General features: G+C 64.8%; 101 protein-coding genes (2 of these 101 running past the window's edge). 57 read left to right on the plus strand and 44 right to left on the minus strand.

Features of this window, described 5'->3' with window-relative positions; translation table 11 throughout:
• Window positions 1–283 carry the 5' end (the start) of an SDR family oxidoreductase gene (locus tag ATC04_RS01320; protein ID WP_047120457.1) on the minus strand. Its footprint begins 476 nt before the window's first position, so the window shows 283 of its 759 coding nt (coding positions 1–283); it begins with the start codon at window positions 281–283; the stop codon falls past the left edge of the window.
• A 287-nt stretch (window positions 284–570) separates the two neighbouring features.
• Between ATC04_RS01320 and ATC04_RS01325 the strand changes: the two genes are divergently transcribed.
• A complete protein-coding gene (locus ATC04_RS01325; RefSeq protein ID WP_047120456.1) occupies window positions 571–2,037 on the plus strand; it encodes an MFS transporter in 1,467 nt (488 codons plus the stop codon).
• Window positions 2,038–2,255: 218 nt separating this feature from the next.
• A complete protein-coding gene (locus ATC04_RS01330) occupies window positions 2,256–3,734 on the plus strand; it encodes an MFS transporter (RefSeq protein ID WP_052772545.1) in 1,479 nt (492 codons plus the stop codon).
• 100 nt (window positions 3,735–3,834) lie between these two features.
• Here the strand turns inward: ATC04_RS01330 and ATC04_RS01335 are convergent, their stop codons facing one another.
• A complete protein-coding gene (locus ATC04_RS01335; RefSeq protein ID WP_047120455.1) occupies window positions 3,835–5,019 on the minus strand; it encodes a thiolase family protein in 1,185 nt (394 codons plus the stop codon).
• A 210-nt stretch (window positions 5,020–5,229) separates the two neighbouring features.
• On the opposite strand from ATC04_RS01335, the gene ATC04_RS01340 reads away from it, so the two are divergent.
• From ATC04_RS01340 to ATC04_RS19140, 3 genes are all read left to right on the plus strand, one after another.
• Entirely contained in the window at window positions 5,230–5,997 is a 768-nt protein-coding gene (locus ATC04_RS01340) for a hypothetical protein (RefSeq protein ID WP_047120454.1), read from the plus strand.
• Window positions 5,994–6,440 (plus strand): nuclear transport factor 2 family protein, encoded by a 447-nt coding sequence (locus tag ATC04_RS01345; RefSeq protein ID WP_052772544.1) that lies wholly within the window; start codon window positions 5,994–5,996, stop codon window positions 6,438–6,440. The genes ATC04_RS01340 and ATC04_RS01345 overlap by 4 nt, the downstream gene beginning before the upstream one ends.
• A gap of 497 nt (window positions 6,441–6,937) precedes the next feature.
• Window positions 6,938–7,279, plus strand: coding sequence for a hypothetical protein (locus ATC04_RS19140; RefSeq protein WP_157359269.1), 342 nt, complete (start codon window positions 6,938–6,940; stop codon window positions 7,277–7,279).
• 11 nt (window positions 7,280–7,290) lie between these two features.
• Here the strand turns inward: ATC04_RS19140 and ATC04_RS01355 are convergent, their stop codons facing one another.
• From ATC04_RS01355 to ATC04_RS01375, 5 genes are all read right to left on the minus strand, one after another.
• Complete coding sequence (locus ATC04_RS01355) at window positions 7,291–7,851, minus strand: hypothetical protein (RefSeq protein ID WP_052772543.1); 561 nt, start codon at window positions 7,849–7,851, stop codon at window positions 7,291–7,293.
• 639 nt (window positions 7,852–8,490) lie between these two features.
• The gene (locus tag ATC04_RS01360) at window positions 8,491–9,702 is read right to left on the minus strand and encodes an NADH:flavin oxidoreductase/NADH oxidase (RefSeq protein ID WP_047120451.1); all 1,212 of its coding nucleotides are present in this window, start codon (window positions 9,700–9,702) and stop codon (window positions 8,491–8,493) included.
• A gap of 65 nt (window positions 9,703–9,767) precedes the next feature.
• Window positions 9,768–11,204 carry an MFS transporter gene (locus ATC04_RS01365; RefSeq protein ID WP_052772542.1) on the minus strand — a complete coding sequence of 479 codons (1,437 nt, stop codon included), beginning with the start codon at window positions 11,202–11,204 and terminating at the stop codon, window positions 9,768–9,770.
• 49 nt (window positions 11,205–11,253) lie between these two features.
• On the minus strand, window positions 11,254–11,697 hold the full coding sequence (locus tag ATC04_RS01370; protein ID WP_082124026.1) for a thioesterase family protein: 444 nt from the start codon (window positions 11,695–11,697) through the stop codon (window positions 11,254–11,256).
• A gap of 106 nt (window positions 11,698–11,803) precedes the next feature.
• Window positions 11,804–12,742 (minus strand): SDR family oxidoreductase, encoded by a 939-nt coding sequence (locus ATC04_RS01375; RefSeq protein ID WP_200899425.1) that lies wholly within the window; start codon window positions 12,740–12,742, stop codon window positions 11,804–11,806.
• On the opposite strand from ATC04_RS01375, the gene ATC04_RS01380 reads away from it, so the two are divergent.
• From ATC04_RS01380 to ATC04_RS18620, 7 genes are all read left to right on the plus strand, one after another.
• Window positions 12,705–13,916: an ABC transporter substrate-binding protein gene (locus ATC04_RS01380; RefSeq protein WP_047120448.1), complete on the plus strand. Its 1,212-nt coding sequence runs from the start codon at window positions 12,705–12,707 to the stop codon at window positions 13,914–13,916. The genes ATC04_RS01375 and ATC04_RS01380 overlap by 38 nt on opposite strands.
• Window positions 13,917–13,992: 76 nt before the next feature.
• Window positions 13,993–14,850, plus strand: coding sequence for a branched-chain amino acid ABC transporter permease (locus ATC04_RS01385; protein WP_047120447.1), 858 nt, complete (start codon window positions 13,993–13,995; stop codon window positions 14,848–14,850).
• Between the two features lies 1 nt (window position 14,851).
• Complete coding sequence (locus ATC04_RS01390) at window positions 14,852–16,675, plus strand: branched-chain amino acid ABC transporter ATP-binding protein/permease (RefSeq protein ID WP_047120446.1); 1,824 nt, start codon at window positions 14,852–14,854, stop codon at window positions 16,673–16,675.
• A 1-nt stretch (window position 16,676) separates the two neighbouring features.
• Window positions 16,677–17,432 (plus strand): ABC transporter ATP-binding protein, encoded by a 756-nt coding sequence (locus ATC04_RS01395; protein ID WP_047120445.1) that lies wholly within the window; start codon window positions 16,677–16,679, stop codon window positions 17,430–17,432.
• A gap of 133 nt (window positions 17,433–17,565) precedes the next feature.
• Window positions 17,566–18,381 (plus strand): SDR family oxidoreductase, encoded by an 816-nt coding sequence (locus ATC04_RS01400; protein ID WP_047120444.1) that lies wholly within the window; start codon window positions 17,566–17,568, stop codon window positions 18,379–18,381.
• Window positions 18,381–19,601 (plus strand): acetyl-CoA C-acetyltransferase, encoded by a 1,221-nt coding sequence (locus ATC04_RS01405; protein WP_047120443.1) that lies wholly within the window; start codon window positions 18,381–18,383, stop codon window positions 19,599–19,601. The genes ATC04_RS01400 and ATC04_RS01405 overlap by 1 nt, the downstream gene beginning before the upstream one ends.
• Window positions 19,602–19,875: 274 nt before the next feature.
• Window positions 19,876–20,418 (plus strand): DUF1016 N-terminal domain-containing protein, encoded by a 543-nt coding sequence (locus ATC04_RS18620; protein WP_082124025.1) that lies wholly within the window; start codon window positions 19,876–19,878, stop codon window positions 20,416–20,418.
• 55 nt (window positions 20,419–20,473) lie between these two features.
• Here the strand turns inward: ATC04_RS18620 and ATC04_RS01410 are convergent, their stop codons facing one another.
• Entirely contained in the window at window positions 20,474–21,241 is a 768-nt protein-coding gene (locus ATC04_RS01410) for a CoA-transferase (RefSeq protein ID WP_047120442.1), read from the minus strand.
• Entirely contained in the window at window positions 21,234–22,106 is an 873-nt protein-coding gene (locus ATC04_RS01415) for a CoA-transferase (RefSeq protein WP_047120441.1), read from the minus strand. The genes ATC04_RS01410 and ATC04_RS01415 overlap by 8 nt, the downstream gene beginning before the upstream one ends.
• A 615-nt stretch (window positions 22,107–22,721) precedes the next feature.
• Between ATC04_RS01415 and ATC04_RS01420 the strand changes: the two genes are divergently transcribed.
• The gene (locus ATC04_RS01420; protein ID WP_152666913.1) at window positions 22,722–23,453 is read left to right on the plus strand and encodes a hypothetical protein; all 732 of its coding nucleotides are present in this window, start codon (window positions 22,722–22,724) and stop codon (window positions 23,451–23,453) included.
• Window positions 23,454–23,713: 260 nt separating this feature from the next.
• Here the strand turns inward: ATC04_RS01420 and ATC04_RS01425 are convergent, their stop codons facing one another.
• From ATC04_RS01425 to ATC04_RS01445, 5 genes are all read right to left on the minus strand, one after another.
• Window positions 23,714–24,175, minus strand: coding sequence for a DUF3817 domain-containing protein (locus tag ATC04_RS01425; protein WP_047120439.1), 462 nt, complete (start codon window positions 24,173–24,175; stop codon window positions 23,714–23,716).
• A 194-nt stretch (window positions 24,176–24,369) separates the two neighbouring features.
• A complete protein-coding gene (locus ATC04_RS01430) occupies window positions 24,370–25,485 on the minus strand; it encodes an acyl-CoA dehydrogenase family protein (protein WP_047120438.1) in 1,116 nt (371 codons plus the stop codon).
• Window positions 25,486–25,493: 8 nt separating this feature from the next.
• The gene (locus ATC04_RS01435) at window positions 25,494–26,480 is read right to left on the minus strand and encodes an acyl-CoA dehydrogenase family protein (RefSeq protein WP_047120437.1); all 987 of its coding nucleotides are present in this window, start codon (window positions 26,478–26,480) and stop codon (window positions 25,494–25,496) included.
• A complete protein-coding gene (locus ATC04_RS01440) occupies window positions 26,477–27,655 on the minus strand; it encodes an acyl-CoA dehydrogenase family protein (RefSeq protein ID WP_047120436.1) in 1,179 nt (392 codons plus the stop codon). The genes ATC04_RS01435 and ATC04_RS01440 overlap by 4 nt, the downstream gene beginning before the upstream one ends.
• Window positions 27,656–28,507: an enoyl-CoA hydratase gene (locus tag ATC04_RS01445; protein ID WP_047120435.1), complete on the minus strand. Its 852-nt coding sequence runs from the start codon at window positions 28,505–28,507 to the stop codon at window positions 27,656–27,658.
• A 151-nt stretch (window positions 28,508–28,658) separates the two neighbouring features.
• Between ATC04_RS01445 and ATC04_RS01450 the strand changes: the two genes are divergently transcribed.
• The 3 genes from ATC04_RS01450 to ATC04_RS01460 are packed head-to-tail and all read left to right on the plus strand — an operon-like array spanning window position 28,659 to window position 31,792.
• Entirely contained in the window at window positions 28,659–29,828 is a 1,170-nt protein-coding gene (locus ATC04_RS01450; protein WP_082124024.1) for an acyl-CoA dehydrogenase family protein, read from the plus strand.
• A complete protein-coding gene (locus tag ATC04_RS01455; RefSeq protein ID WP_047120433.1) occupies window positions 29,825–30,628 on the plus strand; it encodes an SDR family oxidoreductase in 804 nt (267 codons plus the stop codon). Before ATC04_RS01450 ends, ATC04_RS01455 begins: the two co-directional genes overlap by 4 nt.
• Window positions 30,629–30,640: 12 nt before the next feature.
• Window positions 30,641–31,792 carry an acetyl-CoA C-acetyltransferase gene (locus ATC04_RS01460; protein ID WP_047120432.1) on the plus strand — a complete coding sequence of 384 codons (1,152 nt, stop codon included), beginning with the start codon at window positions 30,641–30,643 and terminating at the stop codon, window positions 31,790–31,792.
• 153 nt (window positions 31,793–31,945) lie between these two features.
• Here the strand turns inward: ATC04_RS01460 and ATC04_RS01465 are convergent, their stop codons facing one another.
• Complete coding sequence (locus ATC04_RS01465; protein ID WP_231735872.1) at window positions 31,946–33,394, minus strand: MFS transporter; 1,449 nt, start codon at window positions 33,392–33,394, stop codon at window positions 31,946–31,948.
• An 82-nt stretch (window positions 33,395–33,476) separates the two neighbouring features.
• Between ATC04_RS01465 and ATC04_RS01470 the strand changes: the two genes are divergently transcribed.
• Window positions 33,477–33,926, plus strand: a complete 450-nt coding sequence (locus ATC04_RS01470) for a MarR family transcriptional regulator (protein ID WP_231735873.1) — start codon at window positions 33,477–33,479, stop codon at window positions 33,924–33,926.
• 159 nt (window positions 33,927–34,085) lie between these two features.
• The gene (locus ATC04_RS19145) at window positions 34,086–34,364 is read left to right on the plus strand and encodes a hypothetical protein (protein WP_146956024.1); all 279 of its coding nucleotides are present in this window, start codon (window positions 34,086–34,088) and stop codon (window positions 34,362–34,364) included.
• 992 nt (window positions 34,365–35,356) lie between these two features.
• On the opposite strand, the gene ATC04_RS01480 is transcribed toward ATC04_RS19145, so the two are convergent.
• Genes ATC04_RS01480 through ATC04_RS01495 form a run of 4 tightly spaced genes read right to left on the minus strand, consistent with a single transcriptional unit; the run spans window position 35,357 to window position 38,799 of the window.
• Window positions 35,357–36,448: a nitronate monooxygenase gene (locus ATC04_RS01480; protein ID WP_047120430.1), complete on the minus strand. Its 1,092-nt coding sequence runs from the start codon at window positions 36,446–36,448 to the stop codon at window positions 35,357–35,359.
• On the minus strand, window positions 36,445–37,212 hold the full coding sequence (locus ATC04_RS01485) for a CoA-transferase (protein WP_047120429.1): 768 nt from the start codon (window positions 37,210–37,212) through the stop codon (window positions 36,445–36,447). The genes ATC04_RS01480 and ATC04_RS01485 overlap by 4 nt, the downstream gene beginning before the upstream one ends.
• Window positions 37,205–38,050 (minus strand): CoA-transferase, encoded by an 846-nt coding sequence (locus ATC04_RS01490; protein WP_047120428.1) that lies wholly within the window; start codon window positions 38,048–38,050, stop codon window positions 37,205–37,207. Before ATC04_RS01490 ends, ATC04_RS01485 begins: the two co-directional genes overlap by 8 nt.
• A gap of 2 nt (window positions 38,051–38,052) precedes the next feature.
• The gene (locus ATC04_RS01495; RefSeq protein WP_047120427.1) at window positions 38,053–38,799 is read right to left on the minus strand and encodes an enoyl-CoA hydratase family protein; all 747 of its coding nucleotides are present in this window, start codon (window positions 38,797–38,799) and stop codon (window positions 38,053–38,055) included.
• A 107-nt stretch (window positions 38,800–38,906) separates the two neighbouring features.
• On the opposite strand from ATC04_RS01495, the gene ATC04_RS01500 reads away from it, so the two are divergent.
• From ATC04_RS01500 to ATC04_RS19815, 5 genes are read left to right on the plus strand one after another with little or no spacing between them, the layout of a single operon-like run.
• A complete protein-coding gene (locus ATC04_RS01500; protein ID WP_047120426.1) occupies window positions 38,907–39,809 on the plus strand; it encodes an SDR family oxidoreductase in 903 nt (300 codons plus the stop codon).
• Window positions 39,806–40,612: a MaoC/PaaZ C-terminal domain-containing protein gene (locus tag ATC04_RS01505; RefSeq protein WP_047120425.1), complete on the plus strand. Its 807-nt coding sequence runs from the start codon at window positions 39,806–39,808 to the stop codon at window positions 40,610–40,612. The genes ATC04_RS01500 and ATC04_RS01505 overlap by 4 nt, the downstream gene beginning before the upstream one ends.
• A gap of 55 nt (window positions 40,613–40,667) precedes the next feature.
• Window positions 40,668–41,453 (plus strand): electron transfer flavoprotein subunit beta/FixA family protein, encoded by a 786-nt coding sequence (locus ATC04_RS01510; protein WP_047120424.1) that lies wholly within the window; start codon window positions 40,668–40,670, stop codon window positions 41,451–41,453.
• A 1-nt stretch (window position 41,454) separates the two neighbouring features.
• Window positions 41,455–42,444 (plus strand): electron transfer flavoprotein subunit alpha/FixB family protein, encoded by a 990-nt coding sequence (locus ATC04_RS01515; protein WP_047120423.1) that lies wholly within the window; start codon window positions 41,455–41,457, stop codon window positions 42,442–42,444.
• Window positions 42,444–43,802, plus strand: a complete 1,359-nt coding sequence (locus tag ATC04_RS19815) for a cytochrome b/b6 domain-containing protein (RefSeq protein WP_082124023.1) — start codon at window positions 42,444–42,446, stop codon at window positions 43,800–43,802. Before ATC04_RS01515 ends, ATC04_RS19815 begins: the two co-directional genes overlap by 1 nt.
• Window positions 43,803–43,951: 149 nt before the next feature.
• On the opposite strand, the gene ATC04_RS19820 is transcribed toward ATC04_RS19815, so the two are convergent.
• A complete protein-coding gene (locus ATC04_RS19820; protein ID WP_200899428.1) occupies window positions 43,952–44,104 on the minus strand; it encodes a hypothetical protein in 153 nt (50 codons plus the stop codon).
• A gap of 45 nt (window positions 44,105–44,149) precedes the next feature.
• On the opposite strand from ATC04_RS19820, the gene ATC04_RS01525 reads away from it, so the two are divergent.
• On the plus strand, window positions 44,150–45,313 hold the full coding sequence (locus ATC04_RS01525) for a TetR/AcrR family transcriptional regulator (protein WP_231735874.1): 1,164 nt from the start codon (window positions 44,150–44,152) through the stop codon (window positions 45,311–45,313).
• Between the two features lie 651 nt (window positions 45,314–45,964).
• The gene (locus tag ATC04_RS01530; RefSeq protein ID WP_047120421.1) at window positions 45,965–46,213 is read left to right on the plus strand and encodes a hypothetical protein; all 249 of its coding nucleotides are present in this window, start codon (window positions 45,965–45,967) and stop codon (window positions 46,211–46,213) included.
• A 28-nt stretch (window positions 46,214–46,241) separates the two neighbouring features.
• Here the strand turns inward: ATC04_RS01530 and ATC04_RS01535 are convergent, their stop codons facing one another.
• The 5 genes from ATC04_RS01535 to mhpD all read right to left on the minus strand — a co-directional run bounded on the left by ATC04_RS01535 (window position 46,242) and on the right by mhpD (window position 51,045).
• Entirely contained in the window at window positions 46,242–46,682 is a 441-nt protein-coding gene (locus ATC04_RS01535) for a hypothetical protein (protein ID WP_047120420.1), read from the minus strand.
• 355 nt (window positions 46,683–47,037) lie between these two features.
• On the minus strand, window positions 47,038–48,219 hold the full coding sequence (locus tag ATC04_RS01540; protein ID WP_052772541.1) for a flavin reductase: 1,182 nt from the start codon (window positions 48,217–48,219) through the stop codon (window positions 47,038–47,040).
• A 32-nt stretch (window positions 48,220–48,251) separates the two neighbouring features.
• The gene (gene dmpG, locus ATC04_RS01545; RefSeq protein WP_047120419.1) at window positions 48,252–49,259 is read right to left on the minus strand and encodes a 4-hydroxy-2-oxovalerate aldolase; all 1,008 of its coding nucleotides are present in this window, start codon (window positions 49,257–49,259) and stop codon (window positions 48,252–48,254) included.
• A complete protein-coding gene (locus ATC04_RS01550) occupies window positions 49,256–50,230 on the minus strand; it encodes an acetaldehyde dehydrogenase (acetylating) (protein WP_197413502.1) in 975 nt (324 codons plus the stop codon). The genes dmpG and ATC04_RS01550 overlap by 4 nt, the downstream gene beginning before the upstream one ends.
• Window positions 50,230–51,045 carry a 2-keto-4-pentenoate hydratase gene (gene mhpD / locus ATC04_RS01555; protein ID WP_047120418.1) on the minus strand — a complete coding sequence of 272 codons (816 nt, stop codon included), beginning with the start codon at window positions 51,043–51,045 and terminating at the stop codon, window positions 50,230–50,232. The genes ATC04_RS01550 and mhpD overlap by 1 nt, the downstream gene beginning before the upstream one ends.
• 254 nt (window positions 51,046–51,299) lie before the next feature.
• On the opposite strand from mhpD, the gene ATC04_RS01560 reads away from it, so the two are divergent.
• Both ATC04_RS01560 and ATC04_RS01565 read left to right on the plus strand, forming a co-directional pair.
• Window positions 51,300–52,100 carry an IclR family transcriptional regulator gene (locus ATC04_RS01560; RefSeq protein ID WP_047120417.1) on the plus strand — a complete coding sequence of 267 codons (801 nt, stop codon included), beginning with the start codon at window positions 51,300–51,302 and terminating at the stop codon, window positions 52,098–52,100.
• A gap of 183 nt (window positions 52,101–52,283) precedes the next feature.
• The gene (locus tag ATC04_RS01565) at window positions 52,284–54,050 is read left to right on the plus strand and encodes a plasmid pRiA4b ORF-3 family protein (protein ID WP_052772540.1); all 1,767 of its coding nucleotides are present in this window, start codon (window positions 52,284–52,286) and stop codon (window positions 54,048–54,050) included.
• A gap of 132 nt (window positions 54,051–54,182) precedes the next feature.
• Here ATC04_RS01565 and ATC04_RS01570 read toward each other — a convergent pair whose 3' ends face one another.
• The 5 genes from ATC04_RS01570 to ATC04_RS01590 all read right to left on the minus strand — a co-directional run bounded on the left by ATC04_RS01570 (window position 54,183) and on the right by ATC04_RS01590 (window position 59,514).
• Window positions 54,183–54,833 (minus strand): class I SAM-dependent methyltransferase, encoded by a 651-nt coding sequence (locus ATC04_RS01570; RefSeq protein ID WP_047120416.1) that lies wholly within the window; start codon window positions 54,831–54,833, stop codon window positions 54,183–54,185.
• 109 nt (window positions 54,834–54,942) lie between these two features.
• A complete protein-coding gene (locus ATC04_RS01575; protein ID WP_082124022.1) occupies window positions 54,943–56,769 on the minus strand; it encodes a cytochrome b/b6 domain-containing protein in 1,827 nt (608 codons plus the stop codon).
• A gap of 2 nt (window positions 56,770–56,771) precedes the next feature.
• Complete coding sequence (locus ATC04_RS01580; protein WP_047120415.1) at window positions 56,772–57,752, minus strand: electron transfer flavoprotein subunit alpha/FixB family protein; 981 nt, start codon at window positions 57,750–57,752, stop codon at window positions 56,772–56,774.
• Between the two features lie 13 nt (window positions 57,753–57,765).
• Window positions 57,766–58,542: an electron transfer flavoprotein subunit beta/FixA family protein gene (locus tag ATC04_RS01585; protein WP_047120414.1), complete on the minus strand. Its 777-nt coding sequence runs from the start codon at window positions 58,540–58,542 to the stop codon at window positions 57,766–57,768.
• Between the two features lie 243 nt (window positions 58,543–58,785).
• Complete coding sequence (locus tag ATC04_RS01590) at window positions 58,786–59,514, minus strand: FadR/GntR family transcriptional regulator (RefSeq protein WP_047120413.1); 729 nt, start codon at window positions 59,512–59,514, stop codon at window positions 58,786–58,788.
• A gap of 141 nt (window positions 59,515–59,655) precedes the next feature.
• Between ATC04_RS01590 and ATC04_RS01595 the strand changes: the two genes are divergently transcribed.
• From ATC04_RS01595 to ATC04_RS01630, 8 genes are all read left to right on the plus strand, one after another.
• Window positions 59,656–61,275 (plus strand): ABC transporter substrate-binding protein, encoded by a 1,620-nt coding sequence (locus ATC04_RS01595; protein WP_047120412.1) that lies wholly within the window; start codon window positions 59,656–59,658, stop codon window positions 61,273–61,275.
• A gap of 115 nt (window positions 61,276–61,390) precedes the next feature.
• A complete protein-coding gene (locus ATC04_RS01600; RefSeq protein ID WP_183043247.1) occupies window positions 61,391–62,347 on the plus strand; it encodes an ABC transporter permease in 957 nt (318 codons plus the stop codon).
• Between the two features lie 12 nt (window positions 62,348–62,359).
• Complete coding sequence (locus tag ATC04_RS01605; RefSeq protein ID WP_047120990.1) at window positions 62,360–64,378, plus strand: dipeptide/oligopeptide/nickel ABC transporter permease/ATP-binding protein; 2,019 nt, start codon at window positions 62,360–62,362, stop codon at window positions 64,376–64,378.
• Entirely contained in the window at window positions 64,375–65,181 is an 807-nt protein-coding gene (locus tag ATC04_RS01610) for an ABC transporter ATP-binding protein (protein ID WP_047120411.1), read from the plus strand. The genes ATC04_RS01605 and ATC04_RS01610 overlap by 4 nt, the downstream gene beginning before the upstream one ends.
• A 74-nt stretch (window positions 65,182–65,255) precedes the next feature.
• Entirely contained in the window at window positions 65,256–66,197 is a 942-nt protein-coding gene (locus ATC04_RS01615; RefSeq protein ID WP_047120410.1) for a dihydrodipicolinate synthase family protein, read from the plus strand.
• Between the two features lie 11 nt (window positions 66,198–66,208).
• A complete protein-coding gene (locus ATC04_RS01620; protein WP_047120409.1) occupies window positions 66,209–67,156 on the plus strand; it encodes an ROK family protein in 948 nt (315 codons plus the stop codon).
• Window positions 67,156–67,845, plus strand: a complete 690-nt coding sequence (locus ATC04_RS01625) for an N-acetylmannosamine-6-phosphate 2-epimerase (protein ID WP_047120408.1) — start codon at window positions 67,156–67,158, stop codon at window positions 67,843–67,845. The genes ATC04_RS01620 and ATC04_RS01625 overlap by 1 nt, the downstream gene beginning before the upstream one ends.
• Before the next feature lie 244 nt (window positions 67,846–68,089).
• Window positions 68,090–70,957, plus strand: coding sequence for an exo-alpha-sialidase (locus tag ATC04_RS01630; RefSeq protein ID WP_052772539.1), 2,868 nt, complete (start codon window positions 68,090–68,092; stop codon window positions 70,955–70,957).
• Between the two features lie 58 nt (window positions 70,958–71,015).
• On the opposite strand, the gene ATC04_RS01635 is transcribed toward ATC04_RS01630, so the two are convergent.
• Window positions 71,016–71,693 carry a GntR family transcriptional regulator gene (locus tag ATC04_RS01635; protein WP_047120407.1) on the minus strand — a complete coding sequence of 226 codons (678 nt, stop codon included), beginning with the start codon at window positions 71,691–71,693 and terminating at the stop codon, window positions 71,016–71,018.
• Window positions 71,694–71,816: 123 nt separating this feature from the next.
• Here ATC04_RS01635 and purU (ATC04_RS01640) point away from each other — a divergent pair, with 123 nt between their 5' ends.
• Genes purU (ATC04_RS01640) through ATC04_RS01655 form a run of 4 tightly spaced genes read left to right on the plus strand, consistent with a single transcriptional unit; the run spans window position 71,817 to window position 76,772 of the window.
• Window positions 71,817–72,725 (plus strand): formyltetrahydrofolate deformylase, encoded by a 909-nt coding sequence (gene purU / locus ATC04_RS01640; RefSeq protein ID WP_082124021.1) that lies wholly within the window; start codon window positions 71,817–71,819, stop codon window positions 72,723–72,725.
• 39 nt (window positions 72,726–72,764) lie between these two features.
• Window positions 72,765–75,284 carry an FAD-dependent oxidoreductase gene (locus ATC04_RS01645; RefSeq protein WP_047120406.1) on the plus strand — a complete coding sequence of 840 codons (2,520 nt, stop codon included), beginning with the start codon at window positions 72,765–72,767 and terminating at the stop codon, window positions 75,282–75,284.
• Between the two features lie 7 nt (window positions 75,285–75,291).
• The gene (locus ATC04_RS01650; RefSeq protein ID WP_047120405.1) at window positions 75,292–75,915 is read left to right on the plus strand and encodes a cyclodeaminase/cyclohydrolase family protein; all 624 of its coding nucleotides are present in this window, start codon (window positions 75,292–75,294) and stop codon (window positions 75,913–75,915) included.
• Entirely contained in the window at window positions 75,912–76,772 is an 861-nt protein-coding gene (locus ATC04_RS01655) for a bifunctional 5,10-methylenetetrahydrofolate dehydrogenase/5,10-methenyltetrahydrofolate cyclohydrolase (RefSeq protein WP_047120404.1), read from the plus strand. The genes ATC04_RS01650 and ATC04_RS01655 overlap by 4 nt, the downstream gene beginning before the upstream one ends.
• A 513-nt stretch (window positions 76,773–77,285) precedes the next feature.
• Here ATC04_RS01655 and ATC04_RS01660 read toward each other — a convergent pair.
• Together ATC04_RS01660 and ATC04_RS01665 are read right to left on the minus strand one after the other, a co-directional pair.
• Window positions 77,286–78,674, minus strand: coding sequence for an iron-sulfur cluster-binding domain-containing protein (locus ATC04_RS01660; protein ID WP_047120403.1), 1,389 nt, complete (start codon window positions 78,672–78,674; stop codon window positions 77,286–77,288).
• Window positions 78,671–79,975 (minus strand): aromatic ring-hydroxylating dioxygenase subunit alpha, encoded by a 1,305-nt coding sequence (locus ATC04_RS01665; protein ID WP_047120402.1) that lies wholly within the window; start codon window positions 79,973–79,975, stop codon window positions 78,671–78,673. Before ATC04_RS01665 ends, ATC04_RS01660 begins: the two co-directional genes overlap by 4 nt.
• Window positions 79,976–80,125: 150 nt before the next feature.
• On the opposite strand from ATC04_RS01665, the gene ATC04_RS01670 reads away from it, so the two are divergent.
• The 3 genes from ATC04_RS01670 (at window position 80,126) to ATC04_RS01680 (ending at window position 84,532) form a co-directional block, all read left to right on the plus strand.
• The gene (locus tag ATC04_RS01670; RefSeq protein WP_047120987.1) at window positions 80,126–81,058 is read left to right on the plus strand and encodes a LysR family transcriptional regulator; all 933 of its coding nucleotides are present in this window, start codon (window positions 80,126–80,128) and stop codon (window positions 81,056–81,058) included.
• 130 nt (window positions 81,059–81,188) lie between these two features.
• Window positions 81,189–82,403, plus strand: coding sequence for a formaldehyde dehydrogenase, glutathione-independent (gene fdhA / locus ATC04_RS01675; protein WP_047120401.1), 1,215 nt, complete (start codon window positions 81,189–81,191; stop codon window positions 82,401–82,403).
• 269 nt (window positions 82,404–82,672) lie between these two features.
• The gene (locus ATC04_RS01680) at window positions 82,673–84,532 is read left to right on the plus strand and encodes a BCCT family transporter (RefSeq protein ID WP_082124020.1); all 1,860 of its coding nucleotides are present in this window, start codon (window positions 82,673–82,675) and stop codon (window positions 84,530–84,532) included.
• Between the two features lie 247 nt (window positions 84,533–84,779).
• On the opposite strand, the gene ATC04_RS01685 is transcribed toward ATC04_RS01680, so the two are convergent.
• The 6 genes from ATC04_RS01685 to ATC04_RS01710 form a co-directional block, all read right to left on the minus strand.
• Window positions 84,780–85,592, minus strand: coding sequence for an IclR family transcriptional regulator (locus ATC04_RS01685; RefSeq protein ID WP_047120400.1), 813 nt, complete (start codon window positions 85,590–85,592; stop codon window positions 84,780–84,782).
• A 76-nt stretch (window positions 85,593–85,668) separates the two neighbouring features.
• Complete coding sequence (locus ATC04_RS01690) at window positions 85,669–87,012, minus strand: MFS transporter (protein ID WP_047120399.1); 1,344 nt, start codon at window positions 87,010–87,012, stop codon at window positions 85,669–85,671.
• A gap of 249 nt (window positions 87,013–87,261) precedes the next feature.
• Window positions 87,262–88,626: an MFS transporter gene (locus ATC04_RS01695; RefSeq protein WP_047120398.1), complete on the minus strand. Its 1,365-nt coding sequence runs from the start codon at window positions 88,624–88,626 to the stop codon at window positions 87,262–87,264.
• Window positions 88,627–88,963: 337 nt separating this feature from the next.
• Window positions 88,964–90,220, minus strand: coding sequence for an aminopeptidase P family protein (locus tag ATC04_RS01700; RefSeq protein ID WP_047120397.1), 1,257 nt, complete (start codon window positions 90,218–90,220; stop codon window positions 88,964–88,966).
• Window positions 90,221–90,450: 230 nt separating this feature from the next.
• Window positions 90,451–92,163 carry a BCCT family transporter gene (locus ATC04_RS01705; RefSeq protein WP_231735875.1) on the minus strand — a complete coding sequence of 571 codons (1,713 nt, stop codon included), beginning with the start codon at window positions 92,161–92,163 and terminating at the stop codon, window positions 90,451–90,453.
• Window position 92,164: 1 nt separating this feature from the next.
• Window positions 92,165–92,959 (minus strand): creatininase, encoded by a 795-nt coding sequence (locus ATC04_RS01710; RefSeq protein WP_047120396.1) that lies wholly within the window; start codon window positions 92,957–92,959, stop codon window positions 92,165–92,167.
• A 407-nt stretch (window positions 92,960–93,366) separates the two neighbouring features.
• On the opposite strand from ATC04_RS01710, the gene ATC04_RS01715 reads away from it, so the two are divergent.
• The gene (locus ATC04_RS01715; protein ID WP_047120395.1) at window positions 93,367–94,872 is read left to right on the plus strand and encodes a PucR family transcriptional regulator; all 1,506 of its coding nucleotides are present in this window, start codon (window positions 93,367–93,369) and stop codon (window positions 94,870–94,872) included.
• 15 nt (window positions 94,873–94,887) lie between these two features.
• On the opposite strand, the gene ATC04_RS01720 is transcribed toward ATC04_RS01715, so the two are convergent.
• Window positions 94,888–95,547: a GntR family transcriptional regulator gene (locus ATC04_RS01720; protein WP_047120394.1), complete on the minus strand. Its 660-nt coding sequence runs from the start codon at window positions 95,545–95,547 to the stop codon at window positions 94,888–94,890.
• A 154-nt stretch (window positions 95,548–95,701) separates the two neighbouring features.
• Between ATC04_RS01720 and glyA the strand changes: the two genes are divergently transcribed.
• The 7 genes from glyA (at window position 95,702) to ATC04_RS01755 (ending at window position 104,433) form a co-directional block, all read left to right on the plus strand.
• Window positions 95,702–97,018 (plus strand): serine hydroxymethyltransferase, encoded by a 1,317-nt coding sequence (gene glyA / locus ATC04_RS01725; RefSeq protein WP_152666911.1) that lies wholly within the window; start codon window positions 95,702–95,704, stop codon window positions 97,016–97,018.
• Window positions 97,019–97,020: 2 nt separating this feature from the next.
• On the plus strand, window positions 97,021–98,238 hold the full coding sequence (locus tag ATC04_RS01730; protein WP_047120392.1) for a sarcosine oxidase subunit beta family protein: 1,218 nt from the start codon (window positions 97,021–97,023) through the stop codon (window positions 98,236–98,238).
• An 11-nt stretch (window positions 98,239–98,249) separates the two neighbouring features.
• Window positions 98,250–98,546, plus strand: coding sequence for a sarcosine oxidase subunit delta (locus tag ATC04_RS01735; protein WP_047120391.1), 297 nt, complete (start codon window positions 98,250–98,252; stop codon window positions 98,544–98,546).
• Window positions 98,543–101,446 (plus strand): sarcosine oxidase subunit alpha, encoded by a 2,904-nt coding sequence (locus ATC04_RS01740; protein WP_047120390.1) that lies wholly within the window; start codon window positions 98,543–98,545, stop codon window positions 101,444–101,446. Before ATC04_RS01735 ends, ATC04_RS01740 begins: the two co-directional genes overlap by 4 nt.
• Window positions 101,439–102,050: a sarcosine oxidase subunit gamma family protein gene (soxG, locus tag ATC04_RS01745; RefSeq protein WP_047120389.1), complete on the plus strand. Its 612-nt coding sequence runs from the start codon at window positions 101,439–101,441 to the stop codon at window positions 102,048–102,050. Before ATC04_RS01740 ends, soxG begins: the two co-directional genes overlap by 8 nt.
• A 339-nt stretch (window positions 102,051–102,389) precedes the next feature.
• Entirely contained in the window at window positions 102,390–103,250 is an 861-nt protein-coding gene (gene purU, locus ATC04_RS01750; protein WP_047120388.1) for a formyltetrahydrofolate deformylase, read from the plus strand.
• A 73-nt stretch (window positions 103,251–103,323) separates the two neighbouring features.
• Complete coding sequence (locus ATC04_RS01755) at window positions 103,324–104,433, plus strand: hypothetical protein (RefSeq protein WP_047120387.1); 1,110 nt, start codon at window positions 103,324–103,326, stop codon at window positions 104,431–104,433.
• Here ATC04_RS01755 and ATC04_RS01760 read toward each other — a convergent pair.
• Together ATC04_RS01760 and ATC04_RS01765 are read right to left on the minus strand one after the other, a co-directional pair.
• Entirely contained in the window at window positions 104,430–104,846 is a 417-nt protein-coding gene (locus ATC04_RS01760) for a DUF1801 domain-containing protein (protein ID WP_047120386.1), read from the minus strand. The genes ATC04_RS01755 and ATC04_RS01760 overlap by 4 nt on opposite strands.
• A 15-nt stretch (window positions 104,847–104,861) precedes the next feature.
• Window positions 104,862–106,187, minus strand: a complete 1,326-nt coding sequence (locus ATC04_RS01765; RefSeq protein ID WP_152666944.1) for an MFS transporter — start codon at window positions 106,185–106,187, stop codon at window positions 104,862–104,864.
• Between the two features lie 357 nt (window positions 106,188–106,544).
• Here ATC04_RS01765 and ATC04_RS01770 point away from each other — a divergent pair, with 357 nt between their 5' ends.
• The 4 genes from ATC04_RS01770 to ATC04_RS01785 all read left to right on the plus strand — a co-directional run bounded on the left by ATC04_RS01770 (window position 106,545) and on the right by ATC04_RS01785 (window position 110,432).
• Window positions 106,545–106,886, plus strand: a complete 342-nt coding sequence (locus ATC04_RS01770) for a DUF1801 domain-containing protein (protein WP_231735877.1) — start codon at window positions 106,545–106,547, stop codon at window positions 106,884–106,886.
• 151 nt (window positions 106,887–107,037) lie between these two features.
• Entirely contained in the window at window positions 107,038–108,654 is a 1,617-nt protein-coding gene (locus ATC04_RS01775) for an AMP-binding protein (RefSeq protein WP_047120384.1), read from the plus strand.
• A 123-nt stretch (window positions 108,655–108,777) separates the two neighbouring features.
• The gene (locus ATC04_RS01780) at window positions 108,778–110,208 is read left to right on the plus strand and encodes a glycosyltransferase family 2 protein (RefSeq protein WP_047120383.1); all 1,431 of its coding nucleotides are present in this window, start codon (window positions 108,778–108,780) and stop codon (window positions 110,206–110,208) included.
• Between the two features lie 2 nt (window positions 110,209–110,210).
• Window positions 110,211–110,432: a hypothetical protein gene (locus tag ATC04_RS01785; RefSeq protein ID WP_231735878.1), complete on the plus strand. Its 222-nt coding sequence runs from the start codon at window positions 110,211–110,213 to the stop codon at window positions 110,430–110,432.
• Here ATC04_RS01785 and ATC04_RS01790 read toward each other — a convergent pair.
• Window positions 110,394–111,089, minus strand: a complete 696-nt coding sequence (locus tag ATC04_RS01790) for an EAL domain-containing protein (RefSeq protein WP_047120382.1) — start codon at window positions 111,087–111,089, stop codon at window positions 110,394–110,396. The two genes, ATC04_RS01785 and ATC04_RS01790, sit on opposite strands and share 39 nt — an antisense overlap.
• A 227-nt stretch (window positions 111,090–111,316) precedes the next feature.
• Here ATC04_RS01790 and ATC04_RS01795 point away from each other — a divergent pair, with 227 nt between their 5' ends.
• Entirely contained in the window at window positions 111,317–112,252 is a 936-nt protein-coding gene (locus ATC04_RS01795; protein ID WP_052772537.1) for a GGDEF domain-containing protein, read from the plus strand.
• Here the strand turns inward: ATC04_RS01795 and ATC04_RS01800 are convergent.
• Window positions 112,249–113,733, minus strand: coding sequence for a SulP family inorganic anion transporter (locus ATC04_RS01800; protein ID WP_047120381.1), 1,485 nt, complete (start codon window positions 113,731–113,733; stop codon window positions 112,249–112,251). The genes ATC04_RS01795 and ATC04_RS01800 overlap by 4 nt on opposite strands.
• Before the next feature lie 94 nt (window positions 113,734–113,827).
• Here ATC04_RS01800 and ATC04_RS01805 point away from each other — a divergent pair, with 94 nt between their 5' ends.
• Both ATC04_RS01805 and ATC04_RS01810 read left to right on the plus strand, forming a co-directional pair.
• Window positions 113,828–114,016 (plus strand): hypothetical protein, encoded by a 189-nt coding sequence (locus ATC04_RS01805; protein WP_047120380.1) that lies wholly within the window; start codon window positions 113,828–113,830, stop codon window positions 114,014–114,016.
• Window positions 114,017–114,656: 640 nt separating this feature from the next.
• Window positions 114,657–115,343: the 5' portion of a sugar diacid recognition domain-containing protein gene (locus tag ATC04_RS01810; RefSeq protein ID WP_160309108.1), read on the plus strand. Its footprint extends 390 nt past the window's final position; the window shows 687 of its 1,077 coding nt (coding positions 1–687); it begins with the start codon at window positions 114,657–114,659; its stop codon lies beyond the right edge, outside the window.

The following is a 115,343-nucleotide window of genomic DNA, read 5'->3' on the forward strand; positions in this document are numbered from 1 at the left end:
CGGTGGTCTGCGCGTTGTTGACCAGGATGGACAGGGAGCCGAAATGCTCCACCACGTCCCCGACCAGCTTTTCGATCTGTTCCGGGTCGATGACGTCGCACGTGAACGCATGGGCGTCTCCGCCTTCCGCGCGGATCTGGGCGGCCGTGTCTTCCACCTTCTGCGCGGTGCGTCCGGCGAGCGCTACCCGCGCTCCTTCGAACGCCAATGCGCGGGCGATGCCGCGGCCTACGCCCTGCCCCGCTCCGGTGATCAAAGCCACCCGGCCGTCGAGTACACCCATGCCTGCTCCTATTCGTTGCCAACGCTTCAGCACTCAGTGTGCCAAGCGGATGTGACGAGGATCTCCTCTTATCCCACTGTCTGGGACTTTGCGCGGAGCGGTTTTCGGATCGGCAACATACTGATTTCACGCTCGCGCAGGGCGGCCGGCATCCGGCCCCCGATCCACGCAGTTAACTGCGTCGCGCAGGACGCTTGGCGATCCGCGCACTCCCGGGAAGGAAGCCCCGGGAACCACCGATGCACCGCGGGCGTACATCACTCACACCGCACAGAAAAGGAAGCGCCATGGCGTCCTCCGGGCAGCATGCCTCACCGAAAACGGCCAAGTTCCCTGGCTACGCGAAAATTGTCAGCGTCCTGCTGGTCGCCGAATTCGTCGGCACCTTTGAATCAGCGATGATCTTCATCGCGCTGCCCAGCATGATGCACGAGTTCAACGTCGACGCGGCTGCCATCGGCTGGGCCGCGACGGCCTTCCTGCTGGTGGCCGCCGCCTCCGCCGCGGTCTGCGGACGACTGGGCGACATGTACGGGCGCAAGAAGCTGCTGGCGATCGTGCTGGCGATCTCCGTGGTCGGCTCGATTATCAGCTTCACCTTCGGTTCGCTGGAAGGCGTGATCCTGGGCCGTGCGCTGCAGGGCGTGGCCGGGGCGACGCTGCCGCTGTGCCTGGGCCTGGCCCGCCAGGAACTGCCCAAGGAAAGGGTGCCGAACGTGATCGCGCTGATCGCCGGGTCCTCGTTCCTGGCCGGCGCCGGCGGCAACCTGATTGCCGGCGTGCTGCTGCAACTGGGCAACTGGAAGGCGCTGTTCATCGTTTCCGGCGCCATGGGCCTGATCGCCGCGCTGATGGTCATCACCATGCTGAAGACCTCCCCGGTGGCCCGCGGCGAAGTCCGCGGCATCGACTACGTCGGCGGCCTGCTCTTCGCGCCGGCCGTGGCCCTGGTGCTCTACGGCCTGACCAACGCCAGCGCCTGGGGCGTATTCAGCGGACGGACCCTGGGCTTCGTGCTCGGCGGCCTGGCAGTGGCGGCCCTCTGGGTCGCGTGGGAGCTGCGCGTTTCCAACCCGATGATCAACCTGCGCCTGCTCAAGGCCAACAAGATGGCCTTGACCCAGCTGTGCACCGCGGTGCTGGGCATCGGCCCGCTGGTGGCGGTGGGCATCCTGACCCCGCTGATCCTGCTGGCCCCGGCCACCGACCCGGCCGGCCTGGGCGTCTCGCCTGCCGTGGGCGGCCTGATCATCTTCAGCGCCGCGACGCTCAGCTTCGTCGGCTCCCCGTTCAGCGGCAAGGTCGCCGCGGCCGTGGGCGCCCGGCGTGCGCTGCTGATCGGCATCGTGATCAGCTTTATTGGCTACTCGATGATGTTCTGGGCCGACAACAACCTGCTGACCTTCATCATCAACACCTACGTGATCTCCATCGGCGTCATGTTCTCCTACACCGCGTTCCCGAACCTGGTCGCCGAATCGGTGCCGCTGGAGAACACCAGCGAGGGCATGGGCATCAACACGGTGACCCGCACGATCTTCATGGCCGTGGGCACCACGGTGCTGACCGTCGCGCTGGCCTCCTCCACCGTGGAGGGAACCATGGTCTCCACCGAGTCAGCGTTCAACACCGCCTACATCATCATCTGCGCTTCCTGCGTGATCGGCTTCCTGCTGGCGCTACGCATCAAGGATGCGCCGCGCACCGACGCCGCGGATCCGCAGGATTCCACCCTGAGCGTCCAGGGACGCTAGGCCCCGCGCGCAGCGGGTCCGGCACCACCCGGACCCGCCATATTCCACCCGCCCCGGCTTGCTCGACGCATCGAGCGGTCCGGGGCGGGGACCCGTCCGCCGGTGGCGCATCCCAAATCTCGCGCGCCGTTCCGGACTTTCTTTCAGTACGCATTACCCAGCGCCCGGTTCCCCGGGCGCTGTCGCAACCATGCACTGACAACAGCAAAGGAAACACGATGGCGTCGTTTCTAGACAAACAACAGGCCGGGGCCACCCGGTCCAGCTATGCAAAGATCATCACCGTGCTGATCGCCACGGAACTGGTCGGCACCTTTGAATCCGCGATGATCTTCATCGCCCTGCCCAGCCTAATGGCCGAGTTCCAGACGGACGCGGCCACCGCCGGCTGGGCGGCCACCTCCTTCCTGCTCGTCGCCGCGGCCTCCGCCGCGATCTGCGGCCGCCTGGGAGACATCTACGGACGCAAGAAGATGCTGGTGATCGTGCTGTGCATCTCGGTGGTCGGCTCGATCATCAGCTTCACGGCAGGCTCCATCATCGGGGTCATCATCGGCCGCGCATTCCAGGGCGCGGCGGGCGCAACGCTGCCGCTGGGCCTGGGCATCGCCCGTGCGGGCATCGAGAAGGACAAGGTCCCCGGTGCCATCGCGCTGGTCGCCGCGGTATCCTTCATCGCCGGCGCCGGCGGCAGCCTGGTCGCCGGCGTGCTGCTGGACCTGGGCAACTGGCACGGCCTGTTCATGGTCTCCGGCATCCTGGGCCTGATCGCAGCGGTCATGGCCATGACCATGCTTGACCGTTCCACCGGACTGAGCAAGGACGACCGGAGGATCGACTACATCGGAGGCTTGCTCTTCGCCCCGGCCGTGGCACTGGTGCTCTACGGCGTTTCGAACGCGGCCGCCTGGGGCATCACCAGCGCCCGCACCTTGCAGTTCGTGCTCGGCGGCCTGGCCCTCGCCGCGATCTGGATCTGGTGGGAACTGCGGGTCCAGAACCCGATGATCAACCTGCGCCTGCTGAAGACCAACAAGATGGCGTTGACCCAGCTGGCCACCGCGATCCTGAGCGTGGGCCCGCTGGTCGCCGCGCAGATCATCGGCCCGATGATCATGCTCTCCCCGGCCGGTTTCGGCGTGGGCCTGGGTCTGTCGCCGACCATGGGCGGACTGGTCATCTTCGGCGCCGCGTCCGTGGCGTTCATCTGCTCGCCGATCAGCGGGAAGATCGCCGCGAAGGTGGGTGCGCGCCGTTCGCTGCTGATCGGCGTGGTCATCTGCGTGATCGGCTACGGGGCGCTGTTCTGGGCGCAGTACAGCGTGCTGAGCTACATCATCGCGATCAACGTGGTGTTCATCGGCACCATGTTCGCCTACACCGCGTTCCCGAACCTGGTCGCCGAGTCGGTGCCGGTGGAGAACACCAGCGAGGGCATGGGCATCAACACCGTCACCCGAACCATCTTCATGGGCGTGGGCACGACCGTGACCACCATGGCGCTGGCCTCCTCCACCGTGGAGGGCGTTGGGGTTCCGTCGGAATCCGCCTACACGCTGACCTACACGATCGTCCTGGCCACCAGCCTGATCGGCTTCGTGGTTTCTTGGCTGATCCGCGACCGGAAGAACGGGAAGCGTGCCGCCGGCACCGCTGCCGCCGGTAACGAGGATCTGGTCGGAGCCGTCGAAAGCTAAGCCCAGCGGGCAGCAGGCAACACAGGCAAGAGGCCGGGGAGGGACCCAGTAATCGGTGTCCCTCCCCGGCCTCTGTGCTGTGCGCGGGGTGCGGCGCGGATCAGGCGCCGGTGCGCTTGATCAGCGCGGCCAGCGCCTGGCCGCCGCCGATGCACATGGTGACCACCGCGTGGTCCAGGTCCCGGCGCACCAGGTCCTTGGCCGCGCGCAGCAGCAGGATGGCGCCGGTGGCGCCGATCGGGTGGCCCAGGGCGATGGCGCCGCCGTAGGGGTTCACGCGTGCAGGATCCAGCTTCGCGTCCCGGATGACCGCCAGCGCCTGCGCGGCGAAGGCCTCATTGACCTCGAAGATGTCGATGTCGTGCGGGGACAGGCCAGTTTCGGCGAAGAGCTTGTGCAGGGCCAGCGTCGGGGCGTAGCCCATGTAGGCAGGGTCCAGCGCGGCGGTGGTGACATGCTCCAAGGTGGCCAGCGAGCCCAGGCCGAGCTCCTGCGCGGTCTGCTGCCTGGCCAGCAGCACCGCGGCGGCGCCGTCGTTGATGCCCGAGGCGTTGCCTGCGGTCACGCTGCCACCGGCCCGGAATGCGGGCTTCAGCAAAGACAGGCTTTCGGCGGTGGTGTCCGGGCGCGGATGCTCATCGACGCTCACCGTGGCCGGCTTGCGCCCGCCGGTGGTCACCGCGGTAATCTCCTCGGCGAAGGCGGCTAAGGCTTCGGCGGTGCCCGAGCGGCGTTGGCTTTCGGCGGCGAATTCGTCCTGCTGCTCGCGGCTGATGCCGTACTTGTCCGCCACGTTTTCAGCGGTGACGCCCATGTGCTGCCCGGAGAACGGGTCGGTGAGCATGGCTACCGTGCCATCCAGCACGGTGCGGTTGCCCAGCCGGGAGTTGCCGCGGGAGTCGTAGTCCAGGAAAGGCATGCGGGACATGGACTCGGCACCGCCGGCGAGGATGAACTGCGAGCCGCCCCAAGCCAGCTGCTGGGCGCCGGACCAGATGGCCTGCAGCCCGCTGCCGCACAGGCGGTTGACGGTGAACGCGGGAGTGGACTCGGGCAGCCCCGCGCCGAGGGCCACGCGCCGGGCAAGATACGCTTCGGGGCCGACCTGGCCCACGCAGCCCATGATGACCTCGTCGACCTGTTCCGAGGCGACCGAGCTGCGGGACAGCGCCTCGCGCGCGGCAATCTGGCCCAGCTCATGGGCCGGCACCGAATTCAGGCTCCCGCCGTAGCGGCCTACGGGGGTGCGTGCGCCGTCGAGAATGGCGATCTTTTCTGTAGACAAGTCGGCTTCCTTAGATCCTGGTAGTTAATGCAGGCCCACGGCCATGCCACATGCCTGCCACGTTACAAAAAAGTCCTAGTGGCGGGCCTGGGATGATCCCGTTCTCCGGGATCCTTCCGGCAGCGCCCGCCGCCGTTGCGCGAGCATGGAGGGCGGGGACCCCCACCGGGTCCGCGCGGCGACCCGGAAGCTTCCGGAGCAAGGATTTTCATGTTCTCCGATTTGGCGTTCTTCTCCTTCGTCCAGCTAGACGATGACTCGCTGCATGGCGCGTACAACCGCTGGCACCAGCTGGATCACCGCCCCGAGAACCTGGCCCTGCCCGGCGTGGCCTGGGGAGACCGCTGGGCCCGGGTCCGTGAAGAGGATCCGGCGCACGCCGCCGACTCGGCGTTCGCGGACACCGATTTCGTGGCGATGTACTGGTTCCGGGATCCAGTGGAGCACAGCGTCGATGCCTGGGACCGCCTGGGCGAAGCGTCATTCCAGTGGGGCCGCGGGCCCATCATTCCCGGGGTCGAACGCAAGCTGCTGGCATTCTTCCGCCCGGTCAAGGGCTACTCCGCGCCGCACGCGCTGGTCAGCCCCTACGTGCTGCCGTTCCGCCCGAACCAGGGCATGCACATCACGCTCACCCGCTACCCGGAACCGCACGGTCTGGACGCACACGACAGCTTCCGTTGGGAAGACACCGAGCTGATGCCGGAACTGCTGAAAGTCCCAGGGGTCGCCGGAGGCTGGACCTTCTCCTTCAGCCACGCGCAGAAGCACAGCACGCTGCCTTTCGCGGACACCGTCAGCCACCAGCCGGGCGAACTGCGGATCCGGCTGCTGTACCTGGACGGGGAACCGGAGAGCACCGGTGCAGCGATCCGCGGCGCCGAACAGCAACTTGCCGCCGAACCCTCGGTGCCAAAGGCCGGAGAAGTCCTCTTTTCCTCGACACTGAGCACAATCGTTCCTTGGAGGGACTGGTGAAAAACATCGAAGAGCGCCTGCAGGCGCTGGAAGACCGGGCTGAAATCCTGGACTTGATCGCAAGCTACGGCCCCTTCGCCGACTCCGGCAACGGGAAGGCCATCGAACGGCTTTGGGCCGAAGGCGGGACCTACTCCTTCGACACCACCACGCTGCAACACGAAGACCTTGCAGGGCTTGTCGAATTCGACACCCACAAGGACTTCATGGCCGCCGGGTGCGCGCACGTCGGCACTGCCCCGTCGTTGCGCATCGATGGGGACACCGCGGTGGCCACCAACCATTCGCTGGTTTTCGCCCGCCGCGGCGAGCCATGGACCGCCGAGCGCGTTAGCGCCAACCGCTGGGAGCTCACCCGCACCACCGAGGGCTGGAAGGTATCCAAACGCGAGAACCGCCTGCTGACCGGCAGCGAATGGGCGCGGCAGCTGTTCAGCAACTAATGGTGCGCCTCGGACTCTATCGTGGAATGAGGGGCACGACAAGGGACGTCACTCGACTTTAGCCGATGGAACACTCGGCGAACTCAAGGTCCTCGACGAGAAGAACAGTGATGCCTTAAATAGCAGCATCGAGTGACTTGGAAACTGGAAATCGGTGTATGCGAGTTGAGTTAGCCGAGACCGAACGAGCCTATAAAGTCTTTGGGAAATTCGGCCAGTAACGGCGCGTGACCGAACTATCAAGGCGAGCCACTGTTTGGGCCTGTCTCTGTGGATGCAATACTTCGCCTTAGCGTCAAAGTCTGAAACTGCGATGGGGCGGGTAATCGAAATAACGTGAACGAAGTGGAGACCCCCTCGGCGGCCCGCCTTGACTCGGTGAGCCTGCTTTAACGCAGAAAATCGGTGATCGAGAGTTTCGCAAGAACCTCCCAACCACCGATTACTCGTGTACGAGCTAGCTTAGGGACTTCGCTACCCCTGCCTTCCCGTGCACTATGGCCAAAGCGACCCATAACAGCACTGGGACGGCGGCGATTGTTGCCACGATTGCAAAGGGCAATTCGGTACTCGCAGTTAGGACGAATGCGGTACCTAACACTGAGAACACACTAGCCATTATTCCGACAATGAATCCTGCTTTCCGGGCTTCTCGGCTCACCTCAGCTACAGCCGTAACACCTGCAATGACAGCAGCGAGGGCCGAGAGTAAGGAAACCACGGTCAAACCATTCGCTCCGGTGAAAATTGATCCGACGGTGAAACATGCCGCCACCGTAATTTTCAGGCTTGTGGACATCCTGAACATTCCTTCATTTTGCATTGAGATCACCTTCTGAAAGAGAACGGATTACTTAGCCCAAGGTGTCGCGCACCAAGCGCCAGCTGCTGCGAGCGAGGCGGCTAGGCCTACAACTCCGCCCTTAACAGCCTGCTTGCCCAAGAACTTCACCATAGTTTGAGCCGCCTTATTCCAATCCTTGCGATTGATGTATCCCAGGATCGTTCCTTCAGAAGCGCCGAAGAGGGCCCCGAACCCGGTGAAGTTCAAGACGCACTGACCGTAGCTTGCCGTCGATGCTACTGGAAGATTTTCGGTATGAGTTTGTGGCACCTGGGCACGGAACTGGGCAATAATCTGTTGGCCTTCGGCCTCGCCAAAGTGCCCGATGATGCTCTGTTCATCTACACGGAACGACCCATCTTCGTTCTGGGTGATTCCATGGGTGAATAGGGCGTCAAGGTCCTTAGCCAATTTTTCCACTTCGGCATCCGACACCGATGCTTCAGCAAGTTTTGTACCTGCTGGATGGACCTGGGTGGGCGTTGACGCTGACGCGGGAAGTGCGGTGAAGGTCAAGCCGCAAGCCAGGAAGGCAGCAATAGAAGCGTTCACAAGCTTATTCTTCATTCTTTGTTCTCCAAATGAGCGTGAACTACCCCAACTGGTCTCTGGGGTATCTGCACTTAAACCGTATCTAACTCATTTGGCTTAAGCTAGGCCAAATCAAAGGTGCTATTGTGAACAGTCATCCTACTTAAGTAGGATGGTGGCATCTTTGAAAATGTGTTATGAAGCGTCCATCCATGTCCACTCTTGCAGCCCTAGCTGCGGCTCTTATCTCTGTATGTCGGACGTTCAGGAACGTCGACAAGTACGCCAGCGAACGGCTTCGTATCGGCGCTGAAACCGACTCCGTTGACCTACATTTGACCTGCCCGCTCCGTGCCTCCTCATGTTCGCTTGGAATTGTCGCTCCAATACCCATCTCCTGCTTGAGCCTGTGTTAGTGGCTTAATCCAGAACGCGCCAACAAATGTCCGATTACGTTTCCTGTCGGTTTCAGGCTCTAGTGGGCGCTACCAACGGAGCGCTGCTTCAATGATGAATTCTCGCTGCAAGTTCCAATGCTGGGCCGAATCGCGCTAGGGACACCGTGAACCATCGTCTCGAGGTCTGATTTGCCAGGGCAGTCAACGACGGGCATTCGTATTAAGCAGGTGATGCTTCTGGTTTTCCAGGAGCATCACAAGTATTAGCCGAGTTTCGCTAGGCGCCGCTGTACTGCTCGAAGCGCGTCAGCGGGGTTTCCCCGGACTCCGCCAGTCGCTGCAGGGTGGACAGGCGCGGGCCCAGGGCGCTGCCGAAGCGCTGGTCCCAGTGCTCGAACTCGTCGGTCGCCAGCGCGCGCCGGGCATGGTGCACCCAGTTCGGGTTGTCCAGCATCTCGCGTCCCAGCAGCACGATGTCCGCGTCCTGGTCTTCGATCATCCGGCTGGCCTGCTCCGGATCCACGATGAAGCCCACGCAGGCCACGACCGCGTCGGTTTCCGCCTTGATGGCCCGGGCGAAGTCCGCATGGAAGCCGAAGCCGCGGCGCACGCGGGTGTCGCTGGAACGGTCGGTGGTGATGCCCCCGGAAGAGGTGTCGATGACGTCCACGCCGGCGGCGTTCGCATGCCGGGAGAACTCGACGATGTCCTCGATGCCCAGGCCGCCGTCCAGCACGCCGTCCACCGAGGACACCCGGTAGGCCAGGATGATCTCGTCGCCGATAGCCTTGCGGATCGCGCGGATGACCTCCAGCGGGTAGCGGATGCGCCCGGCGGTGTCCCCGCCGTAGCCGTCGGTGCGGGTGTTGGAAATGGGGGAGAGGAAGGAATGCAGCAGGTAGCCGTGGGCGCCATGCAGCTCGATGTAGCGGAAGCCCGCCTCGGCGGCGCGGCGCGCTGCGGATGCCCACTGGGCTACCGACTCGGCGATCTCCGCCTCGCTCATCTCGGTCGGCACCGGCCAGTTCGGGCCGGCCGGCAAGGCCGAGGGGCCGACGGTCTGCCACGGCGGGTTGCCCGCCAGGGCGTCCGTCTCATCCAGCGGGGCGCCGGCATGCCACGGCTCGCGCACCGAGGCGCGGCGCCCTGCATGGCCCAGCTGGATTCCGGGGACCGAACCGTGGGCGTCGAGCAGGCTCGCGATGCGGGTCATGCCCTCCACGTGGGCGTCGTCCCACAGGCCCAGGTCGAAATGGGAGATGCGGCCGCGCGGCTCGATGGCCGTCGCCTCGACGATGACCAGCCCCGCGCCGCCCAGGGCGAAACGCCCCAGATGCGCCAGGTGGAAGTCGCTGGCGAAGCCGTCAACCGCGGCGTACATGCACATGGGCGAAACGCCGGCCCGCAACGGCAGCGTGGTGCCGCGGATGGTCAGGGGCGTAAAAAGCGCCCGGTCCTCGGTGCTTGCTGTGCGCGCATCAATAGTCATGCCAGCACTCTATCGAGCAGCCGCAGCGCCCGGGCGGCCAGTCCCACTTTCCGGCACCGGCGCGATCAGCGTTCAGTTCCGCGCGGAGAAGCCGGCAGCAGCAGGGCCAGCACCGAGGCCAGCAGGCAGCTTGCGGCGACGCCGCCGAAGGCGAGCGACAGCCCTGACTGGGTCAGGAACTGCGAGCCGCCCGCGGAGACCGCGAAGCTCGAGAGCAGGAAGGCGAACACCGCGCTGGTGGCCGCCCCGGAGAAGGTGCGGATCAGCGAATTGATGCCGTTGGCCGCCGCGGCGTCCTGCGCCGGGCTGTATCCCATAACCAGCGCCGGCATGGCCGCGAAGCTCAGCGCCGTGCCCACGCCCACCAGCGCCGCACCGACCACGATGACTGCCAGCGAACCGTGGGTGAACAGGCGGAACACGAAGGCCAGCGACATGACCAGCGCGCCGAGGGCCAGCACCTTGCGCGCGTCGATGCGGTTGAGCAGCATGCCCGCCACCGGGGAGAGCCCGGCCATGGTCAGCGAGGCAGGGATCATGACCAGTCCCGCCTCTACCGGGCTGAGCCCCAGCCCGGATCCGATGCCGGCCGGGGCCTGCACCTCGTGGGCTGTCAGCAGGTGGTTGGCGAACATCCCCGCGGTGGCGAAGAAGGTGGCGATATTGGTCAACAGCACCGGGCGGCGGAAGGCGGTGCGCAGGTCGATGACCGCACGGGCGCTGCGTAGCTGCAGTGGAACCCACAAGCAGGCAGTGAGCACCCCGAGCCCGGAAATCACCGCCAGCGGCAGCGGGTTCGTGCCCCACCAGCTGGACCTCGAGATGACGAACAGGGCGCTGGCCAGCACCACCGACAGGCCCAGCGCGCCGAGCATGTCGAACCGGCCGCCCGGATAGGATCCGGCATCGCGGACCAGCAGCAGCACGCCGCCCAGGGCAAGGACCCCGCCGATGGCGGAGAATACGAAGATCCCCGCGGTGCCGAGCCCGCTGCTGCCCAGCACCCCGGAGAGCAGCAGCCCGGTGGCCGAGCCCAGTCCGACGGTCGCGCTCATGACGGCAATTGCGGTGCCTGCGCGCCCGGCCGGCATCATGTCGCGCAGCAGGCTGATGCCGATGGGGACGATGGAGGAGGCGCAGCCCTGCAGGGCCCGGCCCGCCAGCACCCAGCCGAAGCCCGGCCCCAACGCGGCGGTCAGTGAGCCGGCCACCAGCAGTCCCAGGGTCACCAGCAGCAGGCGCCGCCGGCCGTACATGTCCGCCATGCGCGAGAGCACCGGGGTTCCCACCGCCCCGGCAAGCAGCGTGATTGTCACCAGCCACGAAGCATCCTCCGCCGAGGCCCCGAGGTCTTCGGAGAAGCTGGGCAGCGATGGGACGATCAGCGTGAACTGCATCGAGGAGAGCATGCCGCTCACGGCAAGCAGGATGGCGGTGGGCCACCGGGAGCTCTTCGGCTTGAGCCGGAGGTCCTCCGCCTCGGCGTTGCGGGTGAGGCTCATGGGAGCATCCTGCGCTCGCTGGCGGGCGGGCAAAACAAAGCGATGGATGTCATTGGGCCGCGCCGGATTCCAGGAAGGTGAGGAACACTTCCGGCAGCCGGATGGCTTTCTGATCCGGGCTGACGGTCACCAGCCAGTTGGAGGCCGTTGCCACCAGGGTCTGGTCGCTGCGCCGCCACATCTGGAAGTCGAAGCGAACCGAGCAATTCCCGATTTCCCCGACGCGCAGCTCAATGGTGATTTCCTCGAAGAGCCGCGCCGCTTGCAGGTAGTCGCAGTGGGTGGCCCGGGACACCGTCCACCAGCCGAAGCGTTCGAGCAGGGTGTCTTGGCGGAATCCGTTCAGCAGCAGCCATTCGGTCTGCAGCGCTTCCATGCGCGGGAACCAGGTGGCGTAGTAGAGGATTCCGGCGGGGTCCGTGTCCGCGTAGCTCAATCGTTGGGTGTGCTCGTGCACCGGTGTGGAAAGTTCAGTATCAAAATTGAGCGACATTGCTGGAAGTCCCGCCTGAATTCGATTTGTATGGAGCGCAAGCAAACATTACCCAGCATTTGCACGGTGCAGTTTGCCGGATCCGAGTGAACGGGAAGAATCGATCCTAGACGCTATATCCGCCGTCCACGTTCAGCTTCTGGCCGGATATAAAATTTGCCTTTTCTGAAACGAGGAAGGCGACAGCCTCTGCGATATCTGCCGCAGTGCCAAATCTTCTCAAGGGGATGTTATCCATGGTGACCTGGAGGGCGTTGCTATCCAGTTCGCCAGTATCGATCAGCCGCGCAGCCATCCCGTCACTCAGCATGCCCGGAGCAACGGAGTTTGCTCGTACACCGTAGCGGCCTTCTTCGGCAGCCAATGCGCGAATCATGGTCTCGACTCCGCCTTTGGGAATCGCCGAAAGGCCGTCCCTTTTGGGGTAACGAGCAGTGGCTGCCGAAGTTACAGCGGTGATCGATCCAGATGTGGTTCGGAGGGAAGGAAGAACTGCATGAATGATGTTGAAGAATCCAACGAGATCAGCGTTGACTTGATCGGCGAAATTTTCAGGTGAAACTTTCGAAAGGTGCACCATTGGGACGTGCGGTCCTGCGGCGTGGATGAAGTTTTCAATTGCGCCGTGCTGTGCAATGAGGTCGTCGGCTAGCTTCCTGCAAGCCTGGGGATCTTGGAGGTCAATGCGGTGCGCTGTCGCCTTGTTGCCCATTTCTTCCACGAGCGCAGAGGGGGCAGATTGCTGGAAAGTGAATGCAACCTTTTTCCCACCCCTAACCAAGCGGCGGACAATCGCTGTACCGATTCCTCCGGAGCCTCCCGCGACGAGTGATATTCCCGATTCCTTGATGCCGGCGGCAGCTTTTTGTGTCATGCCGTGCAAGCTATCAGCTTTAGACGAAGAAGTCCAAGCAAGCGATCGCTTGGTATTCGCGACGCTAGGCCTTATGCTCAATGTAGCAAGCGTTAGGTTGTTAATTATCTGATTGTTATGTAAGGAGAGCGCTATGCGTTTTGGCAAGGCAAAATCGTTGGTTGCATCCATGGCAGTGCTAGGTTTGGCGCTCACTGGCTGCGCGAATTCGGCATCTTCTGCCGAAGGTGCAGGCGACGGTGACGGTACGCTGAAGGTGCTGGTTCTGGGAGGCCTTGGCGCTGAAGGCATTCTTGCGAACAACGCGGCGACTTCGGTAACAGCCGCGGAAGCATCCGTTGCAGCTGTGAACGAAGCCGGCGGAATCTTGGGCAAGAAGCTTGAGATCGAAGTCATCGATGATCGCGCTGACCCTACCGTGGCTGTGACAAAATTGCGTGAGAAGCTTGCTGAAGGCGAAAAGCCCGTTGCAGTCATGAACTCCGGTCCGTCAACGGTAGCGGAGGCAATCTTGCCGGTTCTAACGCAGAAGCAGATTCTCTCGTTTAACATCGGGCCAACCGAAACGTCGACAGATCCATCGGTCAACCCGCTCAACTTTGATCTCTCACCGAGTGTGCAGGACTATATCGACGGTTTTGTCCCGGAAATCCAGAGGAAAAAGTATGAAAAAGTTGCTGTTCTTCATGGCTCCAGTGCGACAGGCGAGCTGTTCGGCAAACTTACCGAACAAACGTTCACCTCTTCGGGATTGAAGGTCACGGGCAACGAGGGCTATGACAACGCGGCCCTGGACATGACGCCCCAGCTGGAGAAGCTCAAGAGCAGTAATCCGGATGCATTGGTTCTTGACTCCTACGGTGCGCCACTTGCATATGTGCTGCAGGGAATCGAAAAGCTTGGCTGGGATATTCCAGTAATTGGCAACAACTCGGTATCTGCCACCAGCCTGGTAGCCACGGACCCACCCGCAGGAGTCCTAGGTACGTCCCAGGTCAAAAACCTGACAATGCAGGTCTTTGAGAGCACCAAATTCGATCCAAAGAACGAAAAGCTCAACGCGGCGGTAAAGCTGATGGCCGAGACGGGCACCATTGGCTCCTCGCTTATTCTTGCTTACAACTACGATGCGATGTGGCTGCTGAAGTCGGCTGCGGAGTCCTCGAACTCCCTTGAGGCCAAAAACATCGCCGAAGCACTTTTGGATAGCAAAGTCCAAGAAGCCGCGCAAACGCAGATTCTTCCCAAGTACGCATTTACGAGCGAATCCCACGCCCCGCATATGGAACCAGAACATCTGATCTTTATCTCCCCGTCAAAAATGGTCAACGGCCAGTTCCAGTAACGATTCAAATCGTCAGGGGCCACGCTGCAAAAATGGCGTGGCCCCTGCCTGATCCGGTTTTAGAACAGGAGCGCTCATGACAATCATTTGGTCGGGTATGGCGATTGGTGCCGTCTATGCACTGGTTGCCATCGGATACAACATTGTTTTTATTTCGCAGAAAACATTCAACTTTGCTCAAGCTTCTCTCATGATGCTCGGTGCCTTCATCACCTATGTGGGCATCGTAGTCATGCAGCTGCCATGGTGGTTGGTTGGCATCATGGCGGCCATCATTGTTGGACTTATAGCGGCCCTTGAAGAGCGGATTGCGATTCGTCCTGTGAAGGACATGCATAATCTGCTGGTGACCACTTTGGGTGCTTCGATCATTCTGCAGGGAGTCGCGCAGCTGATTTGGGGCGGAGAGCCCTACCGAGTTCCCTTCTTTGCTGGTGATCAGGTCATCAGCTTGTTTGGCGGCAACGTTTACCCCGTAGAACTTGTGCTGGTTGCAGTGGTGATTCTCCTGGTCATCGGCCTGAACCAGTTCTCCAAGCACAGCCTGATCGGCATTGCCCTTATGGGGATGAGCGAAGACCGTGAAGCTGCGCAGTTGCGCGGTGTGGATGTTCGACGTTTCGCATTCCTGGCTTTTGCCTTCACTGGTGTTCTGGCAGGATTTCTGGGACTCTTTGTCGGCCCGAAAACTTATGCGGTAGCAACGCTGGGCGCGTCACTGGCACTCAAAGGATTCGTGGTACTTGCCATCGGTGGTTTTGGATCGTTGACCGGCACTCTCGCTGGCGGACTGATCGTAGGACTCACAGAAGCGCTCGCCAGCCGATACATCGGTGCTGACTTTGCGAACCTGAGCGTATTCCTGATCTTGGTCGTGATTCTAATGGCGAAGCCTTCGGGGCTGTTTAGCCGGCAAAAAGAACGGACGGTATGACGTGTTAGCACTTTGGCTGAAAATCCGGGCACTGCCGACATGGGCGTTGCCGCTCCTTCTCGGAATCGTGCTGTTGCTATTGCCCTCCTTGGGTCTGAACTATGGAATGACCCGACAGGTCATCCTCACTTTGTTGCTGGCTCTCATCGTCTCGGGGCTGAACCTCAACTTGGGCTATGCCGGTGAGTTGGCGATGGGGCATATCGCAATGTACGCGGCGGGTGCCTACACGGCTGGCCTTATTAGTAAGGCTGGAATCACCGAGATCTGGGTCCAGCTTCTTGTCGGAGCTCTGGCTGCGTTAGTCGTTGGCCTGGTTTCGGGAGTTCCGGGCCTGCGACTCGGCGGCTGGTCCTTGGCCATGACATCATTCTTCCTGATCCTCTTGATCCCGGACGTCCTCTCGATTTTCAAGGAGTCGACCGGTGGACGCAATGGGCTGACGGGAATCGCCACTCCCACGCTTTTCGGGGAGCCGGTAACGGAAAATCAGTACTACGTTCTGGTCGTCGTAATAGCCATTCTATGGTTTGCTTTCATGCGCAACGTCGTGGTTTCCCGACACGGAACTGCATTTCAAGTGCTCAAGCAAAGCCCTGTGCTTGCCTCATCGTTAGGCATCTCCGTGTTCCGTATGAAACTTTCTGCTTATGCGCTGGGTGCAATCCCGGCAGGCTTGGCCGGCGTCCTCTTTGCCAACCTGGATATGTTCATTTCGCCAGAAGCCTTTACCTTCACCGTGGCTATGACAGTACTGGCCGCGTCCGTATTCGGAGGCTCGGCCAGTGTTTACGGTGCCTTGGTTGGTGCTGGGGTTCTCCAATTCGGCTTGAACCAAGCAACCAACTTCCAGGAATATGGGCTGATCATCACTGGTGGATTCCTGCTCTTTGGAGGAGTCCTCTTCAGCGGAGGAATCGCCGGTGTAGGGCAGAAGATTGTCCGCAAGCTGGACTACAAGGCAGCGGAGCAGGCAGGACGTTCAAAGGGCAGCTCTGCGGAGAATGCCGTTGCGGATGTGGAAGTGCTGCAAGGTGCAAATCTGTCTGTGCAAACGGTTTCAAAGGCATTTGGCGGTAACAAGGCGTTGTCTCAGGTCAGTCTCGAGGCAAAGCCCGGAGCCGTGACAGCGATCATTGGTCCGAACGGCTCTGGCAAAACCACACTGCTGAATATGATTTCTGGATACTACGAAACGGATGAAGGCGTTATCGCGCTGGACGATTTGCAGATCCAGGGGCTGCCTTCCTATAAGGTCGCTCGATCCGGCGTTTCGAGAACTTTCCAGACGCCCAATATCCCGAAGAATCTGAGTGTCATTGAAGCGGTCGAATCTGGCCGGTACTCGACGCAGAGGGCTTCGATCCTTCAAGCAGTCCTTCGCACTCCAAAATTCCGCCGTATTCGCCGCGAGGATCGTTCCGAAGCGCAACGTGTGCTTAACCTCGTGGGTCTCGGATCGCAGCTCAATGCTGATGCCGATTCGCTCCCGCTCGGCAACCGTCGGTTATTGGAAGTTGCCCGTAGTTTGATTGGCTCACCCAAGGTCATCTTGTTGGACGAGGTTGCCTCGGGGCTGGATGAAGACGAGCTTGACGTACTTGCTGATCTCATTCTGCGGCTTCGCGAGGCAGGCTTGACCGTTGTCATCGTCGAGCACAACTTCCAGCTAGTGCTGCGGCTAGCGGATGTTATTTACGTTCTTGCCCAAGGCTCGGTGATGGCTCACGGCGCACCTGCCGAGATTGAGAAGAACCCGCGGGTCATGGAAGAGTACCTGGGCATTGTTTCGGACTCTGATGGAACTAGCTTGGTAGGAGCATGAAATGACTGAAGAGAATATCCTGCTCGAAGTCGAACACCTGCAGACCGGCTACGGCGATCTGAAAGTCGTGCGTGACGTTTCCTTGACCGTTCGCAGTGGTCAGATCACGGTCCTCTTGGGACGCAACGGTGCCGGAAAAACTACTACCCTGCGAGCAATAACGGGACTGAACCGAACTTATGGCGGTGAGGTCCGGTACCTTGGAAAGAAGTTGGGTGAAACCGTTGCTCATCGACGCGTTGCACAGGGCATGTCATATGTTCAAGAAGGTAAAAGGGTCTTCCACGAACTGACGATTGAACAGAACCTGTTGCTTGGCGGTTTTTCGACGAAGTCGAAGAAGCGTGCGCTGCTGGAAGCAGTTCAGGAGATCTACGAGTTCTTCCCGATCCTCGGCGACAAGAGAAGTCTCCCAGCGTCCAGCATGTCTGGTGGGCAACAGCAGATGCTGGCCATCGGCCAAGCCTTAATGGCCAAGCCAAAACTTCTCATCCTTGACGAACCAAGCCAGGGCCTGGCTCCTGCCATCATGAAAGAAGTCATGGAGCGCGTGCACTCGCTCAAAGCCACAGGACTTGGAATTCTGCTCGTTGAGCAGGCCGTTCAGGAATCGCTGGAGATTTCTGATGAAGTTTCCGTGCTTGATATGGGTCGGACATCCCTAGCTGGCCCGGCCTCGTCAATGACCCTTGAACAACTCCAAGAAGCGTACTTCGGCACCAGTGAATCAGTGCCTGCGAAGCAGATGGCGGAGTAGATAAGAATTGCTACTCGATCCCATTGAGCCGTCGTGCCAATGGGTGATAGAACTAGAATCATGTCAACATAGAAACAAGCATTTGCTTGGTTGTCGCACATTGTCTCGCGGCAAGGAGAAAGGTGGGAAAACGATGTCAGTCGTTATTGACCTTAAGGACCGGGTAGTGCTCGTTACGGGCGGCGCCCGCGGAGTCGGTGCCGGAATCACCCAGGCATTTCTCGACGCCGGCGCCGTCGTGGAGATCTGCGGACGCAGCCTCCCGGAGGCCGGCGGAATCAGCGAGCACCCTTCGGTGCACTTCACCCAGGTGGATGTCCGCAACGCGGAGCAGGTCCAGGACTGGGTTTCCGAGGTGCACAGCCGTCGCGGCCGCATCGACGTCGCCGTCAACAATGCAGGAGGCTCGCCCTTCGGCCGCTTTGAAAAGGTCTCTGCACGCTACCTGCAGGCCATCACGGAACTGAACTTCCTCTCAGCCGCACATGTCGCCAGCGCAGTGCTGCCGGTGATGATGCGTCAGCCTGAGAAGGGCTCGGTCGTGAACATCACCTCCATCAGCGCCCGCCGCCCGAGCCCGGGCACCGCGGTGTACGGCGCGGCCAAGGCCGCGCTGGAAAGCCTGACTGGAAGCCTCGCGGTGGAGTGGGCGCCGCACATCCGCGTGAACGCAGTCAGCTGCGGCCTGGTGGCCACCGAAGGCGCCATAGACCACTACGGCGACGAGGAAAGCTTCGAGCGCGTTGCGGCAACCATCCCGCGCGGACAGCTCGCAGCGCCAAGCGAGATCGGCGCCGCCTGCGTCATGCTCGCCTCGGATATGGCATCCCACATTACCGGCGCGGTGCTGGACGTGGACGGCGGCGGAGAATGGCCGGCCTTCCTTGCGCACACCCCGAACGCCGATGAACTGAAACCACTTGAACTTGAAGTAGAAGGAGCACTCTAATGGCAGAGGCAGTTATTGTTTCAGCGGCGCGTTCGCCGATCGGCCGAGCCTACAAGGGCTCGCTGCGCGAAATGCGCGGCGACGACCTGGCCGCGCAGATGGTGCAGGCAGCGCTCAGCGCGGTGCCGGAACTGGACCCGAACACCATCAACGACCTGATGATGGGCTGCGCGCAGCCAGCCGGCGAGCAGGGCTACAACATCGCCCGCATGGTCGCCATGCAGCTGGGCCTGGACTCGGTTCCAGGCACCACCGTGCACCGCTACTGCTCGTCCTCGCTGCAGACCACCCGCATGGCTTTCCACGCCATCAAGGCCGGCGAAGGCGACGTCTTCATCTCGGCCGGCGTGGAAACCGTATCGCGCTTCGGCCTGGGCAAGTCCGACGGCATGCCGGACACCAAGAACCCTGCCTTCCTCGCGGCCATGGACCGCACGAAGGCGCTGAATGAGGATGCTTCCTCGCGCTGGAGCGACCCTCGCGCCAAGGGCGAGCTGCCGGACATCTACATCGCCATGGGGGACACCGCGGAGAATGTCGCCCAACTGCGCGGCGTCTCCCGCGAAGCCCAGGACGAATGGGCAGTGCGCAGCCAGAACCTCGCCGAAGCAGCAGGGCTTCGCGGATTCTGGGAAAAGGACATCACCCCGGTCACCCTGGGTGACGGCACCGTAGTGTCCACCGATGACGGACCGCGCGCCGGCGTGAAGCTGGAGAAGCTCGCCACCATGGCCCCGGTATTCCGCGAACACGGGACCGTGACCGCTGCGAACTGCTGCCCGCTGAACGACGGTGCCGCAGCACTGGTGATCATGAGTGATACCAAAGCCAAGGAACTGGGCCTGAAGCCCCTGGCACGCATTGTGTCCACCGGCGTGGCCGCGATGACTCCCGAGCTGATGGGCCTGGGGCCGGTCGATGCAGTCAAGCGCGCCCTGGCCAACGCCAAGATGTCGATCAAGGACATGGACATCATGGAGCTCAACGAGGCCTTCGCCGCCCAGGTGCTGCCGTCCATCGACGACATCGGCATCGACCCGAACAAGGTCAACGTCAACGGCGGCGCGATCGCCTTGGGTCACCCGTTTGGCATGACCGGCGCCCGCATGACCACCACCGCGATCCACGCGCTGCAGGAACGCGACGAGCAGTTCGCGGTGGAAACCATGTGCGTGGCCGGTGGCCAGGGCATGGCACTGGTGCTGGAGCGTTTGAACTAGTACTAGCAGCGATAGTGGGCAGTTTGGCGCACGCTTCCGGAAATAGCTCCGGGAGCGTGCGCTTTGCAATTGCCGGCAGATAATCTACGTCTCACCAAGGGTTCCGGGGCAACGGCGAGGCGTCACCGTCACGTTGCAGAGTCATCACCATATTAAAATCGAGTACTTATGGGAACCTGCCTGGAATCATGCCGCAAAATTATTGGCAGCGGTATTGTCCACTTGCGGTTGGGAATGATCGGCACACTGCATTTTCGGCCTTTATGGTTGGCGCATGTCCCTGATTCAACGTGATTTTCCCGATGGATACACTGATGCTCTGGCAACCTTGAAATCCTTGATCCATGATGCGCAACATCGTGCTCAGCGCACGGTTAATATAGCTCTGGTTGAACTCTATTGGAGCATAGGGAAGATCATCCTGGAACGTCAGGCTGATCCTCCGTGGGGAAGCAATGTGCTCGACAAGGTCACCCGAGATCTGCGCAAAGAATTTCTGAATATGAAGGGGTTTTCACGAACGAACCTATACAGCATGCGGGCTTTCGCAGCAGCGTGGATTGGTGAAAAATCAATTGTCCAGACACCGTCTGGACAATCGAGTTGGAGCCAGAATGTCGCTCTTTTGAGCGAACTTGATAAGCAGGACCTGTGGCAATGGAACGCACAACGTGCCGTTCAGCATGGTTGCTCGGCGGCAGCCCTCGAACATCAAATTCACACCAAGCAGAGATATCCATCCCCGCCCAAGAGGAGTTGTGCCTTGCTGGGAAGGGCCGGCTCTTTTCGTGACAAGGAATGTTGGGACCCTAAATAAGCCGGGCCGGGAAACTGTGAAACAGCTTCCCGGCCCGGCTTCGCGATTCTATAGGTTAGCCAACTGGCTGCGGTACCGGAACCTCGCGGTTGCGGAGCGCGCGAGGGTCGATGACCTCGCGGATCAGACGCAGCTCCTCGTCGGTTGGCAGGCGCGTTTCCGGCGCGTTGGAGGCATCCAACGCGAACCCGGTGTTGTCCGTGACTTCCTGCGGATCCACGCCCGGATGGACCGACAGCACCTTGACCCGGCCGTTCTCGTCGTAGCCGAGCACTGCGAGGTTGGTGATGATCACGCCCAGATGGTGGTGCTTCAGCCCTGCGGCCTTCGCACGGTCGTTGCCCACGCCGGAGACCATGTCTACGGACTCGACGAACAGGCGTGCGCCGTGGCGCGCGATCCAGTAGTCCACGCGGTGGTTGGCGGTGTTGCCAGGAGCGCCGCGCACGCCGATGAGCTGGCGCTTTGGCTTGTCCCAGTCGCCGATCAGCGAGATGTTCTGGTTGCCGTACTGGTCGATCTGGCTGGCGCCCATGATGCTCTGGCGGCGGCCGGTGGCCACGATGTCGAAGATGCGGCGGAACGGGGCCCAGCCCTCGATGACGCCGCCAGCAGCGGCCGGCTTGCCCAGCGGGGAGGCCTCGCTCATCATGAATGCTTCGCCGTCGCTGAGGATGATGTCCGGCGAATGGGTCAGCTTGGCCAGGCGTGCGCCAATGGATGGGACAATGCCCACCGCATGGGCGAGCAGCTCACCGGACTCGCGGTAGATGTCCGAGCAGGCTGCAACGCAGATCTCGGCAATGGTGGCGTCGTTAGACATTGGCTTTCTCCTTTTCTGCGTGGAAGCGCTCGACGGCTGCATGGAATGCCGCCTCGTCGCCTGCCAGGAATTCTGCGGTGAAGGCATCCCACGCCGCCGGGTCCTTGGCGGATGCAGCGTAGTGCTTCTGGAAGACTTCGTCGCGGCCGTAGTCGGGCTCGCAGGTGGTGAAGTGCGCACCGCGCGGGGTCTCGACGACGCCGGTGACGTACATGCGGCTGAGCATCAACGTGTGGTACGAACCTTCATCGAGCAGATTTTCGGTCGGAACGATCTTCTCGGTGCTCACGAAGGTGCGGTCGGCGGCCATTGCGTAGAGGTCGTCGAAGTACGGGTCCGGGCCCAGGAACTGGACATTGCCGGCTGCGTCGGCACGGTTGACGTGGATCAGCGCGACATCCATGCGGATGGCCGGAACCGCAACGTACTCGTCGTCCGAATACGGAGACTTGACCGTCTTCAGATGCTTGTTGGCTGGCAGGACATCGGAGCCAAGACCTGCAAGGGTTGGCAGGAAGGACAGACGTGCGGCGCCGGCGCGCAGGCCGGTCACGAACATGCCCTCATCGTATTCCTGCAGCTCCAGCTCGCCGCGTTCACGGGCTGCCGTGAACAGAGGATCCAGCGGGATGCTGTCCAGGGTGACGAAGCCGTAGATCAGCTTCTTGACCTTGCCGGCTGCGACCAGCAATCCGACGTCCGGGCCGCCCAAGGAGACCACGGTCAGGTCCTTGACGTCGGTCCGCAACAGTTCGCGGACGAAGGCCATGGGCTTGCGCCGCGAGCCCCAGCCGCCGATGCCGATGGTCATTCCAGACTTGATGGACGCTACCGCGTCACTGAGTTCCAATCGCTTGTCAGGCATTGGGTTTCCCTCATTTCTTCACCGAATAATAAACCTAGCGCTCGCTTGGTTGTAAGGCTAGCATGAATGAAATGAATTAGTCAGGGCAGTCCCATCGGTCAGCAACCGTGATGCATGTTGACTTGATTCATGGTTCATGAGGTTCGCATCAGTGTGAAGCCTGCGGTCGCAACGTAGTTGCCCCAGTTTGGCCAGCTGCGGCAAGCGCTAGCAAGGTACCAAGCGGTGCTTGAATCCCGAGTAGACATTCCAACGTTGGTTGGGTCGGCCAAGCGATCTGCAGGCCGAACGGCTGGATCGAAGGATTTGGCACGTCATCGCCCGTGAAAACGTATTGGCATGTCCCGGACGATTTCTGTCGAGCCCGAGCTGGGCATTCTGTGCGGGACGGATCCGGAATTGCGAACATAATCCGCTTTTGCCCAAGAGTGGGTTCATTTCCTGCACTGCGGTTCATTCTCTTGGGTGCTCCGTTGTATTCATCTCCGTAGATTGCATCGCTGCGTGGCTGACCACGAGAAGTAGGCCAATTGCCGAAATTATCCGGCCGACGGTTGCGTGTTTTGCCTGTGGAGAGTGCTGCCGGCGTGACGGAGAACAAACTACGATTTGCGCATGGGCAGAGTAAAAATTGCTTGGCTGGTGGCAGGAACACTGACGGTGTGTGGGCTGTTTTGGTTTTTTACGAGGCCTGCCGACTATGTAAACGGGGTGTTCCAATGGATGCACCCCGGTGCTCAGGCATTGGCGGCGGTCGCACCCATTGGCACCTTGGTAGCTGTAGGCACGGCATCATTCCTCGCTTATCGAACACTTCGCTACAGGCCCCGTGTTGACGACGCGGATCAGTGGTGGAAACGAGCGCAATACGGAATCGATCTGGTTCACGGGACTGCCGCGCAGAAGGCTGCGGGGAGTGACCTCATCAAGACGCTTCTCGGTCCTTGGCTCAAAAACGCCGAGGACGGTGCCCCGGTGAAAAAGGCAAGGAAAGCGCGCAAGCGAGCTGGAGCCTACGGATGGCGGGTGTCGGAGGATGAGAAAGAGATGCTGAATCGAATTCTTCAAAGAGCTTTGGAAGGGAGCGCACCGGACTCCCTGACCGACAAGGAGCTCGAAGAATTAGAAGCTAAGGAGAAAGAGGGTAAGAGATCGTGTGCCGCCCAGTTGGAGAACGCCGATCCAAGTGATGCGACGATAGAAACGTCAACTGCCAAAAACAAAACTTCTCAGCCGAATCATGGGTCCGGCCATAGAATGAGCATGGGAGAGGAGGTAGCAGATGAGCCTAAAAAAGAAGGCGACGGATACGGATATTCAGCTGACGACCAAGGCTCGCGTGGTTAAACTTGGGGACAATTACATTGTGCTCGGCCAGAACAATGAGCCACTGACTGCAAGGTATCCCGCTGACAGCTTTCGATACATAACGGACGGGGCGAAGTCAGCCTACCAACTGGCTACCTTGGACGGTAAGAGGCCAAGCGACGCGATTATTGCCCTGGCAAATTACGTTCCTCCCGGACCAAGAACTGCATAACGAAAAGCCCCGCCAAATGACGGGGCTTTGTCGTAGTTAGAGGCGCTGTTGCCGGGGAAAGCCGGGGCTAGGCGCGGCCTCCTGGAGGGCCCAGGATCAGCATGACGGTGAAGATCAGTGCGACGCTCACGACTGCGATCACCGCGGTCAGGATTGGGCGGCCGACCATCCAGCGGAACAGGGTGTCAATCCACTTGTCATCGTCCGGGTGATCGCTCTTGGTGGTGCGCCATTCGCCTTCCAGGCGTCCCTGCTTCTCCAAGCGGCGTTCATAGGGAATCGTCAGGTAAGGGACGATCGAGGTGGCTGCGGCAAGCACGATGGAGCGCTTGGTCCAGCGCTGGTTGATGCCGACGAGCACGCCGGTGGCAACGTAGGACAGGAACACGAAACCGTGCATGAATCCGGCAATGGAAACCGGCCAGTCGCCCACCTTCACGACGTACTTCAACAGCATGGCGATGATCAGAAGCGTCCAGGTGACAGCCTCGGCCCGGGCAACGATGCGGAATAGGGTGCGTGGTGACATAACTTGATTTCTGTCCCTCGGGATTGCGAATAAGTCGGTTCTCCGTTTAGAACCCACCAAAGTCTAACGGGTGCTCCTGTGTGCACAATTTGAACGATGGGCCGGCTATGGCTCCGGCATGAGGCAAAAAAAGACGCCATCCCGTCCGCCGAGAATCTGCGGCGGACGGGATGGCTGCTGCGAGGCCGATGCGGTTAGGCCGCGGTCAGGCCCAGCAGTTCGCCGAGACGCTGGCGGTGCGTCCGGGCTTGCCCGAAGAGCTGGCTGGTGGCATGGGCGCGCTTGAAGACCAGCTGGGCATCGTGCTCCCAGGTGATGGCGATGCCGCCATGCAGCTGCACGCACTCCGCGGCGATGTGGTCCAGCGCGTCCGAGCACCAGGCCGCGGCGGATGCCGCACGCTGCGGCAGGTCGTCGGCTCCGGTGCCGGCGGACCATGCGGCGGCCCAGGCCGCGGTGCGCGCGGTCTCCACCTGCACCAGCATGTCGGCCATGCGGTGCTTGAGCGCCTGGAAGGATCCGATGGCGCGTCCGAACTGCTCGCGCTGCTTGGAGTATTCAACCGTCATGTCCAGTCCGCGCCGGGCGGTGCCCGCCTGCCAGCAGGCCAGCGACACCAGGGCGATGTCGCGGACCTTGGCCAGGGCGGCTTCGGCGTCCAGGGCCAGTGCGCGGGCCGGCACCTGGTCCAGGGTGTAGGTGGCGAAACGCAGGGTGGTGTCCACCGCAGGGGTGGAGATCCGCCCGATCGCTTCCGGATCCAGGATCTCGAAGATGCCCGGTCCGTTCTCGGTCTGGGCCACGGCCAGCACCAGGTTGGCGCCCAATCCGTCGATCACCAGGGTTGCCTCGCCGTTCAGCACCCAGTCCTCGCCCTGCGGGGCGGCGGCAAGGTCGTTGGATGCGGGATCCCAGCGGCCCTTGGAGTCCGCCCAGGCGAGCGTGGCCAGGGTTTCGCCTTCGGCGATGCCCGGCAGCAGTCGCTCGCAGGCCTCGGTGTTCCCGGATTCGAGGATGGCCGCGGTGGCCAGCACGGCCGAGGAGAGCAGCGGGGACGGAGCCAGGTGGTAGCCGAGGGTCTCCAGGACCAGTCCGGTCTCCAGCCAGCCGCAGCCTGCCCCGCCGAATTCCTCCGGGATCGCCAGGGAGGCGACGCCGATTTCCTGGGCGAGCACCTGCCACAGCTGCGGGTCGTAGCCGAGCTCGGATTCGGCCGCGCTGCGCACTGCCAGCGGGTCGGCATGGCGGGCCAGTACCGCGTGCAGGGTCTTGGCCAGTTCGTTTTGTTCGTCGGTTAATGAGAAGTCCATGATGTCCTCTAGCTGGCAGGCGACAGGATCGCGGCGGGAGCCAGGATCGACGCGGCGATGCGTGAACGGTGGTAGCGGCCGGTGCCCCAGGCCGAAGCCAGCGCGTGCACCCGGGTGAGCCACAGGCTCAGGTCGTGCTCCTGGGTGTAGCCGATGGCGCCGTGCACCTGCAGTGCGGTGCGGGCGGCCAGGATTGCGGCGTCCGAGGCGGCGACCTTGGCGGCGGACACGCTGCGTTCGCCGGCCGGGGTGCCCAGATCCAAGGCCGCGCCCTTGAGCAGCGGGCGGGCGAAGGTCAGCGCCACGCGGACGTTGGCCAGCTGGTGCTTCAGCCCCTGATATTCGCCAATGACGCGGCCGAACTGCTCGCGCAGCTTGGCGTAGGCCACTGCCTCTTCCAGCAGGCGTTCGCCGGCGCCGAGCAGCATGGCGGCGCTGCCCAGAGTGGCGCGGTCGATGGCCAGCGCCACGGCCTGCGGATCCAGCGCGGAGGCCGGTCCGGCAGGGGCCAGCTCATGCAGGGTGCGGGCCGCGTCGATGGACTCCTGGCCTTCCCCTGCCTCGGCAGGGGTGATGGAATCCTCGGTGACGATGAACTGCTGCGAGCACAGCTGCGCATCCAGCGCGTAAGGCACGAAGCCAGGGATCGCGGCGGTGGCGATCACCGAACCGTCGGCCAGGGATTCGCGCAGGGCTGGGTCCACCAGATCCGGCAGCAATGCCGCGGATTCCAGGTAGGGGCCCGGGGCTGCGTGGTAGCCCAGGCGCTCGAAGGCGACGATCAGGTCCACCGGGGTGCCGCCCATGCCGCCGTCGGCCTCGTCGATGCACAGGCCCAGCAGGCCGAGCTCGGCAAGCTGCTCCCACAGTGCGCGGGCCGGCGCCGCATCGCCTTCCGAGGCCGCGCGGGCCACGGCGGTGCCGCCCACGGATTCGATGACCTGGTCGATGGCCTCGGCCAGCGCCCGCTGTTCCTCACTGATTACGAATTTCATGACGCCTTCCGTCCGTCGCCGCCGCGTGGCAGGCCAAGTATGCGTTCTGCAATGATGTTGCGCTGGATTTCGTTGGTGCCCGCGTAGATCGGGCCGCCCAGGGCGAAGATGTAGTCATCCACCCAGCGTCCGCCGGCCTCCGCGGAGGCGGAGCGCAGTTCCGCGGCCGGGCCGAGCAGGTCCAGGCCGGTCTGGTGGATCGCGATGTCCAGTTCGGACCAGAAGACCTTGTTCACGCTGCCCTCGGCGCCGATGTCGCCGCCTTCCTGCAGCGTGCTGACGGTGCCCCAGGTGTACAGGCGGTAGGCCTCGGACTTGATCCAGGCGTCCACCACCGCGTCCTGGGCGAATGGATCCTGCTCCTGGTTGCGCTGCCACAAGTCGATCAGGCGGTCGGTGGCGGCGCAGAAGCGGCCGGGGGAGCGCAGCGACAGGCCGCGCTCGTTGCCGGCGGTGCTCATGGCCACGCGCCAGCCGTCGCCCGGGGCGCCGAGCACATCCTCGTCCGCGACGAACACGTCGTCGAAGAACAGCTCCGCGAACCCGGTGGTGCCATCCAGCTGGGTGATCGGGCGGACCGTCAGGCCCGGCGCATCCAGCGGGAACAGGAAGTAGGTCAGGCCGCGGTGGCGCTGCGCCTCGGGATCCGAGCGGAACAGGCCGAAGCCGCGGTCGGCCCACGGGGCGCGCGAGCTCCAGGTCTTCTGGCCGTTCAGGATCCAGCCGCCGCGCTCGTCGTCGCGCTTGGCGGTGCTGCGGATGGAGGCCAGGTCGCTGCCGGCGCCCGGTTCGGACCAGGCCTGGGCCCAGATCAGGGTGCCGTCGGTCATGTCGCGCAGGAAACGCTCATGCTGCGCCACGGTGCCGTGCCCGAACAGGATCGGGGCCAGCAGCGAGATGCCGTTCTGCGCCACGCGGGTCGGGGCTCCGGCGCGGTAGTACTCCTCCTCGAAGAGCACCCACTCGATCAGCCCGGCGCCGCGGCCCCCGTATTCCTCCGGCCAGGACACGACGGACCAGCGTCCTTCGGCCAGCTTGGCTTCCCACTGACGGTGGGCGGCGAAGCCCTCCTCGGTGTCCATGGAGGGCAGCGGGGTGGCCGGCACGTTTTCGGCCAGCCAGGCGCGTGCTTCGGCAGCGAACGCGAGCTGCTCTTCTGTCAGGTCAAGATCCATTTATTTTGCCGCCTCCGCCATGTTCTTGGCTCCCATGCCGGCCAGGGAATCCTTGCCGACCTCTGCGTTGTGTGCGTGGGCTGCGTGGTGCAGCCCGAAGACCGAGTCCATGCCGGCGCGCAGGCCCTGCAGGTCCTCGGATTGGTTGACCGCCTTCTTGGCCAGGGCCAGGCCGAGGCGGGGCATGGCGCCGATGCGCTCGGCCAAATTCAGCGTGTGCTCCTCGAGCAGTTCGCGGTCAACGACGTGGTTGACCATGCCCAGCTCGTAGGCGCGGCGGGCCGTGAAGCGGTCGCCGGTGAACAGCATTTCCTTGGCCGCGCGGGGGTTGGTGACCCACGGGTGGGCGAAGTATTCCACGCCGGGAATACCCATGCGGACCACCGGGTCCGAGAAGAATGCGTCTTCGCTGGCCACGATGAAGTCGCAGGACCAGGCCAGCATCAGGCCGCCAGCGATGCAGGCGCCGTGGACCATGGCGATGACGGGCTTGGGCAGTTCGCGCCAGCGGCGGCACATGCCCAGGTAGACCTCGGATTCGCGGGCGAAGCGGGAGTCGACGCCCTCGGCGCCGACGTGGTCCCACCAGACCACTGCCTTGCGCTCGAAGCTCTGGTCGGCGTCGCGCTCCGGGGTGCCGATGTCGTGGCCTGCGCTGAAGTGCTTGCCGTTGCCCGCCAGCACGATGGCCTTGACCGCGTCGTCCTCGACGGCGCGGGTGAACGCGGCGTCCAGGGCATAGGTCATTTTCGAGTTCTGTGCGTTGCGGTACTCGGGGCGGTTCAGTCGAATGATCGCCGTGGTGCCGCGCACTTCGTAGGTTACGACGCCGTCACTGTCGTTCAGAGTCATCGCGGGCCTCCTTATCCTGTGTCGCATTTCGGCTGGGAACCCAGCCGTGAAAACTTGCTTGGGACTACAGTAACCAAACAAGTGCTTGGTTTGCTAGCATAAGCGAAGATCAACCGAGAGACCAATGGATATCGAGAGTGAGGGAGATGTCGTGGATCTGAATTATTCGGCGGAAGATGACGCGTTTCGTCAGGAATTCCGGGCTTGGCTTGAAGCAAACCTCGTCGGCAAGTTCGCCGCACTGCGCGGACTGGGCGGCTCGGGGCGCGAGCACGAAGCCTTCGAGGAACGCCTGGAGTGGAACCAGCACATGGCCGCCCACGGCTGGAGCTGCGTCAGCTGGCCCAAGGAGCACGGCGGCCGCGGGCTGAGCCTGCAGCAGCAGGTCATCTTCCACGAGGAGTACGCCCGGGCCAATGCACCGGCTCGCGTGAACCACCTGGGCGAGGAACTGCTGGGCCCGACCCTGATCGCCTTCGGCACTCCCGAGCAGCAGGCCCGGTTCCTGCCCAAGATCATCGCGGTCGAGGAACTATGGTGCCAAGGCTACTCGGAGCCGGGAGCAGGCTCCGACCTGGCCGGGGTGAAGACCAAGGCCCGGCTGGAAGACGGAAAGTGGGTTGTCGACGGCCAGAAGGTGTGGACCTCGCTGGCGCACACCGCTGACTGGTGCTTCGTCATCGCCCGCACCGAGCCGGGATCCGTGAAGCATCGCGGCCTGTCCTACCTGCTGGTTCCGATGGACCAGCCCGGCGTGGAGATCCGCCCGATCCTGCAGCTGACCGGAACCTCGGAGTTCAACGAGGTCTTCTTCGACGGCGCCACCACTGATGAGGACCTGGTGGTGGGCGAGCCCGGCGCGGGCTGGTCGGTGGCCATGGGCACCCTGGGCTTCGAACGCGGCGTCTCCACGCTCGCCCAGCAGATCGCCTTCCAGCGCGAGCTGCAGCTGATCATCGACCTGGCGCGCACCAACGGAGCGATCGAGGATCCCATTATCCAAGACCAGATCGTCAAGTCCCAGATGGGGCTGGATATGCTTCGCATGCACGGGCTGCGCACGCTCAGCGGCGAGCAGGGTATCGAGGCCTCGATCACCAAGCTGCTGTGGGCTCCATGGCACCGCTCGCTGGGCGAGCTGGCCATGGCCGTAGCCGGCGCTGGCGGGCTGACCGTCGCGCAGGCGCCGTATGAGCTCGACGAGCTGCAGGCCCTGTATCTCTTCAGCCGCGCCGATACCCTCTACGGGGGATCGGACGAAATCCAACGCAACGTAATCGCCGAGCGCGTGCTCGGCCTGCCCAAGGAGGCACGAGTATGACCATCCAGCGCATCGCACAGCCGGCGCCAGAATACGTTCCCGCCCATGGTCTGCTCGCCGGACGACGCGTTGTCGTGACCGCCGCAGCCGGAGCCGGCATTGGGGCCGCGGCGGCACGCCGCTGCCTGGAGGAAGGTGCGGACCTGGTGGTGCTGGGCGATACCCACGCCGGCCGGCTCGAGGCCTCCGCCAATGAACTCGGCGCTGAGTTCGGCGCCGAGCGTGTGCGCTTCGCCGTCTGCGACGTGACCAACGAGGAGCAGGTCCAGGCGCTGCTGGACGTCGCCGAGGAAGCCGGCGGCGTGGACGTCATGATCAACAACGCCGGGCTGGGCGGCACCGCCTCCATCCTGGACATGGAAGACGAGCAGTGGGAGAAGGTCGTGAACGTGACCCTCACCGGCACCTTCCGCTCCGTGCGCGCCGCCAGCCAGCGCATGGTGAAGAACGGCACCAAGGGCGTCATCATCAACAACGCCTCGGTGATCGGCTGGCGCGCCCAGGAAGGGCAGGCCCACTATGCCGCCGCGAAGGCAGGCGTCATGGCACTGACTCGCTCGGCAGCCATGGACGTGGCTCCGCACGGCATCCGCATCAACGCGGTCGCCCCGTCGCTGGCCATGCACCCGTTCCTGGCCAAGGTCACCTCGGACGAGCTGCTGGAGGAGCTGACCTCCCGCGAGGCCTTCGGCCGCGCCGCCGAGCCCTGGGAAATCGCCAACGTCATGGTCTTCCTGGCCAGCGACTATTCCTCGTACATGACCGGTGAAGTGGTCCCCGTCAGCAGCCAGCAGGCCTAAAGGAGAGAACAGATGACTGATGCTTACATTATTGACGCCGTGCGCACCCCGGTGGGCCGCCGCGGCGGTTCGCTGGCCGAAATCCACTCGGCCGACCTAGGCGCCCACGTGATCTCGGCGCTGGTCGAGCGCACCGGCATCGACCCCGGCGCGGTGGACGACGTGATCTTCGGATGCACCGACACCCTGGGCTCCCAGGCCGGCGACATCGCCCGCACCGCATGGCTGGTGGCCGGGCTGCCGGACCATGTGCCGGGCGTGACCATCGACCGCCAGTGCGGTTCCAGCCAGCAGGCGGTGCACTTCGCGGCGCAGGGCGTCATGTCCGGCACCGCAGATTTGATCATCGCCGGCGGTGTGCAGAACATGTCCAAGATCCCGATCTCTGCGGCCATGATCGCCGGCGCCGAGTTCGGATTCACCACGCCCTTCGCCGAGTCCCCTGGCTGGGTCGCCCGCTACGGCGACCAGGAGGTCTCGCAGTTCCGCGGGGCGGAGATGATCGCCGAGAAGTGGGACATCACCCGCGAGCGCATGGAGCAGTTCGCGCTGGAAAGCCATGAGCGCGCAGCCGCCGCCGTGGACGAGGGCCGCTTCGACTCGCAGGTTGTTCCGCTGAACGGCCTGGAGCAGGACGAGACCATCCGCCGCGGCACCACGCTGGAAAAGATGGCGACGCTGAACACGCTCACCGAGGACGGCCGGCTGACCGCCGCGGTGGCCTCGCAGATCTGCGACGGTGCCAGCGCCGTGCTGATCGCCTCTAAGAAGGCGGTGGAAGAGCACGGGCTGACCCCGCGTGCCCGCATCCACCACATGTCGGTGCGCGCCGACGACCCGGTGTGGATGCTCACCGGCCCGATCCGCGCAACGAAGTATGCGCTGGAGCGCGCAGGCATGGGCGTGGACGAGATCGACCTGTTCGAATGCAACGAGGCCTTCGCCCCGGTCGTGCTGGCTTGGATGGACGAGCTGGGTATCGACCGCGAGAAGGTCAACGTCAACGGCGGCGGCATCGCCCTGGGCCACCCGATCGGCGCCACCGGCACCCGGCTGATGACCACGCTGCTCAATGAGCTGGAACGCACCGGCGGCCGCTACGGCCTGCAGACGATGTGCGAGGGCGGCGGCCAGGCTAACGTCACGATCATCGAGCGGCTCTAGCCTTCGGCCCGCAAGCCCATTAACCAAAGATCCCCGCCGGGTAGACCCGGCGGGGATCTTTTCGATCATCACTCGCACCTTTATGAGGTACTTATAACTGTAGGACCCGGAACTGTGCCTGCCCTATGCAGGGCATCGGCACTGCCCGGGGAACTACTTGGCGTTGACCGACAACGGAACGTCGACAGGTTCCAGCTCGCCATGCGGCGGGTTCTTCGGAATGAAGCCGGCCAAGATCACGGCGGCCACGGAGAACCCGGCGCCGAGCAGCAGTGCCGTGCGGAAACCCTGCTCGGTCGGGATCATGGCGCCATGGAAGTCGGTGGACATCTGGGCCAGCACCAGGCCGATGACCGCGGCGCTGGCGGTGGTCCCCAGCGAACGCATTAGCGTGTTGAAGCCGTTGGCCGCGGCGGTTTCGCTGCGCGGCACCGAGCTCATGATGATCGATGGCATGGCTCCGTAGGCGAAGGCCACGCCGCTGTTGACCAGGGTCGCGGTGAGCAGCAGGCCCCAGGTGCTTCCCATGCCCCACAGGCCCACCACGTAGCCGACGGCCAGGATGGAGATGCCCAGCATCAGCGTGAACTTGGCGCCCAGCTTGTCGGAGAGCTTGCCGCCCACCGGCGAGAGGATCAGCATCATGAAGCCGGCCGGGGCGACCCACAGACCGGCGGCCAAAACGGACTGGCCCAAGCCGTATCCGGTGCTGGATGGCAGTTGCAGGATCTGCGGCATGAGCAGCATGCTGACGTACATGCCGAAGCCGACGAAGATCGAGGCGATGTTGGTCAGCAATACGCGGGGGATGGCCGCGGTGCGCAAGTCAACCAGGGGGTCGGTGGTCCGCAGCTCCCAGAAGCCCCAGAAGACCAGCGCCAGCAGCGACAGGCCGAAGAGGCACAGGGTCAGCGGCGAGGCCCAGCCCCAGAAAGAGCCCTTGGAGATGGCCAGCATCAGCGCCAGGATGCCCGTGGACAGGCCGATGGCGCCGAGCCAGTCGAAGCGCTGGCCGGCGGCTCCGGCCTTCATGCCCGGGATGAACTTCCAGATCAGCAATGCGACGATCAAGGTGACCACGGAGCCGCCGACGAACAATGCGCGCCAATCGGAGAATTCGATGACCGCGGCGGAAATTGGCAGCCCGATGGCGCCGCCAGCTCCCAAGGTGGCGCTGACAGTGGCGATGGCGGAGGAGAGCTGTTCCTTGGGCACGAGGTCGCGCAGCATGGCGATGCCCAGCGGGATCATGCCCGAACCGAAGCCCTGCAGGGCGCGGCCGATGATCATGATCGTGACGTTGGGGGCGAAGGCGCAGACCAATCCGCCGAGAATCAAAGGCAGAGCGAGGATCAGGATCATCCGGCGCTTGCCGAAGAGGTCACCCAGGCGTCCGGAAATCGGGACGGCCACCGCTCCGGCGAGCAGCGTGGCCGTCACGATCCAAGCGGTGTTGTCGGCGGAGGTATTGAAGATCTCGGGCAGTTGCGGGATCAGGGGCGCAACCATCGTCTGCGTCAGTGCAGAAGCGATGCCGGCAGTTGCCAGGATGCCGACGGCGGTTCCCGGACGAGTGGCGGATTTTTGGGCGCGATGCGTCAAGGGGTCCTTTCAGGGTGATGTGTAAGATACATACAGTATTCATAATACACATTCCGGGGTACGATGGAAGGCCTGAAAGGGCGTGAATACCATCAAGCGACACACTGCAGATATCGAGTACGAGCAGATGCTTCTCAGCCGCTATTTCGTGGCGCAGCATCGGCGGGGAAACGGATTGGACCGCAGCGCGTACCTGATCCTGAGCCATATCGATGCGCGCGGGCCGATGACGATCGGCGAGCTGAGCTCCGCGCTGCGTCTGGACGCCTCGACCTTGCAGCGGCAAGTGGCCGCGATTGTGCGCGACGGGTTGCTGGAGCGCGGCTTGGACCCGAACGGAAGCGCCGCCCGAAAGCTGACGATGACCTCGCATGGCCGCGACATGCTGGAAACCGACCGTGACGGATATATCCAGGACCTCGACGCCATCACTGCAGACTGGTCGGCGGAGGACGTCAACACTTTTGCCGAACTGCTGCGGCGCTACAACGGAGCCATCGAGGAGTTCCGGGACGTCAAGAATTCACGTTGACCCCCGCGGTAGCCGCGTGCGGGGCTTTTCCAGCTGCCATCTCGACCATGGCCAGACGGGCACGAAGTCTGAATGAAACCTTGGATGCATCGAAGATCGGTGTATTGAAGCGTAGTCTCGGGACGACCGTTGAACGTTTGGACCAGCGAGGAGTGAACAATGGATGGATGCGAAAGCAAAAACTACAACTTGTCACTGTCCCTGACAACGGATCAATATGACGACCTGACAACCGCGCTGGAAGCGCATCGTGACGGCTTGCGCCGCATCGCCGGCCAAGCCGCCAACGGCTTCGGTCTGGGTTCCGGATACTGGAATGGGCGGGCCGAGGAAGTCCAGGAGCTTTTGAGCTGTGTGCGCCGGCTTGCGCAAGGCGAAAATTCCTCCGGAGTCAATGATGCTTCAGGTAATTCGTCGAGGCGCTTCCCTCCGAAATGACGGGCAGTCCATATTGATAGTCGAAAGGGCGATTCGAGTTGCCAGCTGTATTCGCGGCGTCCGAGCTTTCCGGAGCAGGATTGCTTGGCACAAGAGTTGAGGCCGTTCCATCTTGATGGAACGGCCTCAATCATGCGCGGGCGGCGTACCGACGCTCCGCAATGGCCGTGTCGGACTAGATGGCGAGCCGCCGCACGTATTGCGGCATCCTGGTGCCGGCGTACCCGGAAACTCGGGACCAGATGCGCGACTGCGCTGTGCTTCCAATACTTCACCCGGCAGGTGAGCATGACTTCGAGCTCGGCTCGCGCGAACAGCGATCCGATCTGCATGGCATCCGCTTCAACGTCAACGGTTTCAATGCCTGATTGGGCCTGGCAACTCAGTAGCTTGAGCTCATCGGAAGCTGGGTCGATGATGGCCACGAGGACCGTTTTCCCGCGCATTCACACCAGGCCCATGGCATCGGTGACGGATTCCTTGGCTCCAATCATGGCAACCGGCATGTGTACTGGCTCCACCTTGTTTGTATCTTTCCGAGCGGCCACATCAGTCACGGCGCACACCTCGCCAACGCAGGTTTCGGCGTGGATTCGCGATGCTGCGCAGTGTCCATGAAATACCATGGGAAAAAGTAGTCCACTTTTCGAGGAACTTGCGCGAAGCCCCACGTGAATGTTCCGGTGGACGGTGAAGTTCGCGCCGGGGATTTCCCATGCAGAGCGCCCGGAGCTTCGCGACAAAGTCGGACTGGTTCCCTCAGCGGGCTGGTAATTGTTTTTCGAATCCAGGGTGCGCTGCACTGGCGCAAACATGTCGAATCGCCTGGCAAGAACTATCGGACTCTGCCAGAATTCGAGTGATTCCAGAGCGCGCATCCCGCGGTCCGGTCGCTGGAACTGCCGCGCGGACGCGGCGGCACGCAAAAACCGCCGTGCCGGCAGCGAAAACTCGCTGCCCGCACGGCGGGCTGCATGGCCTGAGGGACTGTCCTACGCGAGGGCGTCCTTGCTGTTCTGCACGAAGCCCGGAAGCACCGAGAGGCGTTCAACAGCGTCATCGATGATGCGGTCCACGAGCTGCTCGCAGGTCGGCAGGTCGTCGATGACGCCGACTACCTGTCCGGAAGCCAGCATGCCGGCCTGCGTATCGCCATTGACCAGACCGGCCTTGAGCAGCATCGGGGTGTTGGCGGCGAGCATCATCTGGCCCCAGCTGCGCCCGGTGCTGCGCTTCATGCGCAGTCCGTCGCGGGCCAGTCCCAGCCAGGTCTGCCCGGAAAGCTCCTTGAACTGCAGGGTGCGCCGCGCGGTGCCCAGCATTCGGCCCAGCGGCGAGCCGGATTCCAAGCTGTCGATGAACTCGGTGCGCAGCAGGCGGTGCGGCATGCCGTCGGCCTTGGTGGTCACCACGGTGCCGTCCAGCCCGAATTCGAGGTAGCGCTTCTTGATGTGCTCGGGCACGGCGCTGTCGCTGGTGAGCAGGAAGCGGGTGCCCATGCCGATGCCGGCCGCGCCGTAGGACAGCGCGGCGGCCAGGCCGCGCCCGTCGAAGAACCCGCCGGCCGCGATCACCGGGATGTCCACCGCATCCAGCACGGTGGGCAGCAGCAGGGTGGTCGGGGTGGCGCCGGTGTGGCCGCCGCCTTCGCCACCCTGGATCATCACCGCGTCGGCCCCCCAGGAGGCGACCTTTTCCGCATGGCGCGGCAGGCCGACCGAGGGGATGACCACCGCGTCGTTTTCCTTGAGCTTGTCGATCAGCTCGCGCTTGGGCGCCAGTGCGAAGGAGGCCACCTTCACGCCGTGCTTGATCAGCAGATTCACCCGGTCCATGGCGTCGGCCGCATCGGCGCGCAGATTGACGCCGAAGGGTTTGTCGGTGCGGGACTTGGTCTCCACGATGGCCTTTTCAAGCTCGTCGTAGGTCATGGTCGCCGAGGCGAGGATGCCCAGGCCGCCGGCCTCGGCGGTGGCGGTGACCAGGCTTGGCCCGGCGACCCAGCCCATGCCGGTCTGCACCACTGGGTGCTGGATTCCGGTGAGCTCGGTCAGGGAGGTGCGGATGCGGTTCGTGGTGCTCAAGGGCTGACCTCTTGTTCTCTGCGGTGGGCGGGGTCCAGGACCTCGCGAATCAGTCGAAGCTCCTGCTCGTCGGGCAGGCGGGTGGCAGGGATCGTTTCCGGCGCGTGCAGCTCGAAGCCGGTTGCGTCCAGCACCTCGTCCAGGGGAACCCCGGGGTGCAGGCTGAGCAGCGCCATGGTGCCGCCCGGCCCGCTGAAGTCGTAGACTCCGAGGTTGGTGACCACCCGGTGCACGTGGTGGAAGCGCGCCGCCCCGGGGCCGGCGGCCTTGGCGCGGTTCGCGCCGACCCCGGTCACGAAGTCGACGTCGCGCACGAAGCTGCGCGTGGACTGCCGGGCGATCCAGTAGCTGGTGGCGTGGTTGATGGTGTTGGTGGCCGCGGCCCGGGAGCCGAGCAGCTGGCGGTGCGGCTGGAAGTGGTCCCCGATGGCCGAGAAGTTGTGGTTTCCCTCCCGGTCGATCTGCGCTCCGCCCATCACCACATGGCGCTTGCCGGCGGCGATCAGCTCGAAGAGCTCGCGGTAGGGCAGGTAGCCGGCGCTGAACTCGCTTACCCCGCCCAGGGCCGGGACGTCCCCGTAGATGGTGGACTCGCCGTCGCTGAGCATGAGCGAGGGCGCGTGGGTCAGCGCGGCCAGCCGGGCGCCAAGCGTGGGAATGATGCCGGCCGGGCTGGCGAGGATGTCGTGCTGCCCGCGGAACAGGTCGCTGCAGGCTGCCACGGCGATCTCCGCGCGGGTGGCGGTGCTCAGGGTCTCAGGCATGTACGGCCTCCTTCCGCCAGATGGTCTCATTTTCCAGATACCCGGCGCGGTAGCGCTCCCACAGTGCGGGATCGGACGCCGCGCGGGCGTACTCGCGCTGCAGCTCCTCGTTGCGCGGGTACGCCGGCAGGCAGGTGGTGAAGTGGGCGCCGCCGGGGGCCTCGTAGACGTGGTCCACCATGGTGCGGTTCAGCAGCAGCGTGGAAGGGTGCGCGCCCTCGGTCAGTTCCCGGGTGCTAACCACCGATTCGGCGCTGAGGACGGTGCGCGCGGCGGCCCGGGCGAACAGGTCGTCCACGTAGGGGTCGGGGCCCAGGCACTGCCCGTTGCCCAGCGCGTCGGCGCGGTTCAGGTGGATCAGCGCCAGATCCAGCGGCACCGCAGGCATCGCCACCAGCGTTTCGCCGTCCTCGTAGGGTGAGGTGATGGTGCGGATCTGCGGGTTGACTGTCAGCACGTCCGAGCCCAGTCCGGTGCGGGTGACCTCGAAGGGCAGGCGCCGGCCGGCCGCGCGCAGCCCGGAGACCAGCATCGATTCGTCAAGTTCCGTGGTGGCGATGGCCCCGGATTGGCGGGCGGCCGCGAAGTGCGGGTCAACTGCGATGGAATCCAGGGTGACGAACCCGTGGACGACCTCGCGCACCTGCCCGGTGGCGCACAGCGTGCCGACGTCCGGGCCGCCGAAGCTGACGATGCGCAGGTCCTTGGCTCCGGAGCGCACCAGCGCGGCGACCAGGGCCATGGGCTTGCGCCGGGACCCCCAGCCACCGATGCCGATGGTCATCCCGTCCTGGAACAAGCCCTGCAGCGACTGCGCCGCGATGACCTTGCCGGTCATGCCTAGGCTCCGGTGGCGACGAAGTCGTCGCGCAGCTCGTCGGCGACGCCGCCGAGGTTCAGCTCGAAGGTGAAGCCCTGCTCGAAGCGGTAGCTGCGGTTCACGTCGATCGGGTCGATGCAGTTCAGCGCCTCCTTGGCCGCGCGGATGACGCGCGGGTCCTTGGCGGCGATCTCGTTGGCGTAGGAGAACGCGGTCTCGTCGAGCTTGTCGGCGCCGACCACCTCGGCCACGGAGCCCAGCTCCGCCAGGCGCTGGGCGCTGATGTTCTTGCTGGTGAAGTACAAGGTGCGCAGCATGTGGGCCGGGACCAGCCGGGCCAGATGGGTGGCTGCGCCCAGCGCGCCGCGGTCCACCTCCGGCACGCCGAAGTAGGCGGTGTCGCTGGCCACGATGGTGTCCGCGTTGCCCACCAGGCCCACGCCGCCGCCCAGGCAGAAGCCGTTGACCGCGGCGATGACCGGCACCGCGCACTCGTAGATGGACTTGAATGCGGCGAAGCAGCCGCGGTTGGCGCCGAGGATGGCGTTGAAGTCCTCGGTGGACTGCATTTCCTTGATGTCCACGCCGGCGTTGAAGCCGCGGCCCTCGGCGCGCAGGATGACCGCGCGGGTCTTGGCGTCCTTGGTGGCTTCGTTCATGGCGTCCGCGACGCCGAACCATCCGGCGACCGGCAGCGCGTTGACCGGCGGGTAGTTCATGGTGATGACGCGGACTCCGTTGGAGTGCATTGCTGAAGTGATCGACATTGGGACCTCCCTGTACCAAACGTTTGCTTGTTTGTTACCCTAGCACTTGCTTGGTTTCAGGTACACTGGCAATCCATAAGCACCACATCGACGAAAGGAAAAAGCCCATGACTGGCATTTTGAGCGGCCGCGTCGCCATCGTGACCGGCGCAGGCCGCGGACTCGGACGCGAACATGCACTAGAACTGGCCCGCCAGGGAGCGATGGTCGTGGTCAACGACTTCGGCACCACCCTGGGCGGCGCCATCGACCCGGCGAACCCGGCCCACGAAGTGGTCGCGGCCATCCGCGCCGAGGGCGGGCAGGCCGTGGCCAACGGAGCCGATGTGGCGAACTTCGAGCAGGCCGGCGCCATGGTGCAGCAGGCCATCGACACCTACGGCCGGCTGGACATCCTGGTCAACAACGCCGGATTCGTGCGCGACCGCATGCTGGTGAACACCACCGAAGAGGAATGGGACGCGGTCATCCGCGTGCACCTCAAGGGCCACTTCGCCCCGCTGCGCCACGCCTCCAAGTACTGGCGCGACGAGGCCAAGGCCGGGCGCACCCCGCAGGCCCGCGTCATCAACACCACCTCCGGCGCAGGCCTGAAGGGCAGCGTCGGACAGGCCAGCTACTCGGCCGCCAAGGCGGGCATCACCGGCCTGACCCTGGTCGCCGCCCACGAACTGGCCCGCTACGGCGTCAACGTGAACGCCATCGCCCCGGCCGCCCGCACCCGCATGACCGAAGACGCCTTCGGCGAGACCATGGCCGCCCCGGAAGAGGGCTTCGACGCCATGAACCCGGCCAACGTCTCCCCGGTCGTGGCCTGGCTGGCCAGCGCCGGCAGCGAAGTCACCGGCCGCGTCATCGAGGTCGAAGGCGGCCGCGTATGCATCGAGGAAGGCTGGAACCACGGCCCGCAGGTCGACTCCGGAGCCCGCTGGGAGGCCGCGGCCGTCGGCGCCCAGATCGAGCAGCTGCTGGCCCAGGCCGCCGTCCCGGAACCGGTGTACGGATCATGAGCACCGCAGCAGTGGACCCGATGACCGCCGGCGCCTGGGCCGGCCGGCATCTGGGCGAGAAGACCGTCGGCTACACCAAGGACCAGGCGATCCTGTACGCGCTCGCCGTCGGCGCCCGGCCCACCGACCTCGACCTGATCTTCGAGGACCGGCTGCGCGTGCTGCCGTCCTTCGGCCTGACCCTGGCCCAGTGGGCCCCGGACCTGCTGGCCGACCGCGGCGCCTTCGACAACCGCGCCGTGCACGGGGCCCAGGAGCTGCTGGTCTCCAAGCCGCTGCCACGCAGCGGGGAGCTGGCGCTGAACGCCCGCGTGGGCGAGGTCTGGGACAAGGGCGGCGCCGCCGTCTTCAACATCATCGTCGAATGCGACCACTTCCAGGCCACCTGGCAGATCTTCGCCCCCGGCTTCGGCGGTTTCGACGGCGATCGCGGCCCGGCCCGCGCCGCCGCCCCCGAAACCCCTGCCACGGGCACCGCCAGCATGCAGACCGCGCCGAACCAGGCCGCGCTCTACCGGCTGCTGGGGGACAAGCACCACATCCACATCGATCCGCAGGCAGCCAAGCGCATCGGGCAGGACCGCCCGATCCTGCACGGGCTGTCCTCGCTGGCCGCAACCACGCTGCCGCTGGCCGAACTGGCCGGGGCGCACCCGGCGGACCTGGTTCAATTCGGCGGACGCTTCTCCGGGGTCGTTTTCCCCGGGGACCGCATCGAGGTCAAGACCTGGGACAACGGACGATTCGAGGCCGCAGTGGCCGACCGTACGGTAATCGCCGACGGATTGGCGGTCTTCGGCTAAGCACAGCCGCAGACCGGGGCGCGGCAGCGCCACGACAGCTAGATAGAGGGAACACATGAGAGTCATCGTCTTGATGAAGGAAGTCCCGGATACCTACGGCGAACGCGCCATAGATCTGGAAACCGGGCTGCTGAAGCGCGCGGACGCCGAGCCGGTGCTCGACGAGATCACCGAGCGCGCGCTGGAGGTAGCGCTGCGCCACCGCGAAGCGCAGCCGGGCACCGAAGTGGTGCTGCTGAGCGTGGGTCCGGAAGGCAGCCTGCCGACCACCCTGCGCAAGGGCCTGGCCATGGGCGCGGACCGCGCGGTGCACGTGCAGGATCCGGCGCTGCTCGGCGCGGACCTGACGCTGACCGCCCAGGTGATCGCCGCCGCGGCCAAGCAGATCGGGTTCGACCTGGTGATCGCCGGCAACGTGTCCACGGACGGCGGAGGCGGCGCACTGCCGTCCATGCTGGCCGAACTGCTCGGCGTGGCCGGGCTGGCGGCGCTGTCCAGCGTGCAAATCGACGAGCTGACCGTCGCAGGCCAGGTCAACACCGACGTGGAGCGCTACGAAGCCAGCGCCGACCTGCCGGCCGTCATCTCCATCACCGAGGCGCTGCCCGATGCCCGCTTCCCGAACTTCAAGGGCATCATGGCGGCCAAGAAGAAGCCGTTCGAGACCTTGGACCTGCAGGCCCTGGGCGTGGCCCCGGGCGAAGAGGAAGCGCGGTCCATCGTGATCTCCGCCGCCGCCCGTCCGGCGCGCAGCGCCGGTACGCGGATCGTCGACGAAGGCGACGCCGGCGAGCAGATCGCCGAATTCCTGGCCAAGAACCAACTGATCAAGGGGCATTAAAATGAGCAGCAATTCCGGGAACCCGATCCTGGTCCTGGTGGACACCTCGCCGGAGGGGCAGCTGCGCGCAGGCGCGGGCGAACTGCTCGGCGCGGCCGCCTCGGTGGGCAGCGCCGTGGCGCTGGCCCTGGCCCCCGCCGCACAGGCCGAGCGCCTGTCGCAGGAGCTGGCTGAACTGGGCGCGACGCGCGTACTGGTCGCCGACTCCGCGGCCGCCGGCAACGCGGTCATCGCGCCCCTGGTAGATGCGCTGGCCGCCGCCTACGCACAGGTGCAGCCCGAGGCGGTGCTGGCCCCGAACTCCATCCGCGGCCGCGACACCGCCGCGCGTTTCGCCGCCCGCGCCTGCCTGGCGCTGGCAGTGGACACCGTGGGCATCGACCGCGACGAGGAAGGCATCATCGCGCACCACTCGGTGTACGGCGGCGCCTACCTGGTTGATTCGGCAGCCACCACCGGCGCCCTGGTCATCACCCTGCGTCAGGGCTCCAGCGATGCCCGCGCCACCGCGCAGCCGGCCCAGCTCGAGCTGCTGGCCGTGCAGTCCTCGGGCGCGCCGGACGCCGTGATCACCTCCCGCGAAGAAGCGGTTATCGAGTCCTCGCGCCCCGACCTGCGCGGAGCTGACATCGTGGTCTCAGGCGGACGCGGGCTGGGCTCGGGGGAGAACTTCTCCCTGGTCGAGTCGCTGGCCGACGCCCTGGGCGGTGCCATTGGCGCCTCCCGCGCCGCGGTGGACGCCGGCTACGTGCCGCAGACCATGCAGGTGGGCCAGACCGGCGTCACCGTCGCCCCGCAGCTGTACATCGCACTGGGAATCTCCGGTGCCATCCAGCACCGGGCCGGCATGCAGACCTCCAAGACCATCATCGCCATCAACAAGGACCCGGAGGCGCCGATCTTCGACGTCGCCGACTTCGGCGTGGTCGGAGACCTGTTCACGGTGGTTCCCCAGCTGGTCGAGGCTATTGAGGGGAAGCGGGCTAACTGATGGCACGGCAGGGACTACCGCGAACCCCCGGAGCCGCCCCGGCCCAGCCTCCGGCTCCGGTGCAGGAAAACGAACAGCCTCAGCAGGCCGCCGAGCCCGTTGCCGCCGCGGCCTCGGGCGGCGTGCGCCGCGGGCTGCCGCGTCCAGGCTCCGCGCAGGCGGCGGCCGACCAAGTGCCGGTGCAGCCGGCCGCTTCGGCGACAGCTAAACAGGCTGAGCGGGTCGCCGAACCGGTGGCCACGCCGCCGGCCGCGACGTCCGGACGTCGCGGGCTTCCGCGCCCGGGTGCCGCAAGCACCCCGGCCGCCGCGGAATCGGCACCCGCCGCGCCTGTTGCACCGGCTCAGGAGCAAGCGCAGGTCCCTGCCGCGCCGCAACCCGCAGCGGCGAAGACTCAGGCCCAGCCTGCCGTCAAGCCGTCTGCGGCTCCGGCCAAGCCGGCTCCGAGCGAGCCCGGCGCCCTGGCCAAGCTCTGGGCCACCGCCGGCGGCAAGACGCTGCTGCTGGCCGTGGGACTGCTGGTGCTGCTGGGCGCCGCGGTGCTTGCTGCCCGCTGGCTGGTCTCGCTGGACTCGGTGCAATCCTTCCTGGCCCGCTACCCGGGAGAGACCCACTTGCCCGAAGGAGCTCCGGTCGGGCTGCCGGCGTGGATGGGATGGCAGCACTTCTTCAACATCTTCCTGATGGTGCTGATCATCCGTTCGGGATGGCAGGTGCGCACGCAGCGCCGCCCGCCAGCCAGCTGGACCGCGAAATTCGGCAAGAACCCCAAGAAGATCAGCATCAACCTGTGGTTCCACCAATTCCTCGACATCCTCTGGCTGGTCAACGGCGCGGTGTTTGTCATCCTGCTGCTGACCACCGGCCAGTGGATGCGCGTGGTGCCGACCAGCTGGGAAGTCTTCCCGAACGCGCTCTCGGCCGCGCTGCAGTACCTGTCCCTGGACTGGCCGACCGAGAACGGCTGGGTGAATTACAACAGCCTGCAGGTGCTGGCCTACTTCGCGACCATTTTCCTGGCCGCGCCGCTGGCCGCGATCACGGGATTCCGGATGTCCGGGGCCTGGCCTACGAGGGCCGAGAAGCTGTCGCGCGCCTACCCGATCGAGGTAGCCCGGGCGATCCACCTGCCGGTGATGTTCTACTTCGTGGCATTCATCGTGGTGCACGTGGCCCTGGTCTTCTCCACCGGGGCGCTGCGCAACCTGAACCACATGTACGCGGCGCAGGACGCGGTGAACTGGACCGGATTCTGGATCTTCTTCGCTTCGCTGCTGGTCATCGTCGGCGGCTGGTTCGCCGCCCGGCCGATCCTGCTGGCCCCGCTGGCCTCGCTGTTCGGCAAGGTCGGGCGCTAGCTGCTGCACTCTGGAAGGACCGCTCCGCGCATCTTTGCGACGGGGCGGTCCTTCGTGGTTTCCCACTGGATGATAAGGAATTATTTGATCTTTGAGAGTGCGAAAGCGGGACTGGCCTTGCACGGTTCCGTTGTGCAGGGTTCACTTGATTATTGAGAGTCCATCATTTCTGGTTGGGGACCGGGCAGGATTGAGAAACGAGCAGACGTTTGGCGCAGCGCAAGACAGAACGAAAGAACCTGCAGGGCGAAGAAACCCGAACCAGAATTCTTGAAAAAACCATGCGGCTGGTCGCGGTCCACGGATACTCCGGAACCAGCCTCAGCATGGTGCGCAGAGCCTGCAACTTGTCCGCAAGCTCCATCTACTGGCACTATTCGGGCAAGGAGGAGCTGGTCGCGGCCGCACTCGAGCACGCCTACCGCTCCCAGGCCCAGCGGTTGCCGAACTGGCTGGACACCCCGCCGTCCTCCTCGCGCGCCAACGACTTGTACTCGCATCTCATGCACTCGCCCAACGGCGAAGGCGAAATGGGGTACTGGCGTGTAGGCCTGCAGCTGGCTCTGACCAAACCCGAAGAACCGGTCCCGGCTCGCGACCGCTTCCTGCAAATTCGAGGGGAAGCCATCGAATGGACGGCGGACTGGTGGGAGCGCACGCTGCCGGAAAACATGCCGCAGCGCCGTGCAGCGGCCCGGCTCATGGGGAACTTCACGGTCGCCGAGCGTGAAAGCAGCTTCCTGAAGCTGCGTGGCCCGCGGACCACCGATACCGCCCGGTTGACCCGGATCATAGCAGCCGCCCTGGACGCGGTGGCAGAACAGCTGGTGGTACTGGCCGAGGTCCACGACCTCGCTCCATCTACGCCGACCCCGCCGCAGATGGCGGTACTGGCATCCGCCGACGATGCGGAATCGGGTCGTGAGGCCTTGTTGCGGGGGGCCCAGGAGGCCATCGAACAATGGGGATATGATGGAGTAAGCATCTCCAAGGTGTGCGAACGCGCAGGACTTCCCGCCAGCTCCCTGTACTGGTCTTTCAAGGACAAGGACGAGCTGCTCTCCGCCGTGATTTCCAATACGTGTGCAGGGTGGAAGCAACTGCGTGAAAAGGACTTCGGTCTGCCCCCGGGCGAGCACTGGGCCGAACAAATGCGCACGTTCATCCTGCCGTCACTTAGGGACGCGGAGCACGGCCAGGGCGCGGTGCCGATGAGCCTGCTGCTGCTCCTGCAACGAGCCGAGCATATTCAAACGGGTCGCAGCGAGCTCGAGGAAGTCCTGCAGGAGACCTTCGAAGCGACCGTCGATTGGTTCTCCGCGCTGTTGGGCTCCGTAGCCGGGCCTCAACGACGCCATGCCCAGGACGTTGCCGTTTGTCTGTTCCGCATGCTTGACGGGATGCTCATCGGACGCCGTGTCGACGAGCAGTTCTATGATCCGCAGCTGCTGGCAACGTTGATCAGCAACGCCATCGTCCAGATTGCGCAACGGGACGCCCAAGCCGCCTGAGCCTGGGCGCCGGGAATAATTCGCCGAAGAAACCAGCCGGTATTCGGTTCGCGAGCCGAATTGTCGCGCGGGCATTTGTCCACCGGCCCCTTGCGGATGCGGTGTGCTGGCGTGCTTCTGCCGGTTGCCAGGACTGTCAGGTGCGCAGCACCGCTGCCCGAAGATGGCACTGGAAAATTGCGGCGTTCGGAACAACGGATGCGAGCCCGTGCCATGGCGAAAACGATGAAGCCCACCGTTTCCTCCGCATCGGCCAAAAACACGGGAGGCCGTTAACGAACCGCGCGCTGATCTGGCGGCGATCAGAAAGGCATCCGAGCGTGCAGCCGCCGGCGAATTTTGCTCTCGCCCATTGAACCGCTTCCTTGGGACCGCAGTGAAACGCAGTTTTCGTCCAGTTCCACTCCCCGTCAAACGCACCATGTTAGGGGACGGAGAACCAACGATATGCAGTGGGCTATTCAAGGCGTTTATACTCAATGAAACAGCGTTCATATTCCCCGCTAAGCTTACGACATGAAACGAAACGCAGACTGCTCTAGCGATCCTCCACGCGGAGCGGCTCGAGGAAACCACCACCGGTCGCGATTCTTGAGCACGACAGTGCGCAAGGACGAAGGAACATGAATCTATTGGATTACCGAGGAGATCATGATGGACCGGCGCAAAGACATCCACTTGTCGCTCACACACGACCAGTTGGACGATCTCACCAGCGGGCTGGAAGCGCACCGCGATAGCTTCACGAAGCTGGCTGCAGATGCGAAACTCGGCTTCGGGCTGGACGCCTCCTATTGGAACGGCCGGGCGGTCGACGTCCAGAGCTTGCTCGACACCGTGCATCGCCTAGCCGAGGAAGGAAACGTCGAGTCGCGCGCGGCGGACCATGAAGAATCCTAGCTGAATGGCGCCAGGAGGGGCTGTTGGCCTAGCGCGGCTGCACGGGAGCGGGTGATCTGGTGAAGTTCATGTCCGTGCGGACGAAACACGGCACCTCGTGGATTGCGGCGCTGTGAGCCCAGAAGGAAACTCGAAACGGCGAGAGCCGACTAAGCCGGTTCCTGACGCACACGTCGCCCAGGGTGGTTTCAGGCGGAAGCGGAGCAACCCTGGTGAAAATGGGGCTGGGAATGGTGACGTGCCACAGTTCCAAGTTGTCGCTTTCCGCTTCGCAGAGCGCCAGGAGAACGGCGCGTCCGTGAATAGAGACGAACCCCATCACGTCTTCCAGCAGCTCGTTGCGATCCGCCAGCACGACCGGCATGCCCTCGACCCAGCCATAGCTGGCCAGATGGCGCCTGGCTTCCGGCGAGCTGAGAAGCTCGCTGACGCGTTGGGTGGTGCGTGATCGCAGCTCAGGATAGTCCATATGTTCCTCCGCTGATGGCAGCTCTCCGAAAGGTGATTGCCCACGAAATCCCGCTGCAGTTGGTTGCCAGCTGGAATCCCCGGGTGTCGCCAATGGCGATCGGTGATCATCGTGGAGTGTTCCTCCGAGAATACGCCCATAATCCCGAATAACATATTCGACAGTCGAGTTAAATGACGGCCAATATACTCGCGAGGTCGAGAATTTTCTAACTTCAGGAACGTCGTTTCAAGCCCGGCAGAGGAATGTCCCGCAGGCTCGGAGCGTGAGCCTCCAGCAAAGAGCCGTGACGCGCACACCCCCGGCGGAAGTGCATATCCGCCGGGGGTCCGCGCAGGCTAAAGGCCGAATCAGCCTAGTCTTCGGTGCCGCTCATTTCCTCAGCGGTGCGCGCCAGCTCCTGCGCCCAATCCAGCACCTTTGCGCCGGAAACGCCCTGAGGCAGGTCCGAGGCGCGCAGCACCAGGCGGACCTTGCCCGCGGCGTCCCGGACCGGAACCATCAGCGAATCCACGTCGTAGCTGCGCTCGTCAACGAAATCCACCGGGGCGTAGCCGGAGGAGGTCTGCGCGATGATTTCGCGCAGCCTACGCTCCTGGGCCGGGGTGTACAGGCCCGAGGAGTATTCGCGTAGCACCGAGTAGACCTCGTCATCCGCGTAGTCCCCGCGCATGGTAGCCGACCAGCCGCGATCACGGGCCACCTGCAGGCGGGCACGGTAGTCCTCCGCGGTGCATTCGTCCGCCGGCAGGGCGCGAGCCAGCCAGCGTTCGATGGTTTCTTCGTCCTCCCAGGCCAGGCACATTTCGCCCATCGGCGGCATCAGCGGGATGCGTTCACCCAGGCGCTGTCCGTCATGGAATTCGCCGGTGCCGGAGACGATCACCGCCATTTCATCGCCGATAACCGCCATGATGGAAATATCCGCGTCCAGCGAGGTCGCCAGCTGCTCCATCTTCGCGCTGTGGCGCTCCGCGCGACGCACCCCGCGGATCAGGTCGGTCTCGAACGGCGCATGCAGCGACAGCGGGGCGAAGCGGCCGTAGCCGCCCTGGAAGAACAGCAACGGGGGCACCGGGGAGCAGACCTGCAATTCCTGCACCGCGCCAACCACAATGTAGTGGTCCCCTGCGTCGGTGATGGATTCGAAGGTGCAGTCGATGTAGGCGACCGCGCCGTCCAGCACCGGGGCGCCGGACGGAGCGGGGGTCCACTCGATGTCCTCGAACTTGTTCGGCGCGCGGCCGGCGAAGCGGCGGCACAGCTCTTCCTGGTCGGCGGCCAGCACGTTCACGCAGAAGGAGCTGGCGGTGCGCAGCTTCTTGAAGGTGGAGGAGGTCACCGTGGGCAGGAAGCCCACCAGCGGCGGATCCAGCGACACCGAGGTGAAGGAGCCGACGATCATGCCGACCGGTTCGCCGTCCTCGGTGATGCCGGTGATCAGCACGACGCCGGTCGGGAAGTGTCCCAGGACGTTGCGGAACGCCATCGGATCTGAGACGGGCGGGGTCTGTGCCCCCAGTGCTACTGCATTCACGGTCTTTTCCTTTCAGTACTTCGCTGGCGCAGCTACTTCTGGCCGATGAGGTCCAGCGCGACGTCCACGATCATGTCTTCCTGGCCGCCGACCATGCGGCGCTTGCCCAGTTCCATGAGGATGTCGGTGGTAGGGATGCCGTAGCGCTCGCTGGCGGCTTCGGCATGGCGCAGGAAGCTGGAGTACACCCCGGCGTAGCCCAGCGAGAGGGTTTCGCGGTCCACGCGCACCGGGCGGTCCTGCAACGGGCGGACCAGGTCGTCCGCCGCGTCCATGAGGGTTGGCAAATCGCAGCCGTGCTCGAAGCCGTACTTGTCCGCGGCGGCGATGAACGCCTCCAGCGGGGCGTTGCCCGCTCCTGCGCCCATGCCTGCCAGCGACGCGTCCACCCGGTTCGCGCCGTGCTCCACGGCGGTCAGCGAGTTCGCGATGCTCAGCGAGAGGTTCTCATGGGCGTGGATGCCGATCTCGGTGGCCGGATCCAGCACCTGGCGGAAGGCGTCGACGCGTTCGCCCACGCCCTTCGGGGTCAACGCTCCGCCGGAGTCCACCACGTACACGCAGGTCGCGCCGTAGCTTTCCATGAGCTTGGCCTGGCGGGCCAGCTCGGCCGGCTCGGTCATGTGGGACATCATCAGGAAACCGACGGTGTCCATGCCCAGCTCGCGCGCGGCGGCGATGTGCTGCGCGGAGACGTCCGCCTCGGTGCTGTGGGTCGCAATGCGCACCACGGTGGCGCCGGCCGAGTTGGCGGCCTTGAGATCCGTGATGGTGGCGATGCCCGGCAGCGCCAGGGTGGCGACCTTGGCGTTCTTCACTGCGGCGGCCACCGCGGAGATCCACTCCAGGTCGGTGTGGGCGCCGAAGCCGTAGACGCAGGAGGAGCCGTTGATGCCGTCGCCGTGGGCTACCTCAATGGAGGCGACCCCTGCCTTGTCCAGGGCGGTGGCGATGGCGACTGCCGACTCGACGCTGTACTGGTGGCGGATGGCGTGCATGCCATCGCGCAGGGTGACATCTGAGATGTAGAGCTTGCTCATGCCCGGGCCTCCTGGAGTTCTGGGTTTTCTGCGGTGGTTGAGTGGTGCTGCGCCCAGCGTTCGGCCACGGCCATGGCGGCCGAGGTCATGATGTCCAGGTTGCCCGCGTAGGCCGGCAAGTAGTGCGCCGCGCCGGTGACCTCGAGCATCACGGTGACGCGCACGCCGGTGAAGTTGCCCGATTCCGGCAGGTACAGCGGGTTCTCCTCGGTGAAGGTCTCGAACTGCACTGCCTGCTTGAGCTGGTAGCCCGGGACGTAGCCCTGCACCTTGGCGGCCATCTCCAGGATCGAGGATTCGATCCGGCCCAGGTCCGGATCGCCCTCCACCAGCGCGTAGACGGTGTTGCGCATGAGCATCGGAGGCTCGGCCGGGTTCAGGATCATGATGGCCTTGCCGCCGCCCGCGCCGCCGATGTCCACCAGCGCCTGCGAGGTGGTCTCGGTGAATTCGTCGATGTTGGCGCGGGTGCCCGGGCCTGCGGAGCGCGAGGAGACCGAGGAAACGATTTCCGCGTAGCGCACCGGGGCGACGGCGCTGATGGCCGCGACCATCGGCACGGTGGCCTGGCCGCCGCAGGTGACCATGTTCAGGTTCGAGTCATCCAGGTGGTCTTCCAGATTGACCACTGGGATGCAGGACGGGCCGACGGCGGCAGGGGTCAGGTCAAGGACGCGGACCCCGGTGTCCTTCAGCTTCTCCCAGTTGGCGCGGTGCGCGCCGGCGCTGGTCGCGTCGAAAACGATCTTGATGTCCTTGAAGTTCGGCAGCGCCAGCAGCCCGTCGATGCCCTCGGCGGTGGTGGCCACCCCGAACTTGGCCGCGCGGCGCAGGCCGTCGGATTCCGGGTCGATGCCGACCATGGCGCCCATTTCCAGGCGGGTCGAGCCGCGCATGACCTTGATCATCAAATCGGTGCCGATGTTGCCGGAGCCGATGATGGCCACCGGCCAGCGATTGTGCTGTTCCATTAGTTCTCCTCGTGCGTGATGCGGACCTGTCCCAGGCCCTGGATGGTTGCCACCGCGTTGGCTCCGGCGGGGAAGTCGACCATGGGGCCCAGCGCCCCAGTCATCAGGATTTCTCCGGCGCGCAGCGGCCGGCCGAGCGAAGCCATGCGGCGCACCAGCCAGAGCGCGGCGCGGTACGGGTGGCCCAGGCAGGCGGCGCCGGATCCGACCGAGCGGACCTTGCCGTTGACTTCCATGGCCATGCCGACGGCCGACAGGTCCAGCGCCGTGGGCAGCACCGGCACCGTGCCGGTGACGATCTGCCCGCAGGAGGCGTTGTCCGCAATCGTGTCCAGAATCGAGATATCCCAGTTCTCGATGCGGGAGCCGACGATTTCAATGGCCGGAAGCAGGTGGTCCACCGCGGAGATCAGCTCGTTGATGGTGGTGTCCGGGTGCGGCAGGTCCTTGTTCAGGACCAGCGCGATTTCCGCCTCGACCCGCGGCTGCAGCACCGCGTTGGCGGCCAGCGGCTCGCCGTCGGCCAGGCACATGTCTGCGAACAGCACCCCGAAATCAGGCTGGTTCACACCCATTTGGGCCTGGACGGCCGGCGAAGTCAGTCCGATCTTGCGGCCGACGACACGGCGCCCGGCGCTGATCGCGTGGTCCTCGTTCAGGCGCTGGACCTCGTAGGCGGCTTCGATGCCGCCGGCTGCCAGCTCGTCGCGGATGGGGCTGATGGCAACGCCGTTGAGTTCAGCCTCGCGCAGACGCAGGGCGAGATCCGCCAGTGCCGTGGACTGTGCGCGAACCGTTTGAGTGTGTGTAGTCATCCGTCCTCCAAAGTGAAACTCCAGTATCTACAGCTCGCTTCGGGGCGTGATTCTGTTGTCTCAGAGAGCGGGATAAATAAATTGAAACTAGTTCTAGTTTTTCTCTGTAGTGACGTGTACAGTGAATGAAAACGAAGACGTGGTTCACATCACATGGAAGTTTTGCAGCAGCTTCCGCGAGGTGGACACAAGCATGGCCTGCGCAGCGAAGCGCAGTAGAAGACTTGAATCCCTTTTCCCAGGAAGGTTTCCAAATGAGCGTTCTGACCTCTGCCCCAACCCTTGTCCCGACCGTTCAGGCCACCACCCAGGCACCGTCCATGGTCTCCCGGATGACGATGATCATGGAGGCCTTCGAGCCGCAGGATGCTCGCCTGCTTCTGGACGAGATCACCGTCCGTGCCGGCCTTCCGCGGTCCACAACCCACCGCATCCTCGACCAGCTGGTGCAACTCGGATGGCTGGAGCACGCACCCGACGGCTATGGCATGGGGTGGCGCTCGCTGAAGTACCGCAACAACGACTCGATCAGCAGCCGCATCCGCGCTGAAGCTGCGCCGCTGCTGCACGATCTGCAGATCCGCACCGGCAAGGTGGTGCACCTCGCGGTGCTGGAGGGCGTGAACATCCGCTATCTGGATAAGCTGGGCGGCCCGACCGCGGTGAACATCCCGTCCCGCGTGGGCGGCGTCAACCCTGCCCACGGCACCGCACTGGGCAAGTCGATGCTGGCGTGGATGGATCCGGAGGACCTGGACGAGATTTTCGCCAACGGCCTGCCCGGGGTCACCGGCAAGACGCTGACCGACTCGACCTTGCTGTACTCGGAACTCGCCCGCATTCGACGCCGTGGGGGACTGGCCTACGAATCCGGCGAGAGCTATGAGGGTATCACCTGCGTGGCAGCGGCCATCCGCGTTCGCCGCAAGCCGGTTGCCGCCTTGTCGCTCGTGGGGCGAGGCCGCGACTCCATGGAGCTGGTGGCTCCGCTGGTCCAGCAGGCTGCGCATCGAATCTCCGAAGCGCTGAGCGCTCCGGCCTCCATGACCGCCTGAATCGCACCCGGCGGCGCTCCGCTCGTTGACCGGCATCGCATGTATGCTGCCAGCCCCTGCTCCACGGAAGTCTGGCAGCATTTCCAGTCGTTCGGTATTTTGCGCGGGCAATAAGGCGATAACGGGACGCGAACCACCGTAACCTTGAAGAAAGCAAGGTGACGCTGGAAAGAGGTGGTCCCCATGGCCAAGAAAAAGAAGAAGCCGCAACGCAAGCAGGGGCATCCGGCGAAGGTCAACGCCAACGTGATGTCGCTGGCCCATGCAAAGGTCAAGCGGGGTCTCGACGCGCTGACGCCGGACTACGTGCGGTGGTACGAGCAGACCTACCAGGGCACCGGTGCGGTGGAAATGGATCTGATGGCGGTGCGCGATTCGCTGAGCTTCTACGCGGATCTCGTTGGTTTGGATTCGGTGACGGATTTCGATCCCCAGGCAATCGTGGCCATTGTCCACGGCTTGGTTGAGCGCGAGGAGCACCGCGAGGACCAGAAGCACCTCGGCATGATCCTGTCCGAGGCCTGGATTTCCTACAGCCTGTTCCTCGAGGAGTCCGGACTCTGGAAGCATCACGCCAGAGAGCTGGAGATGCTGCGCGACGGCCTGCACAGCACGCAGTTTTCGTTCAACGGGGGTCCTGGAATCGGCGGGATCTTCGAGGAAGAAGCCGAGCTGAGCACGGAAGAGCGCGAGGCTGCTGCGAAAGCGCAGTTCGATGCCATGCCGGTAGTCGCGCTCGGGCACGCGATGGCCGCGTGGGTTGCCCAATCGCCGGAACGCCGGTGGGACTCCAATGATCCGCAGCCTTTCATCCAGTCCGCCATGCAGGAGCTGGAAGCATCAATTCCCTCCGGAATTACCGGCGAACGCCGTGAGATCATCATGGGTTATGTCTTCATGAGCCTGGTTATGGCAGGGGTGCTGAGCCTCGATTTCGGCCAGCCGCAGCTCATGGAGAATGCCGAGGGATTCGCGACGGCCGAAGGTGACGTGGGCCTGGGTGCCACCTATCTGCTGGTGCGTTCGATGGTCCAGCTGCTGATCGCGACGCCGGAAGAAGGCAACGAGGAAGCCGACGAAGTTTGGGATCTGACGCTGGGCTGGCTTACCGCAGCCCAGGACGGCGAGCCCCATTTGGTGGCGGAAGATCGGTACCCGGACCGCAGCGAGGAAGTCTGGGCGAAGGCCCACGCACGAATGCGGGAAATGATTGATCTGGGAATCGTCGAATCCGGCGACTACTACACGGTGCCGCCCATGGTGCAGACCATTCTGGCAGACCTGGAAGACGAGGATCTGGGCCCCGAAGACGACGAGGAATCACTCTACGGCGACGCCGCGGACTGGGAGGAAGAAGAGCTGTTCCGCCCCGCACGCACCGAGCCGTATACCGGGAAGGTCCTGCAGCTGAAGCTCGGACTGCGGGATACCAAGCCGCCGATCTGGCGCCGGGTGCTGGTGCCCATGGACCTGCACCTCGGCGACCTGCATGACATCATCCAGGCCGCCTTCGACTGGGGCAACACCCACCTGCACATCTTCCGCACCGGACTCTACGACGGAACCAGCTACGGGGCGGACATCCCCGAGCTGGAAGTCGACGTCGATGAAACCGCGGCCCTGGTTTCGGAGGTGCTCAAGGCCGAGAAGGACAGGCTGGAGTACAGCTACGACTTCGGCGACGACTGGCGGGTGCGCATCGACGTGGAGAAGGTCCTCGACGGGGACGGGGAATTCCTGCCGCGGTGCACCGGAGGCCGGCGCTTCTCGCCGCTGGAGAACTCGGGCGGAACCGAGGGGTGGGACGCCAAAATGGACATCATCCGGGACGCTGGGCATCCGGAACACGAGGAAGTCCAGGAGTGGCTGGCCGACACGTATTTTGAGATCCCGGATCCTGCGGAGTTCACCATTGAATCGGTCAACGAACGGCTGATGGCGGAGTTCTAAGACTCCAAGCCGTCGTTGGCCCCGCAGCGCCCAACTTCCCTTGGGCCGCGTTGCGACCCGGTATTCAGGCCGGCAAAAGATCCCCTTGGACCTGCTGTCATGAAGGTCCAAGGGGATCTTTGGTTTTGGCGTCTACTGCTTGCGCTGGATGAACACCACGGTGTCTTCAAGGGTGGCCGGATTCCCATTCGGGTCGGTGATCTCGCGTTCGATGACTTCCGCCTGCAGGACGCTCCACTGATCGGAATCCAGCTGCAACGCTTCGAGCTCGGTATCCGGCTGCGGGAAGGCGGGAACCTCGCCATCGAAGGCCGGGGCAAAGGAAGGCCGTGCGGCATGGGACAGCGCCAGCAGATGCCCGCCGGGGGCCACCAGCTGCGCGGCCTTGCGCAGGATCTCAGCGCGCGCGAACTCGAACGGCGCCTGGAAGAAGCTCAGCGTCACCAGATCGAAGGTCTGGGAGGTGCTCCACTCGGACAGGTCCGCGGCGATGAAAGTGGCCCGCGGCTCGGTGAAGCCGTGCTTCGTAGCGTCCTGCCGGGCGCGTTCCACAGCGGTCGGGGAGATGTCGACGCCGGTGGCCTGCCATCCCCGCGATGCCATCCACATCACGTCGCCGCCCTCGCCGCTGCCCAGGTCCAGGGAGGTGCCCGGGGCCAACGGTGCGACCAGACGCTCAATGACCTGGTTGACCTTCCCTGACCAGACGCGCTCTGAACCGCCGTAGTGCTTCTCCCAGAACTCGACTCCGCGAAGCTCCTCGGTATCGTGATGGTGGTCCATGCCTGCATTCCCCTTAGTCCGTAGCCGATGGGTCGTCATCAACGATCCTAGGCGCAGGCGGCGGGCCGGGCGAGGCAGTTTGCGCCACCGGCAAAAACCCATACGTTGCCTACCGTGCGCTGACCTTTCCGAAGAGCCGGGCAATGGACGCCAGGATCATCGGCCGGCAGGCAGCCCAGGCGGCCGCGGTGGCCATGATGGCCACGGCGAACAGCCACAGACCGGTCCAATTGTCGGCGAACGCGGTCGGATCCGTGGAACCCTGGGCTGCGAACATGTGGTTCAGGTTGCGCAGGGCCCCAGTGGACAACACCAGCGCCACATGCACCACGATGAACAGCGCGAAGTAGAGCATGGTGGGGAAGTGCAGCGCGCGGGCCACTTCGATCGGATAGCGCTTGGTCAGCGCCGTCGCGTTCTTGGGCCAGAACGCGCTGAGGCGGAATCCGGTGGCGGCCGCCAGCGGCGCGGCGATGAATACCGTCGCGAAGTAGGCCAGCTGCTGCAACGCGTTGTAGTTCACCCAGCCGTTCTCCGTGGGCCAATCCAGCGTCATGTACTGCAGTGCGGCGGAGATGGCGTGCGGGAAAACTTCCCAGGAGGTCGGGATGATTCTCATCCAGTGCCCGGAAGCGAACAACAGGACCACGAACACCAGGCCGTTAACCAGCCAGAGCAGGTCCAGGCTCTGGTGCAGCCACAGGTTGATGCTCACCTTGGGGCTGCGTTTCGAGGACCAATAGGCAGGCGGTTTGCGCTGGTGCCGGACCTGCAACCCTGTACGGATGATCAAGACCATCAGGAACAGGTTGAAGAAGTGGTTCCAGGCCAGCCATCCCGGGATTCCCACGGGTGCCGACTCGGGCAGGTGGTATTCGCCCGGGTGGCGGGCGATGAAGCTGGAGATCGCGTCGAACCCGACGAACCAGCGGGCCAGCAGGACGACCGCGGTGGCCATGCCCAGTGCGCAGAAGGCGCCCAGCACCCCGGCCAGCACCCACTGCCTGGTGGTCAGCGGGCCGTGGCGCTTCGGCTCGGACTTCCTGGGTGCCGCCGTGGCAGCCGCGGCAGGCCTTGCTGGGGCAGTTGCCGGGGCGAGCGGCTTGCGCGGCTGTGGTGCCGCAGTCGGCTTGGCCGATGCGGCCGCCGCTGGGGCAGGCGCTGGCGCGGGCTCGGCAACCGAGGCTGCCGCCGCAACGGGCTGGGTCAACTTAGCCTGGGGTTCAGGTGCTTCGGGCTTCGCCACACGTGCCGCGGCAGGTTTGGTCGGCGTTGCCGGTGCGACGGGTTCCTGCGCAGCGGGGGCTGCGGGCTGTGCGGGTACAGTGCTCTTGGGGGCAGGAGTCGCCGGAACCGAGTGGGCCGGAGCGGCCGAGACCGGAGGCCATAGCTGGCCGCCGGGTGTCCGGGGCAGCCCGCGGCGTAGCTTCCCCGCCGGAGCGGATTCAGCGGCCGGATCGGCCGATGCCTGGACCTCAGGGGCAGATGGTTCGGAAGCTACCGTGCCAGCTGACGCGGCGACGGCCGGTTCTGCGGCGGGCGCGACTTCCGCCGGCAGGGAGGCAGCTTCGGTTGCATCGGCCAAACCGGCCGGCGCCACGGACCTTTCCGCCGGAGGCCAAGACTCCCCGCCCGGCACACGCGGCAGACCGCGACGCAGGGTGCCTGCTACTGCAGCCGCCGGGGAAGCGGACTGCACCGGTGGCGCAGGAGCCTCAACCACCGGATTCCCGGCCGCAGGACTGTCCACAGTGGAACTTTCGGCGGCGGGACCTTCGACAGCGGGAGCCGTGGCGGATGGCTGCGCGGCATCGAGCTGGCCGGGATCGGCAGGGAGCGCTTCGGAGGCCGCGGCCAGGAACTTGGCAGGAGGCCACGGTTCGCCGCCGGGAATGCGCGGCAGCCCCTGGCGCGGCAGACGAGTCGGGGTGCTCATGGCTACCGGCCCTTCGCGGCTTCCAGCGCCGCGATCAGCTGCGGAACCACCTTGAACACGTCGCCGACCACGCCGAAGTCGGCGATGTCGAAGATCGGTGCGTCGGCGTCCTTGTTGATGGCCACGATGGTCTTGGCGGTCTGCATCCCCGCCTTGTGCTGGATGGCCCCGGAAATTCCCAGCGCCACATACAGCTGCGGGGAGACCGAGACGCCGGTCTGGCCAACCTGCGCTGCATGGGGAACGAAGCCCGCATCCACTGCGGCGCGGGATGCGCCCACGGCGGCCCCCAATGCATCGGCCAGCTGCTCCACCAGCGCGAACTGCTCCGCGCTGCCCAGACCGCGGCCGCCGGAGACCACCCGGTCCGCAGAACGCAGTTCCGGGCGAGAGGAAGTCGACTCGATGGTCTCCAGGTTGGTGACCTCGATGTCCGGCTTGCCGCTGGCGGCGACCTCCAATGCGGTGGACTGCTCCGGCTGCGCGTCGGCGCGGGCCTCGATGCTGCCCACCCGCACGGTGATCACCGGAGCGCCGAAGGTTGGGGCGCTGGTGGTGGAGAAGCTTCCGCCGTAGATCGCATGCGATGCGACAACACCCTGGTCATCCCGGGAAACTCCGACGGCGTCGACGCTCAGCGAGGCCCGCGCGCGCACGGCGAAACGGGCCGCGACCTCGCGGCTGGAGTCGGTGTGGCCGGCCAGGACCGCCTGCGGCTGGACCAGAGCGGCGGCTGCCTGCAGGGCATCCACCAGCGGGACGGTCGGCCGGCCCTCCAACGGCACCGTCAGCACCTGGACGGCCCCGGAGGAGCTGGCCTGCGCCGCCAGCGCGGGCAGGGCCTGCGCCGGCCCGGACACCAGTGCCACGGGGGTTCCCACGGCCGCCGCGGCGCCCAGCAGCTCGGCATGGTTCTTGGCCAAGGCGGGACCCGGCGCGGTTTCCAGGAGAACGAGAATTGAATCGGTGGCAAAAGTTGTCATGAGTGTTCTCCGTTCACGCCAGGTTGTTCTTGACCAGGAAATCGGCCAGGGCGTTGCCCGCCTCGCCGTCATCGGTGATGACGGTGCCGGCCTCGCGTGGCGGCTTCTTGGCCACCGAGAGCATGATGGTCCTCGCTGTGTCCGCCGGCAGCGGGTCGATGCCCAGGTCCGCCAGGCCGAGGGCCTCGATCGGCTTCTTCTTGGCGGCCATGATGCCCTTGAAGTTCGGGAACCGCGCATCGGGCAGGGACTCGGTGATGGAGGCGATGGCCGGCAGGGGCACCTTGATCTGGGCGCGGACACCGTCGAATTCGCGGGATCCTTCCACAGCCTCCGGGCTGATCCGGACTTCGGAGAGTCCCGTGGCGGCCGGCAGGTCCAGCAGCTCGGCCAGCATGGCGGGAAGCACCCCGGCGGCGCCGTCGGTGGACATGTTGCCGGTCAGGACCAGATCGTAGTTCCCGCGGCGCAGCGCGGCGGCCAAGGTGTCTGCGGTGAGCAGGAGGTCGGCGCCGAGCAGCTGCTCGTCACTGATGTGCACTGCGGACGCTGCCCCCATGGCCAGGGCCTTGCGCAGGGTTGCCTGAGCGGAATCCGGGCCCATGGTCAGCACGGTGATCTCCGTTCCCGGGGTGCCGTCGGCGTACTTGAGCGCGACTTCCAGGGTGCGCTCGCCGATTTCATCGAGGACTGCCTCGGATGCCGCTCTGTCCGCCAAACCGGTTTCCAGATTCAGCAGCCGGTCCGCCCCCGTGTCGGGGACTTCCTTGATCAGAACAGCGATCTTCATCAATCTCTCCTCAGCTAATCGCCACGCGCTGCACGCAGCCCGGTGGTTGTCGGGCCGCTGTCGGGCGGTCGAGGATGCCGACCGCCAAATGAAGCATGTGTTGTAAAACACAATACTGATTAATGCCGCCTGGTGTCGGATTGCGGGTCGTGGTTCACCGTCATGTCATGGAAAAGGCGAGGTGAAGCGCGAATCGCCGGCAGGGGGAGGAGGGGCGCGCGGGGCTCGGAGCCGCTAGCTTCTTCAGGTCGCCGCGGAACGCTGTTCCAGCAGGGTGCGGATGCCGTCGAAGTGGTGTGCCATCAGCGCTTGGGCGGTCTGGACGTCCTTGGCGATGACCGCATCCAGGATGCGCCGGTGGCCGCGGGCGGTCTCGACCAGTATTTCCTGGTCGTGCGGGAAGTTGCTGATTGAATCGTGGATCGAGTGGTAGACGTCCCAGAAGACGCCCATCAGGTTGGAGAGCAGCCGGTTGTCCAGCGGTTCGAAGAGGATCTGGTGGAACTGGCGGTCCGCTTCGGTGAATCCCTCGCCGGCGGCGGCGTGCTGCTCCATCTGCTGCACGCAGTCGCCCAAGCGCTGCAGGTGGTTTTCGGTGGCGGAGGCGATGGCGATGCCGATCAGTCCGGTTTCCAGGGCTTGGCGCACGTCGACCAGTTCGCTGGCGCTCTGGCCGTTCTGGCGCAGCGACATCTGGCCGCGGAAGGACAGCGTGTCGTAGAGGGCGCTGAGATTTTCCTCGGCGACGAACATGCCGAAGCCGTGGCGGGTGTCGATGATGCCCTGAGCCTGGAGTACCTTGATCGCCTCGCGCAGGGAGTTGCGTCCGACGCCCAGCTCGGCCATGAGTTCCTGCTCGGTGGGCATGGGATCGCCCGGAGCCAGGTTGCGATCGAGAATGATCCCCGTGATGTCGTTCGTCAGAGCGCGAAGGCGAGATCTGGCGTCGGATCGCCGAGCGGCTGTACTCATATTTCGGGTTTCCTTTCCGGGGGCTTCGGTGCGGAATGTGATGCTGTTGACGAAATTGCGTGATTCCTATTACAGTCTAATCCATAGATCGGACATCCCACGTCCGACGAACAGACATTTTTCTCTCGGAGGTGGAAAACAATGCCGATCAAGGACGTGGCAAACAAATCCATGGAACGTCGAAATTTCCTCAAGATCAGCGGCATGATCGGTGCCGCGGCGGTCTTCTCGTCAACCCTCGCCGCCTGCTCCTCGGGCGACACCGGCACCAGCACCGGCGCTGATGCCAGCGGCGCGGCAGGATCCCTGGCGCTCACCGCCGGCATCTCCTACGCGCTGTCGACCGGCTTCGACCCGATGACCTCGTCGGGCGCGACCCCGTTCGCCGCCAACATGCACATCTTCGAAGGCCTGGTCGACCTCCACCCGGCAACCCGCGAGCCGTACCTGGCCCTCGCCGCGGCCGATCCGAAGCAGGTCAACGACACCACCTGGGAAGTCGAACTGCGCAAGGACGCGAAGTTCCACAACGGCGAGCCGGTGACCGTGGACGACGTGGTCTACTCCTTCGAGCGCGTGCTGGATGAGAAGAACGCTTCGCTGTTCGCCCAGTTCATCCCGTTCATCAAGTCGGTCAAGGCCAAGGGAGATTCCGCCGTGACCTTCACGCTGAACTACGCCTTCCCGCTGTTCCCGACCCGCATCTCCGTGGTCAAGGTCGTCCCGAAGGCCGTTGCCTCCAAAGATCAGGCAGGCTTCGACGCCAAGCCAATCGGCTCCGGCCCGTACAAGTTCGTCTCGGCGACCAAGGACGACAAGATCGAGTTCGCCAAGTTCGCTGACTACAACGGCAAGTACGCCGCCAAGGCCGACACCATGACCTGGTTCCTGCTCTCGGACGCCGCGGCCCGCGTGACCGCCATGGAGTCCGGCCGCGTCGCAGCCATCGAGGACGTGCCGTACCTGGACGTAGACCGCCTGAAGTCCAAGGTCAACGTCGAGTCCGTGCAGTCCTTCGGGCTGCTGTTCCTGATGTTCAACTGCGAGCAGAAGCCGTTCACCGACGTCCGCGTCCGCCAGGCCCTGCACTACGCGCTGGACACCGAATCGATCATCAAGACCGCGCTGCTGGGCAACGCCAAAGCCGCGACCTCCTACGTGCAGGACACCCATCCGCAGTACGTGAAAGCCGACACCGTCTACACCTACGACCAGGCCAAGGCCGAGTCGCTGCTCAAGGAAGCCGGCGTCACCTCGCTGAACTTCGAGCTGCTGACCACCGACACCTCCTGGGTCAAGGACATCGCCCCGCTGATGCTCGAATCCTGGAACAAGCTGCCGGGCGTCACCGTGACCATGCAGAACCTGCAGTCCGGCGCGCTGTACGCGGATAACGTGGACGCCGGCAAGTTCACCGTGGTGGCCGCCCCGGGCGACCCGTCGGTCTTCGGCAACGACCTGGACCTGCTGCTGTCCTGGTTCTACCGCGGCGACGTCTGGCCGAAGAACCGCTTCCGCTGGACCGGCACCGCCGAGTACAAGGAACTGCAGAAGAACCTGGACGCCGCGGTGAAGGCCAAGGACGAGGCCGGCGCCAAGGCCGCCTGGGCCAAGGCCATCAACCTGGTCGCCGCGCAGGTGCCGCTGTACCCGATCCTGCACCGCCAGTTGCCAACGGCCTGGGACTCGGCCAAGCTCGATGCCTTCCAGCCGCTGCCGACCACCGGAATCTCCTTCGTCGGAGTTGCACCGAAGGGCTAGCGCCTTCCTGCTTCGATGAAGGCCGCGTGCAGGGCGCCGCGTCCGGCCGCACCCGGGTGCGGCGCCCTGCACACCCGCCGAAATATTCTTCCCCAAAACCCAACGGAGTCATTGCGTGGGAAATTTCCTGAACTTGCTGCTGCGCCGCCTGGCGGCGCTGCCGGTGATGATCTTGGGCATCTCGCTGCTGGTGTTCATCATCCTCAAACTCGCCCCCGGCGATGAGGCGACCAGCGCGCTGGGCGAAGGCGCCAGCGCCGAGGCCAAAGAGGCCTACCGCGAGGAGCGCGGCCTGAACGACCCGCTATTCATCCAGTACTTCTCCTTCCTGGGCCGCCTGATCCGCTTGGACTTCGGCGTGACCACTCCGCCGGCCCAGCCGGTCTCCGAGATGATCGCCAAGGCGTTCCCGCTGACCCTGCAGCTGACCTTCCTGGGCGTCATCATCGCCGTGGTCATCTCCCTCATCTTCGGCGTCATCGGCGCGCTGTACCGCGACAAGTGGCCGGACCAGCTGGTGCGCATCTTCTCCATCGCGGCCATTGCCACCCCGTCCTTCTGGCTTGGCATCCTGCTGATCCAGTGGCTGGCCCTGGGTGAGAACCCGCTGTTCCCCTCCGGCGGCGCGGCCCCGGCCGGATCCGGTGCGGGAACCTGGCTGCAGCACATGGCGCTGCCGGCCCTCGCGCTGGCCATCCCGGTCTCCGCCTCGCTGATCCGCGTGGTGCGCACCTCGATGGTGGAGGAGCTGGACCGCGACTATGTCCGCACCGCCATCGGCAACGGAGTGCCGCGCAACGAGGTCATCAGCCGCAACGTGCTGCGCAATGCGCTGGTCACCCCGGTGACCGTGCTGGGCCTGCGCATCGGCTACCTGCTCGGCGGCGCGGTGGTCATCGAAATGATCTTCTCGCTGCCCGGCATGGGCCAGCTGATCATGAACGGCATCACCAACCAAGACACCAACCTGGTCCAGGGCGTGGTGCTGGCCATCGCGATCACCTTCGTGCTGGTGAACATCGTCGTCGACCTGCTCTACCTGCTGATCAACCCGCGTATTAGGACGGTGTAGCAAATGACCATCATGGCACCGCGCAACAAGCTCGTGGCGCGCCTGAGCGACTCGGGCGCACGCTTCAAGTCACTGACGCTGGGTTCGAAAATCGCCCTGGCCTTCCTGCTGGTCATCGGCATCATCGCGGTCATCGCGCCGCTGATCGCCCCGCACGACCCGCTGGCCACCGGAATCCCCGCCCAGCCGCCCAGCGCCGAGAACCCCGTCGGCACCGACCGTCTGGGCCGAGACATCTTCTCGCGCCTGCTCTACGGCGCCCAGTCCTCGCTGCTCGTGGGCCTCGGCTCGGTAGCGCTGGCCCTGCTGGCCGGCGGCCTGCTCGGCTCGCTGGCGGCCACCGGCTCCAAGTGGGCCAACGAGACCATCATGCGCATCATGGACATGCTCATGGCGTTCCCGGGCATCGCCCTGGCCGCCGCGCTGCTGGCTTCGCTGGGCAACACCCTGCCGGTCATCATCATCTCCATCGCCGTGATCTACACCCCGCAGATCGCCCGCGTGGTGCGCGCCAACGTGCTGGCCCAGTGGGGCGAGGACTACGTGCGCGCCGAACGCGTGATCGGCGCCGGACGCTTCTTCATCCTCATCACCCACGTGGTGCGCAACTGCGCCGCCCCCGTGCTGGTGTTCGCCACCGTGATGGTCGCCGACGCGATCATCCTCGAAGCCTCGCTCTCCTTCCTCGGAGCGGGCATCCAGGACCCGGCTCCGAGCTGGGGCAACGTGATCTCCTACGGCCGCACCCTGGTGCTCAACGGCGCCTGGTGGGCCACCACCTTCGCCGGTTTGACCATCCTGCTGACCGTGCTGGCGTTGAACATCCTGGCCGAAGGCATGACCGACGCGCTGGTCAACGTCAAGGGCTCGGCCAAGAAGAAGGCCGCCGGCGAGGAAAAGGCACAGGTCGCCAAGCAGGCAGCTGACACCGCCGAAGCCGAACGCCTGGAAGCCGAACTCGCCGCGCTGGCGGCCACCGAGGCCGCGCGCACCGACCGCCTGGTGCTCGACGCGTCCTCCGGGACCCCGCGCACCATCCTCGAGGTCAAGAACCTGTCCATCCGCTTCCCGCAACGCTACGAGGACACCCCGATCGTGCAGAACGTGTCATTCTCGGTGCGCGAGGGCGAGACCATGGCGCTGGTCGGGGAATCCGGCTGCGGCAAGTCCATCACCTCGCTGGCCATCATGGGCCTGCTGGGCCCCAGCGCCAAGTTGTCGGGCTCCATCACCTTCGAGGGCCGCGAGCTGCTGCCGGCCACCGCCGACGGCGGAACCCTGGCCGGGGACGACAAGGTCTACAAGGGCCTGCGCGGCGAGCAGATCGCCATGGTCTACCAGGATGCGCTGTCTAGCCTGAACCCCTCGATGCTCGTGGGCGACCAGCTGCGCCAGCTGACCCGCCGCGGCGGGCGCAAGAGCCCCGAGGAGCTGCTGACCCTGGTGAAGCTGGATGCGGCGCGGACCATGAAGTCCTACCCGCACGAGCTCTCCGGCGGACAGCGCCAGCGTGTGCTGATCGCCATGGCCCTCTCGCGCAGCCCCAAGCTGGTGGTCTGCGACGAGCCGACCACCGCGCTGGACGTCACCGTGCAGAAGCAGGTCGTGGACCTGCTCAACGAGCTGCGCGAGCAGCTGGGCTTCGCGATGGTCTTCGTCTCCCACGACCTGGCCCTGGTGGCCTCGCTGGCGCACCGTGTCACCGTAATGTACGCCGGACAGGTGGTCGAATCCGGGCCGATCAGCGACGTGCTGATCGCCCCGCACCATGAATACACCCGCGGCCTGCTTGGCGCGGTGCTCTCCATCGAATCGCAGGCCGACCGCCTGCACCAGATCCCCGGCACCGTCCCCAGCCCGTACGACTTCGCCGACGGCGACCGCTTTGCCGAGCGCTCCCAGCGCCCGGATGCCGACCCGGATGCGCACCTGGCCTTCGTGCCGGTGTCCGCCGGCAGCGAGCACCGCTGGGCAAGCCACCGCGGCGCGGGCGACACCCCGGTTGCAGAACAGTCAGGAGCAGCGCGATGAGTAACACCGTGCAGAGTCCGGTCATCGAACTCAAGGACATCCACGTGCACCACAAGATCCGCGGCGGCAAGCTCTTCTCGCCGCGGCTGGTCAAGGCAGTGAACGGCGTGGACTTCACGGTTAGCCGCGGCGAGACCGTGGGCATCGTGGGCGAGTCCGGCTGCGGCAAGTCCACCCTGGCCTCCGTGCTGGTCGGCCTGCAGGAGCCAACCAGCGGCACCGTCCTGTTCCAGGGCGAGCCGGTGGGCCGGCGCAACGCCGCCGCGCGCAAGAGCTTCGGACGCTCGGTCGGCGTGGTCTTCCAGGACCCGGCCACCGCGCTGAACCCGCGCATGAGCATCATGGACACGCTCACCGATCCGCTGCGCGTGCACGGCATCGGCACCGCGGCCAGCCGCCGGGCCAAGGCCCTGGAGCTGCTCTCCGTGGTGGGCCTGCCGCCCTCGGCCGCCTCCGCGCTGCCCAGCCAGGTCTCCGGCGGCCAGCGCCAGCGTGTGGCCATCGCCCGCTCGCTGGCCCTTGAGCCCGAAGTCATCGTCGCGGACGAGCCGACCAGCGCGCTGGACGTCTCAGTGCGCGCACAGGTGCTGAATCTGCTCACCGACCTGAAAGCGCAGCTGAACCTGGGCATGGTGTTCATCTCCCACGACATCCAGACCGTGCGCTACGTTTCGGACCGCATCTGCGTGATGAACGCCGGGCAGATCGTGGAAGAGGGCGACGCGGCGCAGGTCTTCGACACCCCGTCCAACGACTACACCCGCACCCTGCTCGGCGCCGCCCCCGCGCTGCTGGAGCACTAGCCGCCGGCATCCTTGCGGGCACAGAAGAATTCGACCCGGCGTCCGCCGGATCATCAGTAGAAAGAACAAGTTTCGTGGCATTTGCGAACAACCCCAAGTACACCGGCGTCATCCCGCCGGTAGTCACCCCGCGCACCGCCGAGGGCGCCATCGACGTGCCGGGCCTGCGCTCGGTCGTGGAGCACCTGGTTACCGGGGGAGTGACCGGCCTGTTCGTGCTCGGCTCCTCCGGCGAGGTCCCCTACATGACCAACGCCGAACGCGAGCTGGCGGTCTCCACCATCGCCGAGGCCAACAACGGCCGCGTGCCGCTGATCGTCGGCGCCAACGAGCAGACCACGCAGCGCGTCATCGAGGAAGGCCGCCGCATGATCGAGCTCGGCGCCCAGGCGCTGGTGGTCACCACCCCGTACTACGCGCTGTCCAACGCCGCGGAGATCGAGGCGCACTTCCGCATCATCCACGCAGCCCTGGACATCGACATCTTCGCCTACGACGTGCCGGTGCGCACCCACGTGAAGCTGCCGCTGGACGTGGCGATCCGCCTGGCCACCGACGGGGTCATTGCCGGCGTCAAGGATTCCTCGGGCGATGACGTCTCCTTCCGCCAGCTGCTGCTGGCCACCAGCCACATCGAGGGATTCTCCGTCTTCACCGGCCACGAGGTCGTCGTCGACGGCGCGCTGCTCGGCGGCGCGCACGGTGTGGTTCCGGGCCTGGGCAACGTGGATCCGGCCGGCTACCGCCGCTTGTTCGACGCCGCCGTGGCCGGCGACTGGGCGCAGGCCGCCAAGGAGCAGGACCGCCTGGCCCGCGTCTTCGACATCGTCTACACCCCTGATTCCTCCCGCGTCTCCGGCGGCGCCGCAGGCCTGGGCGCCTTCAAGACCGCCCTGGTGGAGATGGGCGTCATCGCCGGCAACACCATGAGCGCGCCGATGGCCGACCTGAACGACTCCGAGGCCGCCGCCATCCGCGAAATCCTGGCCGAGACCGGCTTGCTGGGCGCCAAGTAGGTCCGCCCGGAATGCAGCACAACCCCCGCGGCGCCGGTGCGGTGATCGCCCTGGACCTGGGCGGCACCAAGATCGCCGGCGCCGTCATGGACCCGCAAGCCGGCATCCTAGTCTCGAGCGGACTGCCCACCCCTGCCACGCAGGGCGCCGACGCGGTGCTCGACGCCATGGCCAAACTGGTCGCCGACCTGCGATCCCGGGCCCGGTGCGGCATCGACGGCCTGGGCCTGGGCGCGGCCGGGGTCATCGACCCGGCCACCGCCCGCGTGCTCTCGGCCACCGACACCATCTCCGGCTGGGCGGGCACCGACCTTGCCGGCCAGATGTTCCAGCGCACGGGTCTTGAGACCCGTGCGGTCAACGACGTGCACGCGCACGGGCTGGGCGAAGCCCGGTTCGGCGCGGGCCGCGGCGCCCGCGAGGTGCTGCTGCTGGCCGTGGGTACCGGCATCGGCGGCTCCCACCTCATTGACGGGCAGGCGCACACCGGCGCCCACCGCGTGGCCGGGCACATGGGCCACATCGACTCCCCGCTAGCCGCAGGGATCCCGTGCTCCTGCGGACGCACCGGGCACCTGGAAGCCATCGCCGCCGGGCCTGCCATCCACCGCCACTACCTGCGGCTGGGCGGAAACCCGGAGGCTGTCGATACCCGCGCGGTGGCAAAGCTGGCCGAATCCGGCGACAAACTTGCGGTGACGGCGCTGCGCACCGGGGCCCTGGCCGCGGGCAGGGCCGCTGGATCGCTGGCGAACATCCTGGACCCCGAGCTGGTCATCATCTCCGGCGGCATGGCGCACGCCGGGCCCGCCTGGTGGCAGTGGCTGCGCGAAGGCTACGCGGCTTGCGCGATCGACTCGCTGCAGGGCACGCAGCTGGTGCCCGCGCAGCTGGGCACTACCGCGGCGTTCTACGGCGCCGCCAGCCTGTTCTGGACCCCTGAAAGGACAACTCCCTGATGCTGCTGACCCCAGCCCAACTTGAAAGCCTGCGGGGCAAACTCATCGTTTCCGCGCAGGCCTACCCCGGCGAGCCCATGCGGCTGCCGCAGACCATGGCTCAGGTGGCCGCCTCGGCGGTCATCGGCGGCGCGGCCGCGGTGCGCGTGCAGGGGCTCGCGGACATCCAGTTTACCCGTTCCGCGGTGGAAGTCCCGGTCATCGGCCTGTTCAAGGACGGCCACGAGGGCGTGTTCATCACGCCCACCGTGCACCATGCGCTGGCCGTGGCGCAGGCCGGGGCGCACATCGTGGCGCTGGACGGCACCCGCCGCGAACGCCCCGATAGCAAGAGTCTGGAGCAGACCATCCGCGCCGTGCACCAGGACAGCGGCGCGCTGGTCATGGCCGACTGCGGCTCGCTGGGCGACGCGCTGGCCGCGGCAGAGGCCGGAGCCGACCTGATCGGCACCACGTTGGCCGGCTACACCGGCGAACGCGCGAAGACCGACGGGCCGGACCTGGAACTGATCGGGCAGATCGCCGCGGCCGGGCTGGAGCGCCCGCTGGTGGCCGAAGGCCGCATCCACACCCCCGCGCAGGCCCGCGCGGCCGTTGACGCCGGCGCCTTCGCGGTGGTCGTGGGCACCGCCATCACGCATCCGGCGACCATCACCTCCTGGTTCGGGGACGCACTGGCGGCCGACTGACCGGGCCAACAACGCGTTTCCAGCAAACCTATCCGCGCGCTGCGCCGAGACCTTCGGCGCAGCGCGCGGATAGTCGTGCTAAGTGAATATATCGATTTTGACTAGTCTTTAAATATTCAAAATGTTGATAATTTAACTACCAAACGTAACGCGCACCACATAAGCTGGGTATGACATCCCACGTCGTACATCCGATGAAATACGGAACCCCCATTTCACCCCGAGTGAGAGGAACCAGCTCCCGATGAAATTTCCTGATCGTCATCGCCGCCGATCCATTGCCCTGGCCGTGGCAGTCTCGTTGGCGGTACCGCTGTCGCTGATGCCCGCCGCCAATGCCGCGGGATCGCTCAGCGACGCAGACCCTACCGCGGCGCCCGGCCAGTTCGCCGAGGCCAACCTCGCGCAGGATCGCACCGACGCGAACTTCTTCTACCGCATCCCCGCCCTGGTCCACCTGGGTGACGGCGTCGTGCTGGCCTCCTGGGACGCGCGCCCGGGCAGCGCGGCCGATGCGCCCAACCCCAACTCCATCGTCCAGCGCCGCAGCGTCGACAATGGCAAGTCCTGGGGTCCCATGACCACCGTGGCCGCTGGCTTCCCCGGCAGCGCCACCGAAGGCAAATACGGCTACTCGGATCCGAGCTACGTGTTCGACGAGGAATCCGGCAAGGTCTTCAACTTCTTCGTCTACTCCAAGGACCAGGGCTTCCACGGCAGCACCTGGGGCCATGATGACGGCAATCGTCAGGTGATCAGCGCAGCCGTGGTCGAATCCACGGACGGCGGCGAGACCTGGAGCGCTCCGCGGTTGATCACCGACGTGGCCAAACCAGGGGATGGGCCGGTGCCCGGCGCGGTGCGCAGCACCTTCGCCACCTCGGGCGCCGGCATCCAGGTCACCCGCGGAGACTACAAGGGCCGGCTGATCCAGCAGTACGCCGGCGACGTGGTGCAGGCCAACGGCTCGCAGACCTACCAGGCGTACTCCGTGTACTCGGACGACCACGGGGCCACCTGGCAGCGCGGCGAGTTCACCGGAACCTCCATGGACGAAAACAAGGTTGTCGAGCTCTCCGACGGCAGGATCATGCTCAACTCGCGGGACTCGGCGGGCGGCGGCTTCCGCAAGGTCGCCATCTCCGAGGACGGCGGGCACAGCTACTCCGCCGTGGTCCAGGACCGCCAGCTGCCGGATCCGACCAACAACGCGCACCTGACCAAGATGTTCCCGGAGGCCCAGGCCGGCAGCGACGACGCCAGGAAACTGCTGTACACCGGCGCCAACTCGCAGACCGGCCGCGAAAACGTCTCGGCCCGGGTGTCCTGCGACGACGGCAAGACCTGGCCGGGACTGCGCACCATCCGGCGCGGATTCTCCGCCTATTCGGTGGCAACCGCCATGGATGACGGCCGGTACGGCGTCTTCTACGAGGGCAGCTACACCAACTCCATGGACTTCGCCTCCATCGACGAGGACTGGCTGAACTACGTGTGCGCTCCGATGTCCGCCCCGAAGTTCACCGCCGACGCCGGACAGACTGCCGCCATGGACGTCACGATCACCAACCAGGAAAACCACCCGGTGGGCGGCACCCTGCAGGTGCAGGGCAACAGCCAGGTCTCCTCCGGGCAGCTGTCCATCGACCCGATCCCGGCCAAGGAGCAGCGCACGGTCCAGCTTCCGGTCACCGCCACCGCGGTGGCCAACGGACGCCAGCAGCTGCAGCTGCAGTTCACCGACTCCAGCGGCAAGATGTCCCAGGCCCTCGTGGACGCGGAGATCACCGGCAAGGAAGTGACCGGCCTGGACATCAAGGGCCAACGCGCCGATGCAGGCCGCGACCTCGCCGCGTCCCCGTACCAGACGGGGGAGAAGCTGCCGTACACGTTCACCGTGAAGAATGCCGGCAACGTCAACCAGTGGGTGGTCCCGACCGAGGGCAACTTCGCGCCGTTCGCGGCCCGGCCCGTCGGGCAGCCGAGCGATGCGGGCAACTGCCGCTACTCGAATCTCGCGGCCGGCGCGTCCTACAGTTGCGCCACCCCGCGCCACACGGTGACCGAGGCCGACCTCTCCGACGGCTTCTTCGTCCCGAAGACCACGTGGACCGCCGGCAAGCTCAACGACTACACCACGGTGCTCAACGACTACGTGATCACCGCAGACGAGGTCGACGTGCTGGAACGGCGCCCGGCGCTGGCCGCCGAGGCCGCCGACCCGGTGGTCAACGACCTGGACGCCGACGGCTACGCGTCTGCCGGCGACACCGTCACCTACACGGCGAGCGTGCACAACAACGGCAACGTCCGGCTGACCAGCCTGCATGGCGCCAGCTGGGAGGCTCAGGAGCTTGCCGCAGGCGAGCGCGCCACGGTGGAGATTACCCGTACGCTGAGCACCTCGGATATCGAAGCGGGCTTGCTGGAAGCCGGAACCGAAACCCTGGAAGGAGCCAACGGCTTGCGCCTGGCCACGGCGGAGCTGAAGCTGCCCGCGCTGCAGCTGAACGTGGCACCGAAGGACGACGCGACCGTCAAGCCTGGCAAGGCCGTGCTGTCCGATGACAACGGGCACGACACCGGCCTGAAGGACGGCGATTTCACCGTCACCATGAACCTGTGGTCCGGGTCCAACGCCTCGCAGTTCATCCTGTTGGAAGGCGGCCGGGAGATCGCCCGCAAGAACCTGGTTCCCGCCTCTCCTGCGGCGCAGCAGGCCCGGGTGGGGATCGAAGGTAGGAAGAACGGCACCTACGAATACCAGGGTGTGCTGGTGAATGCGGCAGGAAGCACCAAGACCGCGGTGCTCAAGGTCAAGGTCACGGACGCGAACCCCGGCACCCCGGTGCTCAGCGCCAAGGCGGGATCCTCGCGAGGGGAGCTGACGCTGACCACCGACATGTGGTGGGGCACCAATGCCACGAGCTACCAGCTGTTCGAGAACGGAAAGCTGGTCGACTCGCAGGAACTGGTCGCCGCAACCCCCGCGGCCCAGCGTGTGGTGACCGTTCTCAGCGACCGCAAGCCCGGGACCTACGAGTATCAGGTGAAGCTGGGTAATGACGCCGGCGAATCGAGCAGCAAGATTCGCAGCGTGCGCGTGAAGTAGCAAAACGTCGGGGCCCATCCATGGTGAACATGGATGGGCCCCGACTTCGTGTTCCGGCCTATTTGGCCAGCAGGGCTTCGCGGACTGCGACCTCGAAGGCGCGGACATGCTCGGCCGCCAGTTCGGAGGCTTCGCGCTCATCGCCATCGATGATGGCCGCGAGCAATTGCAGGTGTTCCTTGATATGGACGTTCAAATGCGGCAACTGGTCCGCCACAGTGCACCAGATCCGCGTGCCCAGGTTGTTATAGCGGATCAGTGAATCCTCAAGATGCGGGTTGCCGCAGGCGCGGTAGATGCTGCGGTGCACCCGGGAATCGAAGGTGAGCAGCTCCTTGATGGATCCCGAGTCCCCATCCAGAGTCTCGATATCCCGAGCGACCTCGCGCAGCGTCTCCCGGGTGGCATCGGTGGCGACTCGTGCTGCGCGGGCCGCTGCCATAGGCTCAAGGACCTGTCGGATCTCCGAAATGTAGGCGAGATCGCTGATCTCCACACGCGTGGCAAAGGTGCCGCGCTTGGGATAGCTGACCACGAGCTTGTCCAGTTCGAGGCGTTTGAGCGCCTCGCGCAGCGGGGTGCGGCCGATCTCCAGCTCCGCCATCAAGGCTTCCTCGCGAATCGGATCCCCGGGAACAATGTCCAGGGTCAATAATTTCTGGCAAAGCTGCCCATAGGCGAATTCCGCTAGTGACGTGCCCGGTTGGCGGGTTGCGGCGGTGGTGGTTTCGCCCATCCTGAAATCTCCCTCAGTCCATCTGAAAAAAGTCTTGACCAACAAATTTTATGTGATTTAGACTACTTCACAATCCTAATATATTAGTTGGATACTTTTCGCGTACTTCGAATGAGAGTTGCCATGAGCCCCCTGAACCTGACAGTACAAGATTCCGCATCCGTCGCCGAGCTGCCAGCCGGGCTCGATACGGAATTCGTGCTCACCGCTTCCTGCCTGGACCAGGTGGGAATCGTCGCCGGAGTGGCCGAATTCCTCTCCTCCCGGGGGTTCAACATCAAGGAACACCAACAGTTCGACAACCGCGGCGCCGGGCGAGTCCATATCCGCACGGCCTTCACCACGCCGCAGCCCATCAACCGCGATGCGCTCCAGCAGGAGTTCTCTGCCGTAGCCCAGCGGTTCTCCATGACGTACCAGCTCAACGGCTCCAAGCCGACCCGGCTGCTGCTGATGGTTTCCAAGAGCGGGCATTGCCTCAACGACCTCATCTTCCGCTGGCGCCAGGGAAACCTGAATGCAGAGATCGCGTTGGTGGTCTCCAACCATGACGATCTTCGACAGATGGCAGAGGGTGCGGGAATTCCCTATATCCACGTACCGCTGTCCAAGGACAGCAAGCCCCAGTCCGAAGCCCGGCTGCTGGAGCTGATCGAGCAGTACGACATCGACCTGGTGGTCTTGGCCCGCTACATGCAGATCTTCTCGGACGAGCTCACCGCCAAGCTCGAAGGCCGGGCCATCAACATCCACCATTCCTTCCTTCCCGGCTTCAAGGGCGCCCGCCCTTACCAGCAGGCCCACGACCGGGGCGTGAAGATGATCGGCGCGACCGCCCACTACGTCACCGCGGATCTAGACGAGGGCCCGATCATCGAGCAGGAAGTGATCCGCGTGGACCACACCCATGACGCCCGTGCCCTCGCGCAGGTGGGGCAGACCGCCGAATCCCAGGCGCTGTCCCGTGCAGTGAAATGGCACTGCGAAAACCGCGTCATGCTCGACGGTTCCAGCACCGTCGTTTTCCGTTAGCCAGCACCCTCAGAACCTCGTAGACCAACAGGAGAAATCGTGTCCACTCAGCAGCACATCGTCATCATCGGCGCAGGCATTGTCGGCACCAACTTGGCCGACGAACTCGTCCAGCGCGGCCACACCAACATCACCGTGCTGGAGCAGGGTCCGCTGGACCTGCCCGGAGGCTCCACGTCCCATGCACCGGGCCTGGTCTTCCAGACCAACCCTTCGCGCTCCATGACCAAATTCGCCACCTACACCGCGCGGAAGCTCGCAGCCCTGGACTGCTTCAACCCAGTGGGCGGCTTGGAGGTCGCCACCACCGAAACGCGTCTGCGCGACTTGCGCCGCCGCCACGGCTACGCCAAGTCCGCCGGACTGGAAGCGCAGCTGCTCAGCGCCGAGCAATGCCTGGAAATGTATCCGCTGCTTAATGGCCAACTGGTGCTCGGCGGGCTGTACCTGCCCGGCGACGGGCTGGCCCTGGCCGCGAAGGCAGTGCAGAAGCTCGTCGCCAGCACTTCCGAAGCCGGGGTGGCCTACCGCGACCGCACCGAGGTCATCGGCATCGAGCAGGAGAACGGCAGGGTTACCGGCGTCTGGCTGGGAGAGGAATTCCTGGCCGCCGACATCGTGGTCTCCTGCGCGGGCTTCTGGGGAGTGGAAGTGGGCAAATTCCTGGACATCTCCGTTCCGCTGCTACCGCTGGCACACCAGTACGTAAAGACCACCAAGGTCAAGGGTCTTGAAGGACGCAACGAGCAGCCCAACGGCGCCAGCCTGCCGATCCTGCGCCACCAAGACCAGGACCTCTACTTCCGCGAGCACGGGGACAGCTACGGCATCGGTTCCTACGCCCACAAGCCCATGCCCTCCCCGGTGGACGCGCTGCCCAAGATCAAGGCCGAGGACTACACATCGCAGCGCATGCCCTCCAGCCTGGACTTCACCATGGAGGACTTCCTGCCTGCATGGGAAGCGTCCAAGGGAATCCTGCCGGACCTGGCCGAAACCGACATCGCCCACGGATTCAACGGCATCTTCTCCTTCACCCCGGACGGCGGCTCGCTGGTCGGGCAGTCGCCCAAGGTCCAGGGCTTCTACTTGGCCGAGGCCGTCTGGGTGACCCACTCCGCGGGCATCGCCCGTGCGGTGGCCGAGCTGATCGTGGACGGGCGCAGCTCCATCGAACTGGGCGAAGCGGATGTCAACCGCTTCGAGGACATCCAGCTGGCCCCGAGTTTCGTCAGCGAAACCTCGCAGCAGAACTTCGTGGAGATCTACGATGTGCGCCATCCGCTGGAACCCCGACTGGCCCTGCGCGACCTGCGCGTTTCTCCGTTCCATGCCCGCCAGCGCGAACAGCGTGCATTCTTCCTGGAGGGCGGCGGCTGGGAACGCCCGTACTGGTACGAATCAAACGCCGTCTACCTCAAGGACCTGCCCGAGCAATGGCAGGACCCGCAGCGAGACACCTGGGCGGCCAAGTTCCATTCGCCCATCGCGGCCGTGGAAGCCTGGAAGACCCGCACCGCGGTGGCAATGTACGATATGACGCCGCTCAAGCGCTTTGAAATCTCCGGTCCGGGCGCCGCGGCGTTGCTGCACCGCCTGAGCACCGGTAATGCCAAGAAGTCAGTCGGCTCGGTCACCTACACCCTGCTGTTGGACGAAGCCGGCGGCATCCGCAGCGACATCACCATCGCCCGACTGGAGGAAGACCTCTTCCAGGTAGGCGCGAACGGCAACATCGACCTCGCCTACTTCACCGTGGAAGCCAAGGCCCAGAACGAAGGGCGAATCCCGGGCGGCTGGGTCCAGATCCGCGACATCACCGGCGGCACCTGCTGCATAGGCTTGTGGGGCCCGCACGCCCGTAAGGTCATCGAGAAGCTCTCCGACGACGACTTCAGCAACGAGGGCCTGAAGTATTTCCGCTTGGCCAAGGCCCACATCGCTGGCGTACCGGTCAGCGCCTGGCGCCTGTCCTACGTGGGCGAGCTCGGCTGGGAAATCTACACCACGGCGGACAACGGCCAACGCCTGTGGGATGTGCTCTTTGAAGCGGGCCGGGAGTTCGGCATCATTCCCGCCGGCCGTGCGGCCTTCGCCTCGCTGCGGCTGGAGAAGGGCTACCGTTCCTGGGGCGCCGACATGACCACCGAGCACAACCCGTATGAAGCGGGACTGGACTTCGCCATCGCCAAGAAGAAGGAAGAGGACTTCGTGGGCAAGGCAGCGCTGCAGCGGATCGCCCAGCAGCCGGTGACCCGGAAGCTGCGCTGCCTGGTCGTCAACACCCCGCACGAGGTCGTCTTGGGCAAGGAGCCGGTGTACGCCGGGGAAGAAGTCGTAGGTTACGTCACCAGCGCCGCCTACGGCTACACGATCGGCCGTCCGATTGCCTACTCCTACCTGCCGGCGTCCTTCGACTTCGGCGACACGGTGCACATCGACTACTTCGGCCAGCGCATCGCCGCCACCGTGACCGAAGACCCGCTGTACGATCCGCAGATGAAGCGCTTGCGCGGCATTCAGGAAGCCCCGGCAACCGACGCCAAGGTCTCGGTGTAGCGGACAGATGATTGCCCGTCTCACCATAGAGGACTACTTGCACCGGCTCGCCTCCCGGGAACCAACTCCCGGGGGCGGGGCCGCCGCAGGGCTGCACCTGGCCCAGGCGGCGGCCCTGCTGGGCATGGTTGCGCGCTTCACCACCGGGCAACGCTACCGGGAGGTCGAATCCCGCGCCGAGGGTATCGCCGAGGCCTCCGACCGCCTGCGCGAACGCTCCATCCAGCTCGCCGAACGCGACGAACTGGTGTTCGCCGCGGTGATCAGCGCCTACCGGCTGCCCCGGGAAGATCCGGAACAGCAGCAGGAGCGCACCCGTTCCATCGAGCAGGCCACCATCCTGGCCGCCGATCCGCAGCTTGACGTCCTGGATATCGGCACGCAGATCATTTCCCTGGCCGAACAGCTGCTGGAATTCGGCAACCAAATGGTGCTCAGCGACGTGGCGGCTTCGGCCGACGCGGCCCGTGCCGGGCTCGGAACCGCCGTCGTGACCATGGAAATCAATGCCCGATCGCTGCACACCACTGAGGTCGTGGAACGGCTCGGCGCAGCCGTACAGCAAGCCGAACAGGCTATGTGCCGCGCCGACCGGATCTCGGCAGCCGTCCGCAAGGCGCTGGCCGCATGAGCGCCAAGATGCTCCACGGACTGCCGGTAGCCCGTGCGCTGCGCGAACGAACCGGACGCAACGTCGCCCGGCTCCGCGCGGAGGGCGTCGAGCCGCGAGTCGCCGTCGTGGTGGCCACCGACAACGAATCCACCGGGTGGTACGTGAGGTCCATCGCCCAGCAAGCGGCCAAGGCCTCGATCCGGTGCGACGTGCTCGACCTGGGACCGCATGCGGAACCGGGGGAACTGGCCCAGACGCTGCGCGGACTCGCCGCTGACGAAGAAGTGCACGGGATCATCCTGCAGACCCCGCTGCCTGCCGGCGTGGACGTGGGCGAGCTGGTGGCCCTGATCCCGCCGGTCAAGGATCTCGACGGTGCGAACCCGCTCAGCTTCGGGCGCCTGTCCGCCGGGCTGCCGGCTTTTGCGGCCGCCACGGCGCAGGCGGTGATCGAGGTGCTGGACCACTACGAAGTGCCGTTGTCAGGAGAGCATGCGGTGGTTGTCGGGCGTTCCATGGTGGTGGGCAAGCCGCTGGCGCAGCTGCTGCTGCACCGCGATGCAACCGTGAGCGTGTGCCATTCGCAGACGCCGCAACTGGCCGAGCACACTCTCAGGGCCTCCGTGGTCGTGGCCGCCGCCGGCCGGGCCGGGCTGCTGGACGGCGGGAACGTGCGGTCAGGCAGCGTCGTGGTGGATGTCGGCACCAACGTGGATCGGCAGGGCAACCTGATAGGCGATGTAGAGTCCAGCAGCGTGCAGGGTATCGCCAGGGCCCTGACCCCGGTTCCCGGAGGGGTGGGCACCGTGACCACTGCGCTGCTGTTGCTGCGCACCACGCGAGCGGCGCTTGAAAGCGTCGTGGAGCGCCAATGATTTCCCGCCAGCGCGAAGTGGCACCTGGCCGCCGCTGAAACGGACGTTCTTTCCGCAGCACACCGGTTGCGGGAAGCGCGTCCGTGTCAGCGTGCGGTGCGCCGGGCAGGAAGCGCGAAAGACCGTTGAGATCTCCTTGGAAGGCGCAGATCGAGGCGGTCTTTTTCGCGCGCCTGCGAGGCAAGGTGGAGTGCGAGGGTGCGGCGCTTCGCCCGTGCCGGCGCACCGATGAGGGACGGGGCGTCACTGGATCCAACGGCGGTGGAAAACAGGAAGCTCCACCGCCTCCTCGGAGAAAGACCCGCCATGTCCCGGCAAATCGGCCGCGGCAAACTCTCCGCCGCCACCAGTCCTCAGCGAGCGGCTTCGCCCTGCGCGGGAAGTCAATATAGCCCGGCCGACGAATGCTTCCCCCGGTGGAGTGTGCCAGATCGGGAGGCGGCTCCGGCCCCCGGGCAGCAAGAAGCCCCGGCCTGGCTTGATGCCGGGCCGGGGCTTCGCCTGATGAATACCTTAGTGGTCAATCACCAGATCGGTGTCTGCCGTCGAACAGCACGGCAGGAACTTCCCCGCAGAAATCTCACGGGCGCGGATGCCGCCTTGGTGGTTCATCGTCACTTCGCCGGTGACCTTCACGATCTTGCAGGATCCGCACATGCCTTCCTGGCAGTTGGCGCCAATGCGCACTCCAGCCCGGCGGGCGACGTCCAGGATCTGCTCACCCGGGGATATGCGCACGTTGAGACCGGTCTTCAGGAATGCCATGTTCAAGGTTCCCTCTCCCACCGATTCGAAGGACGACGCATCGGGCGGCACTGCAATCGGCCTGCGTTCCGCTCCAATGCCTGCGGAGTCGGGGGCGCTCGCCGCGTCCTCGATCAGCTGTCCGTTCTCATCCAGGGCAGGCTCATAGATTCCCAATTCAACTGGCTGCTGCTCGAAAAACTCCTCGGAGTTCTCCTGCAGCTCCTCCGAGTACTCCACGGCAAGCTCGCCGGCAAAAGCCACTTCCTGCTCGTACTCCAGCAGCGTCTTGCGATCGCCAGAGAAGAACTCCATGTGAATCGACGTGTCATCCACGCCTACCTGCCGCAGCAGGTCGGCTGCATGGTTCAAGTACCCCTCGGGGCCACAGGCGTAGACCTGGCGGCCGTTGGCGTCAGGCGCGACCTGCTCAAGCATCTGCGCGGTCAGGCGCCCATGCATCCAGCCCCAGTCGCCCGGCACCGAACGTTCACCCAGCGAGTAGTAGACCTTGAGCCGTTCATCGACGGCCGCAAGGTATTCCAGCTCCGTGGAGAAGCCGAAGCCACCCGGCTCGGCGCCGTGGTAGAGCACCACCACGTCGGCTTTTCCCGGCAACGCATGGATGGTGCGCACCATGGACATGATCGGGGTGATTCCGGCTCCGGCGGCCAAGAACAGGAAACGCGCTCGCCGTTCGATATCCGGCAAATGGAATGCCCCGACCGGGCCCAAGACATCGAGCACGGTGCTCGGCTGCACGTTCTCGTGTACCCACGGAGACACCTGCCCCTTGGGATCCCTTTTAACTGTGATGCTGAAGGTCCACGGGGCGGTGGGCGCGCTGGAGATGGAATAGCTGCGGTCCACCGGATCTTCGCCGTCCCCGTTGACCGGAAAGGCGAAGTTCAGGTACTGGCCGGCGCGAAATGCCAGCGGCGCCCCATCGGTGCGGCGGAAGACGAAGGTCTTCATGCCGCCCGCCTCCGGAATGGTTTGAACGCATTCAGCCGTGAACTCTTGCGGATGCCACGGGTTCAGCGCCCTGGCGGCTCCGCTTCCTTGCTCCGAGGAACGCAGGACCGCGTTCCACGGCATCTCCAAACCGCCGATGCGCTGGATTGCCGCCGCCTGGATGCTTGTGGTGGTTACGGTCATGCCAGGTGCTCCTGCATGCGCTGCACGTACCAGTTGATGAATGCTTCCACCTGGTATTCGCTCTTCATGTAGGGGCCGGGTTCGTAGGCGGGGCTGCCCGCGCCGGTTTGGCAGAGTTCAACGAAGGCCTTGTCCTGCAGATTGGTCTGCTTCCAGGTGTAGGTCAGCTGCTCCAGATCGTAGTCGTCGCCTTCCACCGCATCGTCAGCGACCAGCCACGTGGTGCGGACCAGGGTCTGGTGCTCGTTGATCGGGAAAACGCCGAAGGTAATCACGTGGTCGCCGAGGAAGTGGAACCAGCTGTTCGGCTGCAGGTGCATGGAACAACGGCCCAGACGGAAGTCGCGCAGATCGCCGAGCAGCTTCTTGGACAGGCGGCGGCCGTCGGGGGAGAAGGATTCGCCGTGGCCGTCCAGTGGTTCGCGTGAAATGCGGAGGCCGGCGATGCGGGTGTCCAGTTCTTCGACGACCTCGTAAGGCAGTCCGTAGCGACGGCAGCGTTCCTCCAGCGACGACTCGGCTTCCTTGTTGCGGTCCCAGACCTCTTCCAAATGCGGAGGCACGAGCTCATCGGTCAGCCCCCAGGTCGGGAACAGTGAGCAGGCAAGCTCCGGGTGGCCGTCGCAGTGGTAGCACTCGCGGTTGTTCTCCATCACCAGCTTCCAGTTGCCCTCTTCGACGATATTTTGCTGGTAGGCGATCTTGGCCCGGGACAGGTCGTGCGGTGCGAGATAGGGGGTGAAGATCTTGGCCGTTTCGTCGAAGTCCGTGGGCGGTTCCTCGGCAACGCAGACGAAGACCAGTCCGGCGTAGATCCGGCTGTGGGCACGTTTGAGCGCGAAGCAACTCTTGTCGAAGGAAGTCTCGCCCGGAGCCGAGGCATGGATGAGCTCGCCGTCCGGGGCGTAGGTCCATGAATGGTAACCGCAGACCATGTTGCCGGTAGATCCGGATTTCTCCGTGAGCACCCGGGCACCGCGATGGCGGCAGACATTGTGCAGGACATTGACCCCGCCGCCGTCGGTGCGTGAAACGATCAGGGATGTCGGACCGTAGTCGATGGTGACGTAGTCGCCGGGTTCAGGGATTTCGGCAACGCTTGCCGCATACAGCCAGTGCTGCCCGAAGATGCCTTCCATGTCCAGCTTGAAGATGGTCGGATCGGTATAGAACGGAGCGTCCAGTGAAAAACCGATGCGCCGGTTGTCGAAAAGTTCCTTGATTTCCTCCAGTTGCTGTGTCGGAAGGGATGAAGCGAGCTTTCCCTTGGAAAATCGTGACGCAGGGGTCGAAACAGACATGTCGTTGCTCCTCGGCAAATATGAGATGAGAGCCGCTGCTCAGGACGGACAATCTGGGGATTGTTACTGCAGGTTGCGTAGATCACATTAGATGGTGCGAGATTTCAATAAAAGCGCAAATACTTGAGGTTGATCGTGCAGAATTACCGCATGATTGATCATCGGCTCATCACCTTGAGAACTTTTGCCAGCTGCGGGACGATTGCAGCGACGGCGGAGTTGACGGGATACTCTCCTTCGGCGATTTCGGCGCAGTTCCGCGAACTGCAAAAGGAACTTGGATTCGACCTGCTGGCACGAGACGGCAGGAGCTTGAGGCTTACAGCCGCGGGGCGGCTGCTGATCCAGGGAACCGACCGGATGCTGGCCGACTGGGAGCAGTTGCGCGCAGCCGCGCTGAATGCGGATGACCAGGTGCAGTCGTGCCTGGGGCTTGGAGGTTTTTCGACCTCCGCGGCCCACTTGCTCGCGCCACTGGCGGCTAACCTGCGCACCGGCCAGCCGGACGTCGAGGTGGAGGTCATCGAAGCCAGCCCGGCTCGTTGCCTCGACCTGCTGATTGCCGAGCGGATCGATCTGGCGGTGATCGTGGCAATGCAGGCGGGGCACGGCATGGATGAAGATGGGCGCTTTGAGTTGGTTTCGCTCCTTGACGATCCGCTGGACGTGGTGGTTCCCGCTTCGCATCCGATGGCTGGGCAGCGATCTGTGAGGCTCGAGGAGCTTGCCAGGGAGCCGTGGATTACCGATGCGCCGGGTTCCGTGTACCGCGCATTGTTCGTGTCCGCCTTTACCGCCATCGGCTACACGCCGAAGATCGCCCACGAGTCCCTTGAATGGGACACCATGCTCGCATTCGTCGGCGCGGGACTGGGCGTTGGGCTGTTGCCGCGACTGGCAAGCCTGAATGGCGGCTTCGGGGTGTCCAGATTACGCCTGGTGGGAGCGAGCTGCCCGACCCGCAGGATCGTGGCGGCGGTGCGCAGCGGTTCGCGGAAATCCCCGCTCATCCGCTCCTCGCTGGCCTTCCTGCAGGCCGAAGCGAAACGCATTTCGGCGGAGCGTTTGGCCGAGGATTTTTAGCGCACGAGGCTTCCCTGCTTGGCTGGGCTTTTTCTCGCTCACCCCTTGACAGGTCGTTGTGAGCGGCGACACACTATGGGTAGTCGACGGCAAATATCCAACTAATATTTTAGAGCTAGGTGGTTTCCACATGAGCAATAAAGCGGTCAGTTATGCAGGTGCCGGGAAAGTTGAAGTCATTGACACGGCCTATCCGGAGTTCGTGCTCCGGGACGGCCCGGGAGTCCACCCGGACAACATCGGGCGCCAGGTCAACCACGGCGTCATCCTCAAAACCATCGCCACGAACATCTGCGGGTCGGACCAGCATATGGTCCGCGGACGAACCACCGCTCCAGAAGGCCTGGTGCTTGGCCACGAAATCACCGGCGAAGTCGTTGAAGTGGGCCGCGACGTCGAGTTCCTTAAAGTCGGGGACATCGTCTCGGTGCCCTTCAACATCTCCTGCGGACGCTGCCGCAATTGCAAGACGGGGCAGACCGGAATCTGCCTGAACGTCAATCCCGACCGACCAGGCTCCGCCTATGGGTACGTCGACATGGGAGGTTGGGTCGGCGGCCAGGCCGAATACGTGCTGGTTCCCTATGCGGACTGGAATGCGCTGAAATTCCCGGACCGTGACCAAGCCATGGAAAAGATCCTCGACTTGGCCATGCTTTCGGACATCTTCCCCACAGGATTCCACGGCGCCGTCGGCGCTGGGGTGACCCTAGGGTCCACGGTCTATGTAGCTGGCGCGGGGCCGGTCGGCCTGGCTGCTGCCACCTCGGCCCAGCTGCTGGGTGCAGCGGTGGTGATCGTGGGCGACCTGAACGCCGACCGTCTGGCTCAGGCCCGCAGCTTCGGCTGCGAGACGGTCGACGTGTCGCTGGGGGAGCCAGCCGCGCAGATCGAGCAGATCCTGGGCGTGCCTGAAGTCGACTGCGGCATCGACGCAGTGGGCTTCGAAGCCCGCGGCCACGGCCACGATGCCGGCATCGAGCAGCCGGCAACGGTGCTCAACTCGCTGATGGAGATCACCCGTGCCGGCGGAAGCCTGGGCATCCCCGGCCTGTATGTCACCGGAGATCCAGGGGCTGCGGAGGAAGCTGCCCGCGTCGGGTCGCTGTCCATGCGCTTCGGCTTGGGTTTCGCCAAATCCCATACCTTCGTGACCGGCCAATGCCCCGTGATGAAATACAACCGTGGCCTCATGCAGGCGATCCTGCACGACAAGGTCTCAATCGCAAAGAACGTGAATACCGGGACCATCGCGTTGAGCGATGCACCCGCAGGCTATGCGGCATTCGATGCCGGAGCAGCCCAGAAGTTCGTGCTTGATCCGCACGGCATGATCAGCGCCTAGCGCGGCTTATCCGGGCCGGGCGCCGGGCAGCCGAAACTTTTCGCTGCCTGGCGCCTGTCCAAAACCATTTCCTCAATCAGTGGTACCGATCGCGGCTGCCCCCGCAGTGTCCTGCAGGCACCAGTCCGCTTGTCCCTCCCCCGGACGTTCTGCCGCTGAAGCACTAATCGCAATGTTCAACCACACCCGTTGGCTGGCGGTCGAATTCGCAGGGCTGCCGCCGCGACCCGTGCGCTCATGTGCCGGGGTGGCAGGGAAAGTAGAGCACAATGAAAAAGAGCGACCATACGATCAGAGACCTCGTCGGGGAACTGCATGAAGTTCGCCGGTCCCGTCCGAGCAAACCGCATGCCTCCGGAACCGACTTCTGGGTATTTGGCATCGCAGCCTGCGTTGCCCTGGGATTCATCATCTGGGGCATCGCCACGCCAAGTGGATTGGGCAGCGCTGCCAGTGCGGCCCTGGACTGGGTCATCACCGACGCGGGATGGCTATTCGTCATCGCGGCGGCCACCTTTGCGACCTTTGTCCTCATCGTTGCAGCCAAGAGTTTCGGACGCATCCCGTTGGGCAGGGACGGCGAGAAACCGCAATTCAGCACGGTGTCGTGGATATCCATGATGTTCGCCGCCGGCATGGGGATCGGGCTGGTGTTCTACGGTGTGGGAGAACCGTTGTTCTTCTACATGTCGCCCCCGCCGGGCACGGTCGACGGGGAAACCACCGCCGCAGTGAGCACCGCCATGGGCACCACGCTATTCCACTGGACGTTGTTCCCCTGGGCGATGTACGCAATTGTCGGGCTGGGCATGGCCTACGGCAGCTACCGGCTGGGACGCCCGCAGCTGTTCTCCTCGATGTTCTGCTCTATTTTCGGCGAGCGGGCTACCAACGGCTGGGGTGGCCGTGTCATCAACATCCTCGCAATCCTGGCCACGCTGTTCGGGTCGGCCTGTTCGCTGGGACTCGGCGCCCTGCAAATCGGCGGAGGCATCCAGTCCACGGGTGTCCTGGGAACTGTCGGCACCGGTGTGCTGGTGGTCATCATCGCGATCCTGACGACCTTGTTCGTTGCTTCTGCCATTTCCGGGATTGAACGCGGCATCCAATGGCTGTCCAACATCAACATGGTGCTGGCAGTGATTATCGCGTTGATCGTCTTCATCGGCGGCCCGACCCTGTTCATCCTGAACCTGATTCCGAACGCCATCGGCTCATTCCTAGGCGACCTGCCGCAGATGGCTTCGCGCACCGCCGCCGGAGACGACACGATGGCCAGCTGGCTGTCTTCGTGGACCGTGTTCTACTGGGCCTGGTGGATTTCCTGGTCGCCGTTCGTCGGCATGTTTATGGCCCGGATTTCCCGCGGCCGCACCATCCGCCAGTTCGTGACAGGGGTGCTGCTGGTTCCCTCGAGCGTCACGCTGCTGTGGTTCTCCATCTTCGGCGGTGGCGCCATCGGGATCCAGGAACGTGCCACGCAGGCCGGGGATGTCGGAGCCAAGTTGGTGACCATGGTTGACGGCGTTCCGGACATGGACTTCGACGGTGTGCTGTTCGATCTGCTTGGAAGCCTGCCGCTACCGGGCTGGATAGCCGTGGTCCTGTCGGTGGTCATGGTGCTGCTCATCGCCATCTTCTTCGTCACCGGCGCGGACTCCGCCTCGATCGTGATGGGCGCGCTGAGCGAACGTGGCGCCGAGGAACCCAGCAAGAAGTCCGTGATCTTTTGGGGTGTGGCCACTGGCGTGGTGGCAGCGGTGATGCTGCTGGCTGGCGGCAGCGATCCATCGGCCGCGCTGAATGGATTGAAAAACATCACCATCGTGTCAGCGCTGCCGTTTGTACTGGTCATGCTCCTGTTATGCGTGGCCATCTGGAAGGACTTGAGCCGCGATCCGCTGATCCTGCAGGACCGCGTGGCCCGCGAGGTGCTTGAGCAGTCGATTGTCCAGGGGCTGGAGCGGCATGATGGCGGCGAGTTCAGCCTGATGACCCGCGAGGTTCCGGTGGTGGAGCGCAAGAGCGGACCTGTCGAAACCCTCGACGAATCCGACAGCGAGCTCGAAGAGCTGCTCACCTCGCAGGCTCCGCCTTCCGGCGAGGCAGTTCCGGACGGCCAACGCTAGCTGTACTGCCGGAGCTTCGGCAGGCAAAGCCGCCCCGTAGATTCCCCGGTCGCGTTGCGATTGGGGCGCCTGCGGGGCGGTTTCCCATGCTGCGGCGCTGCCCGCTGGCCGACAAAGTCGCTGGCCGGTGAATGGCCGCACCCCGGTATGGGGAATTGTTGGAGACTACAATTGCCGAACAAGCGGCGGCAGCCGCCAGCGGCGGATGATTGTTGCGTTGCCTGCAGCGCGGTGGGGAATGGGCACTTTAACCCTGTGTCTGGTATCCCAGGCGGGCGCTGATCTGCTTCGCGGTGCGCACCGTCTGGGTGCACAGCTCGTCCAGGTCCGTCGCCGAGACGCGGTAGTACGGGGCGGCGATCATGGCCGCCGCCACGACGTCCCCGCGGTGGTCGAAGACCGGCGCGGCGACGCTGACCTCGTCGCGGGAGGTTTCGCCGTAGTTGATGGAGTAGCCCCGGCGCCGCACGGCCTCCAGCCGCGGGAGGTAGTCCTCCACAGCCATGACCTGGGGCAACTCGATCCTGCCGCCGTCGAGCAGGGAGCGCACCGTCTCCGCGGGCTGGTGGGCCAGGAACATCTGCACCGAGGCGCTCAGCCCGGTGCGGTAGCGGCTTCCCAGCACGGAGGTGTGCTTCACGAGCCGGGTGGAGGGCAGCTGTTCCACCGAGACGGATTCGCTGCCATCCCAGATGCTCAGGATGGCGCTCTCCCCGCTGGCGTCGCGCAGCTCCTCCAGCAGCGGATAGGAGACCTGGCGGACATCCAGATTGGCCAGCAGCGGGCCGGCGATCGCGATCAGCGCCAGTCCCAGCTTGTACTTGCGGGTCTGCTCGTTGCGCTCGACGATGCGTTCCTGCTCCAGGGTGGCCAGGATGCGCGAGACGCTGGACTTGTGCAGCCCCACCTCGGCGGCGATGTCCGTGACGCCCAGGACCGGGCGTTCCACGCTGAAGCAGCGCAGCACGTCGATGACATTGACGATCACCGAGGCGCCGCGCGACTCGCCGGACTGGTCGGCGCGGGCGTTCTGTCGCTCGTCATGTTCTACCGCTGTCATCTGAACTCCTTGGATCATTTCGTCCTTTAAAAGATACTAGCCGGGCGGCAGGTGCGCCCGGCTAGCTTGGGTTGTTTCAGCTCAGCGGCTTGCGGCTGGTTTCCACGGAGCAGGCCACCGCGACCAGGGAGATCACCGCGGCGCCCATCAGGTACCAGCCCGGGGCCAGCAGGTTGCCGGAGGTGGCAATGAGCAGGGTGGCCACGAACGGTGCGGTGCCACCGAACAGGGCGTTGGACAGGTTGAAGGAGACGGCGAATCCGGAGTAGCGGACCTTGGTCGGGAACATCTCGGCTAGGAAGCTGGGCAGGGTTCCGTCGTTCAGCGTCAGCATCGCGCCGAGCAGGATCTGCACCAGCACGATGACCAGGAAATTGCCGGTCTCCAGCAGCATGAAGGCCGGGACGATGAACACGATGAACAGGATCGACGCGGAGATCAGCACGCGCTTGCGGCCGAACTTGTCGGAGAGCATGCCGGTCAGGAAGATGAATCCGATATAGGTGGCCAGTGCCACGGTGGTGGCCAGGTACGAGCGGGTCGCATCCAGTCCCAGCTCCTCGGAGAGGTAGGTCGGCATGTAGGAGAGGATCACGTAGAAGCCCACGGCGTTCAGCAGCACTGCACCGGCCGCTTGGAGCAGCTGGCGCCAGTGGTTGCGGAACAGGTCGCGCACCGGGGAGCTGTCCTGCGACGGTTCCTCGGAGGCTTCGAGGAACGCCGGTGAATCCTCGAGCTTGGTCCGGATGTAGCGGCCGATCAGGCCCATCGGGGCGGCCAGCAGGAACGGGATGCGCCAGCCCCAGCTTTCCATCTGGTCGGCGCTCAGCGCCCCGGTGAGCACCGCAGCCATCAGCGAACCGAGCAGGAGCCCGGTGGCGGTGCTGGCGGGGACTACCGCGGCGTACAGGCCGCGCTTGTTGGCTGGAGCGTATTCCACCAGGAACGCCGAGGCCCCGGCGTATTCTCCGGCGGCAGAGAAGCCCTGCACCAGGCGCAGCGCCAGCAGCATCAGCGGCGCGGCCACGCCGATGGCGGCATAGCCCGGAAGCAGCGCGATGCAGAAGGTGGCGCCGGTCATCAGCAGGATCGACCAGGACAGGGCGGTGCGGCGGCCGATCTTGTCGCCCAGGTGGCCCCAGATGAAACCGCCCAGCGGGCGTACCAGGAACGAGATGGCGAAGACGCCGAAGGTCATCATCAGGGCAAGCTGGCGGTCTTCGCTCGGGAAGAAGACTGCGGAAATGGTGACGGCCAGGTATCCGTAGGCCGCGTAGTCGAACCATTCGACGAAGTTTCCGATGAAGCTGGCCGCGACAACCTTGCGGCGAACACCTGGGTCGATCTGCGCCGTGCCTGCGCCGGGTGCTGCCGGAAGCAGCCGGGTCTGCGAGCCTTGGGACTGGTCATGCTCGGTCATGGTCCACCGCCGTCGGTTGGAGGGAATTCGGGCAGTTGCAATCAACGCAACCGTGTTGCTTAATGCTAGATGTGCTCCAGTTCACAGTCAAGGGGCTCGGGGAAAGTTTTCAGCCGGCCCTCGGTGGAACCGCCGCACGGGGCTCCGGGGGGGTGGCGCTGACTTGGGGTTCAAGCACAACGGCAGGTGCACATCGCGATTGCCTCATGCGACGTGCACCTGCCGAAGTTGCGGTTCTATTGAGGGCGCTCAGTCCAGGGGTTTGCGGCTGGTTTCAACCGAGCAAGCCACTGCGATCAGCGAGATCACTGCCGCGCCCATCAGGTACCAACCCGGAGCCAGCAGGTTCCCGGAGGTGGCGACGAGCAGGGTCGCGACAAAGGGCGCGGTCCCGCCGAATAGCGCATTGGACAGGTTGAAGGATACGGCGAATCCGGAGTAGCGGACCTTGGTGGGGAACATTTCAGCCAGATAGCTCGGCAAGGTTCCGTCGTTCAGGGTCAGCATCGCGCCAAGCAGAATTTGCACCAGGACGATGACCAGGAAATTCCCGGTGTTCAGGAGCATGAATGCGGGAACCGTTGCGATGACGAACGCGATGGACGCGCTGATCAGCACGCGCTTGCGCCCGAACCTGTCCGAAAGCATGCCAGTGAGGAAAATGAAGCCGATATAGGTCACCAGCGCCACGGTGGTGGCCACATAGGAGGCGGTTGCATCCAGGCCGAGTTCCTGGGACAGGTATGTGGGCATGTAGGAAAGGATCACGTAGAAACCGACAGCGTTCAGCAATACCGCGCCCGCAGCCAGCAGTAGGCGACGCCAGTGGTCGCGGAAGAGGGACTTGACCGGTGCCTTGATGACTTCGTCTTCCTGGGAGAGCTCGCGGAAGACCGGCGAATCCTCCAGTTTGGTGCGGATGTAGCGGCCGATCAGACCCATTGGAGCGGCCAGCAGGAACGGGATGCGCCAGCCCCAGGACTGCATGTCCTCGGCGGTTAGCAGGCCGGTGAGCAGCGCCGCCATGAGCGAACCCAGCAGCAGGCCGGTGGCGGTGCTGGCCGGCACGACGGCCGCGTACAGGCCTCGCTTGTTGGCCGGGGCGTATTCCACCAGGAAGGCCGAAGCGCCGGCGTATTCGCCAGAAGCGGAGAAGCCCTGGACCAGACGCAGAAGCAGCAGCAATAGAGGAGCCGCGAGGCCGATGGTGGCGTAGCCGGGAAGCAGGGCGATGCAGAAGGTCGCGCCCGACATGAGCAGGATGGACCAGGAAAGCGCTTCGCGTCGGCCGATCTTGTCTCCGATATGCCCCCAGACGAAGCCGCCCAGCGGGCGGACCAGGAAGGAAATTGCGAAGAGGGCGAAGGTCAGCAGCAGCGCGGTTTCCGGTGCGGATTCGGGGAAGAACACCACCGAGATGGTGACAGCCAGGTATCCGTAGGCCGCGTAGTCGAACCATTCGACGAAGTTGCCGATGAAGCTGGCTGCTACGACCTTGCGGCGGGTTGCCGAGCCGACCCCTTCGGGGTTTGGCCGGTTCTGGCCGCTGAGTGTTGGCCCCAAATCGATTTTGGGAGCAATCCCTTTTCCTGATGATGAGTTTTCGTTCGTCATTGGGTGTACCACCATGTTTGTTTTGCGCCGCAGCGGCTGCGGCGTGGAGGTGTTTAATAAACGGATGGCGCAAGTTCATCGCCATTGAGTGTTAGCAGGCTGAGTTGCCGCGGTGAAATCCCTGGCGGGCGGCGTGGCCGGCCCTGCAGCGGTGCGGCCTGGCTGGCCGCTGGCATTCTCGGCAGGCTGGGGCCTGCAATGCCCTGTGGATGCTGAAAAGCTATTTTCTTCGGAGCGGAGTCTGCTCCGCTGCGGTTCAAGATAAAAGCGGCGAAAGCCGCGTTCGGGGCCCGGGCGAGCGCAGGAATCGCTCATCCGGGCCCCGGGGCGGATCGGCCTAGGCGTCGATGATGTTGTTTTCCGGACCGAAGCCGAACTTGGTGATGTTCTCAACGGTGTTGTCTTCGTTGATCACCAGGATGTCGTGCTCGCGGTAGCCGCCGGCGCCCGGCTCGCCGTCCATGATGGTGATCATCGGCTCCATGGAGACGACCATGCCCGGCTCCAGCACGGTATCGATGTCCTCGCGCAGCTCAAGACCTGCTTCGCGGCCGTAGTAGTGCGACAGGACGCCGAAGGAGTGGCCGTAGCCGAAGGTGCGGTTCGGCAGCAGGCCGTGGGCGATGTAGATTTCGTTTAGCTCCGCGGCGATGTCCTTGCAGACCGCGCCCGGCTTGATCAGTTCCAGGCCGCGCTTGTGGACCTCGACGTTGACGTTCCACAGTTCCAGGCTGCGGGCATCCGGCTCGCCGAGGAACAAGGTGCGCTCCAGGGCAGTGTAGTAGCCCGAGGTCATCGGGAAGCAGTTCAGCGACAGGATGTCTCCGCGCTGCAGCTTGCGGGTGGTGGCCCAGTTGTGGGCGCCGTCGGTGTTGATTCCGGACTGGAACCAGACCCAAGTGTCGCGCACTTCGCGGTGCGGGAAGGTCTTGGCGATCTCGTGCACCATAGCCTCGGTGCCGATCAGCGCGACCTCGTACTCGGAGATGCCTTCGCGGATCGCCGCCTTGATAGCCTCGCCGCCCAGGTCTCCGATGCGGGCGCCGTGCTTGATGACCTCGATTTCCTCGGCGGACTTGATCATGCGCTGGCGCATGGCGTCCTGCGAAACGTCGAGCAGGGTGGCGCCTGCGAAGGTGTCCTGGATCTTCTGACGGGTCAGGCCTGGCAGGAAGTCGTCCTCGACGCCGATGCGCGAGGCCTTCACTCCGTCGCGCTTCAGGGCTTCCTGCAGGCCGTAGTAGAAGTTGTCGCGCTTCCAATCGGTGTACACGATGTTCTCACCGTAACTGGTGCGCCATGGCATACCGGCGTCGATGTTCGCGGTGACGGTGGTTGAGTTCTTTGCGGTGACCACCAGCGCGTAGTTGCGGCCGAAGGTCGTGTAGAGGAAGTCCGAGTAGTACTTGATGCCGTGGTAGCTGGTCAGGATGACTGCGTCCAGGGACTTCGCTGCCATGATCTGGCGCAGTCCGGCCAAGCGGCGCTCGAACTCCGCGTCCGAGAAGGTCAGCTGTTCCTTGGTGCCGTTATGCAGGGTCTTCAGGCGGGCCAATTCGGAGACGTTGGTGGCGATGTTCGAGGAAGTGGTCATTGCTTGACTCCTTTTGGAAGTTGTTTGAGGTGTTTAGAAAGCTGGGAACAATTAAGTTGCATTCATTGCAACACCGTTGCACTCAGCGTATTTGTGCTTCAGGTCACTGTCAAGTGGGTGCCTGAAGAATCTTTTGGATGCAGGCCAAGGACCGTTCCGTGGCGGATGCCGAATGTTGAGCATCCGCCACGCGGCGCCTTGTAAGCGCTGCGAAATCAGTGCCGGCGAATCTAGGATTCGCCGATGTCATCGGTGATTTTCTTGCTGATTGCGCCCGTCCCGTTGGGGTCGGGCACGAATAGCAGCGACGGATCCGGGTTGTTGATGTCCTTTTCCAGCTGCTTAATTGCCCTGTCGCGTTTAAGCAGCCGCCGGATCAGGTTCACGATCATCAGCAGGATCACGAAGGAGAACGGGAACGCGCCGATAATGGTGCCGGTCTGGACCGTGTCCACCACTGCGGTGCCGCCCAGCGTCAGCAGCACGGTGGCAACCGTGGCGATGCTGACCACCAGGACCACACGGAATACCGGCCCGGACTTGTTCGGCGCGGAAACGAACTCGCTCAGAGCGTAGATTCCCGAATCGAGGGAGGTCACGTAGTACGTGGCCACCAGGATCGTGGAGACCACCAGCAGGATGGCGCCGACGAACGGGATGTGCTCCAGCATGGCGAACAGGCCGGCTGACGTATCCGTGGCTACCGCCTCGCTGATGCCTCGATTGCTCTGGTCGTCGTAGTAGATCGCGGCAGAGCCGATGACGCCGATCCAGGTCATCACAATCAGCGTCGGGATGACCGTCACGCCGATGACGAACTCGCGGATGGTGCGGCCGCGGGAAATGCGGGCAATGAATCCGGCAACGAAGGGCGAGAAGGCGATGACCCAGCACCAGATGAAGACAGTCCACCAGCCGTTCCAGCTGTCCTGCCAGGATTCCAGCGACTGCGCGGTGATTCCCGCGTCGGTCCACAGGCTCATGTTGACGAAGTTCGCCATGAAGCCGCCAAAGGTCTGGGACAAGGTGGAAACGATGTACAGGGTCGGACCGAAAATGAAGACAGCGCCGACCAGCACGATGCTGAGGATCGAGTTCAGGCTGGAGATCCGCGCCATGCCCTTGTTGATGCCCACGATGGCCGAGATGGCGGTAATGCCGGTGAACACCGCGATGACCATCATCCACATCATCGGAGATGCCTCGATGCCCAGGAACGAGGTGAGGCCGGAGCTGAACTGCATTGTGGCGAAACCGAAGGACGTCGCCAGCCCGAGGACGGTGGCGATGATCGCCAGCAGCTCCACCACCACTCCGGCCCCGCGCTGGGACCATTTCGGCAGGATGTCGACTGTGGCTTCGCGGAAGGTCAAGGTCTTGCCGAGATTGTGGTGTGAGTACGCCAGGCAGACCGCGACCACGCAGTACATGGCCCAAGCAGTCAGGCCCCAGTGGAAGTAGGTCCAGATGATCCCGCCCTCGGACGCCCCCTCGGGTCCTGCGGGGATCACCGGGTTCTCGTTGCGCAGCATGATTGGCTCGGCGACCGACCAGAAGATCAGGCCGATGCCCTGTCCGCAGGCGAAGAGCATGGAGTACCACGCGAATTTGCTGTGCCGGGGTTTGGCCTTGGGGCCGCCCAGGCGCACCTTGCCCACCTTGCTGGAAGCCAGCCAGATACACACCACGAGCGCGAACGCCGAATACAGGATGAACAACCAGGTGAACTGCCCGGTGACAAAGGTGCGCAGGTCCGAAATGACCGCAGAGGCGCCGTCGGGGTTGAGCAGGACCCAGATGATCACCGCCACGATGAGGATGGGCGGGATGATGCGGATCAGCAGCCGGTCCAGCGGCGGGATATGCCGGCCCATGAAGCGCGGCAGCTCCACCGGCGGGTTCTTTGCCTTGTCGGTGCGCATCGGCACGTGATCGGTAGACATGCTAGTCCACCTCGATCATCTGGTTTGAAAGGTTGAGCTCCTGGCCCAGTGAAGCGCCCAGGGCCGAGGTCACCGCATCCAGCAGCAGCTGGCCGCGGGCGGCGGTGGCGTTTTTCGCGCTGGAAAGGCACCCGCTGGCCGGAGTGCGTGCAGGATCCTCCGGGAACACGTCGTAGGAGGTGAGCGTCGCAGGGGGATGATCCACCACGCGGTCCATTTGCACCAGCTCGGGATGCAGCAGCAGCATCAGCGAGGTTTCCAGCACGCCTCCGTGCTCGATGTCCCAGCCCAGGAACCCCTCGGGGAACACCTGCTCCAGGGTCTGCTCGTCCACGAAATCCCAGTAGGACATCAGCACCGCCCGCGAGGTTGAACCGGCCTGCAATGCGCCAGCCACGGCCTTGTCGAGGCCCTCGTAGAGGAACTGGTAGTTCTCGAAGTGCCCGTTGAGCACCACGACGTTCTTGAAGCCCTGGGCCATGAAGGACGCGGCGATCTCCTCGATTTTGCCGATCAAGGTGCCGGCGCCCAGGCTGGTGGTACCCACCCGGTGGTTTCCTCCGCCGGAGCGCGGCTGCGACTTATAGCCGTAGCTGAAGACCGGGGCTACCAGCGCGCCGATACGCTGGGCAACCTGTCCGGCGATGGCCTTGGACAGCATGGCGTCGACTCCCAGGGGCATGTGCGGGCCGTGCTGTTCGGTGGCTCCGGTGGGGATGATGACAGTGGAATCCATGCGCGATACGTAGGATGCGTAACTCTGGGCATCGATTTCTTCTAGGAAAACAGAAGGCAACGTTCTCTCCTTGACTAGCAGGTGGTGGGGTGCGGGGAAGTCCTCGGTTACTCGCCGCCGCCATGGCCCTGGATCAAGCTGTCTGGATCCGGGCCCGACGGCCGCGGCCGGTGCGCCGCGAGCGGCAAAGCGGTTTCCGGCTTACCCGCCACCGAGTCTGAGTTGCAGGTTGGCGTCATCCTCGCGGATGGAATGCCGGGATGCTGTCGTTCGCAGACTTTTCATGTCTCCTCGATTCGTGCGAAAAAGAAGTGAGGGAAGTGCGTTGACTCAAAGCATAGGGAGCGTAGTGTGATGGCTGATACATGCAAAATGTCGTCATATACGAGGTTCTGAGTGACAAAGAGTCACTTGTGCTCCAATATTTGAGAGTTACTGTGCAGTACTCGCGCCGTCGGGAGGAAGCCATGCTCGTTACCCTGTCTGAAATCATGGCCGACCCGTTGATGCGGTCGGCCCGGCCGCGGCTTTTGGCAGCGGGCACGGTGGAGAGCGAGGTGTACGTTCGCTGGGTGCATACCAGTGAAGTGGTGCAGCTTGCCGGGCTTATCCACGGCGCGGAGCTCTTGCTGACTACCGGCGAGTCGGTGCTGAAGCTTCCCTTCGAGCAGCAGCGGCAATATCTGGCGATGCTGGCTGAATGCCGTGTCGCAGCGCTCGTGATTGAACGCGTCGGGCCGGAAAAGCAGTTGGCGCAGGAGTTCGTGGAGGCGGCGGCAGAGCTGGAACTGCCGCTGTACCAGCTGCAGGAGACGGTGCCCTTTGTGGCTCTGGCTGAAAAGATCAATACCAGGATTGTTTCCGAGCAGGCTTCGGCGCTGCAGCAGGCCGATGCCATTTCCCAGCAGCTGGCCCAGCATCTGGCGGTGGCCGGTCCGGCCCTGGTGCCGCTGCTGGAGATGATCGACAACCAGCTGCGTCTGGGTGCGGAGATCGTCAATCAGGAAGGAGCGGTGATCGCCGCCTCGCAGCGGGCGGTGCTGCATAGGCTGCAGGAAGAGAAGTCTGGACAGTTCGATGTCTCGGTGAACCTGTATATCGGCGGCGATGCCGCGGCGCGGCTGGTGCTGCATGCGCAGGCGCAACATCATCAGCAGCGCTTGGAGCTGGTGGCGGACAGGCTTGGGAGCATTGTGACGCTGGCATTCTCCCAGCACTACAAACCCAGCGCCCAGCAGGCTGCCACGTTGGCGCTGCTGCAGTCGATCGTGAACGCGGGAGGCGAGAACTACGTGGTGCACCGGGCCGCGGAGGCGCAGATCGCCGCGGGGGCGCCGTTGTGCATGCTGGTGCTGCAAGGCGTGGACGTGTCGCGGGATCGTGCGGAACTTGCACGCCACCTGCGCGCCGGCGGCCAGCGGGTGTTCACCTATGTGCAGGGCCACCGCTTGTATGCACTGTGCATCCTGGATCCAGTCGCGCCCCGTCGTTCCCGGGCCGAACTGGTCCAGCGCCTGCGCGCGGCGTTGCGCGGCGAACAGCTGGAATGCTGTGTCGGCCCCATTGCGTTGGATGTTTCCCGCGCGCGCTGGTCGCTGACGCAGGCGGAGTCCATCGAGTCCTGGGGCGCGGCCAGCGGGGACGAAGGCACGGTGCGGGATGCGCTGGACTACGCCCTGCAGCGCCTGGTGGCGCAGCTGGATGAACCCGAGAAGTTGCGGGAATTCATCGCAGAGCAGATCGGGGAGCTCCTTGACGCGGACCGCGACAAGGACGGGCAGTTGCTCAAGACGCTTGAAGCCTGGTTGGCCAGCGGCTGCCACGCCACGGAGACTGCGGCGCGGTTATACGTGGAGCGCCAGACGCTGCACAAGCGCCTGGCGAAGATCTTCGCGCTGATCGGGGGAGACCCGCGCGTCAATGGCAGGGTACTGCCCGTGCATCTGGCGGCGTGGCTGGCGCTGCGGGATTAAAAGCAGTGCAGCGCGCTAAAGCACGCTGCGGATGGTTTTTTCGAAACCGATGACGTGCTTGGCTGCCAGCTGTTCCGCCTCGTCGGCGTCCCCGTCCAGAATGAGCTTGATCAGCGTTGCATGCTCGGCAATGTGCCCGTGGAGATCTGGCAGCCGGTCAAGCACCATGCACCAGATGCGGGTCGCCAGGTTGTCCAGGCGCACCAGCGTCTCCTGCAGATGCTGGTTCTGCGCCGCGCGGTAGATCAGCCGGTGCACTTCGAGGTCGTATTCCATCAATTCGCGCCGGTCGCCGCTCAGGTCCAAGGACAGGATCGCGCTCATGGTGCGTTCGAGTTCCCCGCGATAGGCGCCCCCGCGATGTTCGGCCGCACGGCGCGAGGCCAAGGGCTCGAGCACCAGGCGCATCTCGGAGATCGCGGCCAGCTCGGTGATGTCGACGCCCGTGGCAAAAGTCCCGCGCCGGGGGTAGGAAACCACCAGATGGTCGACCTCCAGACGCTTGAGCGCTTCGCGGATCGGCGTGCGGCCCATGTCCAGATCGACCGCCAGCTGCGCCTCGTTGATCGGGTCGCCGGGAGCGATATCCATCATGATCAGCCGGTCGCGCAAAATGCGATACGAGCGTTCCGCCATGGATTCGGTGCCAGTGATTACTCCGGTCAAGCTTGTCATTTCACGCTCCCTTGTTGATGTCTATTCTGCCGCGGGCAGGGCCGGTAAAGAAATCTTCGTCCCACCCATTGACGGGGTGTGGCTTACATCATACGCTAAGACGCAGACATTGATATATCAGTTGTCGGCAATTCATACTTTTAGGGAGAATGTGGTGCTTCAAACTCAAACGCTTGCTGCTGAATCGCTGACCCAGTCCCTGGTCGAGCTGGATCCGGAGGTCGCGCAGCGGATCGATGCCGAGCTGGCCCGCCAGCAGCGCGGCCTGGAAATGATCGCCTCGGAAAACCACACGGCCCAGGCCGTGATGCAGGCGCAGGGTTCGGTGCTGACCAACAAGTACGCCGAGGGCTACCCGGGCCGCCGCTACTACGGCGGCTGCGAAGAGGTCGACGTCATCGAGACCCTGGCCATCGAGCGCGTCAAGGAACTGTTCGGCGCGAAGTTCGCCAACGTCCAGCCGCACTCCGGGGCCCAGGCCAACGCCTCGGTCTACCACGCGCTGGTGCGTCCGGGCGATACCGTGCTGGGCTTGAACCTGGCCCACGGCGGGCATTTGACCCACGGCATGAAGATCAACTTCTCCGGCCGCCTGTTCAACATCGTCCCGTACGGCGTGGACGAGGAGACGAACCTGGTGGACATGGACGAGGTCGAGCGCCTGGCCATCGAGCACCAGCCGAAGATGATCGTGGCCGGCTGGTCGGCCTACCCTCGCCAGCTGGACTTCGTCCGCTTCCGCGAAATCGCGGACAAGGTCGGGGCGTACCTGTTCGTGGACATGGCGCACTTCGCCGGCCTGGTCGCCACCGGGCTGCACCCGTCGCCGGTGCCGCATGCGCATGTGGTCACCTCGACCACGCACAAGACCCTGGCAGGCCCTCGCGGCGGCATCATCCTGTCGAATGATGCGGAGATCGCCAAGAAGCTGAACTCGGCGGTGTTCCCTGGCCAGCAGGGCGGCCCGCTGGAGCATGTGATCGCGGGCAAGGCGGTGGCGTTCAAGATCGCCGCCTCGCCGGAGTTCAAGGAGCGCCAGCAGCGCACCCTGGCCGGTTCGCGGATTTTGGCGCAGCGGTTGACCCAGGCCGATGTGGCCGCCAAGGGCATCAGCGTGTTGACCGGCGGCACGGATGTGCACCTGGTGCTGGTGGACCTGCGCCACAGCGAGCTGGATGGGCAGCAGGCCGAGGATCTGCTGGCGAAGGTGGAGATCACGGTGAACCGCAATTCGGTGCCGTTTGACCCGCGTCCGCCGATGACTACCAGCGGGTTGCGGATCGGCACCCCGGCATTGGCGACCCGCGGGTTCTCCGAGGAGGCGTTTGCCGAGGTTGCGGAGATCATCGCGCAGACCCTGATTGCCGGGGCCGAGGGCAACACCGGGGTGTTGCCGGAGTTGAAGGCCCGGGTTCTGGAGCTGGCCGCAGCCCACCCACTGTACCCAAACCTGAAAAAGATCGGAGAATAGCCATGGCTGATTTGCTGCCTGAGCACCCGGAATTCCTCTGGGCCAACCCGGAGCCGAAGAAGTCCTATGATGTCGTCATCGTCGGCGGCGGCGGCCATGGCCTGGCCACCGCCTACTACCTGGCCAAGAACCACGGCATCACCAACGTCGCCGTCCTGGAAAAGGGCTGGCTGGCCGGCGGGAACATGGCCCGCAACACCACCATCATCCGCTCGAACTACCTGTGGGACGAATCCGCGGGCATTTACGAGAAGTCCCTGAAGCTGTGGGAGCAGCTGCCCGAGGAACTGGACTACGACTTCCTGTTCTCCCAGCGCGGCGTGCTGAACCTCGCCCACACCCTGGGAGATGTGCGCGAATCAGTGCGCCGCGTGGAGGCCAACAAGTTCAACGGAGTCGACGCCGAGTGGCTCACCCCGGAACAGGTCAAGGAAGTCTGCCCGATCATCAACATCGGCGACGACATCCGCTACCCGGTCATGGGCGCCACCTACCAGCCGCGCGCCGGCATCGCCAAGCACGACCACGTGGCCTGGGCCTTCGCCCGCAAGGCCAACGAAATGGGCGTGGACATCATCCAGAACTGCGAAGTCACCGGCTTCCTGAAGGACGGCGAGAAGGTCACCGGCGTGAAGACCACGCGCGGCACCATCCACGCCGGCAAGGTCGCCCTGGCCGGTGCCGGGCACTCCTCGGTGCTGGCGGAACTGGCGGGCTTCGAACTGCCCATCCAGTCCCACCCGCTGCAGGCCCTGGTCTCCGAGCTGTTCGAACCGGTCCACCCGACGGTGGTCATGTCCAACCACATCCACGTCTACGTCTCCCAGGCCCACAAGGGCGAACTGGTCATGGGCGCGGGCATCGACAGCTACAACGGCTATGGCCAGCGCGGCGCGTTCCACGTGATCGAGGAACAGATGGCCGCCGCGGTGGAGCTGTTCCCGATCTTCGCCCGGGCGCACGTGCTGCGCACCTGGGGCGGCATCGTGGACACCACCATGGACGCCTCGCCAATCATTTCCAAGACGCCGATCCAGAACCTCTACGTCAACTGCGGCTGGGGTACCGGCGGCTTCAAGGGAACCCCGGGCGCCGGTTTCACCCTGGCGCACACCATTGCCAACGACGAGGCCCACGCGTTGAACGCACCGTTCAGCCTGGAACGTTTTGAAACCGGCCACCTGATCGACGAACACGGCGCAGCAGCCGTGGCCCACTAGGAGCAGCCACCATGATGCTGATTGAATGCCCGAACTGCGGGCCGCGCAACGAAACCGAATTCTCCTACGGCGGCCAGGCCCATGTGGCCTACCCCGAGGACCCGAACGCCCTGAGCGACAAGGAATGGTCCCGCTACCTGTTCTACCGCGAGAACTCCAAGGGGATCTTCGCCGAACGCTGGGTCCACTCCGGCGGATGCCGCAAGTGGTTCAACGCCCTGCGCGATACCGCAACCTATGAATTCAAGGCAGTCTACCGGGCCGGGGAACCGCGTCCGGAACTGAACACCCAGGGAGGATCCCGATGAGCCAGAACACGTCCTACCGGCTGCCGGCCGAGCAGTCCCCGGCCGCCCGGATCGACCGCGGAGAAGCCCTGGTCCTGACGGTCGACGGAAAGCAGCTGGAAGCCTTCCGTGGCGACACCGTAGCCAGCGCCATGCTCGCCAACGGCCAGCGCGCCTGCGGCAACTCGATGTACCTGGACCGCCCGCGCGGTATCTTCTCCGCCGGCGTCGAGGAGCCCAACGCCCTGGTGACCGTGGAGGCCCGCCACGAGCAGGACATCAACGAGTCGATGCTCGCCGCCACCACCGTTCCGGTGACCGCCAACCTGAGCGCCACGCTGCTGCGCGGCCTGGGCGTGCTGGACCCGAGCACCGATCCGGCCTACTACGACCACGTGCACGTGCACACCGATGTGCTGGTGGTAGGCGCCGGCCCTGCCGGCCTGGCCGCCGCCCGCGAGGCGTCCCGCTCCGGGGCCCGTGTGCTGCTGCTGGATGAGCGCGCCGAAGCCGGAGGCTCGCTGCGCGATGCCGCCGGCGAGCAGATCGACGGCCAGGATGCCGCAGCGTGGATCGATGCGACCGTCGCCGAGCTGGCAGCGGCCGAGGAAACCACCCACCTGCAGCGCACCACAGTGCTCGGCTCCTACGACGCGAACTACGTGGTCGCCGTGCAGCGTCGCACCGTGCACCTGGATAGGCCTTCCGGCGCCGGCGTCTCGCGTGAACGCATCTGGCACATCCGCGCTAACCAGGTGGTGCTGGCCACCGGCGCCCACGAGCGCCCGATCGTGTTCGAGAACAACGACCGCCCGGGCATCATGCTCGCCGGCGCCGTGCGCAGCTACCTGAACCGCTACGGCGTGCGCGCCGGGGCGCAGATCGTCGTGGCTACCACCAACGACTCCGCCTACCCGCTGGTTGCGGACCTCGCCGCCAGCGGTGGAGTAGTCGCCGTCATCGATGCCCGTACCACGGTGTCCGCCGCGGCGGCGGAAGCAGTGGGCGCCGGGGTTCGTGTCATCACTGGCTCCGTCGTCGTGGACACCGAAGCCAACGAGTCAGGCGAACTGTCGGCAGTGATCGTCGCCGAGCTGGGCGAGGACCGCGACCTGGGCGAGCCGCAGCGCTTCGAGGCCGACGTGCTGGCAGTGGCCGGCGGCTTCAACCCGGTGGTGCACCTGCACTCACAGCGCCAGGGCAAGCTGGTGTGGGACACCTCGATCCACGCCTTCGTCCCTGACGCGGCAGTGGCCAACCAGCACCTGGCCGGCGCGCTGACCGGCCTGTTCGACACCGCCAGCGCGCTGTCCACCGGCGCCGCGGTGGGGGCCGCGGCGGCCACCGCCGCGGGCTTCGAGCGCATCGCCCAGGTGCCGCAGGCGCTGCCGGTGCCGGCCGGGGAAACCCGCCCGGTTTGGCTGGTGCCCTCGCTGAACGGCGACCAGGCAACGAACTACACCACCCACTTCGTCGACCTGCAGCGCGACCAGACCGTCTCCGACGTGCTGCGTGCCACCGGCGCAGGCCTGGAATCGGTGGAGCATATCAAGCGGTACACCTCGATCTCCACCGCCAATGACCAAGGCAAGACCTCTGGCGTCGCGGCCATCGGCGTGATCGCCGCGGTGCTGGGCATCGAGAACCCGGCCGAGATCGGCACCACCACCTTCCGCGCCCCGTACACCCCGGTCGCCTTCGCCGCCCTGGCCGGCCGGACCCGCGGTGAGCTGCTGGACCCGGCGCGCATCACCCCGATGCACTCCTGGCACCTGGCGCAGGGCGCGAAGTTCGAGGACGTGGGCCAGTGGAAGCGCGCCTGGTACTTCCCGCAGGACGGGGAAGACATGGACGCGGCGGTCTACCGCGAATGCGCAGCGGTGCGCGAGTCGGTGGGCATGCTCGACGCCACCACCCTGGGCAAGATCGAGATCCGCGGCGCGGATGCAGCCGAGTTCCTGAACCGCATCTACACCAACGGCTACACCAAGCTGAAGGTCGGCATGGCCCGCTACGGCGTGATGTGCAAGGCCGACGGCATGGTCTTCGACGACGGCGTGACCCTGCGCCTGGCCGAGGACCGCTTCCTGATGCACACCACCACCGGCGGCGCCGCCGGCGTGCTGGACTGGCTGGAGGAATGGCTGCAGACCGAATGGCCGGAGCTGGATGTCACCTGCACCTCGGTGACCGAGCAGCTGGCCACCGTGGCGGTGGTCGGTCCGCGGTCGCGCGATGTGGTGGCCAAGCTGGTGACCGGGCTGGACGTCTCCAACGACGCGTTCAAGTTCATGTCCTTCCAGGACGTGACCCTGGATTCGGGCATCGAGGCGCGCATCAGCCGCATCTCCTTCTCCGGCGAACTGGCCTACGAGATCGCGATCCCGTCCTGGCACGGCCTGCGCGTCTGGGAAGACGTGTACGCCGCCGGGCAGGAATTCAACATCACGCCGTACGGCACCGAAACCATGCACGTGCTGCGCGCCGAAAAGGGATTCATCATCGTCGGCCAGGACACCGACGGCACGGTAACCCCGCAGGACGCCGGCATGGAATGGGTGGTCTCCAAGCTCAAGGACTTCGTGGGCAAGCGCTCCTTCTCGCGGGAAGACAATCTGCGCGAGGATCGCAAGCACCTGGTCTCCGTGCTGCCGGTGGACACCGCGCTGCGGCTGGCCGAGGGCGCCGCCCTGGTCGCCGACGGCGCGGTGGAAACCGAGGGCTGCACCCCGATGGAAGGCTGGGTCACCAGCTCCTACAACTCGCCGGCGCTGGGCCGCACCTTCGGCCTGGCACTGATTAAGAACGGGCGCAGCCGCATCGGCGAAGTGCTCAAGACCCCGGTCAACGGCCAGCTGGTCGATGTCCTCGTCTCCGATCTCGTACTTTTCGACCCGGAAGGGAGCCGCCGCGATGGCTAGCAACACCCTGATTGAATCAACCTCCGTGCGCCGTTCCCCGGCCGAGCACCTGGCCGAAGCCATGGCCCAGGGCTCCACCGCCGGCACGGTCCAGCTGCGGGAAATCGCCTTCGCCACCCAGGTCGGCGTGCGCGCGGTGCCTGGCAGCGGCGGATTCGCCGCGCTGGCAGAAGCCGTCGGCACCGGGCTGCCGCAGCAGGTCGGGGAGGTCGCAGGCTCCGTGGAGGGCACCGCGGTGCTCTGGCTCGGACCGGACGAGTTCCTGGCCATCGCGCCGGAAGGCGCGGAACTTGCCGCAGAGCTGGTTGCGGCGCTGGGGGACGAGCCCGGCCAGGTGGTCGACCTGTCGGCCAACCGCAGTGTGCTTGAACTGTCCGGACCGGCCGCGCCGCTGGTGCTGCGCAAGAGCTGCCCGGCGGACCTGCACCCGCGCGCCTTCGGCGTCAACCGCGCCATCACCACCACGCTGGCGAACATCCCGGTGCTGCTGTGGCGCACCGGCGAGCAGTCCTGGTACATCCTGCCGCGCGCCTCGTTCACCGAGCACACCGTGCACTGGCTGATCGACGCGATGAGCGAATTCGCCTCGGAGCCGGTCGCCTAGCGCGGCGTAGTCCTCCATTCCGGGCGCTGGCTGGTTTGCGGCCTGACCGGTTCCCGCCACGTCCAGTGCCGGGAACCGGTCGGTGGCGACCGGCGCCGGCGTTGCTCAGCCGGGATGGGCTGCGCCTCGCCGCCGCATTGGGAGGTCCGGCGGCGGAGCGTTGAGCGGTCCCTGCCCGGCGGGTTGATGGTTCCCGCCGGGCACCGGGGCTTCACCGGTTCAGCCCGCCGAGGGGGAGTAGCCTGGGAGCACCCCGGGCGAAGAAACCAGACACAAACTTTTTCGCGGAGCACGCCCCGAGTGCGTGTTCCGCCCCAGACACCTGAATGGAAGTGGATCATGAGCGAACAGGTTCGGCACGTCTTGACCCTTCAGTGCCCTGAAGGCATCGGCATCGTGCACGCGGTGACCGGTTTCCTGGTCCGGCACCAGCGCACCATCGTGGAGCTCAAGCAGTACGACGACATGAGCGCCGGACGCCTGTTCCTGCGCGTGGATTTCGCCGGCGACTCCGCCCCGGATCTGTTGGACGCCCTGCGCAGCGAGTTCTCCGAGGTCGCCGCGAAATTCGACATGGACTGGCAGCTGCGCGAGCGCGGCCAGAAGACCAAGGTGCTGATCATGGTCTCCAAGTTCGAGCACTGCCTGCAGGACCTGCTTTTCCGCATGCACTCGGGGGACCTGCCCATCGAGGTGGTCGGGGTTGCTTCCAACCACCCGGACCACCGCTCGCTGGTGGAATGGTACGGAATCGGCTTCCACCACATCCCGATCAGCAAGGACACCAAGCCGCGGGCCGAGGCCGCGCTGCTTGAACTGATCGATCAGACCGGCGCCGAGCTGGTGGTGCTGGCCCGCTACATGCAGGTGCTCTCCGACCACTTGGCCAGCGAGCTGACCGGAAAGACCATCAACATCCACCATTCGTTCCTGCCATCCTTCAAGGGCGCCAAGCCTTACCACCAGGCGTGGGAACGCGGCGTGAAAACGGTGGGCGCCACCGCGCACTACGTGAATTCGGAACTCGACGAGGGCCCGATCATCGCCCAGCAGGTGGTGGAGGTGGACCACACCTACGGCCCGCAGGACCTGGTGGCCGCCGGCCGCGACTCGGAATGCAAGGCGCTGTCCAACGCGGTGCGCTGGCATTGCGAGGGACGGGTGTTCCTCTACGGCAACCGCACCGTGGTGCTGCGCTAGCATCCGGGTCGCAGGAGGCCAGCCGTTGCCCGTAGGCTTAATGGCAAACCTCCACATAAGCGAAGGACGGCTCATGGCCAGCAAGAAGCGTCAAGGCAAAAAGAACTCCGGCGCAGGAAACCCTGCCAAGGCGGCCCAGCGCGGCCGCAGCGTGCACAAGATCCAGGCCGAGCTGTCGGTTGACGCGCTGCGCGGCCAGTACGTCGCCTGGGTCGCCGCCCAGGTTCCTGCCTTCTCTCCGGCGGACGCAGCCCAGGCCGCGGAGATCCAGTTGGACGTCATCCGCACCATCGGCGGGGAGTACGCCGAAACCGCGCGCAGCTCCAACCTGTTCGACCTGGACCCGGAGCTCTTCGGCCAGGTTCTGGCCGACTTCCTGGTCAACCTGCCGGACAACGTGGCGCCCGAGCCGATCTTCTCCACCTGGCTGGACTTCTTCAGCTTCGCGGAAGACAGCGAGCTGTGGCAGGGCGGCGCGGAGAATCTCGAGGAAGTGCGCGAGATGCTGGAAGACGCCTTGGACGGCTTCGCTGAAGGCGACGCGGAAATCTGCGTCTTGCTGCGCGCCACCCCGCTTTTCGACGCCGTGAAGAACTTCGCGGTGGCCATTGGCGACGGCATCGCGACCAACGACTTCACCGATTCCTCCAGCTCCTCGCGGGCCCAGGTCTTCGAGGCCATGGGCATCGACGCGCAGTCCGTGGAGGCGGACGCCCCGGCCCCGTTGCGCTTCAACTACATCTGGAACGCGGCGATGATGTCCGTGGTGACCACCACCGAGACCAGCATCGTGCGCGACGAGGAAGCCTTCGCCGAATTCCTGGACGGCGAGCAGGCCGACAGCGCCCAGCTGCTCTTCGAGATGGCTGTCGCCTGCGTGCAGGCGCACCTGAACCCGACCATGGACAGCAGCCTGCGCGACGAGGCCCACTACCTGGTGGTGCGCAACCTGCTGGTCACCGCGTCCACCGGCCGCGACGGGGACCTGGAGGGCCTGCGCCGCAATGTCGGCGCGAAGATCTACGATTCGGTGCTGCCCGAGGCCACCGAGGCGATGGCCTCGCTGGCAGGTTTCGGCCTGCTGCAGCGCGACGGGGAAACCTACAGCATCGACGAACGCCTGGTCCCGGTGGTCTCCGCCGGCATCAGCGAGGTGGAAGCCTTCTTCGAGGAAGCCGTCTAGTCATCCCCGCGTGAAAACGCGATCGCGATGAGCCTGCGCAGCACCGACTCGTCGATGTCCTCCAGCTTCTTCACGTAGACGCAGCCTGCTCCCTCGGTATACGTGCCGAGTTCCGGGAGCAGCGCTGCGCCTGCGGGCAGGTCCTTGAGCCCGTAGATGGACAGCGCCGTTTTGCGCGGCGAGAATCCGGTTTTGGGCCAGATGCCGGTGGTGCGCGCATTGACGGGGGAAACATACCGGTACTGGCCGTAGCCCACGATTGACGGCCCCCACATCACCGGGTCGGCCCCGGTGGTTTCGGCGAAGATCCGGGCCAGCTGCTCGCCGTCGGTCCGTCGTTTGGCCGGGGTGGCGGCGGCGAGGAACTCCTCGACGCTGGCATCGGTGGGCTGGGTCTTGGGTGCACTGGCCATGGCGGGCTCCTGGTTCTAGCGGGCTTCGGCGGCCGGCGACGGCTCGTCCGAAAGGAAGATGGAGGACAGCTTGCGGTACTGCCCGGTGGTCATCGCCAGCAGCGCGACCAGGATCATGATCAGGCCGCCGACCAGGAAGATCAGCGCGATCCCGCGCGCCTGCCCCTGGCCGACCAGCCAGCCGAAGGCGGCGTCGCCCTCGGCGCTTTTCATGAACGGGATGATCAGGTACTGGGCCAGCGGGGCGACCAGGAACGCGGTGATCGGGGCCGCGGAGGCCTCCATCATCTGGGCGAAGCCGAACACGCGGCCCTGCCGCCGGAACGGCACGACCTTCTGGATCACTGTCTGCTCGGCCGCCTCGCAGGCAGGAATCAGGCACATGTACAGCCAGATGCCCGCGATATACAGCCACACCCATTCGCGCACCGTGAAGACCGCGCCCAGGAAGCCCATGCAGGCGACCAGGATCAGCAGCGTGCGGATCGGATTCCTGCCCAGGCCGAACTTAGCCACCAGCGCGCCGCCGACGATGAAGCCGGTCGAGGCCAGGCCGAAGGTGATGCCCCAGGCCTCCACCGACATCACGGTCAGCCCGTAGGGATCCATCAGCGCCATGTAGATGCCGCCGATCAGGTTGTTGAACATCGAGAAGATGATCAGCGCCAGCAGCCCCGGGATCGCCATCACCGTGGTGAAGCCCAGCCTCAGGTGCGCGGTCTTCCCGCCCGAAACCCCGGGGTCGGCCTGCGGCTTGTCCTCAGGGATGGAGATGGTGGCCAGATGCAGCATTGTCAGCACCACCAGCGCGATGGAGATGACCAGCGTCCAGCCCATGCCCAGCAAGCCGATCGACAGCCCGGAGAACACGCTGGTGACGATGAACGCCAGTCCCTGCACGGTGCCGACCAGGCCGTTGGCGTTCGCGTGCCGTTCCACCGGGATCAGCAGCGTCACCGTGGTGGACAACGCGATGCCCCGCATCTGCTCCACGATGGCGCCGAGCAGGATCACGATGCAGAACAGCCAGAATTCCCAGCCGCCGATGTCCAGGATTCGCTCGGTGGGCAGCCACAGGTAGAGCAGCCCCGCCAGCGTGAACATCACCGCGGTCACGGCGGCGGAAAAGACGAATACGATTTTCTTGCGGTGCTGGTCCACGATGGTGCCGAAAACCATGGAGAACAGCGCAATCAGCAGCATGAAGGCGCCGCCGATGATGCCGGTGGCCATGACGTTCTCGGTTTCCAGGTACACCCAGAAGGTCAGCGCGAACCACAGGTAGCTCGTGGTCAGGTTGGCCACGGCGGTATTGATCAGGATATGCAGGAATGTGCGCATTCCATGCTCCGGAACCTGCGGGTTCGAATCATGAACATCGCTTCCCTGCGGGATCTCGCTCATGTCGATTCCTCGGGTCGGTGCAGCGTATATCGGTAGTGAAAAGGATACGGACACCCACCCACAGAGTCAGCAGGCGCTGCGCGAATCCCTGCCTGCTCCAACGGTTGCCGCAACCTGTCTGATCCTGTGCTGACCTGTACGGCAGGAAGCGGCAGTTGGCCGCTGTCGGCGAATTCAGACGCGAAAAAAATTCTTCTGCATGCCGCCGGAGGCAGGACCTAGAATTGCAGGCGGGGCGTGGCGCATCTAAGCCTGCCCCGTGGACATCCACCGGCCACCTGAAGGAGCCAGCCAATGATTTTCGGTAAAAAGGGCGACGACGCGGTCCTCGCCAAGCTCGCCTCGGCGCCGGAACCTTACCGCGGGATCGCCGAACGCCTTCACGCCATCATCCGCGAGACCGCGCCCGGCCTGGAGCCCGTCGTCCGCTGGGGCCTGCCGTTCTATGTCAAGGACGGCAAGGACGTCTGCTACATCAAGCCGGACAAGGACTACCTGGTCTTCGGCTTCGGCGAGGTAGCGAACCCCGCCTTCGAACAGGGCGCACACATGCACCCAGTAGCCTGGACGCTCACCTCGCTGGACGATGCCACGGAGCAGCGCATCCGGGAGCTGGTGGCCAAGGCGGCCGGCTAGCTCCGACCCCGATGACGGGAAGCGTCGGTGGACAGGCACTGGGTCCGCCGCTGCTTGGCTGGACACGGGCCGCGCGTTAGGGTGTGGAATGTGACGCCGGACACCACGGCGCCGCTGCCGCCCATCCGCTGAAGACCCAGGGAGTACACGCATGAAGGCCTATGCCAAGGGCGAGAACGAACCAGCGCTGCTCGATAAGACCATCGGCGCGACGCTTCAGGACACCGCTTCCCGCTTCGGGGCGCGCGAGGCGCTTGTCGACGCCGCCGCCGGCCGGCGCTGGACCTGGGCGGAACTGGACGCCGACGTCAACCGCCTGGCCAAGGGGCTGCTCGCCGCCGGGCTGCACGCGGGGGACCGGCTGGGCATCTGGGCGCCGAACTGCGCCGAATGGGTGCTCACCCAGTTCGCCACCGCCAAGCTCGGCGTCATCCTGGTCAACGTCAACCCGGCCTACCGCACCCACGAATACGCCTATGCCGTGAACCACAGCCGGATGCGCATGCTCATCACGCTCACTCAGTTCAAGACCAGCGACTACCGGGGCATGGTGCAGGCCACCGCGGCCGACACCCCGAGCCTCGAGCGCGTGGTCTACCTGGACACCGGGGACTGGGACGAGCTGCTGGCGCAGGGAGAATCCGTAACGGACCAGGCGCTCGCCGAGCGGCTGGCAGCCACCTCACCGGGGGACGCCATCAACATCCAGTACACCTCCGGCACCACCGGCTACCCCAAGGGTGCGGTGCTCAGCCACCACAACATCCTGAACAACGGCTACCAGGTCACCGGCATGATCGACCTGACCGAAGAAGACCGGCTGTGCATTCCGGTGCCCTTCTACCACTGCTTCGGCATGGTCATGGGAAACCTGGGCTGCGTGGCCCGAGGCACCGCCATGGTCATTCCGGCGCCCGGCTTCGAGCCGGAAGCCACCTTGAGGGTGGTCGCCGAGGAGCAGTGCACGGGCCTGTACGGGGTACCCACCATGTTCATCGCCATGCAGAACCATCCGAACTTCGCCGACTACGACCTCTCGCTGTTGCGCACCGGCATCATGGCCGGATCCATCTGCCCGGTTCAGGTCATGCGCCGTTGCGTGGAAGACATGGGCATGAGCGCGGTGTCCATCGCCTACGGCATGACCGAGACCAGCCCCGTCTCCTGCCAGACGCGCAGCGACGACGACTTCGAGCACCGCACCAGCACCATCGGCCGCGTCCATCCGCACGTGGAAATCAAGGTCATCGATCCGGTGAGCGGCGAGACTCTGGAACGCGGCGAAACCGGAGAATACTGCACCCGCGGCTACTCCGTGATGCTCGGCTACTGGGACGACGATGAGAAAACCCGCGCCGCCATCGACGCCGAGGGCTGGATGCACACCGGGGACCTGGCGGTCATGCGCGAGGATGGCTACTGCACCATCGTCGGGCGCATCAAGGACATGGTCATCCGCGGCGGGGAGAACATCTACCCGGCGGAGATCGAGGAATTCCTCTACAAGCACCCGGACATCGAGGACGTCTCGGTCATCGGAGTGCCGGACCCGAAATTCGGCGAGGCCATCTGCGCCTGCATCCGGATGAAAACCGGGCGCGAACCGTTGGATGCCGAGCAGCTTCGCGCCTACTGCGAAGGGCATCTGGCACACTACAAGATCCCCGCCTACGTGCGCATCCTGGAGGAATTCCCGACCACCGTGACCGGCAAGATCCGCAAGAACCAGTTGCGCGAGGACGCCGCGCAGCAGCTTCGTCTTTCCTAGGCGCGCAAAGCTGCGGATTCCCGGTGCACCGCACGGCGAGTCCTGTACGAACTCCGAGGTGATGGGATAGGTTTTAGCTGGGGTCCCACAGCTGAATATTTTGCCTATTTCCGAAAGATAGTTATGCACAAGCATTTCGGTCGTCTCGTGGGTATCGCCGTCATCGTCATCGTCGTGCTGGCAGCGCTGCTGCTCTGGTGGGTGCTGAGCGCCAGCGGGACGACTCCGCAGATGTGGCACCCGGTCAAGGTGCAGCTCGGCGGCATCTGGTCCACGTTCTACAGCACCCAGTTGCCCGACCTGTCGATCCTCATTGGCGCGGTGCTCATCGCCCTGGTCCTCATCCTGTTCGTCGTGGTCGGCGAACGCGTGGTCACCCTGCGCTACCGCCGCACCCCGATCCAGAAGTCCTCCCGGCCGCTGGCGCCCAAGCGCATCATGGACCGCACCCGCGGCGTGTACGCCGGGCCGGTTACCGTCACCGTGCTGATTCCCGCGCACAATGAGGAAACCTCGCTGGGGCACACCATCAACGCGCTGAAGCAGCAGAGCTTCCTGCCCGCCCGGATCCTGGTGGTCGCGGACAACTGCACCGACGGCACCGTGGACGTCGCCCGAGCGCACGGCGTCGACGTGTTCGAATCCGTGGACAACAAGCACAAGAAGGGTGGCGCGCTGAACCAGGCGCTGGCGCAGATCCTGCCCGGCATGGGCGACAACGACTGCGTCATGGTCATGGATGCCGACAGCCAGATCGGCACCGACTTCCTGGCCACCGCCCGCGACCGCTTCACCGCCGACCGCGCGCTGATGTCCGTGGGCGGGCTGTTCCACGGCGAAGAGGGCCACGGGGTGCTGGGCCAGTTCCAGCGCAACGAATACGCCCGCTACCAGCGCGAGATCGCCCGCCGCGACGGCCGCGTTTTCGTGCTCACCGGGACCGCCTCGGTCTTCCGCGCCACCGCGCTGCGCGAGGTGGCCGCCGCCCGCGGCACCACGATCCCGGGCAAGCATGGCGAGGTCTACGACACCGCGGCGCTGACCGAGGACAACGAGCTGACCATCGCGCTGAAGTCCCTGGGCGCGCTGATCACCTCCCCGAACGAGTGCACCGTGGTCACCGAGCTGATGCCCAACTGGAAGATGCTCTGGGCGCAGCGCCTGCGCTGGCAGCGCGGGGCGCTGGAGAACCTGGGCGCCTACGGAGTCACCCCGCAGACCGTGCGCTACTGGTCGCAGCAGATCGGCATCGGCTACGGGGTCATCGCCCTGTTCAGCTACTTCTTCCTGATGGTGCTGATGCTTGTTTCCATGGACACCTGGGTGTGGTTCCCGTTCTGGATGCTGCTCGGCCTGGTCTTCGCGGTTGAACGCGTGGTCACCGCCTGGAGCGGCGGCTGGAAGGCCCGGCTCCTGGCGGCGCTGGTGCTGCCGGAGCTGGTCTACGACGCCTTCCTGGACCTGGCGTTCCTCAAGGGCGTTTGGGACATCGCATTTGCCAAGAGCGCCGACTGGAAGCACGTCGAGCACGCACCGGCCCGAAAGGAAGCCTAGTCATGATGGAATTAGCGATGTATGTCCCGCGAGGCATACTGCTTCCCGAGTCGGTGCTCTACGCGCAGTGGTTCAGCGTGCTGGCGTCGTTCGTCGCGATCAACACGGTGATCTACCTGATCCTGGGCATCACCAAGATCCTGCCGCCGATCCGCTTCGGCGGCTCCAGGGGGCGCGAGCGGCGCTCAGAAACCCGGAGTATCGATCCCGACGCGCCGGTTTAAATCGCGCATGGCATCTGCAAGCTCCGCGGCGGGCAGGCCCCGGCTGTAGTAGAACCCCTGGGCGTAGCTGAAGCCCAGCCGGTCGACCAGCTCGATGTGCTCCGGGGTCTCGATGCCCTCGGCCAGGGTCCGGGCCCCGGTCTCCCGGGCGGCCTCCAGCAGGTTGGCGACCATGCCGCGTACCTCGGCGGAGGACTCGTAGTTGATGATCATGCTGCGATCCAGCTTCACGATGTCGGGATGCAGGCATTCGATGCGCTCGCGGTTCGCGTAGGCGACGCCCGCGTCGTCGATCAGCAGCAGGCACCCGAGGGTATCGGCGTACTGCCGGGCGCGGCCGGAGCTGCAGGGCTCGGATTCCTCATTCAGCTCCAGCCCCCAAACCAACCGCCCATCAAGCTTCATCGCGGAAGCGGCGAAGGCCTCGATGGTCGGGCCCGAGGCATTGAGCGTGACCAGGTACTCGTCTGGCAGCTGGCGGCTGGCGTCGAGGATTCCCTGGATGGCCTCCAGCTCCAGCTCGACGATCCGGCCCTCGGCGCGGGCTTCGCTGAAATGCTCTTGAGGGCCGCGGCCGTCGTCGAATCGGGTCAGTGCCTCGAAACCCAGTAGAGTTTTGTTTCGAAGATCAATGAGGGGCTGGAAAACGAACTTCACTATTTGCCTAACGGGTGAGGGACCGTACGTTGCGTCTGGCCAAGGTCAGCCGGAGCTTACGCCCGAAGCAGATTTTACACATCCGGCCGATCCGATGCGGTCCGTTTTTGAACAATTTGTAGACAATGGGGTGGCGGGGCTTGGAAAAACAGGTAGAGAGCCGAAGTCAGGCGGGTATTTCATGGCGCTCCAGGCTGCTTCCTGCGCGAGTCCGCGCCATCACCAGTATGGAGATCGCGGTGACCGGCATGGTCGCCTGCTTCCTGTCCGTCTTCTACGGCCTGAACCTGTTCAGGACCTTCCCTTCGGAAGCGCTGCAGCTGGTGGCCGTAGGGCGGTTTGTCGGGGCCCTGGGTGTCGCGACGCTGGTGGTGATCCTGCGCGACGCGTTCCCGCTGTGGCTCGCCTATCTCGGCGCCGTGGCGGAACTGACGGCCTTCGTTTACTTTGTGGGTTTCACCGTCGACCACGAGCAGTTCGTCTTCAGGCTCCAGGAATTCCCGCTGATCGCGCTGTACATGGCGTGGCTCTTCCCTTCGGTGATCTCCCGGATGACCATTTATCCCATCCTCGTCTTCACCCTCACCTATTCGCTGCTGTTCGGCCCGGCGGTGGGCACCGAGCACCAGAACGGCCTGCTTAACGTCCTGAGCCTGGTGTTCTTCACCGTGGTCGGCATGTTTGTCGGCAGCTTCGTGAAACGCAAATTCAAGCAGCAGACGGAAATCGACGTGCTCACCGGCGCCTACAACCGCCGGGCGCTGGGCCGGATGGGCGATGCCGCCCTGGCCCAGGGGCGCCGGCAGAACCAGCCGGTCAGCGTCGCGTTGGTGGACATGGACGGTTTCAAGCAGATCAACGATCAGTTCGGCCACGCGGCCGGCGACGAGGTGCTGCGCGGGCTGGTCCGGCACTTGAAGCGCGCGACCCGCAAGAACGATGTGATCACCCGGCTGGGCGGCGACGAATTCGTGCTCCTGCTGCCCCAGACCGGATTCGACCAAGCCCAGCAGCTCATGGAACGCGTCCACGAATCCTCCGAGCACAGCTGGAGTTTTGGTGTGGCCACCGCGGAACCGGACGACAACCTGAGCATGGTCATCCTGCGCGCGGACCGCGCCATGTATATCTCCAAGCGCGAGCGGGCGGAGCAGCGCGACTAATCCAGGTTGCCGCTGAGCCGGTCGCGGAACCTGGCGCTGGGCTCGTTCAGCCCGCGGACCTCGACGCTCTTGCCGTAGCTGGCGTACTTGGCGGCTACGGAATCCAGCGCGGCCACGGTCGAGGCGTCCCATACGTGCGAGGCGCCCAGGTCGATCACTACCTGCTGCGGATCCTGCGCGTAGTCGAACTGCGTGTACAGGTCGTTGGACGAGGCGAAAAACAATTCCCCGGTCACCGTGTAGATAGCGGTGTCCCCGTCCACCCTGCGGTCGACCGTCACAAAATGCGCCACCCGGTTGGCGAACAGCACCATTGCCGTGAGGATGCCGGCGCCCACCCCGATGGCCAGGTTGCTGGTCGCCACGGTCAGCACCACGGTGACGAGCATGACGAAGGTTTCGCTCTTGGGCATCATCCGCAGCGTGGAAGGCCGTATGCTGTGCCAGTTGAAAGTCGCGGCGGAGACCACCACCATCACCGCGACCAGCGCGGCCATGGGGATCTGCGCCACCACGTCGCCGAACGCCACCGCCAGCACCAGCATGAACACCCCCGCGAACAGCGTGGAAATGCGCGTGCGCCCGCCGGAAACCTTCACCCCGATCATGGTCTGGCCGATCATCGCACAGCCGCAGATCCCGCCGAAGAAGCCGGTCACCACGTTGGCGGCCCCCTGCGCCCAGGACTCGCGCGTCTTGTTCGACGGCGTGTCGGTGATGTCGTCGACAAGCTTCGCCGTCAGCAGCGACTCCAGCAGGCCGACGAACGCCACCGCCACCGCGAACGGCGCGATGATCCGCAGGGTTTCCATGTCGATCGGGACAGAGGGCAGCGTGAAGACCGGCAGCGACTCGGGCAGTTCGCCCTGGTCGCCCACCGTGGGCACCGTGATCTTCGCGAACACCGTCACCGCCGTGAGCACCGCAATGGCGATCAGCGGCGCCGGAACCGCGTTGGTCAGCTTCGGGAACAGGTACACGATCGCGATCCCGACTGCCACCAGTGGATACACGGCCCACGGCACATCGACCAGCTCGGGCATCTGTGCCAGGAAGATCGAGATGGCCAGGCCGTTCACGAAGCCGATCATCACCTGCCGCGGTATGAACCGCAGCAGCTTGGCCACGCCCAGCGCGGCCAGCAGGATCTGGATGATTCCGGCCAGGATCACGGCCGGGAACAGGTACTCCACGCCGTGGGTCCTCACCAATGGAGCGACCACCAAGGCCACCGCTCCAGCCGCCGCGGTAATCATTGCCGGCCGTCCGCCAGTGAAGGCGATGACAACTGACATGGTGAACGAGGCGAAAATGCCGACCCGCGGATCCACCCCGGCGATCACGGTGAACGCGATGACCTCCGGAATCAGCGCCAGCGAGACCACCAGCCCGGCGAGCAGCTCGGTTTTCAGCAATCGGGGAGACTTGAGGGTTCGCCACACCGACTGCCGTTCTAAGGGGGTCAATGCCGCCGTTGCCATGGTGGACCTGTTCTTTGGCTCGCCGAATTCCGTACCTATGTATTCTAGTTGCCCGGCAGGTTCCAGCACTGCGCTTGGCTGTTAGATTACTGCCATGGCCATATTGAAGGATCCCACCAAACGCACCATCAATATCTGTGAAGCCGCGGGGAAGCAGCGGTACCGCACTAACGCGATCGCGCTCAAGGCCGCGCTGAGGCATTCCACGGTAGCTGGCAAGCAGCTGGGCACCTACGCATGCGAACAGTGCAAAGGCTGGCATATCGAAGGCCAGGGCGGTTAAAGAAAAGTTCCCGTTGGGAGGAAATCCAACGGGAACTTCATGATCATCACTCGCACCTTTATGAGGTACTTCAATTCTAGGAATGCACCCTGTGCCGGAGCTTTGGAATTCCGAGCCGCTAGCTAAGCATTTCTGCGGTGTCCACGCAGCTGGCCGGACGTTAAACTCAAAACCCCCACCGAAATCATTTCGTTGGAGGGTTCTCGATCATCACTCGCACCTTTTGAGTTACCTTCACTGCACTTCCGGTTCCTATGCCGGGCCTGGACACCATCTGGAGAATGCCGGCGCATCGGTGATGCGGCGCTCGAAGGTTTCTTAAAAATACTGGCTCCGTTGCCGTGCGCAACGGAGCCAGACTTACATCATCACTCGCACCTTTGAGGAAGGTAACTTCCATTTTAGGGAGCAAGGCTATGCCTCGGCTTTGCCCGAGCCCGGCGCAGGCAAAGAGTCTGCATCAGCCATGGGACGCAGGAAAGTGAAAACTCCCGCCGGCTGAAGCCGGCGGGAGTTTACGATCATCACTCGCACCTCAAGGAGGTGTCTACGACATTACTGCCCGACTCTGTGCAGAAGCTTGGCTCAGCCTCCACGTTGTCAAAAGACGCGTGGTCAGATGGTGGGTAGACTACCAAGCATGGCGCAGAAGGCAACAGGAAAACTCACCCACACGGTGGCGCTGCGTGTTGTCCAAACCATCGCCCCGCGCGTCGACTACCCGCTGAACATCATGGACGAGCGCGGGATCATCATCGCTTCGTCCGACCCTAAACGGTTGGGGAACCCGCATCCGGACGCGCTCAGGGCCCTGTCGGAGAACCGCACAATTGTCACCGCCCAGGCCGACCCGGTGTCCGGGCAGCTGCCGGGCGTCAACGTGCCACTTTATGCGGACGGCGTCGTGCAGGGTGTCGTGGGGGTGACAGGGGCACCGCAGGAGGTTGCGTCGCTGGCCCAGCTGATTTCGCTGACCGTGCAGCTGCTGCTTACCCAGCACGAGGAGCATGTCCGAAGCACGGTGCGCGCCACCCAGATTAGTGACATGCTCTCCGGACTTGTGTCGGGATCCGCGAGCGACGAAGCCTTGGCTGAGCAGCTCGAGCAGCTGGGCTTGAGCGCGCCATGGTCGCTGAGCCTGCTGCTCGACGAGGACGGGCCTGAGCAGTACGAAGCAGCATTGACGATTAACAATGCCCGATGGGTGCTGTCCTCCGGTCCAATCGAGGATCCTGCTTCTGCCCGCGCGATCCTCGGGCCCCCTCGGACACAGCCCAGCGACCTTCTGGTCGACGCCGAGAACCTGCGGACCCTGGGCGCGGTGCCC

The sequence above is a fragment of the Arthrobacter sp. YC-RL1 genome (assembly GCF_001454985.1).
GTDB classification, from domain to species: Bacteria; Actinomycetota; Actinomycetes; order Actinomycetales; family Micrococcaceae; genus Glutamicibacter; species Glutamicibacter soli.

Coding starts and splice junctions, on each gene's coding strand:
- ATC04_RS01620 (WP_047120409.1), top strand. CDS start 66,209: ATGCAGCACAACCCCCGCGGCGCCGGTGCGGTGATCGCCCTGGACCTG.
- ATC04_RS01610 (WP_047120411.1), top strand. CDS start 64,375: ATGAGTAACACCGTGCAGAGTCCGGTCATCGAACTCAAGGACATCCAC.
- ATC04_RS01550 (WP_197413502.1), bottom strand. CDS start 50,230: ATGGAACAGCACAATCGCTGGCCGGTGGCCATCATCGGCTCCGGCAAC.
- ATC04_RS01685 (WP_047120400.1), bottom strand. CDS start 85,592: ATGACAGCGGTAGAACATGACGAGCGACAGAACGCCCGCGCCGACCAG.
- ATC04_RS01715 (WP_047120395.1), top strand. CDS start 93,367: ATGCTCGTTACCCTGTCTGAAATCATGGCCGACCCGTTGATGCGGTCG.
- ATC04_RS01595 (WP_047120412.1), top strand. CDS start 59,656: ATGCCGATCAAGGACGTGGCAAACAAATCCATGGAACGTCGAAATTTC.
- ATC04_RS01580 (WP_047120415.1), bottom strand. CDS start 57,752: ATGACAACTTTTGCCACCGATTCAATTCTCGTTCTCCTGGAAACCGCG.
- ATC04_RS01575 (WP_082124022.1), bottom strand. CDS start 56,769: ATGAGCACCCCGACTCGTCTGCCGCGCCAGGGGCTGCCGCGCATTCCC.
- ATC04_RS01780 (WP_047120383.1), top strand. CDS start 108,778: ATGCACAAGCATTTCGGTCGTCTCGTGGGTATCGCCGTCATCGTCATC.
- ATC04_RS01355 (WP_052772543.1), bottom strand. CDS start 7,851: ATGAAGAATAAGCTTGTGAACGCTTCTATTGCTGCCTTCCTGGCTTGC.
- ATC04_RS01740 (WP_047120390.1), top strand. CDS start 98,543: ATGAGCCAGAACACGTCCTACCGGCTGCCGGCCGAGCAGTCCCCGGCC.
- ATC04_RS19815 (WP_082124023.1), top strand. CDS start 42,444: ATGGCACGGCAGGGACTACCGCGAACCCCCGGAGCCGCCCCGGCCCAG.
- ATC04_RS01405 (WP_047120443.1), top strand. CDS start 18,381: ATGGCAGAGGCAGTTATTGTTTCAGCGGCGCGTTCGCCGATCGGCCGA.
- ATC04_RS19145 (WP_146956024.1), top strand. CDS start 34,086: ATGGATGGATGCGAAAGCAAAAACTACAACTTGTCACTGTCCCTGACA.
- ATC04_RS01695 (WP_047120398.1), bottom strand. CDS start 88,626: ATGACGAACGAAAACTCATCATCAGGAAAAGGGATTGCTCCCAAAATC.
- ATC04_RS01485 (WP_047120429.1), bottom strand. CDS start 37,212: ATGCCTGAGACCCTGAGCACCGCCACCCGCGCGGAGATCGCCGTGGCA.
- ATC04_RS01670 (WP_047120987.1), top strand. CDS start 80,126: ATGATTGATCATCGGCTCATCACCTTGAGAACTTTTGCCAGCTGCGGG.
- ATC04_RS01415 (WP_047120441.1), bottom strand. CDS start 22,106: ATGCCTGACAAGCGATTGGAACTCAGTGACGCGGTAGCGTCCATCAAG.
- ATC04_RS01495 (WP_047120427.1), bottom strand. CDS start 38,799: ATGTCGATCACTTCAGCAATGCACTCCAACGGAGTCCGCGTCATCACC.
- purU (WP_047120388.1), top strand. CDS start 102,390: ATGAGCGAACAGGTTCGGCACGTCTTGACCCTTCAGTGCCCTGAAGGC.
- ATC04_RS01760 (WP_047120386.1), bottom strand. CDS start 104,846: ATGGCCAGTGCACCCAAGACCCAGCCCACCGATGCCAGCGTCGAGGAG.
- ATC04_RS01565 (WP_052772540.1), top strand. CDS start 52,284: ATGGCCAAGAAAAAGAAGAAGCCGCAACGCAAGCAGGGGCATCCGGCG.
- ATC04_RS01435 (WP_047120437.1), bottom strand. CDS start 26,480: ATGAAATTCGTAATCAGTGAGGAACAGCGGGCGCTGGCCGAGGCCATC.
- ATC04_RS01460 (WP_047120432.1), top strand. CDS start 30,641: ATGACTGATGCTTACATTATTGACGCCGTGCGCACCCCGGTGGGCCGC.
- ATC04_RS01515 (WP_047120423.1), top strand. CDS start 41,455: ATGAGCAGCAATTCCGGGAACCCGATCCTGGTCCTGGTGGACACCTCG.
- ATC04_RS01635 (WP_047120407.1), bottom strand. CDS start 71,693: ATGGGCGAAACCACCACCGCCGCAACCCGCCAACCGGGCACGTCACTA.
- ATC04_RS01445 (WP_047120435.1), bottom strand. CDS start 28,507: ATGACTCTGAACGACAGTGACGGCGTCGTAACCTACGAAGTGCGCGGC.
- ATC04_RS01510 (WP_047120424.1), top strand. CDS start 40,668: ATGAGAGTCATCGTCTTGATGAAGGAAGTCCCGGATACCTACGGCGAA.
- ATC04_RS01385 (WP_047120447.1), top strand. CDS start 13,993: ATGACAATCATTTGGTCGGGTATGGCGATTGGTGCCGTCTATGCACTG.
- ATC04_RS01430 (WP_047120438.1), bottom strand. CDS start 25,485: ATGGACTTCTCATTAACCGACGAACAAAACGAACTGGCCAAGACCCTG.
- ATC04_RS01730 (WP_047120392.1), top strand. CDS start 97,021: ATGGCTGATTTGCTGCCTGAGCACCCGGAATTCCTCTGGGCCAACCCG.
- ATC04_RS18620 (WP_082124025.1), top strand. CDS start 19,876: ATGTCCCTGATTCAACGTGATTTTCCCGATGGATACACTGATGCTCTG.
- ATC04_RS01660 (WP_047120403.1), bottom strand. CDS start 78,674: ATGACCGTAACCACCACAAGCATCCAGGCGGCGGCAATCCAGCGCATC.
- ATC04_RS01420 (WP_152666913.1), top strand. CDS start 22,722: ATGGGCAGAGTAAAAATTGCTTGGCTGGTGGCAGGAACACTGACGGTG.
- fdhA (WP_047120401.1), top strand. CDS start 81,189: ATGAGCAATAAAGCGGTCAGTTATGCAGGTGCCGGGAAAGTTGAAGTC.
- ATC04_RS01785 (WP_231735878.1), top strand. CDS start 110,211: ATGATGGAATTAGCGATGTATGTCCCGCGAGGCATACTGCTTCCCGAG.
- ATC04_RS19140 (WP_157359269.1), top strand. CDS start 6,938: ATGGCCAAAGCGACCCATAACAGCACTGGGACGGCGGCGATTGTTGCC.
- soxG (WP_047120389.1), top strand. CDS start 101,439: ATGGCTAGCAACACCCTGATTGAATCAACCTCCGTGCGCCGTTCCCCG.
- ATC04_RS01330 (WP_052772545.1), top strand. CDS start 2,256: ATGGCGTCGTTTCTAGACAAACAACAGGCCGGGGCCACCCGGTCCAGC.
- ATC04_RS01360 (WP_047120451.1), bottom strand. CDS start 9,702: ATGACTATTGATGCGCGCACAGCAAGCACCGAGGACCGGGCGCTTTTT.
- ATC04_RS01755 (WP_047120387.1), top strand. CDS start 103,324: ATGGCCAGCAAGAAGCGTCAAGGCAAAAAGAACTCCGGCGCAGGAAAC.
- ATC04_RS01680 (WP_082124020.1), top strand. CDS start 82,673: ATGAAAAAGAGCGACCATACGATCAGAGACCTCGTCGGGGAACTGCAT.
- ATC04_RS01325 (WP_047120456.1), top strand. CDS start 571: ATGGCGTCCTCCGGGCAGCATGCCTCACCGAAAACGGCCAAGTTCCCT.
- ATC04_RS01590 (WP_047120413.1), bottom strand. CDS start 59,514: ATGAGTACAGCCGCTCGGCGATCCGACGCCAGATCTCGCCTTCGCGCT.
- ATC04_RS01400 (WP_047120444.1), top strand. CDS start 17,566: ATGTCAGTCGTTATTGACCTTAAGGACCGGGTAGTGCTCGTTACGGGC.
- ATC04_RS01775 (WP_047120384.1), top strand. CDS start 107,038: ATGAAGGCCTATGCCAAGGGCGAGAACGAACCAGCGCTGCTCGATAAG.
- ATC04_RS01765 (WP_152666944.1), bottom strand. CDS start 106,187: ATGCGCACATTCCTGCATATCCTGATCAATACCGCCGTGGCCAACCTG.
- ATC04_RS01720 (WP_047120394.1), bottom strand. CDS start 95,547: ATGACAAGCTTGACCGGAGTAATCACTGGCACCGAATCCATGGCGGAA.
- mhpD (WP_047120418.1), bottom strand. CDS start 51,045: ATGACTACACACACTCAAACGGTTCGCGCACAGTCCACGGCACTGGCG.
- ATC04_RS01655 (WP_047120404.1), top strand. CDS start 75,912: ATGAGCGCCAAGATGCTCCACGGACTGCCGGTAGCCCGTGCGCTGCGC.
- ATC04_RS01690 (WP_047120399.1), bottom strand. CDS start 87,012: ATGACCGAGCATGACCAGTCCCAAGGCTCGCAGACCCGGCTGCTTCCG.
- purU (WP_082124021.1), top strand. CDS start 71,817: ATGAGCCCCCTGAACCTGACAGTACAAGATTCCGCATCCGTCGCCGAG.
- ATC04_RS01490 (WP_047120428.1), bottom strand. CDS start 38,050: ATGACCGGCAAGGTCATCGCGGCGCAGTCGCTGCAGGGCTTGTTCCAG.
- ATC04_RS01605 (WP_047120990.1), top strand. CDS start 62,360: ATGGCACCGCGCAACAAGCTCGTGGCGCGCCTGAGCGACTCGGGCGCA.
- ATC04_RS01770 (WP_231735877.1), top strand. CDS start 106,545: ATGATTTTCGGTAAAAAGGGCGACGACGCGGTCCTCGCCAAGCTCGCC.
- ATC04_RS01535 (WP_047120420.1), bottom strand. CDS start 46,682: ATGGACTATCCTGAGCTGCGATCACGCACCACCCAACGCGTCAGCGAG.
- ATC04_RS01735 (WP_047120391.1), top strand. CDS start 98,250: ATGATGCTGATTGAATGCCCGAACTGCGGGCCGCGCAACGAAACCGAA.
- ATC04_RS01440 (WP_047120436.1), bottom strand. CDS start 27,655: ATGGATCTTGACCTGACAGAAGAGCAGCTCGCGTTCGCTGCCGAAGCA.
- ATC04_RS01585 (WP_047120414.1), bottom strand. CDS start 58,542: ATGAAGATCGCTGTTCTGATCAAGGAAGTCCCCGACACGGGGGCGGAC.
- ATC04_RS01410 (WP_047120442.1), bottom strand. CDS start 21,241: ATGTCTAACGACGCCACCATTGCCGAGATCTGCGTTGCAGCCTGCTCG.
- ATC04_RS01425 (WP_047120439.1), bottom strand. CDS start 24,175: ATGTCACCACGCACCCTATTCCGCATCGTTGCCCGGGCCGAGGCTGTC.
- ATC04_RS01805 (WP_047120380.1), top strand. CDS start 113,828: ATGGCCATATTGAAGGATCCCACCAAACGCACCATCAATATCTGTGAA.
- ATC04_RS01560 (WP_047120417.1), top strand. CDS start 51,300: ATGAGCGTTCTGACCTCTGCCCCAACCCTTGTCCCGACCGTTCAGGCC.
- ATC04_RS01500 (WP_047120426.1), top strand. CDS start 38,907: ATGACTGGCATTTTGAGCGGCCGCGTCGCCATCGTGACCGGCGCAGGC.
- ATC04_RS01570 (WP_047120416.1), bottom strand. CDS start 54,833: ATGGACCACCATCACGATACCGAGGAGCTTCGCGGAGTCGAGTTCTGG.
- ATC04_RS01370 (WP_082124026.1), bottom strand. CDS start 11,697: ATGTCGCTCAATTTTGATACTGAACTTTCCACACCGGTGCACGAGCAC.
- ATC04_RS01800 (WP_047120381.1), bottom strand. CDS start 113,733: ATGGCAACGGCGGCATTGACCCCCTTAGAACGGCAGTCGGTGTGGCGA.
- ATC04_RS01380 (WP_047120448.1), top strand. CDS start 12,705: ATGCGTTTTGGCAAGGCAAAATCGTTGGTTGCATCCATGGCAGTGCTA.
- ATC04_RS01530 (WP_047120421.1), top strand. CDS start 45,965: ATGATGGACCGGCGCAAAGACATCCACTTGTCGCTCACACACGACCAG.
- ATC04_RS01705 (WP_231735875.1), bottom strand. CDS start 92,163: ATGTCTACCGATCACGTGCCGATGCGCACCGACAAGGCAAAGAACCCG.
- ATC04_RS01505 (WP_047120425.1), top strand. CDS start 39,806: ATGAGCACCGCAGCAGTGGACCCGATGACCGCCGGCGCCTGGGCCGGC.
- ATC04_RS01365 (WP_052772542.1), bottom strand. CDS start 11,204: ATGAGCCTCACCCGCAACGCCGAGGCGGAGGACCTCCGGCTCAAGCCG.
- ATC04_RS01395 (WP_047120445.1), top strand. CDS start 16,677: ATGACTGAAGAGAATATCCTGCTCGAAGTCGAACACCTGCAGACCGGC.
- ATC04_RS01340 (WP_047120454.1), top strand. CDS start 5,230: ATGTTCTCCGATTTGGCGTTCTTCTCCTTCGTCCAGCTAGACGATGAC.
- ATC04_RS01665 (WP_047120402.1), bottom strand. CDS start 79,975: ATGTCTGTTTCGACCCCTGCGTCACGATTTTCCAAGGGAAAGCTCGCT.
- ATC04_RS01375 (WP_200899425.1), bottom strand. CDS start 12,742: ATGGATGCAACCAACGATTTTGCCTTGCCAAAACGCATAGCGCTCTCC.
- ATC04_RS01650 (WP_047120405.1), top strand. CDS start 75,292: ATGATTGCCCGTCTCACCATAGAGGACTACTTGCACCGGCTCGCCTCC.
- ATC04_RS01630 (WP_052772539.1), top strand. CDS start 68,090: ATGAAATTTCCTGATCGTCATCGCCGCCGATCCATTGCCCTGGCCGTG.
- ATC04_RS01455 (WP_047120433.1), top strand. CDS start 29,825: ATGACCATCCAGCGCATCGCACAGCCGGCGCCAGAATACGTTCCCGCC.
- ATC04_RS01795 (WP_052772537.1), top strand. CDS start 111,317: ATGGAGATCGCGGTGACCGGCATGGTCGCCTGCTTCCTGTCCGTCTTC.
- ATC04_RS01700 (WP_047120397.1), bottom strand. CDS start 90,220: ATGACCACTTCCTCGAACATCGCCACCAACGTCTCCGAATTGGCCCGC.
- dmpG (WP_047120419.1), bottom strand. CDS start 49,259: ATGAGCAAGCTCTACATCTCAGATGTCACCCTGCGCGATGGCATGCAC.
- ATC04_RS01625 (WP_047120408.1), top strand. CDS start 67,156: ATGCTGCTGACCCCAGCCCAACTTGAAAGCCTGCGGGGCAAACTCATC.